The sequence below is a fragment of the Mesorhizobium sp. M1E.F.Ca.ET.045.02.1.1 genome (genome assembly GCF_003952485.1).
Classification (GTDB): Bacteria; Pseudomonadota; Alphaproteobacteria; order Rhizobiales; family Rhizobiaceae; genus Mesorhizobium.
The window spans coordinates 2,210,238-2,320,243 of the sequence record NZ_CP034447.1 but is presented as its reverse complement, the minus strand read 5'-3'; the positions used below and the strand labels follow the sequence as shown (position 1 = coordinate 2,320,243).

The 110,006-nt window shown below is 64.2% G+C and carries 116 protein-coding genes, 1 tRNA gene and 1 other RNA gene (1 of these 118 only partly in view); 30 read left to right on the top strand and 88 right to left on the bottom strand.

Annotation, left to right across the window (positions count from 1 at the left end):
* Positions 1-179 precede the first annotated feature (179 nt).
* From EJ070_RS11265 to EJ070_RS11255, 3 genes are all read left to right on the top strand, one after another.
* The gene (locus EJ070_RS11265) at positions 180-1,199 is read left to right on the top strand and encodes a MotA/TolQ/ExbB proton channel family protein (RefSeq protein WP_126091428.1); all 1,020 of its coding nucleotides are present in this window, start codon (positions 180-182) and stop codon (positions 1,197-1,199) included.
* Between the two features lies 1 nt (position 1,200).
* Positions 1,201-2,229, top strand: a complete 1,029-nt coding sequence (locus EJ070_RS11260) for a peptidoglycan -binding protein (protein ID WP_126091427.1) — start codon at positions 1,201-1,203, stop codon at positions 2,227-2,229.
* 257 nt (positions 2,230-2,486) lie between these two features.
* Positions 2,487-2,879 (top strand): hypothetical protein, encoded by a 393-nt coding sequence (locus EJ070_RS11255; RefSeq protein WP_126091426.1) that lies wholly within the window; start codon positions 2,487-2,489, stop codon positions 2,877-2,879.
* A 289-nt stretch (positions 2,880-3,168) separates the two neighbouring features.
* Here EJ070_RS11255 and EJ070_RS11250 read toward each other — a convergent pair whose 3' ends face one another.
* Positions 3,169-3,522, bottom strand: coding sequence for a DUF1304 domain-containing protein (locus tag EJ070_RS11250; RefSeq protein WP_126091425.1), 354 nt, complete (start codon positions 3,520-3,522; stop codon positions 3,169-3,171).
* 147 nt (positions 3,523-3,669) lie between these two features.
* On the opposite strand from EJ070_RS11250, the gene EJ070_RS11245 reads away from it, so the two are divergent.
* Positions 3,670-5,154 carry a carboxypeptidase M32 gene (locus EJ070_RS11245; RefSeq protein WP_126091424.1) on the top strand — a complete coding sequence of 495 codons (1,485 nt, stop codon included), beginning with the start codon at positions 3,670-3,672 and terminating at the stop codon, positions 5,152-5,154.
* Between the two features lie 37 nt (positions 5,155-5,191).
* Here EJ070_RS11245 and EJ070_RS11240 read toward each other — a convergent pair whose 3' ends face one another.
* On the bottom strand, positions 5,192-6,994 hold the full coding sequence (locus EJ070_RS11240) for an ABC transporter transmembrane domain-containing protein (protein WP_126091423.1): 1,803 nt from the start codon (positions 6,992-6,994) through the stop codon (positions 5,192-5,194).
* A gap of 205 nt (positions 6,995-7,199) precedes the next feature.
* On the opposite strand from EJ070_RS11240, the gene rpmE reads away from it, so the two are divergent.
* Positions 7,200-7,421: a 50S ribosomal protein L31 gene (gene rpmE, locus EJ070_RS11235; RefSeq protein WP_040974396.1), complete on the top strand. Its 222-nt coding sequence runs from the start codon at positions 7,200-7,202 to the stop codon at positions 7,419-7,421.
* A 180-nt stretch (positions 7,422-7,601) separates the two neighbouring features.
* Here rpmE and EJ070_RS11230 read toward each other — a convergent pair whose 3' ends face one another.
* Positions 7,602-8,243 carry a TetR/AcrR family transcriptional regulator gene (locus tag EJ070_RS11230; RefSeq protein ID WP_126091422.1) on the bottom strand — a complete coding sequence of 214 codons (642 nt, stop codon included), beginning with the start codon at positions 8,241-8,243 and terminating at the stop codon, positions 7,602-7,604.
* Positions 8,244-8,373: 130 nt separating this feature from the next.
* Between EJ070_RS11230 and EJ070_RS11225 the strand changes: the two genes are divergently transcribed.
* The gene (locus EJ070_RS11225; protein ID WP_126091421.1) at positions 8,374-8,850 is read left to right on the top strand and encodes a DUF1772 domain-containing protein; all 477 of its coding nucleotides are present in this window, start codon (positions 8,374-8,376) and stop codon (positions 8,848-8,850) included.
* A gap of 31 nt (positions 8,851-8,881) precedes the next feature.
* Here the strand turns inward: EJ070_RS11225 and EJ070_RS11220 are convergent, their stop codons facing one another.
* The 3 genes from EJ070_RS11220 to EJ070_RS11210 all read right to left on the bottom strand — a co-directional run bounded on the left by EJ070_RS11220 (position 8,882) and on the right by EJ070_RS11210 (position 10,510).
* A complete protein-coding gene (locus EJ070_RS11220; protein WP_126091420.1) occupies positions 8,882-9,193 on the bottom strand; it encodes a SelT/SelW/SelH family protein in 312 nt (103 codons plus the stop codon).
* A gap of 18 nt (positions 9,194-9,211) precedes the next feature.
* Positions 9,212-9,961 (bottom strand): YebC/PmpR family DNA-binding transcriptional regulator, encoded by a 750-nt coding sequence (locus EJ070_RS11215; protein ID WP_126091419.1) that lies wholly within the window; start codon positions 9,959-9,961, stop codon positions 9,212-9,214.
* Positions 9,962-10,186: 225 nt separating this feature from the next.
* Complete coding sequence (locus EJ070_RS11210; protein ID WP_126091418.1) at positions 10,187-10,510, bottom strand: metalloregulator ArsR/SmtB family transcription factor; 324 nt, start codon at positions 10,508-10,510, stop codon at positions 10,187-10,189.
* A gap of 51 nt (positions 10,511-10,561) precedes the next feature.
* Between EJ070_RS11210 and EJ070_RS11205 the strand changes: the two genes are divergently transcribed.
* The 3 genes from EJ070_RS11205 to EJ070_RS11195 are packed head-to-tail and all read left to right on the top strand — an operon-like array spanning position 10,562 to position 11,950.
* On the top strand, positions 10,562-11,044 hold the full coding sequence (locus tag EJ070_RS11205; protein WP_126091417.1) for an SRPBCC domain-containing protein: 483 nt from the start codon (positions 10,562-10,564) through the stop codon (positions 11,042-11,044).
* A 23-nt stretch (positions 11,045-11,067) separates the two neighbouring features.
* Positions 11,068-11,463 (top strand): VOC family protein, encoded by a 396-nt coding sequence (locus tag EJ070_RS11200; protein WP_126095708.1) that lies wholly within the window; start codon positions 11,068-11,070, stop codon positions 11,461-11,463.
* Between the two features lie 19 nt (positions 11,464-11,482).
* A complete protein-coding gene (locus tag EJ070_RS11195; RefSeq protein ID WP_126091416.1) occupies positions 11,483-11,950 on the top strand; it encodes an SRPBCC family protein in 468 nt (155 codons plus the stop codon).
* Between the two features lie 24 nt (positions 11,951-11,974).
* Here EJ070_RS11195 and EJ070_RS11190 read toward each other — a convergent pair whose 3' ends face one another.
* The 4 genes from EJ070_RS11190 to ssrS form a co-directional block, all read right to left on the bottom strand.
* The gene (locus EJ070_RS11190; protein WP_126091415.1) at positions 11,975-12,739 is read right to left on the bottom strand and encodes a TerC family protein; all 765 of its coding nucleotides are present in this window, start codon (positions 12,737-12,739) and stop codon (positions 11,975-11,977) included.
* 144 nt (positions 12,740-12,883) lie between these two features.
* A complete protein-coding gene (locus tag EJ070_RS11185; RefSeq protein ID WP_126091414.1) occupies positions 12,884-13,708 on the bottom strand; it encodes a YmdB family metallophosphoesterase in 825 nt (274 codons plus the stop codon).
* Between the two features lie 78 nt (positions 13,709-13,786).
* Positions 13,787-14,374, bottom strand: coding sequence for a 5-formyltetrahydrofolate cyclo-ligase (locus tag EJ070_RS11180; protein WP_126091413.1), 588 nt, complete (start codon positions 14,372-14,374; stop codon positions 13,787-13,789).
* Positions 14,375-14,455: 81 nt separating this feature from the next.
* A non-coding RNA gene (gene ssrS / locus EJ070_RS11175) (6S RNA) lies at positions 14,456-14,611 on the bottom strand.
* A gap of 150 nt (positions 14,612-14,761) precedes the next feature.
* Here ssrS and EJ070_RS11170 point away from each other — a divergent pair.
* The 4 genes from EJ070_RS11170 to msrB all read left to right on the top strand — a co-directional run bounded on the left by EJ070_RS11170 (position 14,762) and on the right by msrB (position 18,107).
* Positions 14,762-15,601 (top strand): MoxR family ATPase, encoded by an 840-nt coding sequence (locus tag EJ070_RS11170; RefSeq protein ID WP_126091412.1) that lies wholly within the window; start codon positions 14,762-14,764, stop codon positions 15,599-15,601.
* A 102-nt stretch (positions 15,602-15,703) separates the two neighbouring features.
* The gene (locus EJ070_RS11165) at positions 15,704-16,150 is read left to right on the top strand and encodes a GNAT family N-acetyltransferase (RefSeq protein WP_126091411.1); all 447 of its coding nucleotides are present in this window, start codon (positions 15,704-15,706) and stop codon (positions 16,148-16,150) included.
* 7 nt (positions 16,151-16,157) lie between these two features.
* The gene (locus EJ070_RS11160; RefSeq protein ID WP_126091410.1) at positions 16,158-17,348 is read left to right on the top strand and encodes a VWA domain-containing protein; all 1,191 of its coding nucleotides are present in this window, start codon (positions 16,158-16,160) and stop codon (positions 17,346-17,348) included.
* 354 nt (positions 17,349-17,702) lie between these two features.
* On the top strand, positions 17,703-18,107 hold the full coding sequence (gene msrB / locus EJ070_RS11150; RefSeq protein WP_126091409.1) for a peptide-methionine (R)-S-oxide reductase MsrB: 405 nt from the start codon (positions 17,703-17,705) through the stop codon (positions 18,105-18,107).
* 70 nt (positions 18,108-18,177) lie between these two features.
* Here the strand turns inward: msrB and EJ070_RS11145 are convergent, their stop codons facing one another.
* The 12 genes from EJ070_RS11145 to EJ070_RS11085 form a co-directional block, all read right to left on the bottom strand.
* On the bottom strand, positions 18,178-18,477 hold the full coding sequence (locus tag EJ070_RS11145) for a hypothetical protein (RefSeq protein ID WP_126091408.1): 300 nt from the start codon (positions 18,475-18,477) through the stop codon (positions 18,178-18,180).
* Between the two features lie 7 nt (positions 18,478-18,484).
* Entirely contained in the window at positions 18,485-18,925 is a 441-nt protein-coding gene (locus EJ070_RS11140; protein ID WP_126091407.1) for a DUF4268 domain-containing protein, read from the bottom strand.
* 21 nt (positions 18,926-18,946) lie between these two features.
* Complete coding sequence (locus EJ070_RS11135) at positions 18,947-19,207, bottom strand: DUF2312 domain-containing protein (protein WP_040974416.1); 261 nt, start codon at positions 19,205-19,207, stop codon at positions 18,947-18,949.
* A 403-nt stretch (positions 19,208-19,610) separates the two neighbouring features.
* A complete protein-coding gene (gene pyc, locus EJ070_RS11125) occupies positions 19,611-23,069 on the bottom strand; it encodes a pyruvate carboxylase (protein ID WP_126091406.1) in 3,459 nt (1,152 codons plus the stop codon).
* Between the two features lie 260 nt (positions 23,070-23,329).
* Entirely contained in the window at positions 23,330-24,448 is a 1,119-nt protein-coding gene (locus EJ070_RS11120; RefSeq protein ID WP_126091405.1) for a branched-chain amino acid ABC transporter substrate-binding protein, read from the bottom strand.
* A gap of 137 nt (positions 24,449-24,585) precedes the next feature.
* Entirely contained in the window at positions 24,586-24,933 is a 348-nt protein-coding gene (locus EJ070_RS11115) for a DUF6867 family protein (RefSeq protein ID WP_126091404.1), read from the bottom strand.
* Positions 24,934-25,012: 79 nt separating this feature from the next.
* Positions 25,013-25,741, bottom strand: coding sequence for an ABC transporter ATP-binding protein (locus EJ070_RS11110; protein WP_126091403.1), 729 nt, complete (start codon positions 25,739-25,741; stop codon positions 25,013-25,015).
* Complete coding sequence (locus EJ070_RS11105) at positions 25,741-26,898, bottom strand: ABC transporter ATP-binding protein (protein WP_126091402.1); 1,158 nt, start codon at positions 26,896-26,898, stop codon at positions 25,741-25,743. The genes EJ070_RS11110 and EJ070_RS11105 overlap by 1 nt, the downstream gene beginning before the upstream one ends.
* Positions 26,898-28,292: a high-affinity branched-chain amino acid ABC transporter permease LivM gene (livM, locus tag EJ070_RS11100; RefSeq protein WP_126091401.1), complete on the bottom strand. Its 1,395-nt coding sequence runs from the start codon at positions 28,290-28,292 to the stop codon at positions 26,898-26,900. Before livM ends, EJ070_RS11105 begins: the two co-directional genes overlap by 1 nt.
* A gap of 5 nt (positions 28,293-28,297) precedes the next feature.
* Positions 28,298-29,200 (bottom strand): branched-chain amino acid ABC transporter permease LivH, encoded by a 903-nt coding sequence (locus EJ070_RS11095; RefSeq protein ID WP_126091400.1) that lies wholly within the window; start codon positions 29,198-29,200, stop codon positions 28,298-28,300.
* A 380-nt stretch (positions 29,201-29,580) separates the two neighbouring features.
* On the bottom strand, positions 29,581-30,282 hold the full coding sequence (locus tag EJ070_RS11090) for a haloacid dehalogenase type II (protein ID WP_126091399.1): 702 nt from the start codon (positions 30,280-30,282) through the stop codon (positions 29,581-29,583).
* A gap of 165 nt (positions 30,283-30,447) precedes the next feature.
* The gene (locus EJ070_RS11085) at positions 30,448-30,834 is read right to left on the bottom strand and encodes an ectoine synthase (RefSeq protein ID WP_126091398.1); all 387 of its coding nucleotides are present in this window, start codon (positions 30,832-30,834) and stop codon (positions 30,448-30,450) included.
* Between the two features lie 176 nt (positions 30,835-31,010).
* Here EJ070_RS11085 and EJ070_RS11080 point away from each other — a divergent pair, with 176 nt between their 5' ends.
* Positions 31,011-31,901: a LysR substrate-binding domain-containing protein gene (locus EJ070_RS11080; protein ID WP_126091397.1), complete on the top strand. Its 891-nt coding sequence runs from the start codon at positions 31,011-31,013 to the stop codon at positions 31,899-31,901.
* Positions 31,902-31,921: 20 nt separating this feature from the next.
* Here the strand turns inward: EJ070_RS11080 and EJ070_RS11075 are convergent, their stop codons facing one another.
* From EJ070_RS11075 to EJ070_RS11065, 3 genes are read right to left on the bottom strand one after another with little or no spacing between them, the layout of a single operon-like run.
* Positions 31,922-32,923, bottom strand: a complete 1,002-nt coding sequence (locus EJ070_RS11075; protein WP_126091396.1) for a 4-hydroxyproline epimerase — start codon at positions 32,921-32,923, stop codon at positions 31,922-31,924.
* A 17-nt stretch (positions 32,924-32,940) separates the two neighbouring features.
* The gene (locus EJ070_RS11070; protein WP_126091395.1) at positions 32,941-34,275 is read right to left on the bottom strand and encodes an FAD-binding oxidoreductase; all 1,335 of its coding nucleotides are present in this window, start codon (positions 34,273-34,275) and stop codon (positions 32,941-32,943) included.
* Between the two features lie 46 nt (positions 34,276-34,321).
* Positions 34,322-35,215, bottom strand: coding sequence for a dihydrodipicolinate synthase family protein (locus EJ070_RS11065; protein ID WP_126091394.1), 894 nt, complete (start codon positions 35,213-35,215; stop codon positions 34,322-34,324).
* 69 nt (positions 35,216-35,284) lie between these two features.
* Here EJ070_RS11065 and EJ070_RS11060 point away from each other — a divergent pair, with 69 nt between their 5' ends.
* On the top strand, positions 35,285-35,989 hold the full coding sequence (locus EJ070_RS11060) for a GntR family transcriptional regulator (protein WP_245464849.1): 705 nt from the start codon (positions 35,285-35,287) through the stop codon (positions 35,987-35,989).
* A 31-nt stretch (positions 35,990-36,020) separates the two neighbouring features.
* Here EJ070_RS11060 and EJ070_RS11055 read toward each other — a convergent pair whose 3' ends face one another.
* From EJ070_RS11055 to EJ070_RS11045, 3 genes are all read right to left on the bottom strand, one after another.
* Complete coding sequence (locus EJ070_RS11055) at positions 36,021-36,338, bottom strand: hypothetical protein (protein WP_126091393.1); 318 nt, start codon at positions 36,336-36,338, stop codon at positions 36,021-36,023.
* Positions 36,339-36,553: 215 nt separating this feature from the next.
* Entirely contained in the window at positions 36,554-36,859 is a 306-nt protein-coding gene (locus tag EJ070_RS11050; protein ID WP_126091392.1) for a hypothetical protein, read from the bottom strand.
* A gap of 326 nt (positions 36,860-37,185) precedes the next feature.
* Complete coding sequence (locus tag EJ070_RS11045) at positions 37,186-38,682, bottom strand: CoA-acylating methylmalonate-semialdehyde dehydrogenase (RefSeq protein ID WP_126091391.1); 1,497 nt, start codon at positions 38,680-38,682, stop codon at positions 37,186-37,188.
* Positions 38,683-39,056: 374 nt separating this feature from the next.
* On the opposite strand from EJ070_RS11045, the gene EJ070_RS11035 reads away from it, so the two are divergent.
* Positions 39,057-39,938, top strand: a complete 882-nt coding sequence (locus tag EJ070_RS11035) for a LysR family transcriptional regulator (RefSeq protein ID WP_126091390.1) — start codon at positions 39,057-39,059, stop codon at positions 39,936-39,938.
* A gap of 59 nt (positions 39,939-39,997) precedes the next feature.
* Here EJ070_RS11035 and EJ070_RS11030 read toward each other — a convergent pair whose 3' ends face one another.
* The 9 genes from EJ070_RS11030 to rsfS all read right to left on the bottom strand — a co-directional run bounded on the left by EJ070_RS11030 (position 39,998) and on the right by rsfS (position 49,297).
* Complete coding sequence (locus EJ070_RS11030; RefSeq protein ID WP_245464848.1) at positions 39,998-40,534, bottom strand: hypothetical protein; 537 nt, start codon at positions 40,532-40,534, stop codon at positions 39,998-40,000.
* Between the two features lie 188 nt (positions 40,535-40,722).
* Positions 40,723-42,063 (bottom strand): D-amino acid dehydrogenase, encoded by a 1,341-nt coding sequence (locus EJ070_RS11025; RefSeq protein ID WP_348628920.1) that lies wholly within the window; start codon positions 42,061-42,063, stop codon positions 40,723-40,725.
* 11 nt (positions 42,064-42,074) lie between these two features.
* On the bottom strand, positions 42,075-43,217 hold the full coding sequence (alr, locus tag EJ070_RS11020) for an alanine racemase (RefSeq protein WP_126091387.1): 1,143 nt from the start codon (positions 43,215-43,217) through the stop codon (positions 42,075-42,077).
* A gap of 404 nt (positions 43,218-43,621) precedes the next feature.
* A complete protein-coding gene (locus EJ070_RS11010) occupies positions 43,622-44,140 on the bottom strand; it encodes an RNA pyrophosphohydrolase (RefSeq protein WP_126091386.1) in 519 nt (172 codons plus the stop codon).
* Between the two features lie 34 nt (positions 44,141-44,174).
* Complete coding sequence (locus EJ070_RS11005; protein WP_126091385.1) at positions 44,175-45,368, bottom strand: divergent polysaccharide deacetylase family protein; 1,194 nt, start codon at positions 45,366-45,368, stop codon at positions 44,175-44,177.
* A gap of 189 nt (positions 45,369-45,557) precedes the next feature.
* Positions 45,558-46,889, bottom strand: a complete 1,332-nt coding sequence (locus tag EJ070_RS11000; protein ID WP_189350485.1) for a S41 family peptidase — start codon at positions 46,887-46,889, stop codon at positions 45,558-45,560.
* Between the two features lies 1 nt (position 46,890).
* Entirely contained in the window at positions 46,891-48,225 is a 1,335-nt protein-coding gene (locus EJ070_RS10995) for a murein hydrolase activator EnvC (RefSeq protein WP_126091384.1), read from the bottom strand.
* A 150-nt stretch (positions 48,226-48,375) separates the two neighbouring features.
* Complete coding sequence (gene rlmH, locus EJ070_RS10990) at positions 48,376-48,858, bottom strand: 23S rRNA (pseudouridine(1915)-N(3))-methyltransferase RlmH (protein ID WP_126091383.1); 483 nt, start codon at positions 48,856-48,858, stop codon at positions 48,376-48,378.
* A 61-nt stretch (positions 48,859-48,919) separates the two neighbouring features.
* The gene (rsfS, locus tag EJ070_RS10985; protein ID WP_126091382.1) at positions 48,920-49,297 is read right to left on the bottom strand and encodes a ribosome silencing factor; all 378 of its coding nucleotides are present in this window, start codon (positions 49,295-49,297) and stop codon (positions 48,920-48,922) included.
* A gap of 241 nt (positions 49,298-49,538) precedes the next feature.
* Here rsfS and EJ070_RS10980 point away from each other — a divergent pair, with 241 nt between their 5' ends.
* Positions 49,539-50,390: a mechanosensitive ion channel domain-containing protein gene (locus EJ070_RS10980; RefSeq protein WP_126091381.1), complete on the top strand. Its 852-nt coding sequence runs from the start codon at positions 49,539-49,541 to the stop codon at positions 50,388-50,390.
* Positions 50,391-50,405: 15 nt separating this feature from the next.
* On the opposite strand, the gene EJ070_RS10975 is transcribed toward EJ070_RS10980, so the two are convergent.
* The 5 genes from EJ070_RS10975 to obgE all read right to left on the bottom strand — a co-directional run bounded on the left by EJ070_RS10975 (position 50,406) and on the right by obgE (position 56,225).
* Positions 50,406-51,692 (bottom strand): MFS transporter, encoded by a 1,287-nt coding sequence (locus tag EJ070_RS10975; RefSeq protein WP_126091380.1) that lies wholly within the window; start codon positions 51,690-51,692, stop codon positions 50,406-50,408.
* 217 nt (positions 51,693-51,909) lie between these two features.
* A complete protein-coding gene (locus tag EJ070_RS10965; protein ID WP_126095705.1) occupies positions 51,910-52,497 on the bottom strand; it encodes a nicotinate-nucleotide adenylyltransferase in 588 nt (195 codons plus the stop codon).
* Between the two features lie 249 nt (positions 52,498-52,746).
* On the bottom strand, positions 52,747-54,033 hold the full coding sequence (locus tag EJ070_RS10955; protein ID WP_126091378.1) for a glutamate-5-semialdehyde dehydrogenase: 1,287 nt from the start codon (positions 54,031-54,033) through the stop codon (positions 52,747-52,749).
* Positions 54,034-54,051: 18 nt separating this feature from the next.
* On the bottom strand, positions 54,052-55,191 hold the full coding sequence (proB, locus tag EJ070_RS10950; RefSeq protein WP_126091377.1) for a glutamate 5-kinase: 1,140 nt from the start codon (positions 55,189-55,191) through the stop codon (positions 54,052-54,054).
* The gene (obgE, locus tag EJ070_RS10945) at positions 55,188-56,225 is read right to left on the bottom strand and encodes a GTPase ObgE (RefSeq protein ID WP_126091376.1); all 1,038 of its coding nucleotides are present in this window, start codon (positions 56,223-56,225) and stop codon (positions 55,188-55,190) included. The genes proB and obgE overlap by 4 nt, the downstream gene beginning before the upstream one ends.
* A 204-nt stretch (positions 56,226-56,429) precedes the next feature.
* Here obgE and EJ070_RS10940 point away from each other — a divergent pair, with 204 nt between their 5' ends.
* Entirely contained in the window at positions 56,430-57,293 is an 864-nt protein-coding gene (locus EJ070_RS10940) for an endonuclease/exonuclease/phosphatase family protein (protein WP_126091375.1), read from the top strand.
* A gap of 28 nt (positions 57,294-57,321) precedes the next feature.
* Here EJ070_RS10940 and EJ070_RS10935 read toward each other — a convergent pair whose 3' ends face one another.
* From EJ070_RS10935 to rplU, 3 genes are all read right to left on the bottom strand, one after another.
* Positions 57,322-57,909, bottom strand: coding sequence for a GNAT family protein (locus tag EJ070_RS10935; protein ID WP_126091374.1), 588 nt, complete (start codon positions 57,907-57,909; stop codon positions 57,322-57,324).
* Positions 57,910-58,034: 125 nt separating this feature from the next.
* Positions 58,035-58,304 (bottom strand): 50S ribosomal protein L27, encoded by a 270-nt coding sequence (rpmA, locus tag EJ070_RS10930; RefSeq protein WP_059189273.1) that lies wholly within the window; start codon positions 58,302-58,304, stop codon positions 58,035-58,037.
* Positions 58,305-58,402: 98 nt separating this feature from the next.
* Positions 58,403-59,101, bottom strand: a complete 699-nt coding sequence (gene rplU, locus EJ070_RS10925) for a 50S ribosomal protein L21 (RefSeq protein ID WP_126091373.1) — start codon at positions 59,099-59,101, stop codon at positions 58,403-58,405.
* A gap of 326 nt (positions 59,102-59,427) precedes the next feature.
* Between rplU and EJ070_RS10920 the strand changes: the two genes are divergently transcribed.
* A tRNA-Ser gene (locus EJ070_RS10920) sits at positions 59,428-59,517 on the top strand.
* An 804-nt stretch (positions 59,518-60,321) separates the two neighbouring features.
* Here EJ070_RS10920 and EJ070_RS10915 read toward each other — a convergent pair.
* The 12 genes from EJ070_RS10915 to EJ070_RS36250 form a co-directional block, all read right to left on the bottom strand.
* On the bottom strand, positions 60,322-61,539 hold the full coding sequence (locus EJ070_RS10915; protein ID WP_126091372.1) for an HlyD family efflux transporter periplasmic adaptor subunit: 1,218 nt from the start codon (positions 61,537-61,539) through the stop codon (positions 60,322-60,324).
* Positions 61,540-61,544: 5 nt separating this feature from the next.
* Positions 61,545-63,908: an ABC transporter permease gene (locus EJ070_RS10910; RefSeq protein WP_126091371.1), complete on the bottom strand. Its 2,364-nt coding sequence runs from the start codon at positions 63,906-63,908 to the stop codon at positions 61,545-61,547.
* A gap of 4 nt (positions 63,909-63,912) precedes the next feature.
* Entirely contained in the window at positions 63,913-64,620 is a 708-nt protein-coding gene (locus EJ070_RS10905; RefSeq protein WP_126091370.1) for an ABC transporter ATP-binding protein, read from the bottom strand.
* Positions 64,621-64,648: 28 nt separating this feature from the next.
* Positions 64,649-65,863, bottom strand: a complete 1,215-nt coding sequence (locus EJ070_RS10900; protein ID WP_126091369.1) for a methionine adenosyltransferase — start codon at positions 65,861-65,863, stop codon at positions 64,649-64,651.
* A 28-nt stretch (positions 65,864-65,891) separates the two neighbouring features.
* A complete protein-coding gene (locus tag EJ070_RS10895) occupies positions 65,892-66,572 on the bottom strand; it encodes an isoprenylcysteine carboxylmethyltransferase family protein (protein WP_126091368.1) in 681 nt (226 codons plus the stop codon).
* The gene (locus tag EJ070_RS10890) at positions 66,569-66,826 is read right to left on the bottom strand and encodes a DUF2933 domain-containing protein (protein WP_126091367.1); all 258 of its coding nucleotides are present in this window, start codon (positions 66,824-66,826) and stop codon (positions 66,569-66,571) included. Before EJ070_RS10890 ends, EJ070_RS10895 begins: the two co-directional genes overlap by 4 nt.
* A gap of 10 nt (positions 66,827-66,836) precedes the next feature.
* Complete coding sequence (locus EJ070_RS10885; protein WP_126091366.1) at positions 66,837-67,214, bottom strand: cupredoxin domain-containing protein; 378 nt, start codon at positions 67,212-67,214, stop codon at positions 66,837-66,839.
* On the bottom strand, positions 67,211-69,739 hold the full coding sequence (locus tag EJ070_RS10880; RefSeq protein ID WP_126091365.1) for a copper-translocating P-type ATPase: 2,529 nt from the start codon (positions 69,737-69,739) through the stop codon (positions 67,211-67,213). The genes EJ070_RS10885 and EJ070_RS10880 overlap by 4 nt, the downstream gene beginning before the upstream one ends.
* A 102-nt stretch (positions 69,740-69,841) precedes the next feature.
* Positions 69,842-70,216, bottom strand: coding sequence for a hypothetical protein (locus EJ070_RS10875; protein WP_126091364.1), 375 nt, complete (start codon positions 70,214-70,216; stop codon positions 69,842-69,844).
* 266 nt (positions 70,217-70,482) lie between these two features.
* A complete protein-coding gene (locus EJ070_RS10870; protein WP_126091363.1) occupies positions 70,483-71,022 on the bottom strand; it encodes a hypothetical protein in 540 nt (179 codons plus the stop codon).
* A 14-nt stretch (positions 71,023-71,036) separates the two neighbouring features.
* Complete coding sequence (locus tag EJ070_RS10865) at positions 71,037-72,470, bottom strand: glucoamylase family protein (RefSeq protein ID WP_126091362.1); 1,434 nt, start codon at positions 72,468-72,470, stop codon at positions 71,037-71,039.
* A 69-nt stretch (positions 72,471-72,539) separates the two neighbouring features.
* Positions 72,540-72,932, bottom strand: a complete 393-nt coding sequence (locus EJ070_RS36250) for a Spy/CpxP family protein refolding chaperone (RefSeq protein WP_189350482.1) — start codon at positions 72,930-72,932, stop codon at positions 72,540-72,542.
* On the opposite strand from EJ070_RS36250, the gene EJ070_RS36245 reads away from it, so the two are divergent.
* Entirely contained in the window at positions 72,919-73,266 is a 348-nt protein-coding gene (locus tag EJ070_RS36245; protein WP_189350479.1) for a hypothetical protein, read from the top strand. The two genes, EJ070_RS36250 and EJ070_RS36245, sit on opposite strands and share 14 nt — an antisense overlap.
* Positions 73,267-73,532: 266 nt before the next feature.
* Here EJ070_RS36245 and EJ070_RS36240 read toward each other — a convergent pair whose 3' ends face one another.
* Both EJ070_RS36240 and EJ070_RS10855 read right to left on the bottom strand, forming a co-directional pair.
* Positions 73,533-73,697 carry a hypothetical protein gene (locus EJ070_RS36240; RefSeq protein ID WP_189350477.1) on the bottom strand — a complete coding sequence of 55 codons (165 nt, stop codon included), beginning with the start codon at positions 73,695-73,697 and terminating at the stop codon, positions 73,533-73,535.
* Positions 73,698-73,725: 28 nt separating this feature from the next.
* Entirely contained in the window at positions 73,726-74,265 is a 540-nt protein-coding gene (locus EJ070_RS10855; protein WP_126091360.1) for a hypothetical protein, read from the bottom strand.
* A 245-nt stretch (positions 74,266-74,510) separates the two neighbouring features.
* Here EJ070_RS10855 and EJ070_RS10850 point away from each other — a divergent pair, with 245 nt between their 5' ends.
* Complete coding sequence (locus EJ070_RS10850; protein ID WP_126091359.1) at positions 74,511-76,127, top strand: caspase family protein; 1,617 nt, start codon at positions 74,511-74,513, stop codon at positions 76,125-76,127.
* A gap of 61 nt (positions 76,128-76,188) precedes the next feature.
* Here EJ070_RS10850 and EJ070_RS10845 read toward each other — a convergent pair whose 3' ends face one another.
* The 3 genes from EJ070_RS10845 to EJ070_RS37440 form a co-directional block, all read right to left on the bottom strand.
* Positions 76,189-76,476 (bottom strand): type II toxin-antitoxin system RelE/ParE family toxin, encoded by a 288-nt coding sequence (locus tag EJ070_RS10845; RefSeq protein ID WP_126091358.1) that lies wholly within the window; start codon positions 76,474-76,476, stop codon positions 76,189-76,191.
* Positions 76,476-76,730 (bottom strand): type II toxin-antitoxin system ParD family antitoxin, encoded by a 255-nt coding sequence (locus EJ070_RS10840; RefSeq protein ID WP_126091357.1) that lies wholly within the window; start codon positions 76,728-76,730, stop codon positions 76,476-76,478. Before EJ070_RS10840 ends, EJ070_RS10845 begins: the two co-directional genes overlap by 1 nt.
* Positions 76,731-76,858: 128 nt before the next feature.
* Positions 76,859-76,993 carry a hypothetical protein gene (locus EJ070_RS37440; protein ID WP_281059648.1) on the bottom strand — a complete coding sequence of 45 codons (135 nt, stop codon included), beginning with the start codon at positions 76,991-76,993 and terminating at the stop codon, positions 76,859-76,861.
* Between the two features lie 144 nt (positions 76,994-77,137).
* Between EJ070_RS37440 and EJ070_RS10835 the strand changes: the two genes are divergently transcribed.
* Positions 77,138-77,767 carry a TetR/AcrR family transcriptional regulator gene (locus EJ070_RS10835; RefSeq protein ID WP_126091356.1) on the top strand — a complete coding sequence of 210 codons (630 nt, stop codon included), beginning with the start codon at positions 77,138-77,140 and terminating at the stop codon, positions 77,765-77,767.
* Complete coding sequence (locus EJ070_RS10830) at positions 77,764-78,216, top strand: cupin domain-containing protein (protein ID WP_126091355.1); 453 nt, start codon at positions 77,764-77,766, stop codon at positions 78,214-78,216. Before EJ070_RS10835 ends, EJ070_RS10830 begins: the two co-directional genes overlap by 4 nt.
* Before the next feature lie 81 nt (positions 78,217-78,297).
* Here the strand turns inward: EJ070_RS10830 and recQ are convergent, their stop codons facing one another.
* From recQ to EJ070_RS10815, 3 genes are all read right to left on the bottom strand, one after another.
* Positions 78,298-80,139, bottom strand: a complete 1,842-nt coding sequence (gene recQ / locus EJ070_RS10825; RefSeq protein WP_126091354.1) for a DNA helicase RecQ — start codon at positions 80,137-80,139, stop codon at positions 78,298-78,300.
* Positions 80,140-80,258: 119 nt separating this feature from the next.
* A complete protein-coding gene (locus EJ070_RS10820) occupies positions 80,259-80,567 on the bottom strand; it encodes a HigA family addiction module antitoxin (RefSeq protein ID WP_126091353.1) in 309 nt (102 codons plus the stop codon).
* A gap of 7 nt (positions 80,568-80,574) precedes the next feature.
* A complete protein-coding gene (locus tag EJ070_RS10815) occupies positions 80,575-80,871 on the bottom strand; it encodes a type II toxin-antitoxin system RelE/ParE family toxin (RefSeq protein WP_126091352.1) in 297 nt (98 codons plus the stop codon).
* Between the two features lie 126 nt (positions 80,872-80,997).
* Here EJ070_RS10815 and EJ070_RS10810 point away from each other — a divergent pair, with 126 nt between their 5' ends.
* Positions 80,998-81,624 carry a LysE family translocator gene (locus EJ070_RS10810; RefSeq protein ID WP_126091351.1) on the top strand — a complete coding sequence of 209 codons (627 nt, stop codon included), beginning with the start codon at positions 80,998-81,000 and terminating at the stop codon, positions 81,622-81,624.
* 28 nt (positions 81,625-81,652) lie between these two features.
* Here the strand turns inward: EJ070_RS10810 and EJ070_RS10805 are convergent, their stop codons facing one another.
* The 10 genes from EJ070_RS10805 to uxaC all read right to left on the bottom strand — a co-directional run bounded on the left by EJ070_RS10805 (position 81,653) and on the right by uxaC (position 90,704).
* Positions 81,653-82,612, bottom strand: coding sequence for a hypothetical protein (locus EJ070_RS10805; protein WP_126091350.1), 960 nt, complete (start codon positions 82,610-82,612; stop codon positions 81,653-81,655).
* Positions 82,609-83,439, bottom strand: a complete 831-nt coding sequence (locus tag EJ070_RS10800; RefSeq protein WP_245464847.1) for a sulfotransferase — start codon at positions 83,437-83,439, stop codon at positions 82,609-82,611. The genes EJ070_RS10805 and EJ070_RS10800 overlap by 4 nt, the downstream gene beginning before the upstream one ends.
* A 154-nt stretch (positions 83,440-83,593) precedes the next feature.
* The gene (locus EJ070_RS10795) at positions 83,594-83,923 is read right to left on the bottom strand and encodes a cupin domain-containing protein (RefSeq protein ID WP_126091349.1); all 330 of its coding nucleotides are present in this window, start codon (positions 83,921-83,923) and stop codon (positions 83,594-83,596) included.
* Positions 83,924-83,952: 29 nt separating this feature from the next.
* Entirely contained in the window at positions 83,953-84,720 is a 768-nt protein-coding gene (kduD, locus tag EJ070_RS10790) for a 2-dehydro-3-deoxy-D-gluconate 5-dehydrogenase KduD (RefSeq protein ID WP_126091348.1), read from the bottom strand.
* On the bottom strand, positions 84,717-85,568 hold the full coding sequence (gene kduI / locus EJ070_RS10785; protein ID WP_126091347.1) for a 5-dehydro-4-deoxy-D-glucuronate isomerase: 852 nt from the start codon (positions 85,566-85,568) through the stop codon (positions 84,717-84,719). The genes kduD and kduI overlap by 4 nt, the downstream gene beginning before the upstream one ends.
* Before the next feature lie 17 nt (positions 85,569-85,585).
* Positions 85,586-86,359, bottom strand: coding sequence for a FadR/GntR family transcriptional regulator (locus EJ070_RS10780; protein WP_126091346.1), 774 nt, complete (start codon positions 86,357-86,359; stop codon positions 85,586-85,588).
* A 45-nt stretch (positions 86,360-86,404) separates the two neighbouring features.
* Positions 86,405-87,685 carry a TRAP transporter large permease gene (locus EJ070_RS10775; protein ID WP_126091345.1) on the bottom strand — a complete coding sequence of 427 codons (1,281 nt, stop codon included), beginning with the start codon at positions 87,683-87,685 and terminating at the stop codon, positions 86,405-86,407.
* A 3-nt stretch (positions 87,686-87,688) separates the two neighbouring features.
* Positions 87,689-88,279: a TRAP transporter small permease gene (locus EJ070_RS10770; RefSeq protein WP_126091344.1), complete on the bottom strand. Its 591-nt coding sequence runs from the start codon at positions 88,277-88,279 to the stop codon at positions 87,689-87,691.
* Positions 88,276-89,253: a TRAP transporter substrate-binding protein gene (locus EJ070_RS10765; protein ID WP_126091343.1), complete on the bottom strand. Its 978-nt coding sequence runs from the start codon at positions 89,251-89,253 to the stop codon at positions 88,276-88,278. Before EJ070_RS10765 ends, EJ070_RS10770 begins: the two co-directional genes overlap by 4 nt.
* A 32-nt stretch (positions 89,254-89,285) precedes the next feature.
* Positions 89,286-90,704 (bottom strand): glucuronate isomerase, encoded by a 1,419-nt coding sequence (gene uxaC / locus EJ070_RS10760; RefSeq protein ID WP_126091342.1) that lies wholly within the window; start codon positions 90,702-90,704, stop codon positions 89,286-89,288.
* Between the two features lie 189 nt (positions 90,705-90,893).
* Here uxaC and EJ070_RS10755 point away from each other — a divergent pair, with 189 nt between their 5' ends.
* Positions 90,894-92,441: a mannitol dehydrogenase family protein gene (locus tag EJ070_RS10755; protein WP_126091341.1), complete on the top strand. Its 1,548-nt coding sequence runs from the start codon at positions 90,894-90,896 to the stop codon at positions 92,439-92,441.
* A 130-nt stretch (positions 92,442-92,571) separates the two neighbouring features.
* On the opposite strand, the gene EJ070_RS10750 is transcribed toward EJ070_RS10755, so the two are convergent.
* From EJ070_RS10750 to EJ070_RS10715, 8 genes are all read right to left on the bottom strand, one after another.
* Positions 92,572-92,979: a F0F1 ATP synthase subunit epsilon gene (locus EJ070_RS10750; RefSeq protein ID WP_040974468.1), complete on the bottom strand. Its 408-nt coding sequence runs from the start codon at positions 92,977-92,979 to the stop codon at positions 92,572-92,574.
* Positions 92,980-93,078: 99 nt separating this feature from the next.
* Positions 93,079-94,677: a F0F1 ATP synthase subunit beta gene (gene atpD, locus EJ070_RS10745; RefSeq protein WP_126091340.1), complete on the bottom strand. Its 1,599-nt coding sequence runs from the start codon at positions 94,675-94,677 to the stop codon at positions 93,079-93,081.
* A 75-nt stretch (positions 94,678-94,752) separates the two neighbouring features.
* A complete protein-coding gene (locus EJ070_RS10740; RefSeq protein ID WP_126091339.1) occupies positions 94,753-95,637 on the bottom strand; it encodes a F0F1 ATP synthase subunit gamma in 885 nt (294 codons plus the stop codon).
* A 28-nt stretch (positions 95,638-95,665) separates the two neighbouring features.
* Positions 95,666-97,195, bottom strand: coding sequence for a F0F1 ATP synthase subunit alpha (gene atpA / locus EJ070_RS10735; protein WP_126091338.1), 1,530 nt, complete (start codon positions 97,193-97,195; stop codon positions 95,666-95,668).
* Complete coding sequence (locus tag EJ070_RS10730; RefSeq protein ID WP_126091337.1) at positions 97,195-97,755, bottom strand: F0F1 ATP synthase subunit delta; 561 nt, start codon at positions 97,753-97,755, stop codon at positions 97,195-97,197. Before EJ070_RS10730 ends, atpA begins: the two co-directional genes overlap by 1 nt.
* Positions 97,756-98,105: 350 nt before the next feature.
* Positions 98,106-98,501 carry a DUF4345 family protein gene (locus tag EJ070_RS10725; RefSeq protein ID WP_126091336.1) on the bottom strand — a complete coding sequence of 132 codons (396 nt, stop codon included), beginning with the start codon at positions 98,499-98,501 and terminating at the stop codon, positions 98,106-98,108.
* Positions 98,502-98,596: 95 nt separating this feature from the next.
* A complete protein-coding gene (locus EJ070_RS10720; protein ID WP_126091335.1) occupies positions 98,597-99,292 on the bottom strand; it encodes an aspartate/glutamate racemase family protein in 696 nt (231 codons plus the stop codon).
* Between the two features lie 33 nt (positions 99,293-99,325).
* Complete coding sequence (locus EJ070_RS10715) at positions 99,326-101,509, bottom strand: primosomal protein N' (protein WP_126091334.1); 2,184 nt, start codon at positions 101,507-101,509, stop codon at positions 99,326-99,328.
* Positions 101,510-101,599: 90 nt separating this feature from the next.
* Between EJ070_RS10715 and fsa the strand changes: the two genes are divergently transcribed.
* Positions 101,600-102,256, top strand: coding sequence for a fructose-6-phosphate aldolase (gene fsa, locus EJ070_RS10710; RefSeq protein WP_126091333.1), 657 nt, complete (start codon positions 101,600-101,602; stop codon positions 102,254-102,256).
* 314 nt (positions 102,257-102,570) lie between these two features.
* Here the strand turns inward: fsa and EJ070_RS10705 are convergent, their stop codons facing one another.
* The 4 genes from EJ070_RS10705 to leuS all read right to left on the bottom strand — a co-directional run bounded on the left by EJ070_RS10705 (position 102,571) and on the right by leuS (position 106,947).
* Complete coding sequence (locus EJ070_RS10705; protein ID WP_126091332.1) at positions 102,571-102,990, bottom strand: carboxymuconolactone decarboxylase family protein; 420 nt, start codon at positions 102,988-102,990, stop codon at positions 102,571-102,573.
* Entirely contained in the window at positions 102,926-103,354 is a 429-nt protein-coding gene (locus EJ070_RS10700) for a MerR family transcriptional regulator (RefSeq protein ID WP_126091331.1), read from the bottom strand. The genes EJ070_RS10705 and EJ070_RS10700 overlap by 65 nt, the downstream gene beginning before the upstream one ends.
* 400 nt (positions 103,355-103,754) lie before the next feature.
* Positions 103,755-104,333, bottom strand: coding sequence for an LPS assembly lipoprotein LptE (gene lptE / locus EJ070_RS10695; RefSeq protein WP_126091330.1), 579 nt, complete (start codon positions 104,331-104,333; stop codon positions 103,755-103,757).
* The gene (gene leuS / locus EJ070_RS10690; RefSeq protein WP_126091329.1) at positions 104,320-106,947 is read right to left on the bottom strand and encodes a leucine--tRNA ligase; all 2,628 of its coding nucleotides are present in this window, start codon (positions 106,945-106,947) and stop codon (positions 104,320-104,322) included. Before leuS ends, lptE begins: the two co-directional genes overlap by 14 nt.
* A 147-nt stretch (positions 106,948-107,094) precedes the next feature.
* On the opposite strand from leuS, the gene EJ070_RS10685 reads away from it, so the two are divergent.
* The 4 genes from EJ070_RS10685 (at position 107,095) to EJ070_RS10670 (ending at position 109,691) form a co-directional block, all read left to right on the top strand.
* Positions 107,095-107,757: a YggS family pyridoxal phosphate-dependent enzyme gene (locus EJ070_RS10685; protein WP_126091328.1), complete on the top strand. Its 663-nt coding sequence runs from the start codon at positions 107,095-107,097 to the stop codon at positions 107,755-107,757.
* Between the two features lie 79 nt (positions 107,758-107,836).
* Entirely contained in the window at positions 107,837-108,091 is a 255-nt protein-coding gene (locus EJ070_RS10680) for a type II toxin-antitoxin system Phd/YefM family antitoxin (protein ID WP_126091327.1), read from the top strand.
* Entirely contained in the window at positions 108,091-108,492 is a 402-nt protein-coding gene (locus EJ070_RS10675; RefSeq protein ID WP_126091326.1) for a type II toxin-antitoxin system VapC family toxin, read from the top strand. The genes EJ070_RS10680 and EJ070_RS10675 overlap by 1 nt, the downstream gene beginning before the upstream one ends.
* Before the next feature lie 149 nt (positions 108,493-108,641).
* Positions 108,642-109,691 (top strand): aldo/keto reductase, encoded by a 1,050-nt coding sequence (locus EJ070_RS10670; protein WP_126091325.1) that lies wholly within the window; start codon positions 108,642-108,644, stop codon positions 109,689-109,691.
* A 61-nt stretch (positions 109,692-109,752) separates the two neighbouring features.
* On the opposite strand, the gene EJ070_RS10665 is transcribed toward EJ070_RS10670, so the two are convergent.
* A protein-coding gene (locus EJ070_RS10665; RefSeq protein WP_126091324.1) for a LysR family transcriptional regulator crosses the window boundary here: on the bottom strand, positions 109,753-110,006 show its end. The gene runs 652 nt beyond the window's last position; the window shows 254 of its 906 coding nt (coding positions 653-906); the start codon falls outside the window, past its right edge; its stop codon occupies positions 109,753-109,755.

The window sequence follows — 110,006 nt, the reverse complement described above, 5'->3', positions numbered from 1 at the left end:
CGCAGCGGTTTTGGGAGAACGACATGCATCAAACAAAGATTTAAAGCGCGTCGCCCGAATACCTTTCGGCGCGACGCGCTTTAGGCTGCGGCGATATTGCCAAGCGCCATTCAATTTGGTCACAATTCCGTTTAGAGTTGCGACAAATTCGCGGCGGTGGCATCGGAAACGGGGCACGGATGGCTTTTCTCAGATCCTTCGGCAGGCGCTCGGATGTCCTGGTCTACGATCCGCACAAGCTGTCGAGCCCGCAGGTCTTCCTGCTCACCATGGTGATCTTCCTGGTCATCGTCGCTTTCATCGCCGCCATCCTCACCCGCCAGATCTCGAGAGCCTTCTCCAGCAATCCCGGCCTCAACGGGCTGATCATCGGCGTGCTCGCGGTCGGCATCCTGCTCGCCTTCGTCCAGGTCGGCCGGCTGTTCCGCGAGGTGCGTTGGGTCAATTCCTTCCGTGCCGGCTCCGAGACCACCGAGCCGGTGCTGCTGGCGCCGATGAAGGCGATGATCGGCCGCTCGTCGACGATCGCGTTCTCGACCTCGTCGATGCGCACCATGCTCGATTCCATCGCCACCCGCCTCGATGAAACCCGCGACACCTCGCGCTATCTCGTCGGCCTCCTGATCTTCCTCGGCTTGCTCGGCACCTTCTGGGGCCTGCTCAACACCATCGCCTCGATCCGCGAGACCATCGAGGCGCTCGATCCCGGCAGCGGCGACGCCGCAGCCGTGCTCGAGGCGCTGAAGCAGGGCCTTTCGGCGCCGCTCGCCGGCATGGGCACGGCCTTCTCGTCCTCTCTGTTCGGTCTCTCCGGCTCGCTGGTGCTCGGCTTCCTCGATCTGCAGGCCGGCCGCGCCCAGACCCGCTTCTACACCGAGCTCGAGAACTGGCTGTCCTCGGTCACCGACCTATCGTCCGACATCGTCGTCTCGGATTCGGCCCGCGCCGAACCGTCGGAGGAGATCCGCCTGCTGTCGGAGCGGCTGCGCAGCCTGCAGGAGAATGGCGGCGGCTCCAATCCGCGCGTCGCCACCGCCATGGCCAACCTCGCCGACGGCATCTCCGGCCTGGTCAAGAACATGCGCTCCGAGCAGCAGATCATGCGCGACTGGGTCGAGGCGCAGTCCGACGAGCAGAAGGCCATGCGCAACACCCTGGAAAAGATCGCCGACGCGCTGAAGAAGCAAGGGGTCCACTGACGTGGCGCTGGCAAGACGGCGCGCCGACCGCCGCATCGACTACTGGCCGGGCTTCGTCGACGCGCTGTCGACGCTGCTTTTGGCGATCATGTTCCTGCTCACCGTCTTCGTGCTGGCGCAGTTCCTGCTCAGCCGCGAAATTTCCGGCAAGGACACGGTGCTCAACCGCCTCAACTCGCAGATCAACGAACTGACCCAGTTGCTCGCGCTGGAGCGCTCGAACAGCCAGGACAAGGAGGATACGCTCGCCAACCTGCAGGCTTCGCTGTCGGCGGCGGAAGCGGAAAAGAGCCGTCTGCAGCAATTGCTTGACCAAGGCGCCGGCGCCGGCGATGCGGCCAACAAGCGCGCCGAAGCGCTGTCCGGCGAGCTCAGCAACCAGCGGCAGATCAGCCAGCAGGCGCTGAGCCAGGTCGAGATCCTCAACCAGCAGATCGCGGCGCTGCGCAAGCAGATCGGCGCGCTCGAGGACGCGCTCAACGTCTCCGAGCAGCGCGATCGCGACTCCAACACCAAGATCGCCGACCTCGGCCGCCGCCTGAACGTAGCGCTTGCGCAGCGCGTCCAGGAGCTCAACCGCTACCGCTCCGATTTCTTCGGCCGGCTGCGCGAGATCCTCGCCGACCGCGAGAACATCCGCATCGTCGGCGACCGCTTCGTCTTCCAGTCGGAGGTGCTGTTTCCGACCGGCTCCGAGGTGATCAACGATGCCGGCAAGGTCGAGATGAAGAAGCTCGCCGACGCCATCATCGAATTGCAGAAGGAAATCCCGCCGGAGATCAGCTGGGTGCTGCGCGTCGACGGCCACACCGACAACAAGCCGCTGTCCGGTACCGGACGCTATCGCGACAACTGGGAACTTTCGACGGCGCGCGCGACCTCGGTGGTGAAGTTTTTGATAGAGAACGGCGTGCCGGCCAACCGGCTGGTCGCCGCCGGCTTCGGCGAGTTCCAGCCGCTCGATCCGGCAGATACGGATGAGGCGCGCAGCAAGAACCGCCGTATCGAACTGAAGCTCACCGAGCGCTGAGCGGTCGCTGGAGCCCTGTTCGAGCGAGAAGTTTGCAGCCGAAACGCGGCTTTTAGGGCAGAGTGCGCGCGCGACAAGGCCGCAAAAGATTACCGTTTTTTAATTCCACTTTGGCAGGTGCCGCTCCTAAGTTTCCCTATAGGGCCGAGGACCGCCGGCGGTGCCTCCCACATCGCGACGCGACGGAACCTGACGGCCCAGGCCGGAAGGCAGGTCGTTTCCGGCGCCGCCTTCCTCAGCAACAAGGAGACGCAACCATGCGCTCTTTCAAGCTACCTAGGACTGCGGCACTTGCCGCACTTGTCGCCGCCGTTCCGTTTGCCGGCGCCTATGCCGCATCGGCCGGCTTCTACACCCCGCGCACGGCAGGCCTGATCGACCAGGCGCAGAGCGTTGATCAAGGCATCACGGCCGCACGGCAGATGGATAAGATCAAGCCGGACGAAGCGCGCGACCTTCACAGGCAGGCCGCCCGTATCAGCCGCGTCGCCCAAAGGGAAGCTGCGGCGGGGCATGGCTCGATACCGGCCTCGCGGTATCAGCAGTTGGTGGCGCAGCTCGATGACGTGAGCCAGAGCCTGCGCAACGCCACGGGCAGCAGCCCGCTCATCGGCGATGGCGCGGACGGCGGATATTATCCGAACGGGTGAATTCTGCCATCGCAGCGAGTCCCTTGACGACAGCCTGCGCGCCTTTCGGCGCGCGGGGCGCTGTCGCGCAAACCTCTTAATCGGGAAAATGCGCTCAACGCCGCTGGATTTTCGGCCCGCGGCCCCGACAGCGAAAATCCTGATCGACAGTGATGTGCCGGCCGATACCGGCAGCGGCTTCCTTATGGGCGGGCGCCGATCGTGGCCACTATCCGAACGGCTGAAGGTCCTCCGAAGAAGGGACTATCTGGCGCCCGCGAGACCTGGTCTCAAGGGCGTCCTTTTTCGATCACCAGCCGAGCCAGAGCGCGACGATGGCGAGCACCGCCGGCACCGTCTGGATGAACAGGATCTTCCGGCCGACGGTCGCCGCGCCGTAAAGGCCGGCGACGGCGACGCAAAGCAGGAAGAAGATCTTGATCGGAAACCCGCTCGCGCCGAGAAAAAGCCCCCAGATCAGGCCGGCGGCAAGGAAGCCGTTATAGAGCCCCTGGTTGGCGGCAAGCACTTTTGAAGCGCTGGCGAAATCCGGCTTGAGGTTGAACGCCTTGTGGCCGCGCGGCGTGTCCCACAGCACCATTTCCAGATAGACGATGTAGCAGTGGATCAGCGCCACCAGCCCGACCAGGATATTGCCGACCATTGTCCCCTCCGCCCGTTCGATTCGGACATTGATCACGCGCCGCCATCGATAGGCAAGATGGCCTGCCCCGAACCGGCTGGATCAGGGTTGCCAAGCCCTGCGCGTTGGTATCTTTTCCCGCCAGCCAATTTCCAGTTGAGATCCGACATGTCCTTCCAAAAACTCGATGAACTCGGCCACAAGCTCGAAGCGCTGGAACATGCGCTGGCCATCCTCGGCGCTGACGAGGCGACCCATATGGCGGTTGGCGGCGGCGAGAAGCGCGCCGAAGCGACGTCGGTGCTTGCCGGCATGCTGCACGCCCAGGCGACCGCACCCGAGATCGGCGACTGGATCGCAGCCGCCGAAGCCGAGCCACTCGGCGACGAGCAGCAGGCCGCGGTCAGGGAGCTGCGCCGGCAATACACCAATCTCACCTGCCTGCCGGTCGAATTCGTCGAGCGCCAGACGACGGCGCGCATGCGCTCGGAGCAGCTTTGGCGCGACCTGCGCGCCAAGAACGACTGGGCGGGCTTCCTGCCGGCGCTGGAAGGCGTCGTGGCACTGGTGCGGGAGGAGGCTGCGCTGCGCGCCGACGCGCTCGGCCTCGATCCCTATGACGCGCTGATGGAACAATACGATCCAGGCAACCGTGCCGCCGACATCACGCCGGTATTTGCCGAACTGAAGGCCTTCCTTGGTGATTTCCTGCCGCACGCATTGGCGGTGCAGGATGCGCGGCTAGCAAAACACCCCCTGAAGCCGCTCTCCGGCAGCTACGCCATCGACCGTCAGCGCGAACTCGGCCTTGCCATGATGGCGGCCGTCGGCTTCGACCTCACGCACGGCTCGCTGTCGGTGTCGCACCATCCCTTCTGCGGCGGCGTACCGACCGACGTGCGCATCACCACCCGCTACAAGACCTCCGATTTCCTGTCGGCGCTGATGGGCGTGCTGCACGAGACCGGGCATGCGCTCTACGAGCAGAACCTGCCGAAAGCCTGGTCGCACTGGCCGCTCGGCAAGGCGCGCGGCATGGCCGTGCATGAGAGCCAGAGCCTCTTCGTCGAGAAGCAGATCGGCCGCAACCCCGCCTTCTGGCGCTGGGCGCTGCCGGTGGTCGAAAAGCATCTCTGCGAAGAATGGTCGATCGACGACATCCTGCCGCATGTCCACCATATCGAGCGTGGCCTGATCCGCGTCGACGCCGACGAGGTCACCTATCCGCTGCATGTCATCCTGCGCTACGAGCTCGAGCAGGAACTCGTCTCCGGCCGGCTGGAGGCCGCCGACCTGCCCGAGGCGTGGGACGCCAAGATGCGCGACTATCTCGGCCTGTCGACCATCGACGACCCGGCCGACGGGCCGATGCAGGACGTGCATTGGCCGGGTGCCGCTTTCGGCTACTTCCCGTCCTATACGCTGGGCGCCATGATGGCGGCGCAGCAATGGGCGGCGCTCACCAGGGAGCACCCGTCCGCGGACGAGGATCTCGCCGAGGGCGATTTCAGCGCCATCAATGACTGGCGCCGCAAAAGGATCTGGTCCCAGGGCTCGCGCTGGTCGACGCCGGATCTGCTCGAACGCGCCACCGGCGAAAGGCTCAACGCCGCCTACTTCACCGAGCATTTGCGCAGGCGCTACGGCGACTGACGCGGAGCAGCCTGGAACCGGCGACTTTGTGGCGTGGCTACTCCGCGGCGCCCTTGAAGGCGCTGGCTCCCGTCTCGAACTGCAGCTTGGCGAGCCGCGCATAGGTGCCGCCCTTGGCGACCAGGCTTTTGTGCGTGCCTTCCTCGACGATGCGTCCGCCCTCCATGACGAGGATCCGGTCGGCCTTGAGCACCGTCGCCAGCCGGTGGGCGATGACGATGGTGGTGCGGCCGCGCATCAGGTGCTCGAGCGCCGTCTGCACAAGTGTTTCGCTTTCGGCGTCGAGCGCCGAGGTCGCCTCGTCGAGCAACAGGATCGGCGCGTCGCGCAGAATGGCGCGGGCGATCGCCACGCGCTGGCGCTGGCCGCCTGAGAGCGTCACGCCGCGCTCGCCGACCTGGCTGTCATAGCCCTTTTCGAGCTTGGTGATGAACTCGTCGGCGAGCGCCGCCTTCGCCGCCGCCTCGATCTCGGCATTTGTGGCGCCCGGCCGGCCGAACGCGATATTGTCGCGCGCGCTTGCGGCGAAGATGGTGACGTCCTGCGGCACGATGGCGATGCGTTCGCGGACCGCGGCCGGATCGGCTTCGCGTACGTTGACGCCGTCGATGACGATGCGGCCGCTTTCCGGATCGTAAAAGCGCAGGATCAGCGAGAAGACGGTGCTTTTCCCCGCGCCCGAAGGACCGACGATCGCCACCGTCTCGCCGGGCTTCACCTGGAAGCTCAGGCCGTGCACGGCGGCGCGGTCCGGCCGGGCCGGATAGGAGAAGGAGACATCATCGAAGCTGATCGCGCCCTTGGCCTTGGCCGGCAGCGGCTGCGGATCGACAGGCGGCAGGATGGCGGGCTTCTCGGCCAGGATCTCGGTCAGCCGCTCGGCGGCGCCCGCCGCCTGCGACAGCTCGCTCCATACTTCCGACAGCGCGCCGAGCGCACCGGCGGCGAACACCGAATAGAGCAGGAACTGGCCGAGCGTTCCGGCCGACATCGTGCCGGCAAGCACGTCGCGCGAGCCGAACCAGAGCACCGCCACCACCGAGGAAAAGATCATGAAGATGGCGAAGAAGGTGAGGAAGGAGCGGGCAAAGACCGACATGCGCGCCGCCTCGAAGGCGGCTTCGACGGCGGCCGAGAAGCGCCCAGTGACCAGCTTCTCGTTGGTGAAGGCCTGCAGCGTGCGCACGGCGCCGATTTGCTCGCTGGCATAGGCGGTGGCCTCCGCAAGCGTGTCCTGCGCCAGGCGCGATTTGCGGCGCACCGAGCGTCCGAAAGCGACCAGCGGCAGCACGATCAGCGGGATAGCGGCGATGACCAGACCGGAGAGTTTTGGGCTGGTGAAGATCATCATCGCCACGGCGCCGAGGCCGAGAATGAGATTGCGCAGCGCGACCGATGCGGTGGCGCCGACCGCCGATTTCACCTGCGTGGTGTCGGCGGCGAGGCGCGACACGATCTCGCCCGACTGCGCGCGATCGAAGAAGGCCGGCGAGAGCGTCGTCACATGAGAAAAGACGTCGCGGCGGATATCGGCGACGACCCGCTCGCCGAGCGTGATGACAAAGTAGTAGCGGCTGGCCGAGGCCGCCGCCAGCAGAGCCGCCATCAGAACCAGCGCCGCGAAATACTCGGCAATGAAGGTGGAGCCCGCCGCCTGGAAGCCATGGTCGATCATGCGCCGCACGGCCATCGGCAACGCCAGCGTGGTCACTGCCGCCACGATCAGCGAGATGATGGCGCCGACCGCCAGTTTCCGGTAGCGGGTGATATAGGGGAAAAGGTTTCTGAGCGGCCGGACCGAGCGTCTGCGCTCGTCTGCACTGACACCGATATCCGCCATGAGCGTTTCCTCTGGCCGCTTGCCGGTCATGCGCTACAATATGCGCCTGCCGCGGCCTTGTGATTCAATTCCGGCTGATGTATAGGCTCGCCGACCGTTTTAGAAGCCGTGGCTTTTCATTAGCTGCGGCTTCGAGTTTTAAAAAGGGGCGCATCGACGCAGGCCATGGGCCCGTCACCAGCGCCGGCAAGCCAGGAACACGACAATGAAGGCCGATATCCATCCCGACTACCACACCATCAAGGTCGTCATGACCGACGGCACCGAGTACCTGACCCGCTCCACCTGGGGCAAGGAAGGCGACACGATGAACCTCGACATCGACCCGACCACGCACCCGGCCTGGACCGGCGGCCAGCAGACCCTGCTCGACCGCGGCGGCCGCCTGTCCAAGTTCAAGAAGCGCTTCGAAGGTTTCGGCCTCTAAGCCGGATACGCCTCCAGAATTTGAAAAACCCGCCCTCGAGGCGGGTTTTTTGTTGGCAGCGCCTGCCCCTACCTCCCCCTTGTGGGGAGGTCGGACCGAAGGTCCGGGTGGGGGGCCGGCGCCGCCCCCTCCCCGCTGCTTCGCAGTGACCCCACCCACCAGGTCGAGGGTGGGAGCATCCTACCCACCCACCAATTCCCTCAGCGCCATGCGCTTATAGGCTGCGACCAGCCTGTCGCCTTCCTCGCGATCGACGGAGATCGCCAGCCGCATGGCGGCCTCGCCCATCTGCCAGACGAGGAATGCCGTCGTCTCCAGTGCGACTGGATCGGCATCGGGACGCAGCCGCTTCAGCACCGCGACGAGGAATTCGGCATTGGCGCGGCTGTCGGCGAGCTCAAGTTCGCGCAGCGCCTTGTCGGCCTGCGTGCCCGACCAGATGTCGCGTATCACCGGCTCGGCCAGGAACAGCCGGTAGTAGATGTCGACCAGTTCCGAAAACGCTTGGCTGAGGCCTTCGGCATCGCTGACATCCTTCAGCGCCGCCGCAATGCAGGCCTGGCTTTCGGCGGTGTAGCGCTCGGCAAGCGCCCAGACGATCGCCCGCTTGTCCGGGAAGAACTGGTAGAGCGAGCCGATCGACACACCCGCCCGCTCCGCCACTTCTCCCATGCGCATGGCGTCGCTGCCCTGCTCGGCAATCAAAGCCGAGGCCGCCGCAAGCATGCGCTCGACCCGTTCGCGGCTGCGCTGCTGGGTCGGCGCCCGCCGCGGCGAAGCAATCGCGGCCTGATCGGCACTCCCGGCTGCTTTGTCTTTCATGGCCAGCTCTAATTCGGTTCTTCGAACGGCTTGACTCGCAAGATATGAGGGTTTATCACGTTCTGCAAATGTGAGTGTTCCTCATGTTTTGAAAAACCACTTCGCGCTAACCGAAACGGGAGCAACCGACATGATGAAACTTCTTCCTACCGTCATTTTCATCGCCGCGATCGGCTCCGGCGTCGTCGGCGGCGTCTTTTTCGCCTTCTCGAACTTCGTCATGCCGGCATTTGCCCGGCTGCCGGCGGCGGGCGGCATCGCCGCAATGAATTCGATCAACGTCACCGTGATCACGCCGACCTTCATGACGGCGCTCTTCGGCACCGGCCTGATCTGCCTGGCGCTGATCGCGGCCGCCATCATGGGCTGGAGCCAGCCGGGCTCGTTCTGGCTGCTTGCCGGCGCTGTGATCTACCTGATCGGCAACCCGATCGTGACCATGGTCTTCAACGTGCCGCTCAACGACGCGCTCGCTGCCGTCGATCCGGCGAGCGCGAACGGCGCCACGGTATGGACAAACTATCTGAGCGAATGGGTGATGTGGAACCATGTCCGCACCATCACCGCGATCGTGGCGATGGCATGCTTCATCATGGCTTTGATCTGAAGACAGCACTCCGCCATGCAAAAACCCCGCCTCAGGCGGGGTCTGTCTTCTTGTGCGTTTTGCGGTCGGCATGACCGAGATCGCGATCCGGGTCGATGACGTCGCGGACCAGCTGCTTGAGTTTCGCCGCGTCCGGAAAGCCGCCGTCGCGCTTGCGCTCCCATATAAGCTGATCGTTGCAAGCAATGGTGAAGATGCCGCCGGTGCCCGGCACCAGCGTCACCTCGCCGAGATCGGTGCCGAAGGTCGACAGCAGTTCCTGCGCCATCCAGCCTGCACGCAACAGCCACAGGCATTGCGTGCAGTAGGTGATGCGGATGGTCGGAAGCGGCTTCTCGTTCATATCGGATCGCGCAGCCGGTCAGGCCGCGCTGAGCTTGGCCATCGTCTCGTCGTCGACCTCGAAATTGGCGTAGACGCTCTGTACGTCGTCGTCGTCCTCGAGGGTGGCGACGAGCTTCATCAGCGACTGCGCCCGCTCTTCATCGACCGGGACATTGTTCTGCGGCTGCCAGATCGGCTTCACCGATTCCGCTTCGCCAAGCGCGGCTTCGAGCGACTTCGACACGTCGCCGAGATTCTCGAAGCTGCAGTAGATGGTGTGGCCTTCCTCGTCCGACTCCACGTCGTCCGCGCCGGCTTCGATCGCGGCTTCCATCACCTTGTCGGCGTCACCGGCCGAGGCCGGATAGTAGATCTCGCCAACCCGGTTCCACATGAACGACACCGATCCGGTTTCGCCGAGCGCCCCGCCGGCCTTGGTGAAGGCGGCGCGTACGTTCGAGGCCGAGCGGTTGCGGTTGTCGGTCAGCGCCTCGACGATCAGTGCCACGCCGCCCGGGCCGTAGCCCTCGTAGCGCACGGCTTCGTAGTTTTCGCCGTCGCCGGCGGAAGCCTTGTTGATGGCGCGCTGGATGTTGTCCTTCGGCATCGAGACAGCCTTGGCGTTCTGCACGGCAAGACGCAGCCGCGGGTTCATCGCCGGGTCCGGCGTGCCGGTCTTGGCGGCGACGGTGATTTCGCGCGCCAGCTTGGAAAACATTTTCGACCGCACCGCGTCCTGACGGCCCTTGCGGTGCATGATGTTCTTGAACTGTGAATGGCCAGCCATGGCACCCCTGTCGTGTTCGGCTAGAGCATTTTTCGACCGGGCGCGATGACCCGGCATCGGCAAAATGCTCGAATTCAAATTTCCAGAACGTCTGGGCCATGCCTGCGAAGGCATGCGGCGCTCTCTGTCGGAATGGCCGGCTTATAGATAAATCGGCTCAATTCGTCCAGCCGCGCCGTCGGCCCGGTGTCAAGGCAGCCTGGCATATGTCTGGCGCGGACCGGATCAACCCTCCAGATCGGATTTGAGCCGGTCGAGGATGGTGATCGCGTGGCCGGCATACTGGCTGATCCAGCGGTCGTGGATCTGCTTGATCGGCAAAGCGTTGAGATGGTTCCAGCGTTCGCGCCCCTCGCGCCGCGCCACGACCAGATCGGCCTCTTCGAGCACCTTCAGATGCATCATCACTGTGCAGCGGTCCATGTCCGGAAAAGCCTCGCAGAGCGCGCCCGTGGTCCTCGGCTGATCCTTCAGGCGGTCCAGCAGCTCGCGCCGGCGCGGATGCGCCAAAGCCTTGAAAACATGGTCGTCCGCGGTTTGACTTGACATGTTATATTTCTATAACATATCGTTTGGACGATCAAGGAAGGAGCTGTGGATATGTCCCTTGGATTCAGGATTTCCGGGCGCATCGGCAAACCGGTCGCCGAGGTCTTCGACGCGGTGGTCAATCCGACGAAGCTCAGCGGCTACTTCACCACCATCGGCGGCGCCTCCGCCCCACTGGTCGCCGGCACCACCGTGACCTGGTGGAAGACGGTGCCTGTCGAAGTGGACGAAGTGACGAAAGACAAGCGCATCGTGCTGCGCTGGGACGCGACCGACGCCGAGGGCAAACCAGCCTACAAGACCCGGATCGAGATGAATTTCGAACGGCTGGATGACGGCGGCACCTTCGTCACCATCGCCGAGAGCGGCTGGCGCGAAGGCGAGGTTGGCCTTAAGAAATCCTACCTCAATTGCGAGGGCTGGTCGCAGATGCTGGCCTGCATGAAGGCCTATCTCGAATACGGCATCAATTTGCGCGACGGCTACTATCGCGCCGAGTTGAAGGGCGAGCCCGCCAACGAAACCAACATCTGAGCCCAATCTCGGAGCCAGGGAGGATTGCTGTGAAAGTAACCCCGTTCCTGATGTTCGAAGGCCGGGCCGAGGAGGCCATGACCCTCTATTGCGAGACCATTCCGGAAAGCAGCATCCTCGACGTCACGCGCTACGGTGCAGGCGAGGATGGACCCGAGGGAAGCGTCAAGCTGGCACGCGCCTCGATAGGAGGCACGGAGGTGATGATCTTCAACAGCCCGGTGCATCACGCTTTCGCCTTCACGCCGTCATTCTCGTTCTTTGTCGACTGTTCGTCCGACCAGGAACACGAGCGCATTATCGACGTTCTGTCCAAGGACGGTTCGTTCCTGATGCCGCCCGGCAATTACGGCTTCAGCCGCCGTTTCGCCTGGCTCAACGACCGGTCCGGCGTCTCCTGGCAGATCAACCTGCCCTGACCAATTTCAGGAGGATCCAGTGGAACTCAAAGAAGCCCCGACCGCTGAAACCGCAATGCTGATCCGCCGGCCGGTTGCCGAGGTCTTCGAGGCCATCGTCGACCCGGCGATCACCACGAAATTCTGGTTCACGCATTCAAGCGGAAGGCTGGATGGCGGCAAGCCGGTCGAGTGGGAATGGCGCATGTACGGCGTCTCGACCAGGGTCGAGGTCAGCGAGATCGTTCCCAACGAAAAGATCGTCATGCAGTGGAGCGAGCCGCCGACCATGGTGGTCTGGACCTTCACCCAGATGCCTGGCGATGCGACCTTCCTCGAAGTCCGCAATTTCGGCTTCGCCGGCTCCGGCGACGAGCAGGTCAGCCAGGCGATCGATTCAACCGGCGGCTTCACGCTTGTGCTGGCCGGAGCCAAGGCGTGGCTGGAACAGGGGCTGACGCTCGGCCTGATCGGCGACCGTTACCCCAAGGGCCTCTCGGCCGGGTAGAGGCCGGCCGCTGTGGCTGCGGCCTCAATGCCCTTCGCCGGACCTCTGCTTCTTGCGGTTCCGCGCCAGCATGTTGAGCCCCTCGACCAGCGCCGAAAATCCCATCGCCGTATAGATGTAGCCCTTGGGCACATGGTAGCCCATGCCGTCGGCGATCAGCGTCATGCCGATCATCAGCAGGAAGCCGAGCGCCAGCATGACGATTGTGGGATTCCTGGCGATGAAATTGGCGAGCGGCGTCGCCGCCAGCATCATCACGCTCACCGCCACGATCACCGCGATATACATGATGGCGATCTCGTCGGTCATACCGACGGCGGTGATGATGGAATCGATCGAGAAGACGAGGTCGAGCAAGAGAATCTGGAAGATCGCGCCGGCAAGGCTCAACTGCAGCGTGCCCACCATCGTATCCTGATGGTCCTGCGGGTCGACCGTGTGGTGTATTTCCTTGGTCGCCTTCCAGACCAGGAACAGGCCGCCGGCGATCAGGATCAGGTCGCGCCAGGAAAAGCCATGCCCGAGCGCCGTGAACACCGGCGCCGTCAACTGCACGATGATCGAGATGGTGGCGAGCAGGATGAGGCGCATGACCAGCGCCGCCGAGATGCCGAGCCTGCGGGCGCGGGCGCGCTGCGCTTCGGGCAGCTTGTTGGTCAGGATCGAGATGAAGATCAGATTGTCGATGCCGAGCACGATCTCCAGCACCACCAACGTCAGCAGCGCGATCCACGCGGTCGGATTGGAGACGAAGGCGAAGTGCGGCGCCAGGAATTCGACAAGCTGCATGGAGGTCGTCCCCTCTACGATCCGGAGCAATTCCAGGAAAAGTGCGTAGCGGCTTTCCGTCTGGAATTGCGTAGAAACAAATGTTTGGAGCAGTTTTTCGCGGGTTTCGTCGCCAGTTAGGTACTGGCCTCGCTCATATCAATGTCACGACCAGAAGGATGGCGCCGTTTCCTCCAGCCGCGGCCCGCGACGAAACGGCGCGATCTTCTCGGCAAGCCCCGTGCGGTCGGAAATATCGACACCGATGCCGCACAAGGTCGCGGGTCCATTCGCTGCCTCGAAACGGCCCTTTGGCACTTTCGACAGGAAGCGGTTGAGTGGCTCCTCCTTGTCCATGCCGAGCGAGGAATCGTAGTCGCCGCACATGCCGGCGTCCGAGATATAGGCGGTGCCGCCGTTGAGGATCTGGTGGTCGGCGGTCGGCTGGTGCGTGTGGGTGCCGACCACCAGGCTGGCGCGGCCGTCGACGAAATGCGCGAAGCACATTTTTTCCGACGTCGCCTCGGCGTGGAAATCGATCACCGCCGCATCCGCCTGCTCGCCGAGCGGACAGGCGGCAAGCTCGCGCTCGCCGGCCTGGAACGGATCGTCGAGCTCAGGATGCATGAAGACGCGGCCCATGATGTTGGCAACCAGCACCCGCGCGCCGTTCCTGGCGATGTAGACACCCGAGCCGCGCCCCGGTGTGCCCTTCGGGAAATTGGACGGGCGCAGGAACCGCTCCTCGCGCGGCGCGAAGATCAGCGCGTCGCGCTGGTCCCAGACATGGTTGCCGGTGGTGACGACATCCGCGCCGGCCGCGAGCGTTTCGCGAAAAATCTCCTCGGTGATGCCGAAGCCGCCGGCGGCATTTTCGCCATTGACGATGACGAAGTCGAGCTTGAAGTCGGAAATCAGCCCCGGCAGTTGTTCCCACACCGCCGTGCGCCCAGTTTTTCCGACCATGTCGCCGAGGAAGAGAAGTCTCATACGATCCTGCGCCGAAAGCCCGCCAAGTAAAAGCTGCATGACTTTCCGCAAAAGATCATGCGTTTTTCAAACGCATTTCTACAATTGCGGCGTGAACCGGCGCAACCCGCTCTCGGTGAGTATTTCCGGGATGATCACGTCGTGGTTCTCATCCGGCACCATCGGAACTTCCTGGCAGTCGAAGGCGATACCGATCATCCTGGGTGTCAACCCCTTGTCGGCCAGCCGGGCGATCGCCCGGTCGTAATAGCCGGCGCCGTAGCCGATACGGTGGCCGCGCGCGTCGAAGGCGGCAAGCGGCACCAGCATGAGGGAGGGGTCGAGCACTTCAGCCTCCTCATGCGGCCCGACCGTGCCGAAGCCCATCTCGACCATCGGCGCGCCACGCACCAATTCGCGGAAGACGATCGTGGTCTTGTCGAGGATCGCCGGCAGGCAGAGCCTGGCGCCCTTTTCGCGTAGCGCGAACATCAGCGGCCGCACATCGACCTCGGAGCGCATCGGCCAGAAGCCGGAAACAACCTGGCCCGGTTCGACCGCGATTTGCTCCTTCGCGGTTTCGGCCATTTCGAGCGCGATTTCCACCCGCCAGAACTCGTCGAGCGCATCGCGCCGCGCCAGCGCTTCCTTGCGGAGATGTCTTTTCAGGTCTTTGGAATGTGTCATGCGCAGACGCTAGAAAAGGCCGGATCTGGATGGAGTTTCAGGAGCGACGTTTTCTACCGCGCCAATCCCAAATCGGGAAAGTGACGATCCACACAACCGGTGGAGAGGTCGATCCCGGGTGCCTACAAAGTAGGTGGGCGCCGTGTGAGAAAACCCACGGGTCTTCCCAGGGACAGCTCCCTAAGGATCGATAAGGCCCCGGGGATAAGTTTCTCCTGCCGGGAAGCGCAGACCGCCAGCGCCAATATAGGCCGATGGTTAGCCGAGCGCCAGAAGGACGGCCGTCCAAGGGCCGGCAAAAATGTGCCGTGCACCTTGCGGCGCTGCTGCGCCTTGCACAGCCGGGGCAGCGTCCTTACGGTCGCGGCCAGACGATCGGGAGAAAAAATGCGCTTCGAAGGCACCGCGGCTTACGTCGCCGACAAGGATCTGATGGTTGCGGTCAACGCCGCGATCGCGCTTGAGCGGCCCTTGCTGGTCAAGGGCGAGCCGGGCACCGGCAAGACGGAGCTCGCCCGTCAGGTGGCGTCAGCGCTCGGGCTGGATTTCATCGAATGGAACGTCAAGTCGACCACCAAGGCGCAGCAGGGTCTCTACGAATACGACGCCGTCTCGCGGCTGCGCGACAGCCAGCTCGGCGACGACCGTTTCAGCGACATCAGGAACTACATCAAGCGCGGCAAGCTTTGGGACGCTTTCGCGGCCCGGAAGAAAGTGGTTCTGCTGATCGACGAGATCGACAAGGCCGACATCGAGTTCCCGAACGACCTCTTGCAGGAACTCGACCGGATGGAGTTCTTCGTCTACGAGACCGGCGAGACCATCCGCGCCGATTTCAGGCCGATCGTCATCATCACCTCGAACAACGAGAAGGAACTGCCGGACGCTTTCCTGCGCCGCTGCTTCTTCCACTACATCCGCTTCCCCGACATCGAGACGCTGCATCGCATCGTCGACGTGCACTATCCGGGCATCAAGCAGAACCTGGTGCGTGCCGCGCTCACCCAGTTCTACGAGATCCGCGAGGTACCGGGGCTCAAGAAGAAGCCGTCGACCTCCGAAGCGCTCGACTGGATCCGCCTGCTCGTCGCCGACGACATCGCGCCGGAGGACCTGCGCGCCGACCCCAAGAACGCGCTGCCGAAACTGCATGGCGCGCTGTTGAAGAACGAGCAGGACGTGCATCTGTTCGAGCGGCTTGCCTTCATGGCCAGGCGCCAACAATAGCTGGCAGCAATAGGCAGGCAGCAACAGCGCTTTCCTGGCCTCTGGACCGTTGCCGGCATTCGGCCGCTGCCGCAGCTTCGGACCAGGCATTGGAGGAGAAAAATGTCCGAGATCACCACCCGCCCGCTCGCGCAGACCGACCACGCCGACTGGCGGCGCCTGTGGACCGCCTACCTCACCTTCTACGAGACCAAGCTGCCGGACGAGGTCTACGACGTCACCTGGAAGCGGCTGTTCACGCCGGGCGAGTTCGAGCCGAAGGGTTTTATCGCCACGCTCGATGGCAAGGCGGTGGGCCTGACCCACTATCTCTACCACCGCTCCTGCTGGTCGGAAAAAAACAACTGCTATCTGCAGGACCTGTTCGCCGACCCGGACGTGCGTGGCAAAGGCGTCGGCGCGGCACTGATCAAAGCCGTGCAGGACGAGGCCGGCAAGATCGGCGTGAAGAACGTCTACTGGATGACGCACGAGACCAACGCCACCGCGCGCCGGCTCTACGACCATGTGGCGCGGCGCACCGGCTTCATCGAATACGATCTGCTATAAGGGGCCGATGTTCATCCCCTTTTTCCTCGAACTGAAGGCCGCGCGGGTTCCCGTTTCGCTCCGGGAGTATCTGTCGCTGCTGGAAGGCTTGGAGGCCGGGCTGGTCGACTACGACGTCGAGGGCTTTTACTACCTGGCGCGCTCGGCCCTGGTGAAGGACGAGCGCCACATCGACCGTTTCGACCAGGTGTTCACGCATGTCTTCAAGGGCGTCGAGGCGCTTTCCGGTCCCGACGCCGTCGATGTCGCCAATATCCCCGAGGAATGGCTGCGCCGGCTCGCCGAAAAGCACCTGACCGACGAGGAGAAGAAGTTGGTCGAGGCGCTGGGCGGTTTCGACAAGCTGATGGAAACCCTGAAGCAGCGGCTGGAGGAGCAGAAGGGCCGGCACCAGGGCGGCTCGAAATGGATCGGCACCGGCGGCACCTCGCCTTTCGGCGCCTATGGCTACAATCCGGAAGGCGTGCGCATCGGCCAGCACGAGAGCCGGCATCGCCGCGCGGTAAAGGTCTGGGACAAGCGCGAGTTCAGGAATTTCGATGACGCCGTCGAGCTCGGCAAGCGCAACATCAAGGTGGCGCTGAAGCGGCTGCGCCGCTGGGTGCGCGAGGGCGCCGAGGAAGAATTCGACCTGCCCGGCACCATCCATGCCACCGCCGAACATGGCTATCTCGACGTGAAAACCCGGCCCGAGCGGCGCAACGCGGTGAAGCTTCTGATGTTCTTCGACGTCGGCGGCTCGATGGACGATCATATCAAGGGCGTCGAGGAACTGTTCTCCGCCGCCCGCGCCGAGTTCCGCCAGCTCGAATATTTCTACTTCCACAACTGCCTTTACGAGCGCGTCTGGAAGGACAATCGACGGCGGCTTGCCGAGACGATCCCGACCTTCGACCTCATCCACAAATACGGGCCTGACTACAAGGTGATCGTGGTCGGCGATGCCTCGATGAGCCCTTACGAGATCGTGCATCCCGGCGGCTCGGTCGAGCACTGGAACCCGGAGGCCGGCGGTGTCTGGCTCGGGCGGCTGCTGCAGCAATGGCCGAATGCGGTGTGGCTGAATCCGGAAGCTGAAAAGAACTGGCGCTACACCCACTCGATCGCCATGATCCGCGACATCTTCGGCGGCCGCATGTTCCCGCTGACGCTCGCCGGGCTTGAGGCCGCTACGAAACAGCTCTCGAGGAAGCATTGAGCGTGGTGGCAACTACAAATCGCCAAAGTCGGCGCCGCCCCTCATCCCCCTGCCGGGACCTTCTCCCCGTATAGTGACGGGGAGAAGGGGGCTGGCCGCAACCTCGGCGTCCTTCCTGCAATGCTGGCGATTAGCGAAACCATCAATGAGAGCGCCCTTCTCCCCGTCACTATACGGGGAGAGGATGCCGGCAGACAGGTGAGGGGCAGCGCCAACGATAATAGGCACGGGCTAATTCGAAACCAGCGGCGATTGCCCGGTCAGTCCCGGTACTGGGCAGGCCTGTAACAAATGCCTATGTTGGGGCGAATATCGGTTGCACCAACAACGAGCCGCCAAGGCCGAGGAGATTTCATGGACACCCACGCCTTTCCCGTCACCCGCAGCGATGCCGAATGGCGCGCACGGCTGACGCCGGAGCAATATGCCGTCATGCGCAACCACGGCACCGAGCGTCCCGGAAGCTGCGCCCTGCTTTATGAGAAGCGCGCCGGCACGTTCTTTTGCGTCGGCTGCGACCAGCCGCTGTTCGAATCCAAGCTGAAATTCGAGAGCGGCACCGGCTGGCCGAGCTTCAACGATCCGGTCCCGGGCTCGATCGAGACCACCGTCGACCGCAGCTACGGCATGGTCCGCACCGAGTGCCACTGCTCGCGCTGCGGCAGCCATCTCGGCCATGTCTTCGAGGACGGCCCGCCGCCGACCGGCCTGCGCTACTGCATCAACGGCGTGGCGCTGCGCTTCGAGCCGGCGGCCTGACCGGCGCCTGACCAGCATTTCCAAGGGCGGCTTCGGCCGCCCTTTTTGTCTGAGCGGCATCGGGCGCCCGTCAGGCAATAACTGTCGCGATCAGCCAGAGCGCCGAGCCCAGCATCATCAGCGTTGCCTTCGTGCCGCCGGCCTTCTCCGCCGTTCGCCAGACTGCCAGGGCGAGAAAGATGTTGTAGGGCACCGGCAGGAGATGCACCGTAAGAACCAGCCAGAGCGGCAGCTTCAGCCCGAGCAGGACGAGCGCCACCGCCGACGAGGCGATGTTGATCGCCGTGCCGATGAGCAGCATGTCGCGCCAGAACAACCGGTCGAGCGGCGTTTTGCCTTGCCAGCGGGATTTGAAGAAGTCCGCCGCCATAGGCCAGCTAGTCCTGCCTCAGCACTTCAGTCACGGCGCGCTCGAAACGCGAGCATTCCGTCGCCAGCCAGTCGGCCATGGCCGGCCAGTTGTCCTCGGCGAAGCAGTTGACCCGCCACTGCGAGTTGATGCCAAGGTTTTGCGCGCTCTGCTCCGGCCTGAGCTTCAGTCGGGCCTCGATTGCCGGCTGGAAAGGCTTCAGCCTTGTCCAGACTTCCGTTGCGCCGAGCTTTTCGTTGCGGCCGAAGAAGACGCCGACCACATTCTCGCTCGGCGCGACATACATGGAAAGAACCAGGCCGAACTCCGGCAGCCCGCGCTGCCAGAACCACGGCCCGCGTCTCGCCAGGCGGGCTCTCTCTTCCGGATGCCGCTCGGCGAACAGCGTCCAGAAGCCGCGATGGCGGAACTCCGAAGCGCGATGGCCGCCGAAGTCGAACTCACTCATGGCCGGCCCCGGCCATGAGGCTTAGACCATCCCGAGCGCGGCCTTGTACAGATCGAGGATGGACTCCTCCTCCTGGCGCTCGGCCTGGTCCTTCTTGCGCAGCCGGACGATGGTGCGGATCGCCTTGGTGTCGAAGCCGGTGCCCTTGGCCTCGGCATAGACGTCCTTGATGTCGTCGGAAATCGTCTTCTTCTCCTCCTCGAGGCGCTCGATGCGCTCGATGATGGCGCGCAGCTGGCCGGCGGCTACAGTCTGGCTGGTCTCGGTGATCTCGTCGGCCATTTTTTTCTCCGCGTCGTTTTCTCACCGGCGACTCGCAAGGGAGGCCGGCAATTTCGAGCGGGTTCGATGCCCGAGCGGACGCTGCTGGTCAAGCCGTTATTGCTGTGGCATGAAAGGCTTGCTGCTTCAGAGGCCGGCGCTGCCCCTCATTGTCCTGCCGGACATTTCTCCCCGTATAGTGACGGGGAGAAAGACACTGTCATCGCCGGCTTCGCCAATCACTGGCGTTGAAGGAAAGCGCGCCAAAGTTGCGGCCAGCCACTTTCTCCCCGTTTTACGGGGAGAAATGCCCGGCAGGGCAAATGAGGGGCAGCGCCGACATCGACAGCTAGCCCTCGACCAACGCACAGTCTCGTTGTGTCAAGAAGTTCCGTTAAGCTGCCTGCCTTCAAACAGCTTTGTCTCAACCGAATGCGATCAGCAAATCCTTGGCGTCGATCTGGTCGCCGGCCTTGACCAGCACTTCGGCGACCACGCCGTCGCGCTCGGCATGCAGCGCCGTCTCCATCTTCATCGCCTCGATCGAGAGCAGCACATCGCCGGCCTTGACGGCCTGCCCGGCGGCAACCGCGAGCGCGGAGACCACCCCCGGCATCGGCGCGCCGATATGCGCCTCGTTGCCGGGCTCCGCCTTGCGCCGCGCCTTGGCGGCCGAGGCGCCATGCGCGCGGTCCGGCACCTTCACGCGGCGTGGCTGGCCGTTGAGCTCGAAAAAGACGGTGACCATGCCCTTTTCGTCGACGTCGCCGAACGCCTGGCAGCGTACGACCAGCGTCTTGCCCTTCTCGATGTCGACGAAGATCTCGTCTTCCGACTTCATGCCGTAGAAATAGGTCGGCGTCGGCAGCACGCTGACGGGGCCATAGGTTTCCTGCGCGGCGGCGAAGTCGGTGAAGACCTTCGGATACATCAGCCAGGAGGCGAACTCGAACTCGCTGAGCTTGCGCTCCAGCTTCTCCTCGATCTCCTTGCGGCTGGCCTTGAGGTTCGCCGGCTTGAGCAGCGAGCCCGGCCGCACAGTGATCGGCTTCTCGCCCTTCAGCACCTTCTTCTGCAGCGCTTGCGGCCATCCGCCGGGCGACTGGCCGAGATCGCCGCGCAGCATCGAGACGACCGAATCCGGGAAGGCGATGTCCTTCGCCGGGTTTTCGACATCGGCGACGGTGAGATCCTGGCTCACCATCATCAGCGCCATGTCGCCGACCACCTTCGACGACGGCGTCACCTTGACGATGTCGCCGAACATCAGGTTGACGTCGTGATAGGCCTGCGCCACCTCGTGCCAGCGTGTTTCCAGCCCGAGCGAGCGGGCCTGCTCCTTGAGGTTGGTGAACTGGCCGCCCGGCATTTCGTGGAGATAAACCTCGGAAGCCGGTCCCTTGAGGTCGCTTTCGAAGGCGGCATACTGGTTGCGCACCGCTTCCCAGTAGAAGGAGATGTGCCGGATCCACTGCGGATCGAGGCCGGGATCGCGCTCGGTTCCCTTGAGCGCCTCGACGATCGAGCCGAGGCAGGGCTGCGAGGTGTTGCCGGAGAAGGAATCCATCGCCGCATCGATGGCGTCGACGCCGGTCTCGACCGCCGCCAGCACCGTGGCGGCGGACAGGCCGGACGTGTCATGCGTGTGGAAATGGATCGGCAGGTCGGTCTCTTCGCGCAGCGCCTTGAACAGCGCGCGCGCCGCCGACGGCTTCAAAAGCCCGGCCATGTCCTTGACGGCGATGATATGCGCGCCGGCGGCTTCCAGTTCCTTCGCCAGCGCGACATAATATTTGAGATCGTATTTGGCCCGAGCCGGGTCGAGGATGTCGCCGGTGTAGCACATCGCCGCTTCGATCAGCTTGCCCTCGGCGCCCACCGCGTCCATGGCGACGCGCATGTTCTCGACCCAGTTCAGGCAGTCGAAGACGCGGAACAGGTCGACGCCGCCGGCGGCCGCCTGTTTGACGAAATGCTGCACGACATTGTCGGGATAGTTGGTGTAGCCGACGCCGTTGGCGCCGCGCAGAAGCATCTGCAGCAGAAGGTTAGGCGCTGCTTCGCGCACCCGTGACAGCCGCTCCCACGGATCCTCGGTCAGGAAGCGCATGGCGACGTCGAAGGTCGCGCCGCCCCAGCATTCGAGCGACAGGATCTGCGGCAGCGCCCGCGCATAGGTGCCGGCGATACCTGCGATGTCATAGGTGCGCATGCGGGTGGCGAGCAGCGACTGGTGGCCGTCGCGCATCGTCGTGTCGGTGACCAGCACTTGGGCTTGCCCGCGCATCCAGGCCGCGAACTTCTCCGGGCCGAGCGCATCGAACCGCTGCTTGCTGCCGTCCGGAAGCTTGCCGTTGAGATAGGGCACGACAGGCGCCGCGGCATCGGCTTTGGGCATCGGCCGGCCGCGCGTCTCCGGATGGCCGTTGACGCTGACGTCGGCCAGGTAGTTGAGCAGCTTGGTGGCGCGGTCCTGCCGCTTCACCTGCTGGAACAGTTCCGGCGTCGTGTCGATGAACTTCGTCGTATAGGAATTGTCGGCGAAGCTCGGGTGGTTGATGATCGCTTCGAGGAAGGTGAGGTTGGTCGCGACGCCGCGGATGCGGAATTCGCGCAGCGCCCGGTTCATGCGCGCGATCGCCTCGGCCGGCGTCGGCGCCCAGGCGGTGATCTTCTCCAGCAGCGGATCGTAGAAGCGGGTGATGACCGCGCCCGAATAGGCGGTGCCGCCGTCGAGGCGGATGCCGAAACCGGTCGCGCCGCGATAGGCGGTGATGCGGCCGTAGTCGGGAATGAAATTCTGCTCCGGATCCTCGGTGGTGATGCGGCACTGCAGCGCGTGACCGTTGAGCTTGATGTCCTTCTGCGCCGGTACGCCGGATTCCGGCGTGCCGATGGAGAAGCCGTCGAGGATATGTATCTGCGCCTTCACGATGTCGATGCCGGTCACCATCTCGGTGACGGTATGCTCGACTTGGATACGCGGATTGACTTCGATGAAATAGAATTTGCCGGTGTCGGCGTCCTGCAGGAACTCGACCGTGCCGGCGCCGATATAGCTGGTCTCTTGCGCGATCTTCAGCGCGTAGCCGCAGAGTTCCTGGCGCAGTTCCTCGCTGAGATATGGCGCCGGCGCGCGCTCGACGACCTTCTGGTTGCGGCGCTGGATCGAACAGTCGCGCTCGAACAGATGGACGGCGTTGCCATGCGTGTCGCCGAGCACCTGGACCTCGACATGGCGGGCGCGCTCGATCAGCTTCTCGAGATAGACCTCGTCCTTGCCGAAGGCGGCCTTGGCCTCGCGTTTGCCCTCCATCACCTCGCGGGCGAGATCGGCTTCGGCACGGATGGCGCGCATGCCGCGGCCGCCGCCGCCCCACGAGGCCTTCAACATCACCGGATAGCCGATTCCCGCGGCGAGCTTCTTCACCGCTTCCATGTCGTCCGGGAGCGGATCGGTGGCGGGCACGACCGGCACGCCGACCTCGATCGCCAGGTTGCGCGCAGCGACCTTGTTGCCGAGCCGGCGCATCGTCTCCGGCTTCGGCCCGATGAAGGTGATGCCGGCGGCGGCGCATGCCTCGGCGAATTCCGGGCTCTCCGACAGCAGGCCGTAACCCGGATGGATCGCGTCTGCGCCCGACAGTCTGGCGACGCGGATTACCTCGTCGATCGAAAGATAACTTTCGATCGGACCCATATCCTTGGCGAGATGCGGCCCGCGACCGACCTGGTAGCTTTCGTCGGCCTTGAAGCGGTGCAGCGAATATTTGTCCTCTTCCGCCCAGATGGCCACGGTTTTGAGGCCCAGTTCATTGGCCGCGCGGAAGACGCGGATGGCGATTTCGGACCGGTTGGCGACGAGGATCTTCGTGATTGCCAAGGAATGGGCTCCAGCAGCGGAAAGTGAGGTGAAGGGCAATGATTAGCGTGAAAATGCTGCAGCGCAAACAAAATCGCGCGACAACTAAAACGATTTAAATCGCTCGTTTGCGCCAAACGGCCGCTTGTCTCCCGTCCGGCGGTTCAAGGAGCGCTTTGTAGGCGCTCTCGTGAGGATCGGTTGATGGAAAAACACCCGACAACAAAAATGCCCGGCGCTGAGCGCCGGGCATCTCGAAAAGTCGGCTACAGTTTGCCGGCTTATTTCTCGAAGTAGCTGTACTTGCCGTCCTCGCCCTTCTTCCACTCGTAGATGACATAGTCCGGACGGGTGATGTCGCCCTTGGCATCGTAACCGATCTCGCCGATGGCCGTCTTCCACGGACCGCCGGACTTGATCGTGTCGGCAACCTTCTGCGCGTCGTCGGCGGAGCCGACCTTGGCGATGGCCTGCGAGATGATCTGGATGGCGGCATAGGAGTAGAGCGTATAGGCTTCCGGCTCGAAACCGGCGGCGCGGAACTTCTCGACCACTTCCTTGGCGGCCGGATTCTTGCGCGGATCCGGAGCGAAGGTGTTGAGCGTGCCGGCAACGGCATCGCCGGCGATCGAGGCCAGTTCGTTGGAGACGATGCCGTCGCCGGAGAACAGCGGCGCCTTCAGGCCCTGGTCGGCCGACTGACGGATGATCAGGCCGGCTTCGGTGTGCAGGCCGCCCCAGTAGATCAGGGTGACGCCATTTTCCTTCATCTTGGCGATGAGGGCCGAGAAGTCCTTGTCGCCGACATTCACGCCTTCATACATCACTTCCGTGATGCCGCCGGCGTTCAGGTTCTTCTTGGTCTCGTCGGCGAGGCCCTGGCCGTAAGGCGTCTTGTCGTGGATGATGGCGATCTTGGCGTCCTTGAAGTTCTTGGCGATGTAGTCGCCCGCCACCTTGCCCTGCTGGTCATCGCGACCGCAGGTGCGGAAGGTGTTCCACAGGCCGCGCTCGGTGAGCTTCGGATTGGTCGCTGCCGGCGTCATAACCAGGATGCCGTTTTCCGCATAGACTTCCGACGCGGGAATGGTCACGCCCGAGTTGAAGTGGCCGTCGACGAACTTGACGCCGTCGGCGACGAACTTGTTGGCGACCGAGATGCCCTGCTTGGGATCGGAGACGTCGTCACCGATCTCGAGCTTGAGCTGCTGGCCATTGATGCCGCCCGCCGCGTTGATGTCGGCGACCGCCTGTTCCGCGCCCTTCTGCAGCTGCGCGCCGAAAGCGGCGTTCGGACCGGTGATCGGACCGGCGACGCCGATCAGGATGTCGGCCCACGCGCTGCCGCTGAACGCGATGAACGCGGTCAGCGCCACGGCGGACAAGAGTGATTTTTTCATTGAAACGCTCCCATTTACGGAGTGGGCGTGGATGATACTTTCATGCGATGCCCACCCTTATCGCAGAAAGCATAGAATGCCGATTTTCAGGCACTTGTCACGCCGATTCATCCCTGAAACGACGTTAATCATGAACCTCAACCTTTCGGCTTCCAGCTCAATAAGGAAGCTCTTTCGTAGAGCCAATTATACTGAGTGACCATCTGGTTCGTGCGCGTGTACTGATAACCGAGGAAGCCGAATATCATCAGCACAACGGTATCGACGATGTAATAATGCAGCGAGAACATCGTGCCTCCGAACAGGGCATGATGGATGAACCTTACCCCGATGCCGAGGCCAAGCATGTAAATGAACAGGCGGACGTGGGTGCCCCAGGTCTGGGCCACGGCTTTGCCGGTCATCCAAGCCGCCCCGCCGCCGAGCAGGCCCGTGACGAACAAGAAGTGCCAGATCGAGGCTTCTTCGTAGAGAACGCCCTGCATGATTGATGTCTCCCAACCCTAGAGCAATTCCAGGAAAAGTGTGAAACGGTTTTCCGTCCGGAATTGCATCAAAACTGCCCTAGTGATGCCCGCCTTCGAGATATGCGGCGCGCACTTCCGGATTGGCGAGCAGCTCCTTGCCGGTGCCGCTCATCGTCACATTGCCGTTGACCATGACGTAGCCGCGATTGGCGAGCTTGAGCGCGCCGAAAGCGTTCTGCTCGACCAGGAACACGGTCAACCCCTGCGACCTGTTGAGCTCGCGAATGGCGTCGAAGATCTGCTTGACGATCAGCGGCGCCAGACCCAGCGACGGCTCGTCGAGCAGGAGCAGCTTCGGCCTCCCCATCAGCGCGCGCCCGATGGACAGCATTTGCTGCTCGCCGCCCGACAGCGTGCCGCCGCGCTGGTTGATGCGCTCCTTAAGCCTCGGGAACAGCGCGAACACCTTCTCGGCATCCTCGTCAAAATGCTTAAGGTTGTCGATGCTGGCGCCCATCTGCAGGTTTTCCATCACCGTCATGCGCGGGAAGATGCGGCGCCCTTCCGGCGATTGGGCGATGCGCAGCCGCGCGATCTCGTGCGTCGGCATCTGCGTGATGTCGGTGCCGGCGAAGGTGATGGTGCCGGCGCGGGCACGCGGCGCGCCGAAGATGGTCATCATCAGCGTCGACTTGCCGGCGCCGTTGGCGCCGATCAGCGCCACGATCTCACCCTGGTTGACGTTGACGTCGACGCCGTTCAGCGCCCGGATGTTGCCGTAATAGGTCTGCACGCCCTTGATATCGAGCAGCGTTGTGCCGGCCATTATTTACGCCCTCCGCGCGGCTTGGCTGTCGAGGATTTCGCGGCCGGCTTGGCCGGCGAGGTGGACTTTTTGGCCGAGGGCTTCGCCTTCGCTGCGGGCTTTCCGGCCTGCGAGGCCGGCTTGCTTCTTGTTGAGTTCGCGCGCGCATCGACCTGAGCCGCTTTCGAGGCGCCCTTCGAGACCGTGACGCGCTCGCCCTCGTCCGCGTGTTCGACGGTATCGGAAACCGGTCCGGCCATCATAGAAGCGGAATTGCCCGGCCCGTGCGCGGAGTCGGGCCCGGTATCGAGCTGTTCGATGACGTCCTCGTCGCCGACTTCGGTGAGCACTTCTTCCACCTCCTGATCGTCGACGCCGAGATAGGCGGCGATGACGCGCGGGTCGGTCCTGACCGACTGCGGATTGCCGTCGGAGATCTTGCGGCCATATTCCAGCACCACGACATGATCGGAGATCTGCATGACCACCGACATGTCGTGCTCGATCAGCAGGATCGAGGTGCCGGTGTTGTCCTTGATGTCGATCAGGAGCTCGTTGAGCGAGGCCGATTCCTTCGGGTTGAGGCCGGCGGCCGGCTCGTCGAGGCACAGCAGCTCAGGCCCGGTGCACATGGCGCGCGCGATCTCCAGCCGCCGCTGCGCGCCATAGGGCAGGTCGCCGGCCGGATCGTCGGCGCGCTCGACGAGATCGGCCTTCTTCAGCCAGTGCCTGGCGAGCTCGATCGACTCGGCCGAGGCCTGGCGGTAGCTCGGGAAGCCGAACAGGCCGAGGAAGGTGTAGCCCGAGGCCTTCATCAGCTTGTTGTGCTGGGCGACCAAAAGGTTTTCCAGCAGCGTCATGCCCGAGAACAGGCGGATGTTCTGGAAGGTGCGCGCCACATTGGCGCGCGCCGGGATCTCGTGGTTGGGCAGGCGCTCGAGCAGATACGTCGAGCCGTCGCGCTTGTTCAGCGTGATCATGCCCTCGGTGGGCTTGTAGAAGCCGGTGATGCAGTTGAACACCGTCGTCTTGCCGGCACCGTTCGGTCCGATCAGCGCGGTGATCTCGCCGCGCTTGGCTTGGAACGACAGGTCGCCGATGGCGACCAGGCCGCCGAACTTCATCGACAGGTGCTGGACCTGCAGGATGAAATCACTCTGGGAAGCTTGCACGTCCATCAGCCGTGGCCCTCCTTGGTGAAGGAGCCTGAGACCGCTCTTCGTTCCTTGAGGAAGGCGGTCGGCTCACGGCTGCCGACGAAGCCGCGCGGCTTCCACAGCATGACGATGACCATGGCCATGCCGAACAGCAGCATGCGGTAGAGTTCCGGCGTGAAATCGGGGCCGAACACCGCCTTGAGGAAGCCGAGCTCGCGCAGGATCTCGGTGCCGCCGATCATGACCAGCGCCGCCACCGCGATGCCGCCCAGCGAACCCATGCCGCCCAGCACAACGATGGCGAGGATGATCGCCGATTCCAGGAAGACGAAGGATTCAGGGCTGACGAAGCCCTGTCGGGCGGCGAAGAACGAGCCGGCGAAGCCGCCGAACATGGCGCCGGTGGCGAATGCCGTCAGCTTGGTGGTGGTGGTGTTGATGCCGAGCGAGCGGCAGGCGATCTCGTCCTCGCGCAGGGCTTCCCAGGCGCGGCCGACGGGCAACCGGCGAAGCCTGATGGTGACGAAGGCGGTGAAGAAGCACAGGCCCAGGATCAGGTAGTAGAGGAAGATCTTGTAGTAGGCGCCCGACTGGGCGATGTGCAGCACCTTGGCGATATAATTCGGGTCCGAGACGTTGAACGACACCAGGCCGAAGAACGACACCTTCGGAATGCCGGAAACCCCGGCCGAACCGTTGGTGACCTCGCGCCAGTTGATGATCACCAGCCGGATGATCTCGCCAAAGGCGAGCGTCACGATCGCCAGATAGTCGCCGCGCAGCCGCAGCACCGGGAAGCCGAGCATGACGCCCCAGAAGGCGGCCATGGCGCCAGCGGCGGGCAGCAGGATCCAGAACGACAGGCCGAAATGCGTGCCGAGCAGCGCATAGGCATAGGCGCCGACCGCATAGAAGGCGACGTAACCGAGGTCGAGCAGGCCGGCCAGCCCGACGACGATGTTGAGGCCCCAGGCCAGCATCACATAGATCAGGATCTGGATGCCGAAATTGTCGACCCATTTCAGCGAACCCTGAAAGCCGAACGCCAAGACCATCACGACTGGATAGGCGATCAGCACCGCGACGCCAATCTTGTTGAAGTTGCGCCGCACAAAGCCCGGTTCGGCCGCGATGGCTGCGGGCGCCTTGGCCTTTTCCGCCTTGGCCCGCTCCATCGCCGGCTGCGCGTATCCGACATAGAGGAAGCGGCCGACGGCGGTGGCAATGACCACCAGGGCAAGCAGGCCCCAGCGCTGCACCAGGATCAGTTCGTTGGAGATGTTCTGGTCGGTCCTGAGGCCGATGAACAGCACGAACAGGCCGAGCGCGATGGCGCCGGCATAGAGCGCTTCACGGAAAGCGCGTTGGATGGGAGGGACGACGACGTCGCGCTCCGGAGACACGGTAACGGCCATGAGGATCAGACCTTTTCGACTTCAGGCCGGCCCAGGATGCCGGAGGGCAGGAAGATGAGCACGATCGCCAGGATCGAGAAGGCGGCGACGTCCTTGTAGTCGATCGAGAAATAGGCTGACCACATGCTCTCGATGAAGCCGATCAGCAGCCCGCCGAGCACCGCGCCCGGCAGCGAGCCGATGCCGCCGAGCACCGCCGCGGTAAAAGCCTTCACGCCCGGCACGAAGCCGTCGGAGAACACCACCACGCCGTAATACATCAGAAACAGCGTGCCGGCGACTGCGGCAAGGGCCGCGCCCATAATGAAGGTGATGGAGATGGTGCGGTCGACGTCGATGCCGAGCAGCGCCGCCATCTTGCGGTCCTGCTCGCAGGCGCGCTGAGCACGTCCGAGCGCCGTCCTGTTGACGAGATACCAGAAGATGACCAGCAGCACCGCGGTCACCAGAACGATGATGATCTGCTTCAGCGAGACGCTGATGCCGTCGATCGTGTAGACTTGGCTGACCAGCGGCGGGATCGGCTTGTTGCGCGGCCCTTGCGTGACCTGCACGAAGTTGGACAGCGCGATCGACATGCCGATGGCGGTGATCAGCGGCGCCAGCCGGAACGATCCGCGCAACGGCCGGTAGGCCACCTTCTCGATCGTCCAATTGTAGAGGCTGGTGAGCAGCATGCCGACGATCATCATGATCAGAAGCGCCACCACCACAGGCACGGAATAGAACAGCGCGCCGAGGATGAGGAAGACGATGAGGGCCGTGAAGGCGCCGACCATGAAGATGTCGCCATGGGCGAAATTGATCATGCCGATGATGCCGTAGACCATCGTATAGCCGATCGCGATCAGCCCATAGATAGATCCCAGCGTCAGCCCATTGATAAGCTGCTGGACGAAGTACTGCATATTTATGCGGCTCCCCTGGAATGTCGCCTTCGAGGACGCATTCCTTTTCGTATTTCCCCTAGTCGTAAAGTTTCGAGCCCGGATTGCAACGTGATTTTTCAATCGCCGGGCGTGTTTTGGAAGCACGCCACCCGATTGCCCGTTTTTTCGCACCCGGCCCCTGGACTATCGCGGACCCTATCATTGGCACAACGCAATGTCTTTGACGATTCAGCCGTATCATGCGCACCGTTTCGAAGAAATCGCCGTCAAAATAAGTTGATGAGATGATTCCTTGCGTCGACCAACGTGGTCGGTTTTGCAGTCCCGCCCCCTCCGCCGGGTCAGGATTCCGCGAGGTGTGACAGTCATGCGACAGCGAGGCGACACCGCCGACCGCCTCAGTCCCAGATGGTCGATGCGAGAAAAGGCGGCACGCGGTCGAGGGTCCGAAAAACCGCGTTCGGGGCATAGTCGGGCAACGGTTTGCGGCCGGTGCCCCTGTCGATCCAGATGCATCGGAATCCGAGATCGCGGGCGGCCGCGAGATCGAGGTGCGGGCTGGCGCAGATATGCACGATATCGCCGCGATCGAGGCCGAGCGCATTGTGGGCGAAATCGAAGATCTGCTGGGCCGGCTTGTAGGCGCCGGCCTGCTGCGCGGTAATGACGCGGTCGATATGGCCGTCGAGCTGCGCGACATTGCCGGCGATGATGTCGTCGTCGGTGTTGGAGATGATGCAGAGCTTGAATCCCTGCGCTTTCAGCAGGCCGAGCGCGGACACGACTTCGGGGAATGGCGGCATTCGGGAAATGCTGCCGGTCAGCACCTCGATGTCGTCCGGCGCGTAGCTAAGCTTCAGCTCCTCCATCGCCAGGCGCAGCGCTTCGCCGGCCACGGCACAGAAGGATTTATGCGGCCGCTCGGCCTCCAGCGCGTGTTCGTGCTTGTCGTAGACGCGGATCAGTGTCGGGGGCTCAATGTTGGAGCCTGGATGATTGGCAAGGATCGTCTCTACGGCGGCGAGCAAGCCTTCGTCCCACTGGATCAAGGTGCCATAGCAGTCGAAGGTGAGCCACTCGGGTTTGGGGCCGGAAAGCATCGAATGTCCTTTCTCGAAGATCGAAAGAAGGGCGGCCGCCCTTCCTGCTCTCTCAGAACCTCGGCGTGACCGCGCCCTCGGAGGCCGGCGCCAACTGGGCGCCGATCCTTGCGTCGAGCGAATCAGCCGCCGGAAGCCGCTGTCGCGAGAAAGTACCCGCGAAGTTCAGTAAGCAGAACCTCCGGCTCCGTTGAGGCTGTGCTTCTCGGTGCCGTTGAGAGGCGGATTGAAGACGCTGACCAGCACCATGTCGCCTGTGGCGTCCGCACGCAGAAAATGGTCGTCATGGGCATCGAGCACATAGATCGTGCCCGGCTCGATACGATGTATCGTGCCCTCCATGTCCTCGACTTCACCGCTGCCGGAGATGCAGTAGCAGGCTTCCAGATGCCGCCGGTATTGAAGGCGCGATTCACTGCCTGCGCGCACGACGGTGTGGCAGACCGTGAACCCCATGCCGTCCCGCTGGGTCAGCAGCCGGTGGCTGGTGCCGTTGCCCCAATCGACGAAGAAGTCAGTTTTTTCTACATCAGCCAATTGCCTGATGAACATGAGCGCTCTATCTGTGACAGATTGCGGGAAGCGGTTCACGCCTCCGGATCGATAGTTTAAGCGGCTTTTTCTGGTATCTTCACGCGACCGCCAAAACTGACATTCCCGAAAATGTCTCGGTTTGAGCCCGATTTCAAATGACCGATTTTCGCGCAATCCATTAGGAATACTTACAGATGGATTACCTTCCGTTGAATGCCATTCGGGCTTTCGAGGCCGCCGCCCGCCATCTCAGCTTTTCGGCCGCCGGCGAAGAGCTCCATGTGACCCATCCGGCGATCAGCCATCAGATAAGGCGGCTGGAGGAGTGGTTGGGCGTGCCGCTGTTCGATAGGGGGGCTCGCAAGGTTCGTCTGACCGAGGCGGGACTGGCGCTTCAGGCGTCCGCGGGCGCCGCGCTCGCCGAACTCAACGCCGCCTGCCGGCGCATACGAAGGAGCGCCGGCGCGCAGTCGCTGTCAGTAGGCTGCATTCCCTCCATCGCCAGCCGTTGGCTGGTGCCGCGCCTGACGGACTTCACTGCCCGTCATCCTGAGATCGCGATCCGCGTCACCTATGCAAAGGCGGAGGACAGGCTTGACGACGAGGACAACGACATTCTGATCACGCTGGGCGCCGACCCTTCCCCGCATGTGACGAGCCTCAAGCTTTTCTCCCGGATAAGCCGGCCCGCATGCAGCCCGCATTACCTGGCGCGCAAGGGCCGGCTGGGCACACCGGCGGAGATCGCAGCGGCGGACCTGCTGCATGACGAGACACCGTTGGGCTGGCGGGATTGGTTTTCCCGGGCGGGCATGGCAGGCACGAGCCTCGGCAACGGGCCTGTTTTTGCCGACTTCAACATCCTGGCAACAGCCGTCATCGCCGGCCACGGCGTCGCGCTTTGTCCGATCGAGGTTTTCCGCGAGGAGTTGATGCGCGGCGACCTCGTCGTTCTTTCCGACATCGCGACCGATGCCGACAAGGGCTACTTTCTGACGATGTCGGCGCAACCTTCCGCTGCCGAGATCAAGTTCGCGGACTGGTTCCGCGATCAGGTCTCGACAGGAGGGGATGCCGGCGTCTGACGGCGCCGTCGGCCACTACATCACGTGACGACGAATCCGTGCGCGAACGGATCACGGTCGTCGATGAAGATGGTGTTCAATCCGGTCATGCGAGCCCAGCCGCCGATCGAGGGGACGATCGCCGGCTTGCCGGCCACGCTGACCTCCTTTTCGACCCGGCCTCTGAACAGCGAGCCGATGATCGATTCATGCACGAAGCTTTCGCCCGCTTTCAGCTTGCCCTTGGCGTGGAGTTGCGCCATGCGCGCCGAGGTGCCTGTGCCGCAAGGCGAGCGGTCGATCGCCTTGTCGCCATAGAAGACGGCGTTGCGCGCATCGGCCTCGGCGTGCTTCGGCTTGCCGGTCCACAGCATGTGCGACAACCGGTTGATGCCCGGGTTTTCCGGGTGCACGAAGGAATACTTCTCGTTGAGGCGCTGGCGCACCACGGGGCTCCAGGCGATGAGATCGCCGGCCGAATGCTCGGCCATGTCGCGGTAGTTCTTCTGCGGTTCGACGATGGCGTAGAAATTGCCGCCATAGGCGACGTCAACGCTGATCTCGCCAAGCACCGGGCATTCCACCGTCAATCCTTCGGCGTAGAGGAAGGACGGCACATTGGTAATGCGCACCTCCTCGACATATTCGCCGACCTGTTTGTATTCGGCGACGACGAGACCGGCCGGCGTGTCGAGCCTGAGCACACCCGGCGTCTTGGGCTTCACCAGCCCATGCTCGATGGCAAAAGTCACAGTGCCGATCGTGCCGTGGCCGCACATCGGCAGGCAACCCGACGTCTCGATGAAAAGGATGGCGATGTCGCAGTCCTCGCGTGTCGGCGGATAGAGGATCGAGCCCGACATCACGTCATGGCCGCGCGGCTCGAACATCAGGCCGGTGCGGATCCAGTCGTACTCGGCAAGGAAATGCGCGCGCCGCTCCATCATCGTCGCGCCTTCAAGCAGCGGTCCGCCACCTGCGACCAGCCGCACCGGATTGCCGCAGGTGTGGCCGTCGATGCAGAAGAAGGATTTCCTGGCCATGGTGCTCTCTTGTACTGTCAGAACCGCTGCGGGCGGAAAGGCTTGAGATCGAGCGGTGGAGTTTGCCCGAGAACGAGATCGCGGATCAAGCGGCCGGTCGCCACCGCCTGGGTCAGGCCGAGATGGCCGTGGCCGAAAGCATAGAAGACATTCGGTGTCCGTGCCCGCCCGATGACCGGCAGCGAATCCGGCAGCGACGGGCGAAAACCCATCCACTCGATGCCGCCCGACGGATCGAGGCCCGGCAGAAAGCGCTTTGCTTTTTCCAGCATCGCCTTCGAGCGCGCGTAATTCGGCGGCCGCTCGATGCCGCCGAGCTCGACGGCGCCGCCGACGCGCACGCCCGTTTCCAGCGGCGTGATGACGAAGCCGTGTCCGGAAAAGATCAATTGCCGCTTCACGTCGAAGGCCGACACCGGCAGCGTCGTGTTGTAGCCGCGCTCGGTCTCCAGCGGGATGCGGTCGCCGAGATTTCTGGCCAAGAGATGCGACCACGCTCCGGCCGCGATGACGAGTTGCTTCGCCTTGCGGGTCGTGCCGTCGGCAAGCATGACCGCGGCGCCATCCGCGCCGGCTTCGACGCGATCGATACGCGCATGCTCGAGACGGGCGCCGAGCCGCTCCGCATAGGCCCACACCGCCTTGCCGAGCAGCTTCGGATCGGCGACCGTCTTCCAGCTCGGCACGAAAGTGCCCTTGACGAAGCGTGGCGCGAGGCCCGGCTGAAGCGCGGCCATCTCTTCCCCCTCGACATGGCGGAAGCCGATGTCGAAGCGCTCCCGCGCCGCCCAACCCAACAATGAGGCGCGAAACTCAGCTTCGCTTTCGTAGAGTTCGAGCGAGCCGTCCTCGCGCAGCATCGGCCTCGTGCCGGAGCGGTCGAGCAGGCCCATCCATTCGGCTTCGGCGAGCTTCATCATGCCGGCCTGCGCCGCGAGGCTCGTCTCATAGTGTCTGGAGTTGCCCGCGCGCCAGAAGCGGATCAGCCAGGGAAGGAGCTTGGGCAGATAGGCGGGCGGGATGGAGAGCGGCCCGAGCGGGTCGGCAAGCCATTTCGGCAGTTGCCTGATCATCCCCTTATGCGCCAGCGGCAGCACGTCGGAGAAGGCGAAGGCGGCGGCGTTGCCGGAGCTCGTCTCCTCGCAGATGCCGGTGCGGTCAAAAATGGTGACGCGGCGACCGGCCTCGGCAAGCAAGGTCGCCACGCAGATGCCGATAATGCCGCCGCCGACAATGGCGACGTCTTCGCCTTCTCCCCGTTCTCGGGGAGAAGGCGCCCGCGGGGCGGATGAGGGGTGGCGCCCCTCTTCTGAAGATTTGGAATTCCCCTGCACGTTGGCGCTGCCCCTCATCCGCCTTCCGCCGTCTTCTCCCCGTGAACGGGGAGAAGAAAGCCAATCAAAACGCCGGCAGTTCCGGCCGCACGGCCAGCGCATCCCTGACGATCTTTTCCACCGCCTTGCGGCGCTCGCCCGACAGCGGCTGGCGCGGCATGCGAACGCGGTCATTGGTATCGATCGCCAGCACTTCGGCAAGCTTGATGTTTTGGACCAGATAGGTCGAGACATCGAGGTCGAGCAGCGGGCGGAACCAGCGATAGATCTTCAGCGCCTCCTCGCGGCGGCCTTTTCTCATCAGCCGGTAGATGGCAACGGTCTCGCGCGGGAAGGCGGTGACCAGACCGGCAACCCAGCCGATGGCGCCGACCGACAGCGCCTCGAAAGCGAGGTTGTCGACGCCGGTGAAGAGATCGTAGCGGTCGCCGAGGCGGTTGATGATCTCGGTCGAGCGGCGGATGTCGTCGGAGGATTCCTTGATGGCGACGAAGCGTTTGTCCGACGCCAGTTCCTCCATCAGGTCGACGGTTACGTCGACGCGATAGGCGAGCCGGTTGGAATAGATCATGACCGGCAGGTCGCCGGCTTCGGCGACCGCGCGAAGGGCAGCTACCGTCTCTTGGCGGTCGGTGTGGTAGATCGGACTAGGAACCACCATCAGGCCGTTGGCGCCTTCCCTGGCGGCGCGGCGCGCGATGCTGGCCGCCTCGCGCGTGCCGGGCTCGTTGACGGTCAAAAGCACGGGCTTCTTGCCGGCGACCTTCTGCGCCGTCTTCAGCACCTCGATCTTCTCGTCATGCGACAGCATCGGCCCTTCGCCGAGCGAACCGCAGACGATGATGCCGTCGCAGCCGGCCTCAATCTGCAGGCCAAAGCAGCGCTCCATCTCGGCGTGGTCGAGACGGTCGTCGGCGGTGAATTTGGTCGTGACTGCGGGGAAGACTCCGGCCCACATGGTTAGTTCTCCATCTGATATATCAGCGGTATATTTATTAAGAAACAGGCTGTCAACACGGATTCCATTATGATATATAAAAAATATATCAGGAGCTGCCCATTGATATCCCCTTTGATATCCATCGAGACCAGCGCGGCCTTCGAGCCGGTTGCGACCAAGGCCTACCGTGCGCTGGAGCACATGATCGTGACCCTCGAACTGGCCCCCGCAAGCTTCGTCACCGAGGGAGCGTTGATCGAGCGGCTGGGCTTCGGCCGCACTCCCGTTCGCGAGGCGATCCAGCGGCTGGCCTGGGAGGGCTTGCTCGACGTCAGGCCCCGCGCCGGCATCGCGGTCGCGCCGCTTCACCCCGGCGACTGGCTGCGCGTGCTTGACGCCCGGCGCGGCGTCGAGGTGGTGCTTGCCCGCTCCGCCGCCCGCTTCGTCACCCGCGAGGCTGCCGACCTTTTTCACGAGGCGGCCCTTGCCATGCAGAAGGCTGTGATCTCCGGCAACGTGCTTGCCTTCATCCAGGCCGACAAGCAGCTCGACGAGGCGCTGGCGATCGCCGCCGACAATCCGTTCGCGGCTCGTGTGGCGGCCCCCCTGCAGACGCACAGCCGCCGCTTCTGGTTCCGCTACAAGGCGGATACCGGCCTCGCTGAATCGGCCGAGCACCATGTCGCGCTGATCCGCTCGATCCTCGATGGCGACGAGGAAGCCGCCGCCAGGGACGCCGAGAAGCTGATGGCGCTGCTGCGCGGTCATGCCGAGGTGGCGGCTACGCGATAAGCAGAATGGTTCTGGACTTGCTCCGGGCGGCTCAGCCGCCCGGCTGTCTGACCGGGGTGGCCAGCGTGTCTTCCCATCCCTCGCCCGCGGCCAGGATGCAGCTCTGGCCCTTAACGTCGGTCATCAGGATGGTCCAGGTTCCGCTCTCTGACACAAACAACTCGAAGACGGCGACCTCTCCGGCTACGCCATAGCCGAGCCGCTTCTCCTCGAATGCTTCTGCCAGCCTGGCGACCAGATAGGTATGGCCGCCACAGATGACTTGCGCCTGCGCCGGGAATGCGGACAGCGCCAACATGGCGCCGACTGCCGCCAGCTTGACCCATCGAAACGAAAATTCGCGTGCCATGGGGCACCTCCTTCGCCTTCGCATTCCGGCAAGGGAGGCACATTTGGCCGCCTCAGCGTGCCGGAACGCTCCAGGCCGGGTCCGACGTCTTCATCACGTCACTCCTTCTGGTTTCCGGTCTGTCGCAGGGAGATTTATCGCTCCCTGGATTCGATATGGTGAAGCCGCGCCCCGTAAACAAGCGGCGCTTCTGGAGGGCATCTTGTCGGCTTCACTCAGGCGCCTGGCAATGCCGCGTTGATCGTCGGGCTGTCCCAGCCTTCGCCGACGGACAGGATGCAGCTCTGGCCCTTGGTATCGGAGGCCAGCACGGTCCAGCTGCCCTGGTCGGATACGAAAATCTCGAGCACGACGTTCGGATTGATCAGCCCACGCCCGGCCTCGCTCTCGTGGAACTTGTCGCCGAGCGCCTTGATGATGTCGGCCCGTGGTGCGCATTGCGCGGCCGCATCGGCCTGAACGGCCCCGCCAGGCATCGCAACCGCCGCAAGGCATATCGTCGCCATAAGAAATCGTGTCATCTGACACCTCCTCGCGCCAGACGAGAACCCCGGCTGCCACCGGCGCTGTTTGATTGGCCTGCACGCATGGCAGGAATACAGCCTAAGGCGGATGGTGGTCTGTTGGTTCCATCACACGGCGACGGAATTATTAGGATGTGCGGATGCTTCCTGGCTGTGCCGCGCCGGAATCCATGTGCTTAAAGCTGCGCCTCGCCGGGACTGTCGACCGGCCATCACAACAAATTTGCGCGTTATGTGGATGAGAAGGCCACATGGCCTTCCTCCGAAGGTCCACAAAAAGAAAGCGCGGTTTGCACCGCGCTTTCCCAGAACTGATTGTCCGGTCAGTTCATCGTCGGGATGACGAACTCGGCTCCGTCCTTGATGCCGGACGGCCAGCGCGAGGTGACCGTCTTGGTCTTGGTGTAGAAGCGGAACGCGTCGGGGCCATGCTGGTTGAGGTCGCCGAAGGACGACGCCTTCCAGCCGCCGAAGGTGTAGTAGGCGATCGGCACCGGGATCGGCACGTTGACACCGACCATGCCGACCTGGACCCTGGAAGCAAAGTCACGCGCGGCGTCGCCGTCGCGGGTGAAGATGGCGACGCCATTGCCCATCTCATGGTCGTTGGCAAGCTTGATCGCATCCTCGTAACGCGGCGCGCGCACCACCGAGAGCACCGGCCCGAAGATCTCCTCCTTGTAGATGCGCATGTCGGCCGTCACGTTGTCGAACAGGCAGCCACCCATATAGTAGCCGTTCTCATAGCCCTGCATCTTGAAGCCGCGGCCGTCGACGACGAGCTTGGCGCCTTCCTTAACGCCGAGGTCGACATAGCCCTTGACGCGCTCCAGCGCCTGCGCCGTCACCAGCGGGCCGAAATCGGCGGAGGAATCCGTCGACGGACCGACCTTGAGGCTTTCGACGCGCGGCACCAGCTTTTCCATCAGCCGGTTGGCGGTGTCGTTGCCGACCGGCACGGCCACCGAGATCGCCATGCAGCGCTCGCCGGCCGAGCCGTAGCCGGCGCCGATCAGGGCGTCGACGGTCTGGTCCATGTCGGCGTCGGGCATGATGATCATGTGGTTCTTGGCGCCGCCGAAGCACTGCACGCGCTTACCAGAGGCGGTGCCTCGCGAGTAGATATAGTGGGCGATCGGCGTCGACCCGACAAAGCCGATGGCCTTGATGTCCGGATCGTCGAGGATGGCGTCGACCACTTCCTTGTCGCCGTTGACGACGTTGAGGATGCCGGCCGGCAGACCGGCCTCGATGAACAGCTCCGCGATGCGGATCGGCACGCCCGGATCACGTTCCGAGGGCTTCAGGATGAAGGCGTTGCCGCAGGCGATCGCCGGCGCGATCTTCCACAGCGGAATCATCGCCGGGAAATTGAACGGCGTGATGCCGGCGACGACGCCGAGCGGCTGGCGCATCGAATAGACGTCGATGCCGGGGCCGGCGCCGTCGGTGAACTCGCCCTTCATCATGTGCGGCGCGCCGATGCAGACCTCGACGACTTCGAGGCCGCGCTGGATGTCGCCCTTGGCGTCAGCGATCGTCTTGCCGTGTTCACGCGCCAGGATGTCGGCCAGCTCGTCATAGTCGCGCTGGACCAGCTCGAGGAACTTCATCAGCACGCGCACGCGGCGCTGCGGGTTGGTGGCGGCCCACTTCGGCTGCGCCGCCTTGGCGTTCTCGACAGCCGCGCGCAGTTCCGCCTGCGAGGCCAGAGCCACGGTGCCTCGCACGGAGCCGTCCATCGGCTGCATGACGTCCTGCTTGCGGCCGCTGGTGCCGGCGACACGCTTGCCGCCGATGAAATGACCGTATTCGATCATGGTTTCTCTCCCTGTTTTGGTGATGGTGCATTGTCCGCCTTTGCGGCGGCAATGGCAACGCGAGCCAAAACGCAACCGTTGTGCGAAAAATAGACAACAGCAGTCCGATGTGCATTAATTGCCGCAAATGGCGGCATTGGTCGTTCGTTGAAAGGATTGAAGGTTGAGTTCCTTCACACCCCCCTCTGTCCTGCCGGACATCTCCCCCGCAAGGGGGGAGATCAGCCGTCACGTCAGCTTTCGCCAATCACCAACGCTTGAGGAGAGTCGCCGTCAAGGAAGCTGCCAATCTCCCCCCTTGCGGGGGAGATGGCCGGCAGGCCAGAGGGGGGTGGGCGGGAACGCGGCACTCACCATTAGGCTGGACTACATCCATGAACTGGGATGACGTCCGCATCTTTCTCGCCGTGGCGCGCGCCGGCCAGATCCTCGGCGCGGCGAAGCGCCTGGAGCTGAACCACGCCACCGTGTCGCGCCGCATCGCGGCGCTGGAGGAGGCGTTGCGCACGAAACTCTTCCGCCGCCTGACCACAGGCAGCGAGCTGACGCCCGCCGGCGAGCGTTTCCTCGACATCGCCGAACGCATGGAAGGCGACATGATCGCCGCGCGCGCGACGATTGCCGGCGAGGGCGACGATGTCTCCGGCACGGTGCGCATCGGCGCCCCCGACGGTTTTGGTGTCGCCTTCCTCGCCAAGCGCCTGGGCGAGCTCACCGCGCTTCACCGCGAACTTACCATCCAGCTTGTGCCGGTGCCGCGCTCCTTCTCGCTGTCCAGGCGCGAAGCCGATATCGCCATCACCGTCGAGCGCCCGACCGAGGGCCGGCTGGTGGCGGGAAAGCTGGTCGACTACACGCTGGGTTTGTTCGCCTCCCGCGCCTATACGCAAGCCAATGGCCTGCCGAAGACGGCGGCCGAACTCGGCCGGCACACGCTGATCGGCTATGTGCCCGACCTCATCGTCAGCCCCTCGCTCGACTATGCGGCCGAGTTCAGCCCGGACTGGCGCTCGAGCTTTGCCATCTCATCGGCACTTGGCCAGGCGGAAGCCGTGCGCTCCGGCGCCGGCATCGGCATCCTGCACACCTTTGTGGCCCGTTCGATGCCGGAGCTCGTGCCGGTCGACATCGTCAGGCCGATCCGTCGCGCCTACTGGCTGGTCTACCACGAATCGGTGAGACCGCTGCGCCGCGTCCAGCTCGTCGCCAATTTCATCACGAGGGCCGTCGAACGGGAGCGCGGGCTTTTCGTCTAGAGCAATTCCAGGAAAAGTGCTTGGCGGTTTTCCGTCCGGAATTGCGTGAAAACAAACAGTTAGTCCGCGTCGAGCACGAACGAGCTCACCACCTTTTCGGCTTCGCTCGCCAGCGGCGCCCACTTCCGCTCTACCTCTTCGGGAGTGTCGCCCGCGACGCCGCAGCTGACGAAGCCGAAATGCGCGCGACGCAGCGAGAGCGCAACGCTGCCATGACCGTGGAAGCTGACATTGTCGTCGGCATAGTAGAAATCCATGTCGGCCAGCCGCACAGGATAGCCGTCGGGAAATCGCGCCAATCTGTCCTTGCTGAAGCTGGCCGAACCAAAGGCGGCACCGACCATTGTCCGCCAGTTGCTCAGCGACCAGTCCTTGTCCATGAACGCCTCGGGATCGCGCGGGCTGTCCGGAGCGGACGGATCGTAGGGGTTCTCCGAAACCATGCAGGTCAAGCCTTCCGCGGATTTGACCTTAAGCCGTATGCTGTTGCCGGACAGGGCTTGGCTCGTCCATCCCTCGGGATAGGTGAGCGAAAAACCGTAGTCATTGTCATGCACCGTCTTGTCCGCCGCGAACGCCGCCGAGGTACAGATCATGCATCCGGTCGCCGCAACCCAGAGAAATGAGCGCATCACAACCCCCACCATGGCCAACGATAGCAACCGGCGTGCCGTCCCGCCATTCCCTCGCCACAAAGTCGGCGAGTGTGGCTGCAACGCGTTCCGACGCGAGGGGCAGGCAGGCGTTCCAAGCGACGCTCGAAGTCGTTTCGACGCGACGCGCTTCAAGCCTTGAGATACCGGTCCGGGCTAAGGTCGAGCGCGTTGATCTCCGGCACCCGGTTGGAGATGATGTCGGAAAGCACCCTGGCGGAGCCGCAGGCCATGGTCCAGCCCAGCGTGCCGTGGCCGGTGTTGAGATAGAGATTGGACAATTCGCTGCGCCCGACCAGAGGCGGCCCATCCGGCGTCATCGGCCGCAAGCCGCACCAGAAACTCGCCGCCTTGAGGTCGCCGCCGCCCGGAAACAGGTCGCCGACCGAGTGCTCGAGCGTACGGCGGCGCGATTCGTGCAGGCGAAGGTCGAAGCCAGAAATCTCCGCGGTGCCGCCGACGCGGATGCGGTCGCCGAGCCTGGTGATCGCCACCTTGTAGGTCTCGTCCATGACGGTCGACACCGGCGCCGCCTCGGCATCCGTGATCGGCACGGTGATCGAATAACCCTTGACCGGATAGACCGGGATCGGCCGCTTCATCTTGCGCATGAAAGGGGCCGAGTAGCTGCCCAGCGCCATCACATAGGCCTCCGCCGTCCGCCAGCCCTTGTCGGTGCCGACCTGGACGACTCGGTTGCGGTTCCTGACGACGCGCCGGATGGTCGTGCCGTATTCGAAGCTGACGCCGCGCGCCACGCAGAGCTCGGCCAGCTTCTCGGTGAACATCTTGCAGTCGCCGGTCTCGTCGCCCGGCAGCCTGAGACCGCCGACGAACTTTTCGCGCACGCCGGCCAGCCCCGGCTCGGCCGCGATGCAGCCGTCCCGGTCGAGGACCTCGTAGGGAACGCCGTATTTCTTCAGCACCTCGACATCGCCGCCCGTACCGTCGAGCTGCTTCTGCTTGCGGAAGAGCTGCAGCGTGCCCTTGGATCGCTCGTCATAGGTGATGCCCGTCGCGGCCCGCAGCGCCTTCAGCGTGTCGCGGCTGTATTCGGCGACCGGCACCATGCGCGATTTGTTGAGCGCATAGCGCTCGGCCGTGCAGTTGCGCAGCATCTTGATGAGCCACGTCCACATATGCGGATCGAAGGCCGGCCGCACGACAAGCGGGCCATATTTCATCAGCAACCATTTGACCGCTTTCACCGGGATGCCGGGCCCGGCCCATGGCGAGGCGTAGCCGGGCGACACTTCGCCGGCATTGGCGAAGCTGGTCTCCAGCGCCGGCCCCTGCTGCCGGTCGATCACCGTGACTTCGTGGCCGGCCTCGGCAAGGAAGTAAGCGGTGGTGATCCCGATCACGCCGCCGCCCAGCACCAGGACTTTCATTCTATGCTCCCTCAAAGTCGATCGTGACGCAGCAGCGTCCGGCCGTTCAACCTGTCTGCCGGATTTTACAGCGCCCGCCAAGGGGTTGCCGGTTATTCGCCGATATAGCGGCGGTGAAAGCGCGCACCCAGGCTGGTCAGCACCTCGTAGCCGATGGTGCCGGCTTGGCCGGCCACATCATCGACGCTTTGCGACGGACCGACGAGCTCGACGAGGTCGCCCTCGCCGAGGCTGCCGGCCGGAAGCGCGGAGATGTCGAGGATGATCGAATCCATCGATACCCGGCCGACGAAGGGCAGCCGCACGCCCTCGAACCAGGCGGCCGAAGCGGCTCGCCGGTGCCAGCCATCGGCATAGCCGAGCGAGATCGTCGCCAGCCTGAGCGGCCCGCTCGCATGGTAGGTGTGGCCGTAGCCGACGCCGGCGCCTTCCTCGACGCCGCGCGTCTGCGCCACCTTCGCTTGCAGCCGCACCACCGGCAGCATCGGGTTGGGCTTGCCCGGCGTCGGGTTGACGCCGTAGAGCGCGGCGCCCGGACGGGCGAGATCGAAGTGGTAGGAGGATCCGAGAAAGATGCCGGACGAATTGGCGAGCGAGGCAGGGGCCTCGGGCAGCACCTTCCGTAGTCGTTCGAATGCCAGCCATTGTTGTTCGTTCGCCGGATTGCGCGGCTCGTCGGCGCAGGCGAGGTGACTCATGATGAGCCGGATGTCGATGCCGTCGAAGGCGTCCTTCGCCAGCGCCTCGACTTCAGCCGGCGGCATGCCGAGCCGCGACATGCCGCTGTCGACCTGGATCGCGGCGGGCAGCCTTCGCTCAGTGGCCCGCGCCACTTCGCGCCACGCCGTCAGTTGGGCTGCGCTGTTGATGACGGGATGAAGTCCGGCCGCGAGTGCTTCCGATTCCGAGCCCGGCGGCAGACCGTTGAGGACAAAGATGTCATGTCCCGGCCCGAGCGCCTCACGCAGCGCGATGCCCTCGCCGAGCAGCGCGACGAAGAAGATGTCGCAGCCTTCCTTGATCAGCGCCGATGCCACTGGCGCGGCGCCGAGACCATAGCCGTCGGCTTTGAGCACGCCAGCGCAGCGCACGCCCGCCAGCCGCGCCTTGAGCCGCCGGTAATTCTCGCGGATGGCGCCGAGATCGATGGTCAGGACCGCGCCGGCCGCCGCTTCGCTGACCGTCGAGCTACCGGTGGCGGGCGTTTGCGGCAAAGGCACTTTGGCGTCGCTCATCGAGGCAATTGCGTCAAACAAAGACGGGTTGCACTTGTTGCGGAGGCGCGTGGCTGTCGACGCCGGCGCTGCCCCTCATCGCCCTGCCGGGCACTTCTCCCCGTATAGTGACGGGGAGAAGGGGCTGACCCCAACTTCCGCGCCTCTTTTTTGCAACGCGGGTGATTGGCGAAACCGGCGATGAGAGCGCCCCTCTCCCCGTCACTATACGGGGAGAGGATGCCGGCAGGCAGGTGAGGGGCGGGCGCTGACGCTCGGCTAAGGTGCGCTTGCCATGCGTTGTTCATGTCTGCCTCTTATTTGCGGCGCATCGGCATCAACATCAATAGAGCCTGATCCCGAACAGTGCGAACCCTTTTTCAGCTGTCCTGATCGGGACGCCTCCGGCACCCGCAAACTCGCCACTATGAGGCCAGGTGCTGAAATGCGGCCACCACCTGCTCGTAGACCTGGCGCTTGAACGGCACGATCAGGTCGGGCAATTCCTGCATCGGCCGCCATGACCATTGATCGAATTCGGCCTTGTGGCCGCCCGGCGGCGGGTTGATCCGGATCTCGCTCTCGTCGCCCTCGAAGCGGTAGGCGAACCATTTCTGCGTCTGGCCGCGATAGCGCCCCTTGAAGGCGACGCCGACCAGATGCGGCGGCAGGTCGTAGTTGATCCAGTGCGGCGCCTCAGCAAGCAGCGACACGCTGCGCATGCCGGTCTCCTCATGAAGCTCCCGCTCGGCCGCGGTAAGCGGCTCCTCGCCCTTGTCGATGCCGCCTTGCGGCATCTGCCAGAGTTTCGTGGTGCCGGAAAACTCGCTGTCCGGCTCGGCGATGCGGTGTCCGACCCAGACCAGCCCGGCGCGGTTGAGGATCATCAGTCCTACACAGGGACGATAAGGCAGCGTCTCGGGATCGATCATTTTCTTGGACATTTCCTGGATTCCAGCATCGGCGAGAGCCCGATGACTAGCCTTTTTGCGGATCGATGGCGACAGCCGAGATCGGCACGATCTCGATGCCGCGCTTCTTCGCCTCGGCCACCCAGGACGTCACCGTGTCGACGGTGATATCGAAAGCCGAGCCGATGCCCACGGCGGTGCCCTTGGCGCGGGCAGTCGCTTCCAGACTGTCCAGCTTCTTGAGGATCTCGCCGCGATCCTGCACCGCGTCGATCGCCATGTCGCCGGCCACGAAAGGCACGCCGTCCTTGAGCGCAAGGTCGGGCGCCAGGCTCCGCGCGGACGAGCCGTCGTCGACATAGGCAAGCCCTCGCTTGCCGAGTTCGGCCATGAACGGTCCCATCGCGTTTGCATCGGCCGAAAAGCGCGCGCCCATATAGTTCATGACGCCGGTGTAGTTGGTCGTCCGCGACAGCGCCCAGCGCAGGCTATTCAGGTTCTCGTCCGGGCTCGCCGAGACCGTCAGCGTGTTGCGCCCCGGATTGACGCTCGGATAGTCGAACGGCTCGAGCGGTATCTGCATGACGATCTCATGCCCGCTCTGCCGCGCCGCCTGCATCCAGCGGCCGATGCTGTTGCCCTGCGGCGCGAAGGCAAGCGTCACCTCGGCCGGCAGCTTGGCGATCGCCGCCTGCGTGCCGGTCTGCGATACCGCGAGCCCGCCGATGACGATCGCCACGCGAGCGCCGCGCGCGCCGGACCACGGCCGCGCATAGACGTCGAACGGCCGCCTGCCGTCGGCTGAACGGATCGGCAGCGGACCGCTGTCGCTGGGCTCGATCAGCGCCCTGTCGGGAAGATGCGCGACTTTGAGATTCTGGCCGAGCGTCGAAGGATCGCGGATGATGATCCCCGCCTTGGGGGGACCATCACCCTCCTCGGTCTGGACATGGATGATCTGCGGGCCGCCGCTGTTCATCGGTGTGCTCGCCGTGGGGTTCGCCGTCGCCACCTCGGCCGGCGCCGGCGCCGGTGTCGGCGCGGGGGTTGGCGCCACGGCCACCTTCGGCGTCGAAACGGCTATCTCTTCCGGCTTGCGGAACGGTTTTTCACGCAACGCGATCGCACCTGAAACGCCGATCACGGCGAGGATGGCGACCGCCGCGCCAAGCGTGCCGGCGCCGAGGCCGCGCGGGGCAGGGCGCTGAGGCCGGAGCGTCTGCCCGAGCGGGCGTTCGATGTCCTTGCCGGTGTCAGCCAAGCCGCATCCCCAAGCCCGCAATCCAGCCGATCGAATCCTCAGCCGTCACGTGCGAAAAAACCCTCGGCGCCCCAGCGCCTGTTCCCGAATCAACTTGTCCCCGAATCAAACTGCCGGAACCTCGCGGTTCCGGCAGCATCGCATCGCTTCGGTCGGTCGGCCAGAGTCTTCCTCCGGCCGCGCCGCCAATTACTGGTTCAGCACGGCCTTGTCCGGGTTCGGCGGGAACGACGGATCGGTCTTTTGGCCGCGCAGAAGCTGCTCGGCATAGATCAGCTGCAGGTCGTCCTTCGGTTCCGGCGGCACATAGGCGGCAGAGCCCGAGCCGGTGGAGCTCTCGTCGGCACCCTTGATGTGGCCCTTGAGGTCGGATTCGCCGCGGGTCAGGTCCCTGCCCTGCAGGTCCGGCGGCAGCGGCTGGTCGACCTTGATGTCGGGCGTGATGCCCTTGCCCTGGATCGACTTGCCCGACGGCGTGTAATAGAGCGCCGTAGTCAGCCTGAGCGCGCCATTCTCGCCGAGCGGGATGATGGTCTGCACCGAGCCCTTGCCGAAGGACTGCGTACCGACGACGGTGGCGCGGCGCAGATCCTGCAGCGCGCCGGCGACGATCTCGGACGCGCTCGCCGAGCCGCCATTGACCAGCACGATCAGCGGCTTGCCGCCGATGTCGTCGTTCTGCTTCGGCTTGGCGTCGAAGCGGGTGACGTCCTTCGGGTCGCGGCCGCGGGTCGAAACGATCTCGCCGCGCTTCAGGAAGGCGTCCGACACGCTTACCGCCTGGTCGAGCAGGCCGCCCGGATTGAGGCGCAGATCGAGCACATAACCCTTCAGCTTGTCGTTCGGCACCTGCTTCTTGATGTTCTCGATGGCGTTCTCGAGATCGTCATAGGTCTTTTCGGTGAAGGAGGTGATCTTCATGTAGCCGACGTCGTTCTCGACCCGGTACTTCACCGCCTTGACCTTGATGATGTCGCGCACGACCGTCAGCTCGATCGGCTTGTCGGCGCCCTGGCGCAGGATGGTGAGCTTGATCGGCGTGTTGACCGGACCGCGCATCTTCTCGACGGCGTCGTTGAGGGTGAGGCCGCGCACCTCCTCGCCGTCGATCTTGGCGATGTAGTCGCCGGCAAGCACGCCCGCCTTGGCGGCCGGCGTGTCGTCGATCGGCGTGATCACCTTGACGAGGTCATTTTCCATGGTGACCTCGATGCCGAGGCCGCCGAACTCGCCCTTGGTCTGCACGCGCATGTCCTGCGCCTGCTCCGCGTTCATGTAGGAGGAGTGCGGATCGAGCGAGGCGAGCATGCCGTTGATGGCGTTCTCGACCAGCGATTTGTCATCCGGCGGCGTCACATACTGCGCGCGCACGCGCTCGAAGATATCGCCGAAGATCGCCAGTTGCTTGTATGTCTCGGAGCCCGCAGCGTTCGCCGCCGAGCCGGGTGCGCCGTAGACCAGGCTCATTGCCGATGCGCCTATCAGCGCGCCGGCAAACAGAAGCGACAATTTCCGCATCATTTCACGTCCTTCCAGAAAATCGGTCCGCCCACCAAGGGGCCGGATCGACGGGTTTTCCATCCTTGCGGAACTCGACATAGAGCTCCAGCGTGGCATTTCCATTCTGCGAGGCCGAAGTGCTTGCCACCCGGGCCTCTCCCATCGCGCCGACCGGTTCTCCTGCGAGCACCGACTGGCCAGTCGCGACGCTGATTCTGCTCATCCCTGCCAGGACGACATGATACCCATCGCCCGCATTGAGGATCAAGAGTTGACCATACGAGCGAAACGGCCCCGCATAAAGCACGTTTCCATCCGCCGGCGCGGTGACGATGGCCCCCGATTGTGTCGCAACCATGTCGCCCTGCATCATCGCGCCATTGCCGTCGTCGGTCCCGAAGCGCCGTTTGATCTTGCCGATGACCGGCAGCGCAATCTGGCCCTGGAGCGCCGCGAACGGAGCCGAAGCGGTCAAACGGTTGCCCTCCGGCACCAGCGGCGGGGCAGGCTCGGTCGTGGACGCCGTCGTATCGCTGTCCGTCGATTTCCGCTCCGCCGCCTTGGCCTGGTCGGCCGCCTTGCGCGCCTTGTCGGCTTCGAGCGAGGCGATGAGATCCTTGAGGCTGCCGGCCCTGGCCGCCAGTTGCTGCGAATGCTGCTGTTCGGCGGCCAAAGCCGTCTCCGTGTCGGCCTGCAGCTTTTTCTTGGCTTCGAGCAGCATGGTGAGCCGCTTCTTTTCCGCCGTCTGCTCGGTGACGGCGGCGGTGAGCCGCGCCCGTTCGGCTTCGATCGAGGCCGTCACCCGCGTCTGTTCCTTGAGGTCGGACAGCAGCTTATCGGTCTGCTGGCGCAGTTCAGGCACCACGGCGCCGAGCAGGATGGCGCTGCGCACCGACGAGAGCGCGTCCTCCGGCTTGACCAGGATCGCCGGCGGCGGATTGAGCCCCATGCGCTGCAGCGCGCCGAGAACTTCGGCCAGCACGTCGCGGCGCGCGACCAACGAGGCGTGCAGCTTCTCTTCCTCGGCCTTCAGCCCTTCCAGCCTGGCGCCGATATCCTCGATGTCCTGGCCGAGCTTCTGCTCGGTCATCGCCGACTGGATGAGCGCGGCGCTGATCGAGGCATGGTCCTTCTTGACCGTCGCGACATCGGCGGCGAGCTTGGCCAGCCGCTCGGAAGAGAGCGTGATTTCCTTCGAAACCTGCTCGTACTCGGCGCGGTTCTGGTCGGGATCCGGCGCGAGAGCCAGCGTGTTTTCCGCCGCCCGGGCCGGCCCAAGCGCAAGCACGGCGGCGACGAGGGTCAGGCCGCAGCGGCTGCGCCAGGCGCGCGTTCTCGAATTCCAGCCTTCAGACATCAGGCCTCGACTCTATCGCCCGCTTCGTTAACGAACCATCAACCATGTTGGAAGCAACCGCAACAATGTGATGCCGGGCCATTGAGGCGGAAATCCGGGCAGACGGAGGTGATCCCCAGCTTTCGGGGGGGTGATATCGCGGACGACGACTCAAGAGCGGTGATAGGGGTGTCCGGAAAGGATCGTGGCGATCCGGTACAGTTGCTCGCCGAGCATGACGCGCACCAGCTGGTGCGGCCAGGTCAAGGCCCCGAAAGACAGCACCAGATCGGCCTGCTCGCGCAAGGATTTGTCGTGGCCGTCGGCGCCGCCGATCGCAATGACCAGCGCCTTGCGGCCGCCGTCGCGCAACTGGCCGATGCGGGCAGCCAGATCCTCGGAGGTCAACGACTTGCCGCGTTCGTCGAGCAGGATGAGCACGGCGCCCGGCTGCAACTGGGCCTGCAGCTTCTGGCCCTCCTCGCGGCGGCGCTCGTCGGCGCTCTGGCCGCGGCTCTCGGAGGTCTCGACGATGCCCGCGAATTCCAGCCCGACCGCAGGCCCGCTCTTGGCGAAGCGCTCGAAATAGCGGCCGGCCAGCTCTCTCTCGGGGCCGGTCTTCATCCGGCCCACGGCATGAACGGTAACCTTCATCCTCGCCTCGGCGAGCCCTCGATCGGCGCCGGACCGGAACGGTCACGGCACGGGACATGGCTCAGTGCAAGGTCTCTTCCTCGAGGTCCGGCGCCTGCCACATCTTTTCGAGATTGTAGAATTCGCGGACTTCGGGACGGAAGACGTGGACGATGATGTCGCCCGAATCGATCAGGACCCAGTCGGCGCTGGCCAGCCCCTCGACGCGCGCCATGCCGAGACCGGCATCCTTGAGCGCCTTGAGGAGATGATCGGCGACAGCCGAGACATGACGGTGCGATCGGCCCGAGGCGATGACCATATAGTCGCCGAGGCTCGATTTACCCTGGATGTCGATTGAGACGATGTTTTCGGCCTTGGAGTCTTCCAGACTGGCAAGGACTGTCTTGATGGCGAGGGACGCAGCATCGCTTCCGCTGATCCCGGCCGGCGAAGGCACGATATCGGCCTTCTTCCGCAGCGCTGTTCTCAGTGTGTTTCCTTTCCCAACAAGAACAACCAAATCACCCGGCAAATCAGGTGACACCACTTAGATAGGCAGAGTTCCGTTGCAGTTTCAAGACGGACGCCTCTGCCGGCGCCAACGCAGCACCCTTCGACAGGTTCCGCAGTCTCGAAAAAATCGGAACCCTTTGCGCCTGGCACGGGTTATCGGCTCAAAGACCAATGGGGACTTCACCATGCCGACAGACCCGCAAGACGCACTTCTCATCGTCCAGGCCGGGCTTGCGCAGCTCTCTACACTCATCGTTTCCTATTCCTTCTCGGCAATCGGCGCGGTCATCCTCCTGGTGGTCGGCTATTTCGTCGCCGGCCTTGCCGAGCGCTCGATCTTCGCGGGCCTCAGCCACATCCACGGCTTCGACGCGACGCTTCGCCATTTCTTCTCGAAGATCGTCCGCTACGCCATCCTGATCCTTGTCGTCATCATGGTGCTCGGCCAGTTCGGTGTGCAGACGGCGTCCATCATCGCCGCCATCGGCGCCATCGGCCTGGCCATCGGACTGGCGCTGCAGGGCACGCTGCAGAACATCGCCGCCGGCATCATGCTGCTTGCGCTGCGACCCTTCCGCATCGGCGAATCCGTCGAGGTCGGCTCGGTCGCCGGCACGGTCGAGGAGATCGGTCTGTTCGCGACCAAGCTGCGCACCGTCGAAGGCGTCTACATCCTGGCGCCCAACTCGACGCTGTGGAACCAGCCGGTGCGAAACTTCACCCGCAACGGCGTCCGCCGCACCGACATCAGCTTGAGCATCGGTTCGTGGAACGACATCGACCGCGGACAGAAGGCGCTGCTTGGCATCGCCGGCGCCGAAAAGCGCATCCGGCGCGAGCCGGCGCCGATCGCCTTCGTGGCGAGCCTCGGTGAGAATACGGTTTCGCTCACCTTGCGCTATTGGACGTCGGCGGCCGACTACTTCGCCACCCAGGCCGACATGACCAAGCGCGCCAAGCAGGCCTTCGACAACGAGGGCATTTCGATCCCGTTGCCGCCGCCCGAGGCGCCGTCGCCGGAGGCTAGCAAGCATTAGAGCAGTCAGAATTTTTCAGTCGTTGGTCCGCCGTGGCTCATCGTCCGGCGCGAAGGCGAGTTCCACCGGCAGGGGCGTCTGCGCCGACATCGGCGCGAAGCTGCCGGTGACGGCAGCGGGCGTTGGCCGCGCCGCAAACACCCGCCACAGCACGAACAGGCAGAACGCCGAAGCGATGAAGATGCCGACATAGATGAAGGTCTCGGTGCCGAAGATGGCCGAAAGCGCCGTCACGAGGCCGGGCACGATGAAGCCGGACAGCGACCAGGCAAACAGCAGCGAGCTCGACAGCGCCAGCAGCTCGTCCTTCCTGGCGCGGTCGGCGGCATGCGCGCTGGAGAGCGAATAGATCGATTCCGATGCTCCGTCCCAGATGAGGTAGATCACCACCAGCGCCATCAGCGCTCCGCCGTCGAAGACAATGGCGAGCAGGCTCGCCGCCACCGCGAGCGCCGCCGCGCCCGCCAGCACGTAGCGACGGTCGGTGCGGTCCGAGAGCCAGCCGAGCGGTATCTGCAGGATCAGCGTGCCGACCGGCATCGCCGACAAAAGCAGCGCCACATCCGCCTGGCTGTAACCCCTGGCGGTGGCGTGGATCGGCGCGAAACCGGAAATGATCATCGACAGGCCGCCGACGGCCAGCATGCCGACGACGCCGACCGGCGAAATTCGCCAGGCCTGGCCGAGCGCCACCGAAGCGGCCTGCGGCGCGGGTGGCTGGGCAAGCCGCGTCATGCCGACCGGCAGGATCGACAGCGCGGTAAAGGCGATGCCGATCAGCGGCACCGCCGCCGTATGGATATCGACCGCGGCCAGCGTTGCATAACCGACGCCCAGCCCGCCAATATAGGCGACGTAGAATACCGCCATGACCCGGCCGCGTATGGCATTCGGCAAGGCATCGTTGAGCCAGCTCTGCGCGACGATGAAGAGGCCGCAGATGGCAAAGCCGTAGAGCGCCCGCGCCGCGATCCACAGCAGCGGGATCGGTCCGGCGCCGATCGCGACGTTGGAGAGGGCGATCAGCGCCGAAAGCACCATGAACGCGCGCGCATGGCCGACCCTGCGCACCAATGGTCCGGTCAGGATGCAGCCGGCAAGCCCGCCGGCCGAAAGGCCGGTGACGATCAGCCCGGCCCAGGTCGGGTCGAAGCCATCGGCGCCGAGCCGCACGGGAATGAAGGCGAACATCAGCCCGTTGCCGATCGCGATCAGCGCCATCGACAGAATGACGCTGGCAATGGCAATCAGCGGCGCCGATTGCGCGCCCGGATCAGCGGTGGTGCGACTCTTTTCCAGCATGCTTTGCAGCATCGCTCAGCGGAAACCGGAAAGCCGCTGTAAAAGCGACATGGCGCGCCTTCTCCTTCTCCCCTTGTGGGAGAAGGTGGATTGCCGCAAAGCGGCAAGACGGATGAGGGGTGCTCCAGCGGAGTGAGACGCTGGCGTTCCCTGGAACACCCCTCATCCGTCGCCTTCGGCGACACCTTCTCCCACAAGGGGAGAAGGGGGAACTCGCCTACCCCTTCGCCGCGTTGCGGATCGCGGTGGAGGACAGCGACGAGCGCGGACCATGGATGAAGGTCCAGGCTGGCGCCCGCATGCGGGCAAGCAGCGGTGCGTCGCCTTCGTCGATGCGGGCATAGTCGAAGGTCTTGGCGACGACCGAAGACAGGAAGGAGAGCGTCGCCCCCGGGCGATCGATGACCGCGATCGGGAAGGTCAGCACGATCTCGCGCCAGCGCTGCCAGTGGTGGAAGTCGCGCAAACTGTCCGCGCCCATGATCCAGACGAAATCGACGCCCGGATTGCGCGCCTTGATCAGCGCCAGGGTGTCGGCGGTATAGCGGACATGATGCGCCGCCTCGAAGGCGGTGACCTTGATCTTCGGATTCCTGGCGATCTTCTCGGACCGCACGACGCGTTCGGCGAGCGGGGCGAGTTCGCGCGCGCTTTTCAACGGATTGCCGGGCGTCACGATCCACCAGAGCTGGTCGAGCGCCAGCCGCCTCAGCGCAATTTCCGCGACCAGCGCATGGCCGGCATGCGGCGGGTTGAACGAGCCGCCGAACAGGCCGACGGCGAGGCCGCGCCCGGCGTGGGGCATGCGCAAGTAGGGAGCGGGGACAGGTTGCTCGGGCTGGTAAAGCATGGCGCTAGGCACCCCCCTCTGTCCTGCCGGACATCTCCCCCGCAAGGGGGGAGATCAGCAGCTTCTGTGAAGGCACGAATTTTGCAGCGCCGGCGATTGGCGAAGGGAATTGTGGCAGTCGATCTCCCCCCTTGCGGGGGAGATGCCCGGCAGGGCAGAGGGGGGTGGCTGGGCGCAAGCGTCAGGCCTTTGGAGCGAAAAAGATCACGGCCTCACCTGTCCCGACCCGCGCACGCGGTATTTGAACGAGGTCAGCTGCTCGACGCCGACCGGCCCGCGCGCATGCATCTTGCCGGTGGCGATGCCGATTTCGGCGCCCATGCCGAACTCGCCGCCGTCGGCGAATTGTGTCGAGGCGTTGTGCAGCAGGATCGCCGAGTCGATCTCGTTGAAGAATCTTTCGACCGCTTGCGTATCCTCGGCGATGATCGCCTCGGTGTGGTGCGAGGAGAAAGTCTCGATATGGTCGATCGCGCCGGCGACGCCGTCGACCAGCTTCACCGCGATGATGGCGTCGAGATATTCCGTCACCCAGTCGGCATCGGTCGCCGGGCTGGCGTCGGAGAAAGCCTGCATCACCTCGACGTCCGCATGGATATCGCAGCCGGCGGCGCGCAGCGCTTCGAGGATCGGCACCAGATGGGTGGGCGCCACCGCGCGGTCGACCAGCAGCGTCTCGGCCGCACCGCAGACGCCGGTGCGCCGCATCTTGGCGTTGACGGCGATCTTCACCGCCATGTCGAGCTTTGCCGAGCGGTCGACATAGAGATGGCAGATGCCTTCGAGATGGGCGAAGACCGGCACCCGCGCCTCGTTCTGCACACGCGCGACAAGGCTCTTTCCGCCGCGCGGGATGATGACGTCGAGATTGCCGCTCAAGCCTTTGAGCATCTCGCCGACGGCGGCGCGGTCGGTGGTCGCCACCAGTTGGATGGCATCTTCCGGCAGACCGGCGGCCTTCAGCCCTTCGGCCATGCAGGCATGGATGGCGACCGACGAATTGATCGAATCCGATCCGCCGCGCAGGATCACCGGATTGCCCGCCTTCAGGCAGAGCGCGCCTGCATCGGCCGTCACGTTCGGCCGGCTTTCATAGATGACGCCGATAACGCCGAGCGGCGTGCGAACGCGCTCGATGTGGAGGCCGTTCGGCCGATCCCATTCGGCAATGACGTCGCCGACCGGATCCTTGAGCGCGGCGATCTCGCGGATGCCGTCGGCCATGGCCTTGATGCGCGGTGGCGTCAGCTTCAGCCGGTCCATGAAGGATGCCGACAGCCCCGCTTCCTGGCCATTCGACATGTCGATGGCGTTGGCCTCGAGGATCGCCTGCTCGTTGCGCAGGATGGCGTCGGCCATGGCGGCTAAAGCAGCATTCTTGGCCGCGGTCGTGGCGACGGCCAACGGTCGGGCGGCAGTCCGGGCGCGGCGGCCGATGTCGGCCATTGTTGCCACGGTGTCTTCCCCGGATTTTTCATGCAGCTTCAGCATGGTTCATCCTCCGCTGGGTCATTCGCTGGCCAATACTTGGTCGCCGGCGACGCTTACCACAAGGTCGTCGCGATGGATCATCGCCGAGCGGGCCTCGTAGCCGAGCACATTTTCGATCTCGGCCGTCTTCAAACCCGCGATCCTTACGGCATCGGCGGCATCATAGGCAACCAGCCCGCGCGCGATCTCGCGGCCCTCGGGCGACAGGATCGCCACCGTGTCGCCGCGCGAGAAATTGCCGCTGACCAGCTTGACGCCGGCGGGCAGCAGCGACTTGCCCGACTTCAGCGCGCCGACGGCGCCGGCATCGACGGTGAGCCGGCCGGCCGGCTCGAGCTGCCCGGCGATCCAGGTCTTGTAACCCTTCACCGGATTGGCGCTCGGCCGGAAGAAGGTGGCGCGCTCGCCGCGTTCGATCGCCATCAGCGGCGACAGCCGCGTGCCGGCGGTGATGATCATCGCCGTGCCGGCGGCGTTGGCGATCTTGCCGGCGTCGAGTTTCGTCCGCATGCCGCCGCGCGATAGCTCGGAAGCGGCTGCTCCCGCCATCGCCTCGATGTCCGGCGTGATGCGGTCGACCATCGGGATGAACCTGGCCTGCGGATCCTTGGCCGGCGGCGCCGTATAAAGCCCATCGATGTCGGAGAGCAGCACCAGGAGATCGGCGCCCATCATGGTGGCGACCCGCGCGGCCAGCCGGTCATTGTCGCCATAGCGGATTTCCGAGGTCGCCACCGTGTCGTTCTCGTTGATGACCGGCACCGCCTTCATCTTGAGCAAGGTCGAGATCGTGGCGCGCGCGTTGAGGTAGCGCCGGCGCTCCTCGGTGTCGCCGAGCGTGAGCAGGATCTGGCCCGATTTCAGCCCGTTCCTACCGAGCGCGTCCGACCAGGCGCCGGCGAGCGCGATCTGGCCCACGGCGGCGGCGGCCTGGCTCTCCTCGAGCTTCAGCGCGCGCTTGCCGAGGCCCAGGATGGTGCGGCCGAGCGCGATGGCGCCCGAGGAGACGACGAGCACCTCCGCGCCGGCTTTGGCTAGCGCCGCGATGTCGTCGGCCAAAGAGGTCAGCCAGTCGCGCTTCAGCCCGCTCGTGCGGTCGACCAGCAGTGCCGAGCCAATCTTCACGGTGATGCGCCGATATGATTTCAGCGATTTCATGGGTTTTGCTGCCAGCGCGTGTCGACGGGAGCGGGAACGGCGTCGCGTGCTTTGGCGACCACGGCCATCAGTGCGCGCTGAACCGCCTCGACGCCTTCGCCGGTGACGGCCGACAACAGCATCGGCGCGCGGCCGGCGGCGCGCTTCAGCGACGCCGCCTTCTTCTTGCGGGCATCCGCGTCGAGGATATCGACCTGGGAAAGCGCGACGATCTCGACCTTGTCGGTCAGCTCATGACCATAGGCCTCCAGCTCGCCGCGCACGGTCTTGTAGGCTTTGCCTGGATTCTCCTCCAGCGCCGAGACGAGGTGGAGAAGCACGCGCGTGCGCTCGACATGGCCGAGGAAGCGGTCGCCGATGCCGACGCCCTCATGCGCGCCCTCGATCAGGCCTGGAATGTCGGCCAGCACGAATTCGCGGCCGTCGATGCGGGCGACGCCGAGGCCGGGATAGAGCGTGGTGAACGGATAATCGGCGATCTTCGGCTTGGCCGCGGTGACGGCGGCGAGGAAGGTCGACTTGCCGGCATTGGGCATGCCGACGAGGCCGGCGTCGGCGATCAGCTTCAGCCGAAGCCAGATGCTGAGCTCCTCGCCCGGCTGTCCCGGATTGGCGCGGCGCGGCGCCTGGTTGGTCGAGGTCTTGAAATGCTGGTTGCCGAAGCCGCCATTGCCGCCCTTGGCGAGCAGGAAGCGCTGGCCGACCTCGGTCAGGTCGCAGATCAGCGTCTCGTTGTCCTCGGCAAACACCTGGGTGCCGGCCGGTACCTTGAGCGTCACGTCGGCGCCCTTGGCGCCGGTCATGTTGCGGCCCATGCCGTGCATGCCGGTCTTGGCTTTGAAATGCTGCTGGTAGCGATAGTCGATCAGCGTGTTCAGCCCGTCGACCGCCTCGGCCCATACATCGCCGCCGCGGCCGCCGTCGCCGCCGTCCGGACCGCCGAACTCGATGAATTTCTCGCGGCGGAACGACACCGAACCGGCGCCGCCGTCGCCGGAACGGATGTAAACTCGGGCTTGATCGAGGAATTTCATCGGAATTTTTCAGGTTTCTGCTGATTGCCTTGCGCGATTGCTCTAAACCAAGGCGGGGCCAAGGGCGAGGCTGTTTTGTGACGAAAGCGCCGGCACAAGCTTTTGCACGCACCACGAACGCGTTGGCACTGCCCGCTTGCGATTGATCCCGCGCGACGATCGCTTCCGGTTTTCGCGGTTCCGCGTTGGTGTTGGAGTACCGGAATGCAGCTCGTCACCTACAACATCCAGTACGGCATCGGCCTTGACGGCAAATACGATGTCGGCCGCATTGCCGACGCCGTGCGCGGCGCCGATGTCATCGCCCTGCAGGAGGTGACCCGCAACAACCCGCGCAACGGCGATCGCGACATGGTGGCCGAGATCGGCGAGGCACTGCCGGATTACTTCGCTGCCTACGGCAGCAATTTCGAGGTCAATGTCGGCTCGCGCCTCGACACCGGCCGCGCCGTCACCCGCACCTTCCAGCTCGGCAACATGGTGCTGTCGAAGACGCCCATTCATCTGTCGCGCAATCTCCTTTTGCCGCGCAGCCGCAGCCTCGAGGCGATGAACTTCCAGCGCGGCGCGCTCGAGGCGCTGATCGAGACGCCGCTCGGCTTCGTCCGCTTCTATTCCACCCATCTCGACCACCGCAGCCCGGTCGAGCGCCAGAGCCAGATCCGCTTCCTGCGCCAGCGCCTGTTGAACTACGCGCTGGAAGGCGGCGGCCTTTCCGGCATTCCCGAGATCGGCCTGCCGGACCTGCCCTATCCGGAGGCCTTCATCGTCATGGGAGACTTCAACATGCTGCCCGGATCGCCCGAATATGTCGAACTCGCCGGCCGCGCGGACCATGAATTCGGCATGCCGCTGACCGCCGATCTCGCCGTCGACGCCGCCCAGCGCCTTGGCGCTTCCGGCCTCGTCACCTCTGTCGATCCAAAGCGGCCCGACGATGCCAGCCGCTACAAATGCATCGACTACGTCTTCACCAGCGCTTCGCTGGCCAAATCGCTGAAGCGCCTCTGGGTCGACCGGCAGGCGGTCGGCTCCGATCATCTGCCGGTCTGGGTCGAAATGGGCTGACCTTTGACCTTGGTTCGAGGCCCGGCGCCTAGAAATGCACCCAGTTGCGTAGGCTCGTCCACGTCTTGCGATCCAGCCGGTAGCGCTCGACAGGCACCTGGCCGGCGACGATCGAATTCAGCATCCCCTGGCCGGCATACTGGAAACCGCACTTGTGGATGACCCGGCGCGAGGCCGGATTGATGACCCTGGTCGAGGCATGCAGGACCTGGATCGAGGTTCTCTGGAAGGCGAGATCGACCAGCGCGTGCGCGGCTTCCGTCGCATAGCCGCGCTTCCAGTAGGGCTCGCCGATCCAGTAGCCGAGCTCCAGCCCGCGATCGGTGGTGTTGAGCCCCGCGCAGCCGACGAAGGTTCCGGTTCCGGCCAGCGTCAGCGCATAGACGATGCCGGCGCGGCGTGACGAAGCCATGGCAAGGAAGGCTCTGGCTTCGGCCTCGCCGTAAGGATGCGGCATACGGGCCAGCATTTCGGCGACGTGGCGGTTGTCGGCGAGCGCCATCAATTGCTCGAGATCGTTCTCGCGCGGCGCGCGCATGACCAGGCGCTCGGTGGTGAGCACCGGGCAGTCTATCGCGTAACTTTCGTCGTCGGTGTCTTCCGCTTCGGCAACCATTTTAGTCCTCCAGGGCATAAGAAAAATAAAAAGGAGAGATGGAAGCCCATCTCTCCTGATCCTTTTCCTGGCCTGGCCAGACACCGGTTCCCGAGATGGGCGCCGGTGTTATGGTGCGGAACCGGCTACTCCGCTGCTTTGGTGATCGGGTTTACCGAGACGTAGGTTCGGCCGTTGGCTTTCTTGTTGAAGGCGACTGCGCCTGCTTCGAGTGCGAAAAGGGTGTGGTCCGTGCCCATGCCGACGTTGGTGCCCGGATGCCATTGCGTGCCGCGCTGACGAATGATGATGTTGCCGGCAACGACGGCTTCGCCGCCGAACTTCTTCACGCCGAGCCGCTTGGAGTGCGAGTCGCGACCGTTGCGCGACGAACCGCCAGCTTTCTTGTGTGCCATCTAACTAACTCCGATGCGCCGTGAGGCGCTTGAATTGTCTTATGAACGCGTTCGCGTTCCGTTTCAAGTCGTGCCGGCGACGATTGTCGCCGGTCGTCTTACTTCTTCGCCAGCTCCTTGGCCTGCTCGCGCCAGTCCTTGATCTGGTCGGCGCTGAACGGCATGTGCTCGTCGATCTTGGCGACATCCTTGTCGGTCAGCTTGGCGAGCTGCGCGAAGGTGACGATGCCCTGCTCGGCGAGGTCCTTCGCCGCGACCGGGCCGATGCCCTTGATGACGGTGAGGTCATCCGGCTCGCCCTTCGGCGCCTTGAACAGCGGCGCGGCCTTGGCCTCTTCGCCGGAAGCAGCCTCTGCCTTGGCTTCCTTCTTGGCCTTGGCCTCCTTCGGCGCGGCTTCAGCCTTCGCCTCGGCGGCGACTTCAGCCTTGGCTTCCGGCGCCTTGGCCTCCGGCTTCGCGGCGGCCTTCTTCGCCGGCTTGGCGCCGCCCAGCAGGATCTCGGAGATCCGCACGGTGGTCAGAAGCTGGCGGTGGCCGATCTTGCGGCGCGAATTCTGGCGGCGGCGCTTCTTGAAAGCGATGACCGTGCGGTTCTTGCCCTGCTCGACGACTTCCGCCGTGACCATGGCGCCGTCGACGAACGGCGCGCCGAAGGTGACATTCTCGCCCTCGCCATGCGCGAGCACATTGCCGATCTCGACGATATCGCCGACCTTGGCTTCGACTTTCTCGATCTTCAAGAGATCGTTGGCGGCGACGCGATACTGCTTGCCGCCCGTTTTGATGACTGCGAACATTTTTTGCCTTTCGCTGTTCGGTCGGCCTTGATGAACCGCCTCGAGCGGTTCGGCCGTCTTTTTGTCAGTCTGCGGGTTCAAAAAACAAGCGGCGCGGAGAAACCCCCACGCCGAATGCGGGCTGTCCCTAACCGAAGGTTGCGCGGAAGTCAAGGCGAGCGGGCCTTGCCCTCGCCGACCCGGAGCGACATCGCCGGCAAGGCTGGTCTGCCGCGTCGGCGGTCGCTTCCCGAAGAAGCGGGAAATCGGTCGAATAGGGCCTTGTAACTGCAGCGGTCAGCCGTTATCTAGTGCGCCGCGCCGGCAACGGCCGACCATGACCTCGCGGAGAGGTGGCAGAGTGGTCGAATGCACCGCACTCGAAATGCGGCATACTCGCAAGGGTATCGGGGGTTCGAATCCCTCCCTCTCCGCCATCCTGCTTCGCTCTCCGAGCTTCGCAGGACAAGTCCAACCTTCCGCGCGAAGCAGGATGCCCCCCGGAGCCTCGGCGAAGGAGGGCGTGCAGCAACGCACATGTCACGTGACAAAAATCCGACCATGGCCGATAGATAGTGACGTGATCTCAGGGGATCATCCTACGGAGGACCGTTCGACATGCGCTCTGGGCGGAATCCAACGGTGTTTGGTCGCTCTTTGGATTGGCTGATCGGGCGGACCATAGCGGTTGCCCTTGCAATTGCTTTTTCCTTTTCGCCTTCGCACGCAGCACAGCATCGTCTGCCGAGCGGTTACAAATGGGGCCGCTGCCTGCTTGTTGTTCACGGCCAGACCCGCATATCCGGAAGGTGCTCCTATCAAATCGAGAGGGGCGGCGATTTCAATATCCAGGGCCCCCGGCAGGTTTTTGCGGGCATCGACTATCCCGACACGAATAGTGGCGCTGGCGAAATGTCAAAAGATTACTGGGCCGTCGTCTACAAGGACGGTGATCTTTGGGCAGGCTATGGGAACTCGGATATTCGCGAAACTCACGGAGAGGCAGGAGATTGGGGAGAACTTCGCCGTGCAGGCGCGTGCTATGTTGGGAAGGACGTCCGGGTGTGCCTTTGGCGTTAGCCGGCCCAAGGCGATTGCAGGGTTGAGTTCAAGCAAATCGATTGGTGGCAAGCTGGTCGCCGCCCGGTTGACTCGGGTGGTCTTTCTCCCGGTCGGTACGGGCTTCGCACGCTTAAGCGCAAGCTCGAACTGAGCAGAATACCCTCGGACGTCTCGAAGCCCTATCGAACGTTCCGCTCGCGCACAGCTATGCCGTCGCCCACCCGGTCGCTCGGGTGCAGCACGACCTCATCGCCTTCCGACAGGCCGGACTCGACCTCGGCCACCCTGCTGTTCCGGTGACCGATCTTGACCACGGTCGTACGCGCCCGTCCGTTCTTGGCGAGATACACGGCCCAGTCGTCGCCCTTTCGAAACAGTGCCGCCACCGGCACGCTGAGGACATTATCGTCCCGCCAACTCTCCACGTGCACGATCACACGGTAGTCGTGTCCTAGCTGCGACCATGTTTCGGGAGGATCGACGAAGTCGATCTCGGTGCGGACACGCTGCTCCTCGATCCCAAGCGCTGAGACCTTGAGGAAGCCGGCTGGATCGACTCGTGTCACCTTGCCTCGAAGCGCAGACCCTCCCCAGCCGTCGATCCGGACCGCCGCACCGGGTCTTATCTGCACTGCATCGGTCGAAAGCAGGTCCGCCACCACCTGCAGGTCGAGCGGGTCGCCGATCTCGACAAGCGGCGCGCCCGGCTGGACCATGCCCTCGCTCTCCTGAACGATCTTCAGGATGCGGCCGCTCACTGGAGCATGAAGTTGGATGCAGCAGGCCGGATCTGATTGTGTGGCATCCTCGGCAGGCTGGCCGAGCCGCGTCTGGATCATCGCCTGCTCGTTGCCCCGGACTTCGACCTGCGCCTTCGCGCTCGCCAAGGCCGCCTCGTTGGTGTCGACTTCGAACCTCGCCTTATCGAGAGCCCCCTGCGATATCGCCCCGGTCTTGGCGAGCTTTTCGGCCCGCTCGAGTTCCGTGCGAGAATACCCGAGCGCCGCTTCGAGCCGCTTTACTTCCGCTTGCGCGAACGTCACGGCCGCCTCGGCCGCGCCGAGCGCCGCCAGCAACTCCTCATGTGTGCGGACATCATGAAAGCTGGGGGTAGCGGCCTGCATCACCGCCACCACGGTTTCGTCCTTGGTGACCTGGTCGCCGACATGGCGCGGCGGCGAGATTCTGAGAACCTTGCCGGCGATCGGCGCGGATACCGTATAGACGTGGCGCACCTCGGTCTTGGCCTCGTCATCGACAGTGGCCTCCATCGGGCCCCTGGCCACCGCCGCCAAATCGACGAGGATGGGCTGGGGCCAGGCGAACCAGAGTCCTGCCGCAACGATCATGGCGACAACTGCGGCGCCGGTTATCCTTTTCGTCCAATTGATGCGCATCGTCTTCAATCCCGTGTCTTGAGAACGGCAACAAGGTCCAATCGATTGACCCGCCTGCGGACGACCCAAGCAGAAAGCACCGCTGCGGCGATGACGATCGCGCTGGCGAAAGCGAAGGTGGCGGGCTCGACCACGGCGCGCACCCGCATCAGCTCGCCGGCCAGGTTCGTCCTCATGATCCAGGCAAGACCGTAGCCCATGGCCCAGCCTGGCGGCTGCGCGATCAAGGTCAGCAAGGCGAGTTCGAGCAGGAGGATGCGCAGCACTTCGGCGCGCGTGAAGCCAAGCACGCGCAGGCTTGCCAGTTCGCGGGCGCGCTCGGACAGGGACACGCGCGCGCTGTTATAGACCACCCCGAAGGCGATGACGGCGGCCAGCCCGGTATAGATGCTGGCCATCGTCGTGATGATCAGCGCAGTGACATTGCGGAAGTTGGCGAGGGAGGATGCATGGAGGGACAGGCTGCTCACGACGGGCATGGCCTTGAGGGCGGCGTAGAACTCATCCTGCCTGCTCTCGTCCAGGCTGACATTGACACCATTTGCCGCGGGGACTTCGCGCAGCAGCTTGGTGAGCGCCTCCTGATTCATCATCCCGCGGATGCCGAGATAGTCCTCGACCAACGCCGCAACGGGAAGCACAACCGTCCGCCGCTCGCCGTCCAGCAGATCGACCTCGACGGTGTCGCCGATCTGAACCTTCAGGATCCGTGCAAGCATTGCTGAGATCGCGAGGCCCGATTCCGGCAGCACGACCGGCCGCAGGTCAGCGTCGATGATGCGGTTGAGCTCGGCGTCGCGAGGCCGGGCGCGGATCGTGATCCGGCGCTCGATATGGCCGTTGCGGATGCGGACCGGGACTTCCCGATAGGGCTCTGCGGTCAGCACGCCTGGAAGCCTTGCGATCTGAAAGGCGACTTCCCGCGAACGCTTTTCGAAGAAGCTGACGGTCGCATCCTGACGATCCGCCAGGAAGTAGGTGACATCAATGAGCTGCTCCATCGTGCCGCCGAGAAAGAGCGACACGATCAGGATCGCTGTCGCCAGCGCCATGCCGAGCGTGGTGAAGAGCGAACGGATCGGATGGCTGGTGATGTTGCGCAGCATCATCGTGGTCGGCTGCGAAACGAAGCCGGCCATGCTGACGCTTGCGGGCAGCACGCTGCGGAAGCTTGGCGGCGCGGTTGGCTGCATCGCCACCGCCGGAGCCAGAGCGACGACCTCGCGCAGGGCGCGCAGTGCCCCAACCATGGCGGCGGACAGGCTCAGCGCACCCGCGATCACGTAGAGATCGGGATTCTTGACGAAGACGAGAAACGGAAAGCGGAAGAAGCCGGCCAACAGATTGGTCATGTAGGCGCCGAGCCAGGTGCCAACGGCGCTGCCGATGGCGATGCCGATCAAAGCGATGATGCCGACGAATTTCAGGTAGTGCAGGACGATGCTGGCGTTGCGATAACCCAGGGCTTTCAGCAGGCCGATCTGTTCGCGCTCGAGCGAAACCAGACGGCTGAGGGTGAGGTTCACCAGGAATGCGGAGACCAACAGGAAGATCGGTGGCAGCGTGCGGCTCATATTGTTCAGCATGTCGAGCTCGTGATCGAGCCAGGCGTGCGATATCTGGTCCTTGCGTCCATGGGCGGCGCGCCCGCCATAGCGGTCGAGCAGCGCATCGAGACGCGTCGTCGTCTCGCGCTCCGATGTCCCCGGAAGAAGTTTGAGCGACACGGACGAAAATGCGTTCTTCAGGTCGTAGGCGCTGGCCAGGGCGCGCTCCGACATCCAGACGATGCCGAAGCGGCGACCGTCGGGGATAATGTCGCCTGGACCGACTGCGTAGATATATTCAGGCGAAAGGGCGACTCCGACGATCGTCAGGTCGCGCTTGCGGCCGTTTAGGATTGCCGCGAAGCTTGACCCCAGCGTGAAACGATGCGCTTCGGCAAAGTTTTCGTTGACGACGACCTCATCTTCCCGGCTCGGGTCCGGTGTGCGGCCGACGCGCATGTAAAGCCGGTTGAGCGGCGGCTCGCCGATTTCCGGCAGCGAGATGACCATACCGGTGGCCGGCTCGGAAAAACCCGGTATGTCGAGCAGCGCGAACTTTGCGATGCGTGCATCGACGGCCACCACCCCCGGAATTTCGGCGATCCGGGCGATGAGGGCCTTTGGCGCCCGTCGCACCGTGGCGAAGACATCGCCGAAACCGTAGCGCTCGTAATAGGCGATCCTCGTCTCGTCGAGAGAGCGGTAGGAGCCGACCGCGAGGAGCAGCGTCGCCACCCCGCCGCCAACGACCAGCGCAATGGCCAGCACCTGTGCCCAAAGGCGGACGAGATCGCGAAACAGCTTTATGTCCAGGGCGCGCATGTCTTCACCAGTGCAACTCGGCGACCGCGCGCCGGGCCTCGTTGGTGACGGCTTTGGATATCTGCCCATCGCTGAAGAACAGGACACGATGCGCGACTTCCTGGATGACGGCGTTGTGGGTGATGATCACGGTGGTCGTGCCGAGTTCGGCGTTGACCTTCATCAGCGCATCGATCACCCGAACGCCCGTCCTGGAGTCGAGCGCGCCTGTCGGTTCATCGCAGAGCAGCACCTCCGGACGCTTGGCGATCGCGCGGGCGATGGCGACGCGCTGCTGCTCGCCGCCGGACAGCTGCGCCGGGAAGTGATGCATGCGCGGCTCCAGCCCGACGAGGGCGAGAGCTTCCTCGGGACGCATCGGATCGTCGGAGATCTCGGTGACCAGCGCGACATTCTCGTAGGCCGTCAGGCTGGGGATCAGATTGTAGAACTGGAACACGAAGCCGACGTACCGGCGGCGATAGGATGTCAGTCCCCGGTCATCGAGGTCTGTCAGCCGCAAATCCTTGAAGGAAAGCTCGCCGCTGGTCGCGTGATCGAGCCCGCCCATGATGTTGAGCAGCGTCGATTTCCCGCTGCCCGACGGGCCCAGCATCACCACCACCTCGCCTGCGGAAATGTCGAGATCCACGCCTCGCAGCGCGTGCACCTGCGTCTCGCCCGAGACATAGGTCTTGGTCAGATGCTGAGCGGCAAAAACTCTTTCAGCCATGCTTCTTGAACCTTGCCTCGGCCGCTCCTCAAAACGTGGCTATTGTGCCAGCGACGAAATCTTCGATGAGCCTCGGAATTCGGCCCAGGCGATCTGCTGTGATTGCCTCTGCGGATCGCCTGACCTTCGCGATTGGCAGGCCGTCTCGCGTCGCGACTTTCAACTGAACGAGGGCGGGTCGGGTTACCGGGTCGCCGATCCGGCTCACCAGCATGCACTCGGCAGCCGCGACCTCGGACAGGGCAGCGCAGATCGCCTCGGCGATATCACGCGCCGCGATGTTGTAGATCTTCCCGACATGCGACACCGGGTTCTTGCCCGCGGCCGCTTCAAGGCTCATTGGCCGACAGGGCGTAATCAAGCCATTGACCCTGTTGCCGCGGCCTACCTGGCCGTCATCCCCAGCCTCGGCCGATGTCCCGGTGACGGTGAGGTAGAGCGCGCCCTGGGACGCTCCATCGGCGGCATTGACGTCCACTTCGGACTCTGTGAACCCATGCTGTCGGGCAAGTTCTGCCACGAGTGTCCGAAGCTCGGATCTCTCGGCAAGATAATCGTCGCTGTGAGCGAGATAACGTCCGATCATGGCGCAGGCGACGGTCAGGCGAACCGACCTGCCTTGTCGAACACCCATCACCTTTACATCCTCGCCCCATGCGGGATGTACGCGAATTCGGTCTCTTCCGTTGATGTGCCGTTCGACGTCAAGCACCAGAGTCTCGAGGGCGCTCATCGGCGCGTAGCCAACGCCAATCGAAGTATCATTGGCCAAGGGAGCTTCGGACGTGCGCGAAAACAGCTCCTGCAGGTCCTGCGAGCCGGGTCGAGTCAGCACGTGAAACCGGACGTCGCGTTCCGCATCGAGCGCGTGCAGGTTGGATTTCAGCCAAGACCGGGACCCCTCGATCGCTATCTCTTCGACCGGGATATTTTCGCCGCCGGTTTCCGTCGTGGCCCTACCCGCCAGATAGATGTTTATCGGACTGGTGAGAGAGCCGCCCCCGAAAGCGGGCACGGAGCGACCGCCCAGCAGAAGCGCCTTGTCCACGTTGTGGTGAAGGATGCGATCGAAGCGTCGAGAATACTCCAGGCACAGATTGCGCGAGAATGTTTCAGCAAGGGCATCGCAGATGGTGTCCGGGTGCCCCAATCCCTTACGCTCGACGACTTCGACCGGGTCATCGGGAACGTCATATGCCGTGAGCAGCAGCTCTGGTGTTGACGAGGCTTCAGGGAGCGACATGGCTGCGCATCCGATTACAAGCGGCTGGTCATGACGGCTTGCCTTCACCGGACTGGCCGCTCAATCTGGCAAGGACGCGATCCAGCCGCGGCAGGAATCCGGGGACATGTTTCATGTACGCGCGATACGCATCGCCGAATTCGGCAGCCGCTTCGCGCTCCTCGGCTTGTGCGAGCCTCACATACATGACGACCAGCACCGGGAACATCGCGAGCGTGAGCAGCGTAGGCCACTGAACGAGGAAGCCGAGCATGACCAGGATGAAGCCGACATATTGCGGGTGGCGGACATAGCTGTACGGTCCGCCCGTTGCGAGAGAGCGGTGCTGCTGGGTGTCGTAGAGAACGCGCCACGCAGCCGCGATCAGCCAGAACCCGCCGCCGATCAGGACGAAGCTCAGCAGGTGGAACGGTCCGAAATGCGGATTGACCCGCCAGCCGAACATCATTTCCAGCAAGTGGCCGGCATCGTGCGAGAACCAGTCGATCCCCGGATAGCGGGCCTGCAGCCAGCCGGACAGAAAATAGATGGTGAGCGGAAAGCCGTACATCTCCGCGAACAGCGCGACCAGGAACGCGCTGAAGGCCCCGAACGAACGCCAGTCCCGCCCGGTCTGCGGCTTGAAGAAGCTGTAGGCAAACAGGATGAAGACCGCGGAGTTGACGATCACCAGGCTCCAAAGGCCGTAGGCTTGGGTCTCGGCGCTCATGACGGATTCCTTTCGTCGGACCGGTTGCGGTGGCCGCCGTGTCCGCCATGGCCATGTCCCCCATGCATGAAGAAGTGCATGAAGACGCAGCCTAACGGCAGCAGGTAGAACAGCGCGCCAAGGACATGGGCGCGGTGCTCGGTGAAAAGCAGGAACCCGCCGATCGCAAGGAAGCCGAGCAGGACAAGTCCGGCTCGTGAAGCCAGAAAGGGGCCTTGCGGATGGTCGTGGTCTGAGTGGTCATGTGTCGACATTGCGGGTCTCCTATTCGACGACGAGGCGGCCGCGGAACATGCCCATGGGGCATGAGAATCCGAACTCGCCCGGTTCCTTGGGCATCAGCTCGACGGCGACGGTCTCCCCCGTCGGCAGGTCGGCGCTCTTCTGGAAATCGGGGAAAATCACCTTGTCCGAGCAGGAGGCGGTCTCCTCACGACGGAAGTTCAGCCGGACCGGGCGGCCGCTGCGGACGACGATCGTATCGGGCGTGTAGCCGCCCTTCACGAGGATCATCGCCTCCTGGTAGCCGCCGCTCGTTTCCGCGGCGCGGATGCCCTTCGAACGCTTGAGCCAGAAGAACCAGATGATGAACGCGACCAGGCCGATTCCGGCGACGGTCACTATCCAGCGGTCGGGTGTCATTGGCCTGTCCTCCTCGGTTGAAAGAAGCGCAAACGGTTGGCGTTGGTGACGACGGTCGCCGAACTGAAGGCCATGGCGGCGGCGGCGATCAGGGGCGAGAGCAGAAGCCCGATGAACGGGTAGAGCACGCCCGTCGCGACCGGGATGCCCAGCGCGTTGTAGCCGAAGGCCCCTACGAGGTTCTGCCGGACGTTGCGCATCGTCGCCCGGCTGATCTCGATCGCCGTGACGACGCCCATCAGGCTGCCCCTGATAAGCGTCACGTCGCTCGCCTCGATGGCGACGTCGGTTCCGGTGCCGATGGCGAAGCCGACATCGGCCTGGGCGAGCGCCGGCGCGTCGTTGACGCCGTCGCCGACCATCCCGACAGACTTGCCCTCGAGCTGCAGCTTCTGCACCTCGTGCGCCTTGTCGTCCGGAAGCACTTCCGCCAGCACCCGATCGATGCCGACTTCGCGGGCGATCGCCCGACCTGTGCGCTCGTTGTCGCCGGTCAGCATCACGACCTCGATGCCCAATCCTTTCAGGATTTCGATCGCCGCCCTGGAGTCCGGCTTCACGGTGTCGGCGACCGCGATCAGCCCGGCCGCCTGCCCGTCGACCGCAACGTACATCGGCGTCTTGCCTTCGTTGGCGAGACGCTCCCATTGCGGCAGCAGCGCGTCCGCGGGAACACCCCGGTCGCGCATGAGCTTGGCGTTGCCGAACAGCACGTCATGGCCGTCGATCCGACCACCGACGCCGTGACCCGGGATGGCCGCGAAACCTTCAGCGTCGACCAGCTCGATCTTGCGCGCCTCGGCGCCCTTGACGATGGCCGAGGCCAGCGGGTGCTCGGAGCCGCGCTCAAGGGACGCGGTGAGCCGCAGCACGGCGCTCTCTTCGTGGCCCGGCGTGACGACGACGTCGGTCAGCGCCGGTTCGCCCCTGGTGATCGTGCCCGTCTTGTCGAGGATGATCGCGTCGAGTTTTTCGGCCGCCTGCAGCGCGTCGCCGGAGCGGATCAGGATGCCGTTTTCAGCTCCCTTGCCGATGCCGACCGTGAGCGAGGTCGGCGTCGCAAGGCCGAGGGCGCAGGGACAGGCGATGATCAGCGTGGTGACCAGGATGACCGTGGCATAGATCAGCCGCGGTTCGGGCCCGAAATCGTACCAGACCACGGCCGCCAGGATCGCCACGATCATGACCGCCGGCACGAAGTAGCCCGACACGGTATCGACCACGCGCTGGATCGGCGCCTTCGACCCCTGCGCGTCCTTCACCATGCGGATGATGCTTGCGAGGGCGGTATCCTTGCCGACCTTCGTCGCGGCGAAGCGGAAGCTGCCTGTCTTGTTGAGCGTGCCGCCGATGACCTCGTCGCCGACCTGCTTTTCGACCGGCATGGATTCGCCCGTGATCATCGACTCGTCGACAGCGCTCGATCCCGCACTCACCTTGCCATCGACCGGGATTTTTTCACCCGGACGGACGATCACCGTGTCGCTGACCAGCACTTCCTCCACGGGCAGGTCGATTTCCTTGCCGTTGCGCGCGACTCTTGCCGTCTTCGCCTGCAGCCCGATCAACTTCTTGATCGCCTGTGAGGTCCTGCCCTTTGCCTTGATCTCCAGGGCGAGACCCAGCACGACGAGCGCGACGACGACGTCGGTCACGTCCCAGAAGACTTCGGCCAGCGCCATGTCGGGAAAGATCCCTGGCCATGCGACCGCCACGACCGAATAGAGGAACGCCGCCGTGATGCCGATCGCGATCAGCGTGTGCATGTTGGCCGCGCGGTGCTTCAGCGCGTCCCACATGCCTACGAAGAACTGGGATCCCGACCAGAGCAGGACGGGCAGGCTCAGCACGCCGAGCAGCGCCCAAACCATCCGACGCGTGCCGCTGCCCATGGGCATCCAATCTCGCAGTCCCGGAATGAAATCGGGGTAGCTGAGCGCCATTACCGGGAGGGAGATGACGGCGGCGAGCCAGAACCTGCGCATCAGGCCGCGATACTCCTGTTCGTTCGCTGCCTCGGCCGGGTCCAGCGTCGCGTCCGCCGGCTTGATTTTCGGCTCGGCCACACGATAGCCGGAGGACTCGATCGACTGCCTCAACTCCTGGAAATCGGTCCGTTCCGGCTGATACTCTATGTCGACAGCGTTGGGTGCGAGGCTGGCGCGGGCGGCGATCACGCCAGGGGTCATCTTCAGCGCCAGCTCGACACGTATGGCGCATGAGGTGCAATGCATGTTCTTGATGGGAATGCGCATCGTTGCCGTACCGGCGGCGTAGCCGACGGAGCGGATGGTGCGCAGGATTTCCGCGACCTTCGCCTGGGCTGGGTCATAGTCGACCTTCGCCGTCTGCGTGGCGAGATTGACCGAGGCGGCCTGCACCCCTTTGACCGCGCGAATAGCCGTCTCGATGGCCGGCGGGCAGTGGGCGCAGGTCATTCCTCCAATGCGCAGGGTGAGCGACTCGCGCCCGTTAGCCAGGCCACCTGGAGGGGGGTGGATTGTGGTTTCTGTCCGAATGTTCATGATTTTTCTCCTCGAAAGGCGTTCCTGACCGGGAGCCGGCGTTGGCCCAGCACAAAGAGCGACCCGGTCGGCAAGCGTGAGGTTTGCCCGCCGAGCAGGTTGTCAGGGAGCGGAACGAGGAGGCCGAAAAGCTTCGTCAGGCTTTGTCAGCGAGAAGCTTGATTGGACGAGGAAAGCCGGGGCATCGGGCTCCGTTACAAAGCCAATTCCTGGCGTTGCCGCCAGAATGGCCGCCGAACCGAAACAGTGCCCGCCCGCGCACAGGCCGCAATTGGCATGGACCGCGCCGTCGTGACAGCCGGGTTCGGCAAATACCGCCAGAACGCTCGTCGTAAAGGCCGCCCGATCGGCTTTGTACTCGGCAATTGATGAAACGACCTTGACTGACGAAACACCTTGCAAGGCACCGAACTCATGCCCTTGCGCCTGACCCGAAGGCGTCAGCGACAGGAAAAGAGCAAGCCCAAGCGCAAGCATGATCGCTCCGAAAGCACCGCTTGCGGTCCGATGGTCTCGCTGCCAGATCTGACAATATCGCCCAAGCACAGCACGGCTTCCAAGCTCTTCACATCCTTCATGATCGCCGGCTTAGTCAAAATGCGCTTTGATGTGCGTCAAATCCGTTCCAGGCAAGGCCCCGCACCACGCAGGCACCCCGACCGGGTGGCCGCACGTCGAACCTCTGCCCAACTTGGCAGGGCCCGGCCTTTTAACATCCGGTCCGATCCAGCTTCGTCGGGTCACTATAGGTGCTGGTATTTGAAGTTGACCCGCACGGGAGATTCGTGCCCGGGCACTGTTATGTCGAGCTTGATGTCGTATCGGTCGCTGCCTCGCAGTTCGACGAAATTGCCGTACGTGACGGTCCCTGCGATCAGCATCGGCTCCAGCGCGACGTTCTGCGCACCGACCTGAGCAAGCCCGGATATGTTCGCCCTCACTCGCGCGTTCTCGATCCGCGCGCCGGTCTTCGCATCGAAGATCGCGACCACAATATGATACTGATGCGCACCCGAAGGCGCGCCCCCGTGCATGGCACCTTCAACGTGCCACTCTTGGTGACCTCCGACGATGGCGGCCGGCAGGACGCCGAAATAGACGCCAATTCCCTGAACAGCCTGGAAGTTCTCGTCAGCCCAAGCAGCTCGCCCGGTGGCCAAGACTGAAACAATCAGGCCGATCAAAAGCGCAAGGGAACGTTGCCGCCATCCGAATCTGCTTTTCAGAGCCGGCACCTGTCGAGCAATCCACTTCGTATCCGAGGTTCGCCTTTTGTCCAACATGGTCTTTCTCCCGCTTACGTTCGAGCGCTCCTCTCAGGGCGCGCTTCTGACTTCCCATCAGCGTGCGACGACGAATGCTGGTCCAGAATAGGGGCGCTCGAGGCGCCAACCGATGGACGCTCATAAAGCTGTCCAGGACCGAGCTCGTTCAGCCAACCGCCAGCGAACCCGGCACGGCGCAACCCAGTCACGATGTGCGGGCAACCGCGCATCAGGCGCCACAACAGGCCAGTCAGATGGTTCTCGATCATCAGCACGATGGGGCCCTGGTTGATGCCGAAATGCCAGGGCGACACCCACCAACCGTAGGGGTTACCGGGCCCCCCTGGATGAGTGGGATTGAAGGCGGCCTTGAAGCCGTATCGATTGAACTGCTTAAGCTTGGCCTGGTGGATACAGAAGTGGATCGCCTGCAGGACGATTTCAGGAGCGAATGGCAATGAGGCGACGACTGCCCAGGGCGCGAGCGTGCCGTCATCCGGTCCGTAGGGGACGCCGCGCCCGACATAGTCGTAGAACTCCCGCTGGATGCCGTTCAGCTTGAGCGTGGCGGGGCCTGGTCCTTCGCTTGCCGTGATGCCCCAACAGCACTCTCGGTAACCGTCGAACCTGCGCGGGTTCATGATGGCATAGCATTGCTGGAGGTAGGTCGCTCGGCGGCTGTTCTCGAAATAGTCGATGCCCTTTTCCCGCATGAAGGCATCCTGGATCCCGCGAAAGTCGATCCAGACATGCGAGAGCTGATGCGTGAACAGCGGCCCAGCGTACAGATAGTCGTAGCCGTAGCAGCTCTCCCAGCGATAGGTCGAAGTCCAGGCGGCGTAGCTGCTTTCGGGAAGCGGAAAGGTCGGCGAGCCGAGTGCCAGAACGTAGAGCAGGAGGGCCTCGTCGTAGCCTTCCCAGCGATATTTGATGAACCCGTTTTCCGGGGTCCAGCCGTGCGTCACTGTCGCGCCCTGGTCTTGCGCCCACTGCCAATCGGCACGGCGATAGAGCGCGTCGGCGAGCGTGCGCAGTTCCCTCTCGTCGGCTGCATCCGCATCGAAATAGGCGGCCGCCGACAGGGCGCCGGCCAGCAACAGCGCGCTGTCAATCGTCGACAGCTCACATTGCCAGGCTCGCTGTCCCGTCTGCATGTCGAGGAAATGATAATAAAAGCCACGGTGCCCGGTGGCGTCCGGCTCCGGTCCGTGCGGGCTTGCCCAGAAGAAGCGCAGCGTGGCCAGCGTTCGTGCCACCGCAGCTTGACGCGCTATGAACCCGCGCTCGACGGCGACGGGATAGCAGGCGAGAGCGAGGCCCGTCGCAGCGATGCTTGCCGGCCAATTCGCAGCAGTCTTGTCGCGGATGAGGCCATTGGCAGGATTCACCTCGTCCAGGAAGTAGTCGAACGTCTCCCGCTGAAGCTGCAGCAGCTCTTCCGTGCCAATGCTCCGCTTCATCTTCATGGCCTCACCAGGAGATCTCGTCTTGGTCGCGTGGGGCCGTCGCGGTCTGCCTCAACGGCCCCTCCGAGCTCACATCATGCCCATCGGCGCCGGCATGAGCAGCTTGTCGGCCACCGCCTTTTGCGCTTCGCTCAACGTTGCGTAAAAGGGCTCCATTGCCGCTTTCAACTGGCGCAGGCCTTCGAGCCGTGCAGAGAGCATCTGCTCGACTTGATCGATCCTCTTCAGAGGCGTCATCGCGGCAGAGCCAGCGGACATCATCGCGCCGCCCATCCCGGCCATCGCCTCTTTTGCGAGCTTGGCATTGGCACGCATTGCATCGGCCACAGCCTTCCATTGCGGCTGTTGCGCATCGGTCAGCTTGAGCTCGGCCTGCAGGAACGCGATGCGCCCTTCGACGTGGTCCGGAGACATCATCTGTTCAGCCGATCCGTCCTTCGCAGACATCATGCCCATCATCATCCGCATCATCTCGCCGGACATCATCCCGCCCTGGGGCATCATTCCACCCTGCGGCATCATCCCACCCTGCGGCATCATTCCACCCTGCGGCATCATCCCGCCCTGGGACATCATTCCACCCTGCGGCATCATCCCGCCTTGGGGCATCGTTCCGCCCTGGGGCATCATTCCACCCTGGGACATCATCCCACCCTGCGGCATCATCCCGCCTTGGGGCATCGTTCCGCCTTGGGGCGTCATCCCGCCTTGGGGCATCATCCCACCTTGGGGCATCATCCCACCCTGCGGCATCATCCCGCACATCATTCCACCCTGCGGCATCATTCCGCCCTGAGGCATCATGCCGGCCTGGGGCATCATTCCGCCCTGCGGCATCGTTCCGCCCTGTGGCGTCGCGCCGCCCTGGGGCATCGTCCCGGCGCTGTCGCCGGACACCGGGGCCGGCGCAGCGGCAGGCGCGGTTCCCGCACTGCCAGGGGGATGGTGGGCGTCGTTGGCGAAGGCCGCAGATGAGAAGAGCATGGCTGCGGCGAGGACGGTTTTGCTTAGCATTTTCATTGTCTGGTTCTCCTGGATTTCGGGTTCAGGGTTCCGCGCCAGTCACCCGGCGCTGCCAAGAGTCGGCTGCGGCACCTGGAACGTGATCCCGTTTGGCCCCTTGCCGACTGCATAGGACTTCACGACCGACTGATCCTTGACCGAGATCAGTGACACGGTGCCGTAGGCGATGTTGGTCACGAAGACGAAAGCGGCGCGGGTCGGCAAGCGTGAGATTTGCCTGCCGAACAGGTCGTCAGAGAACGGAACGAGGAGGTCGAAAGGTCTCGTCAGGCTTTGTCAGCGCGGCGCCTGATTGGTCGATGAAAACTGGGGCGCAGCGCACCGGTACAAGGCCGATGTCCGAAGCAGCCGCAAGAACCGCAGCCGAACAAGCGAAACAATGCCCACTCACGCACAAACCGCAATTGGCGTGGGCTGCGCCGTCATGACAACCTGAATCATCCGGAGCGGATGCGAACAGGACGGTCGCCATCGATGTCGCCTGATCGGCTTTGCAGTCGCCAATTGATGGAACGACCTTGGCTAGCGAAACGCCCTGTGAAGCGCTGAACTCGTGCGCCTGGGCTGAAGGCGTCAGCAACAGGAAAAGGGCAAGCCCGAACGCAAGCATGATCGCACCGAAGGTACCGCTTGCGGTCCGATCGTCTCGCTGCCAGATCTGACAAGATCGTCCAAGCACAGCACGGCTTCCAGGCTCGTCACATTCCGCAGGATCGCCTGCTCGGTCCAAATGCGCTTTGACGTGCGTCAAATCCGATCGACTCCAGCTCAAGGGCACCTCCAAGGCAACCTCAAAAACACGCGCGTCCGATTTGTGCGGCATCGCTGGAGGCACGGACCGATATCGACAAGGCAGTATCAGCCGAAATTCGCATCGTTCAGCCAGCCGCCCTTGAAGCGAAGAGAGCCACATTAAACCCCGCTGATGTGTTATGTATTTCATGGAAGGGGCGTCCCCCGCGTGAAATGCGACTGGAACGAGCAGGCAAAGCCGCAACTTGATTGAGAGTGCGCGCGATGAGGTTCTGGGCAGCTGTTGTTGGTTTGTTTTTCCTGGTTGCAGGCAATCTGCTGGAGGCACCCGCCCTTGCCGCCGGCGGCAACCGGGTCGCCCTGGTCATCGGCAACAGCAAATATGTCTACGCGCCGGCGCTTCCCAATCCTGCCGGCGACGCGCGCCTGATGGCCGAAGTCCTGCGCAAGGCGGGGTTCAACGTCATCGAAGGCGTCGACCTCGACTACGCCGGAATGCGTGACCGGCTGAACAAGTTCACCGAAGCCTCGTACGAGGCGGATACGGCGCTGATCTACTACGCCGGCCACGGCATGCAGGTGAACGGCAAGAACTACCTGATCCCGGTCGATGCCGAGCTTACGGCTCCGGCGCATCTCAAGACCCGCACCATCCAGATCGACGAGTTGCTCGACGCTCTCCCGCCGGACCCCGCCGTCGGCATCGTCATCCTGGACGCCTGCCGCGACAATCCTTTGGCAAGGACACTCGCGGCTTCCTTGCCGAAGAGCCGCTCGACCACCGCGCCGGGCCTGGCGCCCATCGATGTCAGCGGCTCGGACGTTGGCACCGGCGGCGTGCTGATCGCCTTTGCGACCGATCCCGGTTCCGTGTCCTATGACGGCAACGGCGCCAACAGCCCTTACACGACCTCGCTGGCCAGGCATCTGGCCGAGCCGGGCGTGGAGATCCAGAGCGCGTTGACCCGCGTTCGCGGCGAGGTGACGGCCGAGACCGATGGGCGCCAGCGGCCCTGGCACAATGCCTCGCTCGGCCGCGAGGTCTTTATCGGTCCGCAAACGCCGCCACCCGCCGCCCCGGCTCCGCAGCCGTCCGCCACCGAGACTCCGGCCCAACCCGCAGGCACCGACGCGCGCGGATGGGAAATCGAGCAGCGCGTGTGGGACGAGGCCTCCAAGCGCAACACGCTGGCGCATTACGAAGCCTATCTGCAGCAATTCCCCAAGGGGGCGTTCGCCGATCTCGCCCGTCTCAACATCGATCAGCTCAAGAAGTCGCCGGTCACTGTCGGCAATGCACCGACTGTTGTCGCCAATACCGAGAGCGCCGCGTCGCGATCCGCCACGGCGGCGGCACCGGCCGCGGCCGCCAATCCCGAAACCGACACCGGGACCGAACTGACGGAAAGCGCGATCGGGCTCGATCGTCAGGAAAAGATCGACCTGCAGGAAAGGCTGCTGGCGATCGGTTACGACCTGGACGAAGCCGACGGCGACTTCGGCCTCAAGACGCGCCGCGCCATCGGCCAATGGCAGGAAGAGAACAAGCTGCCCCCGACCACCTTTCTTACCTCAAAGCAATATGCCCGCCTGAAACTCGATACGGACGATGCCCTGAAGAGCTACCGAGCCCAGCGGGCGTCGGAAGCGGAAGCTAGAAAACAGGAAAGCGCCGCACCGCAAAAGACCGAGAAACCGCAGCCGGTCGTCCGTGCGAAGCCGAGACGCGACCGGCAGCGCGAAGCAGCCAATCCAAGACCGGCGCCGAAATCGAAGGCGGCGGGACGAAAGTCCGGGTTCCGCACCTGCAGCGGCATTGACGGCACATTCGAGGTTCCGGCATCCCAGAGATGTCCGTTGAGCGGTTACGCGCATTATTGAATGTTGTCGATGGGACGAAAAGGTGTTTTGTCCGGGGTCAGGCGTTCGCCGACGTCAGGAATCAGCTTCTCGCCCAATCCTCGTGCCCGTGACGCACTCGGACAATGAGGATGTCGCCGTCTCCCTCGATCCGGTAAACGACTAGATGGGCCTTGAACGGATGGATTCGCATCGGCGGTGATAACTCAAGTCGCTCCCGCGCGATGCGCGGATTGGCGACGATCAGATCGAAGATCGCGAACAACTCGTCATGATATTGTCTGGCTTGCACGGGGCCAGACACGCGGACACCCTGCTCGGCAATGCCGATAATGTCCTCTTCCGCCGCTATCGATAGGCGGAAACCCATTATCGCTTGCCGCGTGGCGCCTCTGCCCGGTTGACCGCCTCTGCGAAAAGCTCGTCCTTGGAGCGCCTGCCGATACCGCTCTTCAGGCCGTCATCGACAAAGCTCTGCATGGCCGCAATCTTGTCGTTGCGCTCCTGATCTTTGCGGATCAGATCACGCACGTAATCGCTCGCATTGGCGTAACGCCCCGTTTCAGTCTGCGCCTCCACCCACGCCTTCATGGGATCGGGCAAGGATACGTTCATCGTCGCCATATCGGCCTCCATATAATGTCCAGTGTATGGCATATTTTGACAAAGTTTGTCAAATGTTCGCCCCTGCCGTCGCACACCGCGTCATGCGCCACCCTGGGTGTACCTGAAGAGTTACCTGTGGATTCAGCTCACATCTCGCCGAACTCCCTGCGCTTGGCCTCGCCGACGCCGTTCACCTCGGCGAAGGATCGAGGTTGATCGGCCCGAATCGACGTCCGGCCGGCCGTGCGCTGGCCTGCCGCTCCTTGGGCCGCAGCGCTCATTCCGTCATTAGTAACCGTCGGCGACCAAGTCCGACCGAGCGAAAAGCGACCCTATCAACTTCAATTAACGACACCATCAGTGACACCAATTGACAGTCGTCGATTTTCATGACACAAACAGTGCCATCAATTAGGAGCACCCGCGTGTCGCAAGTCCGCACCTACAACAGCCCCATGCGCGAAGAGAAAGCGCGTGAAACGCATGAGGATATCCTCTGCGCCCTGTTTGAGCTCATGGATTCGGCCACCGCCGCCGACGAGATCAGCATGGAGGCGATCGCCCGGAAGGCTGGCGTGCAGCGCCGCACGGTGTTCCGCCACTTCGCCACCAAGGACGACCTGCTGGCTGCCTTTTGGCCCTGGTTGAATGCCCGGATCAGAGCCTCTACGACCCCAAGGACCCCTGAGGACGTTGTCGACGGTCCCCGCCAGGCCTTCCCGCGGTTTGATATGCACGACGCTGCGATCCGCTCGTCGCTCCATTCGCGGACCGGCCGTGAGATGCGCATGGGCACGGTGGCAAGCCGCCGCGCCAATTTCAGGCGCGCGCTGGCTCCCGCCATTTCCTCTCTTCAGCCCGCCGAGGCCGAGAAGGTCGAGGCGCTGGCTCATCTGCTCTTCTCGGCCTCCGCATGGGAGATCCTGAAGGACTATGGCGGTCTCACCGGCGCCCAGGCCGGCGAGACCGCATCCTGGGCACTCGAGGTGATCCTGTCCGCGGTCACCCCGGGTCATTCACCGGCGGAAGTCACCAACCAAAGAGACAAGCCATGAACTTCAACGTCACCACTCCCGAGGCCGCCCAGACGCTCTGGGTCGTCGCCGACCGCATCCGCCTGCTCGGCGGCATCGTGGGTTCCAGCCTTGAACTTATCGAGGTCGAGGTCCCGCCAGGTTCCGGCACTCCGCCGCACAGCCACGCCTCGCCCGAATTGTTCTATGTGCTGGAAGGCGCGCTCACCGTCCGTCACTTTGGCGCCGGCGGCCCGCCCGAAGTGACCGTCGCAGGTCCCGGTACCTCGGTGCGCATCGGCCCGAGGGCGCCGCACAATTACTCCAACGACAGCGGCCGCCCGGTGCGGATGCTGGTGCTCGTCGAGCCGTCCATGATCGCTTTCTTCCGCGACATCGGCACCGCCGAGCCGCAGGCCCAGCCCGACTTCGCCCGCATCGGCGCAGCCATGCAGCGCCACGGGATCGAGGCGCTGCCCGTAGCGGCCTGAACTGTCGCCGGGGTCCACCTGCAGGGGAGAGCAAGGTGCTTCCCTGCAGGCGGCAACGTCTCAGCGGCGAATGGTAACGAGCTAAGCGCCCGCCTGATGCGCCGCGATCGCGCTCAAGAAAATCTCGCCGAATTCCCTGAGCTTGGCCTCGCCGACGCCGTTCACCTCGGCGAAGGCGTCGAGGTCGCGTGGGCGGCGCTCGGCCATGTCGATCAGCGTGCGGTCGGAGAAGACGACATAGGCCGGCACCTGGCGTTCCTTGGCGAGGCGCAGCCGCAGCGCCTTGAGCGCGGCGAGGAGCGCGGCGTCCAGATCGTCCGTGCCGGCGGCAGCCTGGGCTGAACGCGCCTTGTTGCGCAAGGAACGGTGCCGCGTCTCGACGCGATACTCGAACGCGGTTTCGCCGCGGCCGAGCGCGCGGCCGCTTTCCGAAATGGCAAGGCCGCCATAGCCGTCCGGATCCGGCATCAGAAACCCGCCCGCCACGAGTTGACGGATCAGCGACAGCCACGCAGGTCTCTTGTGCGCCGCGCCGGTGCCGAAGCTGGCAAGCCTTTGATGGCCCCTGGCCAGCACTTTCTCGGTCTCGTGGCCGAGCAGGACATCGATGACATGGGCGGCGCCGAACCGCTCGCCGGTTTGCGCGACGGCCGAAAGGATGATGCGCGCTTCGGCACTGCCGTCCGCGCGCGGCGCCTGGCTGAGGCAGTTGTCGCAATTACCGCAAGGCTGCGCTTCCTCGCCGAAATAGCCAAGCAGCACCTGGCGGCGGCACTGCGCCGTCTCGCAATAGCCGATCAGGGTGTCCAGCCGGCCGTGCGAGCGCCGCTTGTGCTCGGACGAGGCATCCTCGTCGTCGATGAACAGGCGGCGCGTGCGGATGTCGCCGAGGCCGTACAGCATATGCGCCTCCGCCGACCGCCCGTCGCGGCCGGCGCGGCCGATCTCCTGGTAATAGGCCTCGAGGCTCGCCGGCAGGTCGGTGTGGAACACATAGGCCACGTCCGGCTTGTCGATGCCCATGCCGAAGGCGATGGTCGCCACCATGACGACGCCCGACAGCGTCATGAAGGCGTTCTGGTTCGCTTCCCGCGCCTCCTTGCTCATGCCGGCATGATAGGCGAGCGCCGTGACGCTGTTCTTTTCGAGGAAGGCCGCCATCTCCTCCGTCTTCCGGCGCGACAGGCAGTAGACGATGCCGCTGCGCCCGGGATGGCGCTCGACGAAGCGCAGCAGCTGGCGCTTGCTGTCCTGCTTCGGCTCGATGGCGAGTTTGATGTTCGGCCGGTCGAAGCCCAGCACCAGCGTGTCGACGCGGTCGGCGAACAGCCGCGCCGAAATGTCGGTGCGCGTCGTCTCGTCCGCGGTCGCCGTCAGCGCGATGATCGGCACTTTCGGAAAGATGTCGCGCAACTGCGCGAGATCCTCATATTCGCGCCGGAACGCCGGCCCCCATTGCGAGATGCAATGCGCCTCGTCGACGGCGATCAGGCGGATATCGAGCCTGGCGAGCGCGTCGAGCATCCGGTCGGTCATCAGCCGCTCCGGCGCGAGATAGAGCAGCCGCGTCTGGCCCGACGCGACCCGGCGCCACGCCGCGACATTGGCATCGCGGTCGAGCGAGGAATTGATCGTGTCGGCGGCGACGCCGGCGAGCCGCAGCGCCGAGACCTGGTCCTGCATCAGCGCCACCAGCGGCGAGACGACGATGGTGAGCCCGCCCAAGACAAGCGCCGGAACCTGATAGCAGAGCGACTTGCCGGCGCCGGTCGGCATCACGGCCAGCACGTGGCGTCCCGCCAGCAGCGCCTCCATCACGTCGGCCTGCCCGGGGCGAAAATCGTCGAAGCCGAACACGTCCTGCAGCACTCGCCGCTTCGGATCGCGTCCCTCCGCCGGAATGCCAGCTATCGATGTCCGCATTGAGAGTGATTCCCGGATTTCGGCTGAGGCCGCTTCTTAGAGTGACGATCACAGGAAGGCTATCCAGGTAGACCGAGGGGTGCCGGTACGCTGCCCTCGAGCATCCTATCAAGCCCGGATCAGGCCGCGTTCGGCAACGGACGCGCGCGCTCGATCCTCTCACGCTCCTTCGGGTTGTGCATCGCCTCCCACAGATCACTGCGCCGCTGCACATTGAGCCAGAACTCGGGGCTGTTGCCGAACACACGCGCAAGGATAAGCGCGGTCGGCGCCGTGACGTTGCGACGATTGTTGCAGAGCTCATTGACATGCTTGCGTTGCACGCCCATTGCCTCGGCCAAGGCGGCTTGCGTGAGACCCATCGGCCGCATGAACTCCTCCACCAGGATCTCGCCGATCCTCACCGGTCTGCGCTTGGTCGTCAGCATAATCCACCTATCTGTAGCTATGGTCGTCAAGATAGACGCCCGACGCTTCACCGCGGCGACCGTCCCACCGGAATACCAGCCGCCATTGCTTGTTGACGCGGATCGAATGGAACCCTTCGAGGTTGCCGCGCAATTTCTCGAAATGATTACTGGGCGGCACGCGCAAATCCAGATCGGTCGTCGCATCATCGATCATCTGGAGCTTGCGGAACAGCCGCAGTTCGAGATCGGGCGGGATATTCCTTGAGCGCACGTCGTCAACGAAGAAGGCTCGCAACCACTCGTCCCGAAAGCCAGCGATCATCCTTCACCCTTAGTGGGCGATAGTACCACTCTATGGTATAATTGCAAACAAGCGTCGCCGCCATCCGCATTGCCTTTCCACGCAAAGGATGGCTTCCTGTCCGGCCTGCAGCGGAGGAACCCGGCAATGATCGATTTGGCCACATTGGCGACCTATGTCGCGATCGTGCTTGGCTTCGTCTTTATTCCGGGGCCTGCCACGCTGCTTACCGTGGCGCGGGCGACCAGCTCGGGAACCAAGGTCGGCATCGCCACCGGCGCCGGCGTCGCGGCGGGCGACGTCGTCCACACCGTCATGGCGATCTTCGGCATCTCGGCCATCATCGCCACCTCGGCGATGCTGTTTTCCATCATCAAATATATCGGCGCGGCCTATCTCGTTTACCTCGGCATCCGCGCCATCCTCGAGAAGGCGCCGGTCGATCTCGCCGGGAGCGTCTTGGCCGTGCCGGCGGGCAAGGCGTTCCGGCAGGCCGTATTGACCGAGGTGCTGAACCCGAAGACGGCGTTGTTCTTCCTTGCCTTCCTGCCCCAGTTCATGCGCCCCGAAAACGGATCGGTCGTGCTTCAACTGGCGATCCTTGGCGCCGTCTTTGTTCTGCTCGGCCTCTTCAGCACCGTGGTCTTCGCCGTCTCGGCCGGAGGTCTGGGCTCTTTCCTGCGCCGCAAGCCGGCCGTGCTGAGGTGGCAGGGCAAGGTGGTCGGCGGCATCTACTGCGCGCTCGGCGTGAGGCTTGCGCTGCAGCAGCGCTGAGCCCCGCATTCGCCAAAGTGACGAAGCATTAGATCCGTAGCTGGTTCCACAGGTCCGCGATCGATCTTCGCAAACCTGCGGCCTTCGGTTCGCCGGGCCGGATTTCGGCCAGCGCTATGCCGCTTTCGCCGGCGACAGCATAGAGCAGCCATGTCCGGCCATTCTCCTCGAAAATCGCCGGATCGCGGAGCGCATTCTGCCTGCCCCTAGCCGCGCCCCTGCGGCCGCGGCTAACTGGAAGATCCGCGCCTTCGTCGTCCGTCTCCGGCCTCAGCAATTCGGTCTTGCCGCGCACTTTCCAGCGCTGCCAGTCACTGGAAAGATCCATGCTGCCGTAAACGATGCGCTCGGGGGCGTCGTCCTTGCGCGTATAATAGACGATCAGCGACCGGCCGCTTTTCTGCGCCGCGACGTGCCTGGGCCTTGCCCACCGTGAGCCGGGCAAAACGACCGGTCCCTCTTCGAAACCGGACAGACCGTCGCTCGATCGGCGGAGCCTCACATTGCCCGTGCCGAAGAGCCCATACCACCAGCCGTCATGGCGAAAGATCCGAGCGTAGAATGGTCCGAGCGGCTCGGCATTGGGCCTGAAACGCAGACCGTCGGCGGAGGTGGCCGCAAAGGTCGTCTGGCCCTGGCCATTCAAGGCCGGACCATGGAAATACATGACGATTCGCTGATTCCGCTCATCGACATGCACGTCGGGAGACGCGATGTGCCCCTGGAGGAATGGGCACTCGGCGAGCGACAGCACGCCCCCTGGATGGATCCGCCAGGGACCCTCTATCGCATCGGAATAGGCAAGCCGGATATAGCTGCCATGATGATGCGCGAAATAGAGATGATAGGCCCCGAGCCGGCCCTTCGCCCAATCGGGCATCCTGACCAGCGAAGGACCGTTTATGTTGGCGCCGTCGTCGCCGGGCAGCATGCCGGGTGTGATCAAAGGTCCGTGCCGCTTGGCGAGAAGGCCAACCGTTGCCGTCATCCGCGGGCCCAGTCCGGCATATCGTAGCCGAACTCGTCGCAGAACTCCTTCAGGCGCGCGAGAAAGGCCGGCGGCAGGGCGCGCAGATAGGTCCGGAACTCTTCGTTTCGCTCCCATTTCTGCAGCGAGGTTGCGCGTATCGGGTTGCCGGGATCCTCGCTGAACCGGATGCGCGGTTTGAGGTCGAATGCCCTCGCGATCCGCTCCTGCATGGCATCCGGCTGAGCGATCATGTCTTCATAACGGATATAGGTGATCGCGCGGCGGGGCTGGGTCTTCCTCAGCCGCAGCAAGGCATCATATTCCGCCAGCCAGCGTTCGGGCGTGACGTGGAACCGGCGCTGCGCCCTGCTCTCCGGATGCGAGCTTGTAAGCACGTCAAGCGGATGGCGAACGCAATAGATCAGGCCAACGGCGCTTGGCAATTTAGCCAGGTGCACATGGCCCCGCTCGGTGCGCTTGACGACAAGGTTGGCTTCCGGGCGGTCCAGCATGTCCAACTGGGTGTATTTCGCTTCGGCCCGATGGACGAAAGTGTCTTCGAAACATCCCATCAGGCGCTGCGTAAGCGTCGTTCCGCTGCGCGCGCAGCCGGCGATGAATATCTTGTTGTAGCGCGCCGTGTCCGCCTCTACCCAAACCCGCCACAGCCGCTTCAAATCCAGCGCAAGGCGCCGGACCTCCCTGACCGGTCGCCTGGTGGCCTCGCGTAAAAGGGCTTCTGATTTTCGTACGACGTCCATTCCAGACTTTCTCTCCCGCCGGCTTTGCTCATCCGCCGAATGACGATCTGCGGCCCATCGTTTCTTTGGCCGATATGCCGGCACAGTTCCAGTCTTCTTCGTTAAACCTATCTTCACTATGTTGCGGCACCGTTATCGTCCTGCGGCAATGTTTGAGTACCGCGGCGGCGCCACAAGCGCCCAGGCAACAAACCCGCGCCTCACGGCGCGGGTTTTCCTTTTGGACCATAGGAAGGACCTAGAGGAAGTCGGCCCTATAGGGTGCAAAACTGTCGACCAGCCGCCCCGCTTCCAGCGCCTTGACGCCATGCACAAGGTTCGACGGAACGATGAAGCTGCTCCCCGCTTCCAGGATTTCCGAGCGGCCATCGATGGTGACTTCGAAACGGCCTTCGGCGACATAGCTTGCCTGGACATGCGGATGCGAGTGCAGCGCGCCGACGCCGCCCTTGTCGAAGGCGAACTCGACCAGCATCAGTTCGTCGGTATGCACCAGCACGCGCCGCCTGTTGCCGTCCGGCGTCGGTATCCGGGTCTTCTCGTCGGCATGAGAAAAGATATCGGTCATCGCGAGCTTCCGTCCAGAAATTGAAATGGTCATCGCGCCAGCCAGCCGCCATCCACCGGCATCACCGCGCCATGCATGTAATCCGACGCCGGCGCCAGCAGGAAAACGGCGGCATCGCCGATATCGCCGGGCAGGCCCCAGCGCGCCGCGGGAATGCGCCCGAGGATGGCGGCGCTGCGGTCGGGATCGGCGCGCAGGGCTTCGGTGTTGTTGGTCTCGATATAGCCCGGCGCGATGCCGTTGACGTTGATGCCTTTCGACGCCCATTCGCAGGCAAGCAGCCTGGTCAGTCCGAGCACGCCATGTTTCGAGGCCGTGTAGGAAGCGACGCGGATGCCGCCCTGAAAACTCAGCACCGAGGCGATGTTGACGATCTTGCCGCGTCGCCCGGGTTGCGCAAGCACCCGCCTGGCAAAACTCTGGCTAAGTCGAAAGACCGTTTTCAGGTTGATGTCCATCACCTCGTCCCAGTCCGCCTCGGTCAGCTCGACCGCGTCGGCGCGTCGGATGATGCCTGCATTGTTGACAAGGCCGTCGAGCGGCCCGATTTCGTCCCAGACCCGGTCGAGCATGTCGGCCGCCTTGGCGGGATCGCCGAGATCGGTGGCCACAGCTTCGAACCGTCCCTTGACAGCCGCGACCTTCTGCGCCGTCTCATCCATCGCCGAGCGGCCGACGCCTATCACGGCGGCGCCGGCGCGCGCGACCGACACGGCGATGCCCTGGCCGATGCCGGTGTTGGCGCCGGTGACGAGGATGCGTTTTCCCGCGAGGCTGAAGGCAGAAAGATCGCTCACCTGAGCTGATCCATCGTCACCTGGTCGACGTCGGTATAGTCGACATTGTCGCCGGCCATGGCCCAGATGAAGGCATAGTTCGAGGTGCCGGCTCCAGAATGGATCGACCAGCCCGGCGACAGCACCGCCTCTTCATTGCGCATGACGATGTGGCGCGTCTCGTCCGGCTCGCCCATGAAGTGGAAGACGCGCGCGCCTTCGGCCAGGTCGAAATAGAGATAGGCCTCCATGCGTCGGTCATGCACATGGCATGGCATGGTGTTCCACACCGAGCCCGGCGCGAGCTGCGTCATGCCGACGACCAACTGGCAGGTCTTTACCCCATCGGCATGGATGAACTGGAAGATCGAACGCTCGTTGCTGGTCGCCTGGCTGCCGAAGTCGAGCCGCTTCGCGTCGCTGACGCGGATCAACTGGCTGGGATAGGCTTGGTGCGCCGGCGCGCTCAGCAGATAGAACTTGGCCGGCTTGTCCGGCTCGGCCGAAGCGAACGAAACTTCCTGCGTGCCCATGCCGAGATAGACCATGTCGCGCGTTGCCATCTCAAAGGGCAGGCCATCGGCCGTCACCGTACCGGCGCCGCCGATATTGACGGCGATCATTTCGCGGCGGTCGAGGAATGCCCTGGTGCCGGTCGGCTTGATCGCTTCCAGCGGCAGGGTCGAATCCACCGGCATGGCGCCGCCGACGATCATGCGGTCGTAATGGGTGTAAGTGAGCCTGACGAGGCCGGGCTGGAACAGCCCCTCGACGTGGAAATTATGGCGCAGCGCGTCGGTTCCCATCGCCGACGCCGCAACGGGGTCGATGGCGAAGCGGGAGGAGAATTCAGTGTGTTTTTGATCCATCTGTCCTGCTCGAATGATCATCCGGTCGACGCGGCCGCCACCGACTTTGCGTAATAGGCCTGCCGCGCCTGCAGACGCTCGCGGTAGCGCTGCTGGCTGGCGGCGAGATGCGTCCGCATCGCCTCGCGCGCGGCATTGGCGTCGCCCGCCGAAATCGCGTTGAGGATCACCAGATGCTCGCGCTGCAGGCCGCGCTGGTACTCGTCGGACTGGACGAGCTCCGTCGACCAGGGCGAGGTGACGTCGCAGGGAATGGCGCGGCGGCCGAGCACGTCGAGCATCTCGACATAGAACGGATTGTTGGTGGCGCTGGCGATCGCGCGGTGGAAGGCGAGGTCGGCCGGGCCGGTCGGCTGGCCGTCGAGCAGCAGCCGCTCGAACTCGAAGAAGGCCTCCTGGATCGCCGCTTCCTGCGCCGCGTTGCGGCGGATGGCGGCAAGTCCGGCCGATTCGATCTCGATCGCCAGCCGCACCTCGAGCACGTTGAGCGCGATGGAATCCTTGGCCCCCATGTCGGCGGCTAAAACGCCGAGGGTGGTGGAGATGTGCTCGGTGACGAAGACGCCGGCGCCCTGGCGCGGCTCGACAAGGCCGTCGGCGGCAAGCTTGGCCAAGGCCTCGCGGATAACGGTGCGGCTGACGCCGAAGGTCTCAGTGAGCTGCCCCTCGGTCGGCAGCTTGTGCCCGGGCGGGATCTCGCCCGCCAAAAGCTGCTTACGGATCGCCGCGACCACCGTTTCCGACAGCTTCGGCTTCCGTTCGACCCTGAGGTCGGTTGTGCTATCGGCCACCTCGATCACTCCTAATGGAAAAGGCCCCTTAGTGGAAAAGACCCCTTAGTGGAAAAGATTGGGCAGCCACAATGATATTGCCGGCACATAGGTGACAAGCATCAACACTGCGAAGGCCGCGCCATAGAAGGGCCAGATCGACCGCATGGCCGTCCAGATCGGAATGCGGCCTATGGCGCAACTGACGAAGAGCACGGCCCCGACTGGCGGCGTGCAGAGGCCGATGCCGAGATTAAGGATGAGGATGACGCCGAAATGTACCGGGTCGACGCCGTAAGCCATGACCACCGGCAGGAAGATCGGCGTGGTGATGATGATCAGCGGCGACATGTCCATGAACGTGCCGAGGATCAAAAGCACGACGTTGATCAACAGCAGGATGACCAGCTTGTCGCTGGAGATCTCCTGCAGGAAGGCGACCAGCGCCGCCGGCACGCGCAGATAGGCGAGCAGCCAGCCGAAGGCCGCGGCGCAGCCTATGATCATCAGGACCATGGCCGTCGTGCGCACCGCCGCGGTGGTCGCCGAGACGAAATCGTTCCAGCTCATCGAGCGGTAGATGATGAGTGTGACCAGGAAGGCATAGACGATGGCGATGCAGGAGCTTTCCGTTGCTGTGAAAATGCCGGAGCGGACGCCGCCGAAGATGATGCCGATCAGGATGAGGCCCGGAATGGCGCCGAAGAGCAACTGGAGCGCCCGGCCGAAACCGGCGAAAGGCTCGGTCGGATAGCCGCGCCGGCTGGCGACCAGATAGGCCGTGATCATCAGCGCGAGCGCCAGAAGCAGGCCCGGGATGACGCCGGCGGTGAACAGGTCGGCGATCGAGATGCGGCCGCCGGCCGAGATGGAGTAGATGATCATGTTGTGCGACGGCGGGATCAAAAGGGCAATGATGGCCCCGACAGAGGTGATGTTGACGGCGTAGTCGATGCCGTAGCCGCGCGCCTTCATCTGCGGGATCATCAGCCCGCCGACCGCGGACGCGTCGGCCACGGCCGAACCAGAGATGCCGCCGAACATGGTCGATGCGGCGATGTTGACTTGGCCCAAGCCGCCGCGCAGATGGCCGACAACAGATCCGGCCAGCGCCACCAGGCGGGCGGCGATGCCGCCGCGTACCATCAGGTCGCCGGCGAAGATGAAGAACGGAATGGCCATCAGCGAGAAGACGCTGACACCCGAGTTCAGCCGTTGGAACACTACCACCGGAGGGAGGCCGAGCGCGATGATGCCTGCGAAGCTCGCCACGCCGAGGCAGAAGGCGATCGGCGTGCCGATGATCAGCAGGAAGACGAAGGTGCCGAAAAGCACGGTCAAGGCCATGGCTCACATCTCCTCGCCGGTGGCGTGGATGTCGGTATCGACAGGCAGGCCGGCAAAGCGCCCGGCAAGCCGTTCGAGCGAGAACAGGCAGACCAGCGCGCCGCCTAGGATGACCGGCAGGAAGCCGACGCCTCCGGGCAGGGCGAGCGACGGCATGATCGTGCCCCAGGTCAGCCTGGCAAGTTGGATGCCGTAGATGATCATGCCGCCGCCGAACGCCAGCACGACGATGTCGGAAATGGTGCGAAGCACCGCCTTTGCCGGCGCCGGCAGAAAATAGAGCAGCACGTCGAAGCCGAGATGTGTGCGTTCGCGCACGCCGACCGCAGCCCCGAGAAAGATGAACCAGCCCATCAGCAGCACCGAGGAGGCCTCGGTCCAGCTCGGCGAGCGGTTGAGCACATAGCGCGAGAAGACCTGCCAGGCGATGATGATCGTCATCAAGGTCAGCCCGGCGCCGCTGACCCACAGCGCCAGCGTCGCCAGGCCCGACAGCAGGCGCTCGGCGCGCAGCCAGAATGCGTTCGTTTCCGGCTTCGCCACTGGCGGCGCGGAGGTGTTCGCGCCGCTCGGTCTATTGTCGGTTCTGGTCATTTCGCAGCCTGGATGCGGGCGGCGAGATCCTTGAGCGCGGGCGTCGAGAGATATTTGTCGTAGACGGGTTTCATGGCGTCGATCAGCGGCTGCTTGTCGATCTCGGCGACCTTGACGCCGGCCTTCTCGACGATATCGCGCGACTTCTTCTCCTGCGCGTCCCAGAGCTCGCGCATCTTGACGACGCTGTCCTTGGCCGCCTGCCTGACGATCGCCTGGTCTTCCGGCGAGAGCTTGTCCCAGCTCGCCTTCGACATCACCAGCACTTCCGGCACGATCTGGTGCTGATCCAGCGTGTAATGCTTGGCGACCTCGTAGTGCTTGGCGGATTCGAAGCTCGGCCAGTTGTTCTCGGCCCCGTCGATGACACCCGTCTGCAGCGCCGAATAGACCTCGCCATAGGCCATCGGCGTGGCGTTGGCGCCGAGCGCGTTGACCATGTCGACGAACACGTCCGACTGGATGACGCGGAACTTCATGCCCTTCAGGTCGGCAATCGAGCTGATGTCCTTCTTGGTGTTGTAGAAGGAGCGCGCGCCGGAATCGTAGAAGGCGAGGCCAACGAGATCATGCGCCTCGAACGCTTTCAGGATCTGGTCGCCGATCGGCCCGTCCATGACATGGCGCATATGCTCGACCGAGCGGAACATGTAAGGCAGCGACGGCACCGCGGTTTCCGGAACGATTCCGTTGAACGGCCCCATCGACACGCGGTCGAGGTCGATCACACCCGATTGCGTCTGCTCGATCGTGTCCTTCTCCTCGCCGAGCTGCGCCGAGTGGTAAACCTCGATCGAATAGCGGTCATTCGTCCGCTGCTTGATCAGCTCGCCCATATATTTGACCGCCTCGACGGTCGGGTAGCCGTCGGGATGCGTGTCCGACGACCGCAGCACGGTCTCGGCATTGGCGATGCCGATCAGCAGCGAGCCGAAGGCCAATGTGGCCGCCGTCAATTTCGAAAAATGCAACATGACTTCCTCCCTTTGAAACCCTGACGTACCGCTCAGAGCCGGTACGCTCTCTTGGCAAGCGTGTAGGCAAGCTCCCGCGCCAGCTCATGCGCTTCCTCCTCGCGCAACCGGTATTCGGCGACCAGCCGCGCCAGGAATGCGCAGTCGACGCGGCGGGCGATATCGTGACGCGCCGGGATCGACGGAAAGGCGCGCGTGTCGTCGTTGAAGCCGACGGTGTTGTAGAAGCCGGCCGTCTCGGTGGTCATTTCGCGGAAGCGGCGCATGCCTTCCGGGCTGTCGTGGAACCACCATGCCGGTCCGAGCCTGAGCGCCGGATAGACGCCGGCGAGCGGCGCCAGCTCGCGCGCGTAGCTCGTCTCGTCGAGCGTGAACAGGATGATTGTCAGGTCGCGCTCCAGCCCGACGCAGTCGAGCAGCGGCTTCAGCGCCGTCACATAGTCGGTCCTGGTCGGGATATCGAAACCCTTGTCGCGGCCGAATTTCTGAAAAATAGCCGGCGAATGATTGCGCCATGATCCCGGATGGATCTGCAGCACCAGGCCGTCGTCACGGCTCATCTTGGCCATCTCGGTCAGCATCTGGGCGCGGAACAGCCGCCGTTCGCGCTCGTCGTCCGAGCCGCGGCGGATGCGGTTGAACAATTCTTCCGCAGAGTGATCGGAAAGATTGGCGGTCTCAGCGGTCGGGTGACCGTGATCGGAAGAGGTGGCGCCGAATTCCTTGAAATAGGCGCGGCGCTCTCGATGCGCTTCGAGATAACCGGCCCAGGTACCGGTGTCGCAGCCGGTGATCTCGCCCAGCCGGTCGAGATTGCCTGAGAATCCTTCGAAGTCGGGATCGACCACCGCGTCGGGCCGGTAGGCGGTGACGACGCGACCTTGCCAGCCGCTGTCGCGGATCATCCGATGCCATTTGAGGTCGTCGAGCGCGCCTTCGGTCGTGGCGATCACCTCGATTTTGAAGCGCTCGAACAGCGCCCGAGGGCGATAGTCGTCTTGGCTGAGCAGCGCGGCGATCGTGTCGTAATGGCGGTCGGCGGTGCTCGCATTGAGCGGCTCTTCGATACCGAACAGATGCTCGAGCACATGGTCGAGCCAGAGCCGGGTCGGCGTGCCGCGGAACAGATAATAGTGCTCGGCAAAGCGCCGCCAGATCGCTCTGCCGTCGGTCTCGACCGGGGCCCCATTGAGCATCGGGAAGTCGAGCGTCTGCACGCCGAGATCTTCAAGGCGCACGCCCTGACTGAACAGCATGCGGAAAATGTAGTGATCCGGCACGATCAGCAGTTGCGCCGGATCGGGGAACGGCTCGTTGAGCGCATACCAACGCGGATCGGTGTGGCCATGCGGACTGATGATCGGCAGGTCTTTGACCCCGGCATAAAGGGTGCGAGCCAACGTTCGCGTTTCCGGCGCGAAAAGCAGATCCGGATCGGTCAGTGCAGCCACTTTCTCCTCCCAGGCTGGCCTATTGGTAGATCGGTCGGAGATAATGTCAACATACAAAAATCATTAAGTTGTATGATGACTTTTGCATGAAGTACGGCCATTGTGCGGGGCAGCGACGGGTGCTACGTCGCAGCCGTCCATTGCTGCCAGGCGAGCGGCTCGACGCGCCGGATCGGAGACTTCAAGCCAATGAACAGCCGTCTTTCGAACGCCACGATCGCGAACCTGCCGGGTGCCATTGTCATACCGCGCTACGATCGCGGTGCAGTGACGCCGGGCATTGTCCATCTCGGTGTCGGCGCCTTCCATCGTGCCCATCAGGCGGCCTATGTCGACGCCTGCCTGGCGGATGGCGAGACGGGCTGGGGCATCATCGGCGTCTCGCTGCGCAGCCCCGACACGCGCGATGCGCTGTCGCCGCAGGACGGGCTCTACACGCTGGCGGTAAGAGACAGCGCCGGCGAGCGGCTTGAGGTGATCGGCTCGATCCTGTCGCTGCTGGTGGCGCCGGAAGACCCCGGCGCGGTGCTCGCCGCGCTGACCGATCCACGCATCCGCATCGTCACGCTGACCATCACCGAAAAGGCCTATCTGAGGGCGGCCGACGGCAGCCTCGACGAGAACCATCCCGACATCGTGCACGATCTGGCAAACCCTGGATCGCCGAGAACCACGCACGGCTTCCTGGCCGAGGCGCTCGCCCGCCGCCGCGCCGCCGGCATACCGCCCTTCACCGTGCTCTGCTGCGACAACCTTCCCGCCAACGGCGCCACGCTCCACCGCCTGCTGATCGAGTTCGCAAAGCTGCGCGATTCACGGCTCGCCCGCCAGGGCGATGCCGAGGCCGCCCGCCAGGGCGATGCCGCCCGTGGCAGCGCAGGCGATCGGCCGTTAGCCGGCTATGTCGCTGACGATGTGGCTTTCCCGTCGAGCATGGTCGACCGCATCGTGCCGGCGACCACGGATGCCGACCGGACGCGTATTGCGCAAGAGCTCGGCCTCGAGGACGCCTGGCCGGTGATGACCGAACCGTTCCGCCAATGGGTGGTCGAGGATCGTTTCCCCGCTGGACGACCGGCCTGGGAAAAATTCGGCGTCACCATGGTCGAGGACGTCGGTCCCTTCGAGGACATGAAGCTGAGGCTGCTCAACGGCGCCCATTCGGGCATCGCCTATCTCGGCCTGCTCACCGGCCATGCCACCGTCGATCGCGCATTCGCCGATCCGGCGATCCGGCAATTCGTCGATGCGCTGTGGGCAGAAGCGATCCCGACGCTGCCGGAGGGCGCCGGGCTCGATACGGCCGCCTATACGGCCGAGCTCGCCGAGCGCTTTTCCAACACGGCGCTCGCCCATCGCACGGCGCAGATCGCCAATGACGGCAGCCAGAAACTGCCGCAGCGCATCATTGCATCGGCCCTGGAGTGCCTGGAAGCCGGCACCGAGCTGGTTCATCTGACGCTGGTGGTAGCCGCTTGGATCGCCGCCTGCGCGGCGCGGGGAAAGACCTTGCCGGAGGGCCATTTCACCGATCCGCTCGATGCGGCATTGACGGCACTTCTGGACCAACAATTGCCGGCGAACGAAACAGTCACGGCAGTGTTCGACCTTGCCGGTTTCGCCAAGGATCACGCCGAACGCCGCACGTTGATCGAACTCGTGGCCGTGCATCTCGTCCACTTGCGGCGAGAGGGTCCGGTGCTGGCATTCGCCGCGCTCGGCATAGACAGCCGTTGATTCGCCTGCGGGTGACCGGGTCCAGATATCTTCGCTGGACATCGACCGCTTGCTGACAAGCAGGCGGACTGTCCATCAAACAAAAAAGCGGGGCAAGCCCCGCTCCTTCGATCCATTGTCATGAGCTGCGTCAGGCCGGCAACAGCGCGCCTTCCAGCGTCGTGAGCTGGCTGAGGAACTGCTCGGCCTTGGCGCGAGCCTCGTCGTCCTTGGCGTCGGCGGCGTCTTCCCGGGCCTCCTGGATGCGGCGGGCAATGTCGGCACGGTCGATGTCGTTCACATGCGTCGCCGACTCGGCGAGTAGCGTGCAGCCGGAAGGCAGGATGTCGGCGAAGCCGCCGAACACGACATAGCGCTCTTCGGCGCCGGCCGCGGTCTTCACCGTGACGACGCCGGGCTTGATCATGGTCATGACCGGAGCGTGCTGCGCAAGCACGGTCATTTCGCCGTCGACACCCGGGATGACGACGAACTCGACCTGCTCGGAAACGAGAAGCCGCTCCGGCGAGACCAGTTCGAACTTGAAAGCTTCAGCCATGCCAATCTAGCGAGTAGTGAATAGCGAGTAGCGAGTAGTGAAGAAACTCGGCCGGCCCACTGATCCCTATTCGCTACTCCCTATTCGCTATTCGCTTTTTTACGCTGCTTCAGCCGCCAGGCGCTGCGCCTTCTCGACCGCTTCCTCGATGCCGCCGACCATGTAGAAGGCGGCTTCCGGCAGGTGGTCGTAGTCGCCGGCGCAGAGGCCCTTGAAGCCCTTGATGGTGTCGGCGAGGTCGACCAGCTTGCCCGGCGAGCCGGTGAACACTTCGGCGACGAAGAACGGCTGCGACAGGAAGCGCTCGATCTTGCGGGCGCGGGCAACCGTCTGCTTGTCCTCTTCCGACAGCTCGTCCATGCCCAGGATCGCGATGATGTCCTGCAGCGACTTGTAGCGCTGCAGGATCGACTGCACCTGGCGGGCGACCTGGTAGTGCTCCTCGCCGACGACCATCGGGTCGAGCATGCGCGAGGTGGAGTCCAGCGGATCGACGGCCGGATAGATGCCCTTTTCCGAGATGGCGCGGTTGAGCACGGTGGTGGCGTCAAGGTGGGCGAAGGACGTCGCCGGCGCCGGGTCGGTCAGGTCGTCAGCCGGAACGTAGATCGCCTGCACCGAGGTGATCGAGCCCTTGGTCGTCGTCGTGATGCGCTCCTGCAGCGCGCCCATGTCGGTGGCCAGCGTCGGCTGGTAACCCACCGCCGACGGGATGCGGCCGAGCAGCGCCGACACTTCCGAGCCCGCCTGAGTGAAGCGGAAGATGTTGTCGACGAAGAACAGCACGTCCTGGCCCTGGTCGCGGAAATATTCGGCGACGGTGAGGCCGGTCAGGCCGACACGGGCGCGCGCGCCCGGCGGCTCGTTCATCTGGCCGTAGACCAGTGCCGCCTTCGAGCCCTGGCCGCCGCCCTTCTTGTTGACGCCCGATTCGATGAACTCGTGATAGAGGTCGTTGCCTTCGCGGGTGCGCTCGCCGACACCGGCGAACACCGAGAAGCCGCCGTGGGCCTTGGCCACGTTGTTGATCAGTTCCTGGATCAGCACGGTCTTGCCGACGCCGGCGCCGCCGAACAGGCCGATCTTGCCGCCGCGGGCGTAAGGCGCCAGCAGGTCGAGAACCTTGATGCCGGTGACCAGGATCTGCGCTTCGGTCGACTGGTCGACATAGGCCGGAGCCGGCTGGTGGATGGCGCGCAGCTCGACGGCGTCGACCGGTCCGGCTTCGTCGACCGGCTCGCCGATGACGTTGATGATGCGGCCGAGCATGCCCGGGCCGACCGGCACCGAGATCGGCCCGCCGGTGTCGAAGACGTCCTGGCCGCGGACCAGGCCTTCGCTGGAGTCCATGGCGATGCAGCGCACGGTGTTCTCGCCGAGATGCTGGGCGACCTCGAGCACCAGGCGGTTGCCGACATTGTTGGTTTCCAGCGCGTTCAGAATGGCCGGCAGATGATCCTCGAACTGCACGTCGACGACGGCGCCGATGACCTGGCGGACCTTGCCGGCGGCGCCGACCCTCTTCGCCGCGACGCTCGCCGCCTTGGCAGTCGTTGCCGCCTTGGCGGGGGCTGCTGCCTTGGCCGGAGCGGCCGCCTTCTTCGCCGGAGCGGCCTTCGCGGCGGCGGCCGGAGCCTTTGCCGCTTCCTTGGGGGCCGGTGCCGCCTTGGCGGTCTTCGGGGTAGCTGCTTTCGCCATCGTCTTTGCCCTTTTCGTCTATCCGTTGCTCACGCCGTCCGCTGTGAGGTCGAGGACCTCGGCGGCGGGGCGTGCCTAGAGCGCCTCGGCGCCCGAAATGATTTCGATCAATTCCTTGGTGATCTGCGCCTGCCGTTGGCGGTTGTAGGTGATCGACAGCCTGTTGATCATGTCGCCGGCATTGCGCGTCGCATTGTCCATCGCGCTCATCTTGGCGCCCATCTCGCCGGCCGCGTTCTCGAGCAGCGCCCGGAAGATCTGCACGGCGATGTTGCGCGGGATGAGGTCGGAAAGGATTTCGCCCGGCTCCGGCTCGTATTCGTAGACGGCGGTGGCGCCGTTGCCCGTTTCGGCGGCGGCGGAAGCCTGGGCCGCCGGGATGATCTGCTGCGCCGTCGGGATCTGGCTGATCACCGACTTGAACTGCGAATAGAACAGCGTGCAGACGTCGAAGCCATTCTGGTTGAACAGGTTGATCACCTTGCGCGCGATCGCGTCGGCGTTGACGAAGCCGAGCGTCTTGACCTCGCGCAGATCGACGCGCTCGAGGATCAGCGAGCTGTACTCACGGCGCAGGATGTCAAAACCCTTCTTGCCGACGCAGATGATCTTGACCTGCTTGCCATCGGCGAGAAGCCGGCGGATGTGGTCGCGGGCAAGACGCGCGATCTGCGAGTTGAAGCCGCCGCACAGGCCGCGCTCGGCGGTGCAGACGATGAGCAGATGCACATCGTCCCTGCCGGTGCCGGTCATCAGCGCAGGGGCATCGCCGCCGCCGCCGATCGCCTGGGTGATGTTGGCCAGCACCGCGCCCATCCGCTCGGAATAGGGCCTGGCCGCTTCCGCTGCGTCCTGCGCGCGACGCAGCTTCGCCGCGGCGACCATCTGCATCGCCTTGGTGATCTTCTGCGTCGCCTTGACCGAGGCGATACGGTTACGAAGGTCTTTTAACGAAGCCATGCTTCAACCCGATCCCGTCCGGCTTCGTTCAAGCAAAGGTCTTGGCGAAGGCGTCGATTTCCGCCTTCAGCTTGGCGCGCAGGTCGTCCGACAGCGCCTTCTCCTCGCGGATGCCGTCGAGCACGTCCTTGCCGGCCGAGCGCATGTGGCTGAGCAGGCCATGCTCGAACTTGCCGACCTGGTTGAGCGCCAGCTTGTCGAGATAGCCGTTGACGCCGGCGAAGATCACCGCGACTTGCTCCTCGACCTTGAGCGGCGAGAACTGCGGCTGCTTGAGCAACTCCGTCAGGCGTGAGCCGCGGTTGAGCAGGCGCTGCGTAGCGGCGTCGAGATCCGAGCCAAACTGCGCGAAGGCCGCCATTTCGCGGTACTGCGCGAGCTCGCCCTTGATCGAGCCGGCGACCTGCTTCATCGCCTTGATCTGCGCCGAGGAGCCGACGCGCGACACCGACAGGCCGACGTTCACCGCCGGGCGGATGCCCTGGAAGAACAGGTTGGTCTCGAGGAAGATCTGGCCGTCGGTGATCGAGATCACGTTGGTCGGAATGTAGGCCGACACGTCGTTGGCCTGCGTTTCGATGATGGGCAGCGCGGTCAGCGAGCCGTTGCCGTTGTCGTCATTGAGCTTGGCGGCGCGCTCCAGGAGACGCGAGTGCAGATAGAACACGTCGCCTGGATAGGCTTCGCGGCCCGGCGGGCGGCGCAGCAGAAGCGACATCTGGCGATAGGCGACGGCCTGCTTCGACAGGTCGTCATAGCTGATGAGGGCATGCATGCCGTTGTCGCGGAAATATTCGCCCATCGTGCAACCGGCGAATGGCGCCAGGAACTGCATCGGCGCCGGGTCGGACGCGGTGGCGGCGATGATGATGGAGTAGTCGAGCGCGCCGCGCTCTTCCAGCACCTTGACGAACTGCGCGACGGTCGAGCGCTTCTGGCCGACGGCGACGTAGACGCAGTAGAGCTTCTCCTTCTCCGGACCGTTGTCGTGCACCGACTTTTGGTTCAGCATCGTGTCGAGGATGATGGCAGTCTTGCCGGTCTGGCGGTCGCCGATGACCAGTTCGCGCTGGCCGCGGCCGACCGGGATCAGCGCGTCGATGGCCTTGAGGCCGGTCGACATCGGCTCGTGCACCGACTTGCGCGGAATGATGCCGGGCGCCTTGACGTCGACGCGCTTGCGTTCGGTCGCCTTGATCGGACCCTTGCCGTCGATCGGATTGCCGAGCGCGTCGACGACGCGGCCGAGCAGGCCGGGGCCGACCGGAACGTCGACGATGGCGCCGGTGCGCTTGACGGTGTCGCCTTCCTTGATGTCGCGGTCGTTGCCGAAGATGACGACGCCGACATTGTCGGCTTCGAGGTTCAGCGCCATGCCGCGGATGCCGCCGGGGAATTCGACCATCTCACCGGCCTGGACGTTGTCGAGGCCGTAGACGCGGGCGATGCCGTCACCGACGGACAGAACCTGGCCGACTTCGGAGACCTCGGCCTCCTTGCCGAAATTCTTGATCTGGTCTTTCAGAATTGCGGAAATTTCCGCGGCGCGGATGTCCATCAGCCGACCTCTTTCAGTGCAAGCTTGAGCGAATTGAGTTTGGTTTTGAGCGACGTATCGATCTGGCGCGAGCCCATCTTGACGATCAGGCCGCCGAGCAGCGACGGGTCGACGGTCATGGCGATGGCCACGTCCTTGCCGGCGATGCTCTTCAGCGTCGCCTTGAGCTCGGTCTGCTGCGCATCCGTCAGCGCATGCGCCGAGGTGACCTCGGCCGACGCCTCGCCGCGATGATCGGCGGCGATCTGGCGGAACGCCTTGATCATGCCGGGCACGGCGAACAGGCGGCGGTTCTTGGCGACGACGCGCAGGAAATTGCCGACCAGGCCGGTGATCTTGGCCTTGCCGACGATCGCGCCGATCGCCTTGGCCTGATCCTCGCTGGAGAACACCGGGCTGTTGATCAGCCGGGTAAGATCGGCGCTGCCGTTGAGCATCGCCTCGAAGTCGTTGAGGTCGGCCTCGACCTTGGCGACCGAATTTTCCTGCAGCGCGAGCTCGAACAGCGAGCTTGCATAGCGTTCTGCGACAGCTGAGATTGGCGATGACGATTGGGCCACGGACCGTCTTTTCTCTTGTCTGACAGGCCGCAGATTGTTGGCGCGAGCAAAAACTCTGGCTAAATCTTTGACCTTACTGCATTTTTCCAAGCACGGAGGCGCGGCTTCCGCTATCCCCGGCCGAAAGTCGATTGCCGTCTAGCACAGGCCTTTTAAGACCGCAATGCATCGTCCGGCATGGTTTTCAGGCACTTTTGTCGCATCAGGCGGCGAAGGCCAAGCTCAAGCGCCGGATTAATGCATGTCGCCCAAAAGTGTGCAGCGGTTTTGGGAAAACGACATGCATCAAAACAAGGACCCAAAGCGCGTCGCTTGAATCCGCTTCGGCGCGACGCGCTTTAGTCACGAATTCACGGCACGAAGCCGAAGGCGAAGGCCAGCGGCAGGGCCGCCAGCGCCAATTCAACCACGATGGAAGCCCAGTTGAAAGGGGTGTTGGCGCCGTCCGACATCATCGACAAGAGCCGGCCGAAGGCCGTGAACAGCCAGGAGAAGCCGAGCGCCATGTAAAGCAGCGGCTGCGCCAACAGGATGCAGCACAGGCTGACGCCGAGATAGAAGCCCGACATGCGGCCGCGCCCTTCGGCGATCGCCGCCGCTTTCTCGGGCTTCGCCTGCAGGCGCAGGATGCGGAAGGCGAGATTCGGCGCCAGGAACAGCAACAGGCCGATGAGCAAGGTGACAACGGCGCTCGACCATGCCAGCCACTCGCCCTGGCTCGCGGGCCACGGAAACGCGAATTCCATCTTTCCCCCTCGTAAATTCTTGTTTGAAATTGCCGGCATTCTAGCGGAGGAAAAATCGCACGCCAGATGGCGGCCGGTACTTTAGAAAGAACGTATCAAGACAGCGCGAATTCGACCGCCGCCTCGGCATGAATGCGCGTGGTGTCGAACACCGGAATGTCGAAATCGCCCTGGCCGATCAGCATCGTGATCTCGGTGCAGCCCATGATGAGGCCGTCGATCTTTTCATCGCGCCGCAGGCGGCCGACTTCTTCGACATAGGCCGCTTTCGAACCGCTGCTGACGACGCCCTGGCAGAGCTCGTCGTAGATCACCCGATGCACCATGTCGCGGCCGGTCCGGTCCGGCACCACGGGCTGCAGGCCGTATTTGTCGGCGAGCCGCCCCTTGTAGAAATCCTGCTCCATGGTGAAGCGTGTTGCGAGCAGCGCCGGGCGCTTGACGCCCGCTTCGACGACGGCGTGCGCCGTGGCATCGGCGATGTGGATCAACGGGATCGACACCGCTGCCTGCACCTGGTCGGCGAGCTTGTGCATGGTGTTGGTGCAGATCACCAGGCCATGCGCGCCGGCTGCCTCCAGCCCGCGCGCGGCCTCCACGAGAAGAGTGCCCGCGCCTTGCCAGTCGCCCGCATGCTGGCGTTCGGCGATCTCGGCAAAATCGAACGACCACAGCAAAAGCTTCGCCGAATGCAGCCCGCCCAGCCGCTCGCGCACGATCTCGTTGAGCAGGCGATAATAGATCGCCGTCGAATCCCAGCTCATGCCGCCGATGAGGCCAAGGGTCTTCATGTGTGAGCGCTCCGGTGGGACAGTCTCTTGAGCTTATAGAAAGCTCTGCGGGTCGATGTCGACCTGCACCCTGACCGAGCCCCTCAGTTTCGGCCCATCCGCCAGCATGGCGCGAATAAAACCCTGCATGTCGGCGCGCCGCTCGCCCTGCACCAAGAGGCGGAAGCGGTGGCGGCCGCCGATCAGCGACAGTGGCGCCTCGGCAGGCCCGAGCACGAAGATATCGGACGCATTGGGCGCGGCGCGCCGCAAGCCCCGTGCATGGGTTTCGGCCTCGCCTCGCGTCGCGGCACTGACGATGATGCCGGCGAGCCGGCCGAAAGGCGGCAGCGCCGCCCGCTCGCGCTCGGCGATCTCGCGCTCGTAAAAAGCCTCCGAATCGCCAGAGACGATCGCCCGCATCACCGGATGGTCCGGCTGGTAGGTCTGTAAGAGGCCGAGGCTCTTCTTGCCGGTGCGGCCGGCGCGGCCCGTCACCTGGCTGAGCAGCTGGAAAGTGCGCTCGGCGGCGCGCGGGTCGCCATTGGCAAGGCCGAGATCGGCATCGACCACGCCGACCAGCGTCATACCGGGAAAATTGTGGCCCTTGGCGACGAGCTGCGTGCCGATGACGATGTCGGCCTCGCCATTGGCGACGGCCTCCAGTTCGAGCCGCAGCCGGCGCACGCCGCCGAGCAGATCGGACGAGAGCACGATGGTGCGCGCCTCCGGGAAATGCGCCACCACCTCCTCGGCGATGCGCTCGACGCCCGGCCCGCAGGCCACGAGATGGTCGAGCGTGCCGCATTCCGGGCAGGCTTCCGGCCGCCGCTCGTTGTGCCCGCAATGATGGCAGACAAGCTGGCCGCGAAAGCGGTGCTCGACCAGCCAGGCCGAGCACACCGGGCAGCCGAAGCGATGGCCGCAGACGCGGCAGAGCGTCAGCGGCGCATAGCCGCGCCGGTTGAGGAAGAGCAGGGACTGCTCTTCTTTCTCCAGCGTGCGCTGCATCTGCTCCAGCAGGAGAGGCGACAGGAAGCCGCCGCGCGCCGGCGGCGCGCGGCGCATGTCGATCGACTTCAGGTCGGGAAGCGCGGCCTCGGCGAAGCGCGACGACAGCACGGCCCTGTCGTATCGACCCTGGCTGGCATTGACCCGGCTTTCCACCGACGGTGTCGCCGAGGCGAGCACGACCGGGAAGGCCCCGATATGGCCGCGCACCACCGCCATGTCGCGCGCATTGTAGAAGACGCGGTCCTCCTGCTTGTAGGCGGGGTCGTGCTCCTCGTCGACGACGATCAGGCCGAGGTTCTTGAACGGCAGGAACAGCGCCGAGCGCGCCCCGGCGACGACGCGCACGCCGCCTTCGGCCACCTGCCGCCAGACGCGTTCGCGCATCCTGGGCGGCAGGTCCGAGTGCCACTCCGCCGGCTTGGCGCCGAACCGGTCCTGGAAACGTTCCAGAAAGGCATGGGTGAGCGCGATCTCCGGCAGCAGGATCAGCACCTGCTGGCCTTTGTCGAGCGCCGCCGCCACCGCCTCGAAATAGACTTCCGTTTTGCCCGATCCGGTGACGCCGTCGAGCAGGGTGACGTTGAAGGCGTCGGCCGCGATGGCGGCTCGCAGCTTCTCGGCCGCCGCCTTCTGGTCCGGCATCAATTCCGGCGCGGCATGGCCCGGATCGGGCGCCGCCACCACCGGCCTTGGCGGGATCATCACCGTCTCGAACACGCCTTGAGCCCTCAAGCCATCGATGACGGTCGAGGAGACGCCCGCCGCATGGGCGAGACCGGAGCGCGTCCAGGCAAGCCCGCCCTCGGCCGTCTCCAGCACGCGCCGCCGGGCATCGGTCAATCGATCGGGTTCCGCGAGGGTACGCTGCAGCCCCTCGATCCAGGGCTCCGGATCGAACGCTTCCGGTGCCCTGAGCAGCATGCGCGCCACCATGCCGGGAGCCGACAGCGTATAGTGCGCGATCCAGTCGACGAAGCGGCGCATCGCCCGGTCGATCGGCGGGCAATCGAAGACTTCCTCGATCGGCCGCAGCTTCTTCGGATCGACCGTTTCGACGGCGCCGTCCCAGACGATGCCAGCGACCTGGCGCGGCCCCAGCGGCACGCGCACGATCGAGCCCGGCACCACGCGCATGCCGGGCGGCACGGCATAGGTGTAGGGCCGTTCGGCAGGCATCGGCACCAGCACGGGTGCGGCCGCGACAAAGGGCGAATCTTCCGTCATCAGGCGTGACCTTGCCCTGACTTTGGTCTAGATCAAAGGGTGACCCCCCAAGGTGCATGCCATGCACATGAAAATCCTCAGGAGACCGCTATGAAGTTTTTTGTCGACACCGCCGACATCAAGGAGATCAAGGAACTGAACGATCTGGGGCTGCTCGACGGCGTCACCACCAACCCGTCTCTCATCCTGAAATCGGGCGGCAAGATCGCCGAGGTCACGAAGCAGATCTGCGACATCGTCGAAGGCCCGGTCTCGGCCGAGGTGGTGGCCACCGAGTTCAAGGACATGATGGGCGAGGCCGAGGTGCTGGCCAAGATCGCGCCGAATGTCTGCATCAAGGTGCCGCTGACGCTGGACGGGCTGAAGGCCTGCAAGACGATCCGCACCGAGATGAACCGCATGGTCAATGTCACGCTGTGCTTCTCGGCCAATCAGGCGCTGCTTGCCGCCAAGGCCGGCGCCTCCTTCATCTCGCCCTTCGTCGGCCGCATCGACGACACCGGCTGGGACGGCATGGACCTGATCGCCGACATCAAGCAGATCTACGATAATTACGATTTCTCGACCGAGATCCTGACCGCTTCGGCCCGCACCGTGAATCACGTCAAGCAGGCCGCACTGATCGGGGCGCATGTCATCACCGCTCCGCCGGCGACACTCAAGGCGCTGGTCAAGCACCCGCTGACCGACAAGGGCCTGGAGATGTTCCTCGCCGACTGGGCAAAGACCGGCCAGAAGATCGGCTGAGGCTGGAGATCAGACAAAAAAGAGGCCGGGCAACCGGCCTTTTTTGTAGATACAAGCGGTAGGCGAAGGTGTGTTGCGATTCAGGGGTTTCTTGAGCTGGTTCGCGAGACCCTTCGGGAGCTGTTCCCGGCTTAATGCATGACAAAGACTTAAAGCGCGTCGCCCGAATCCGCTTCAGCGCGACGCGCTTCAGGTGTTAGAGCGGTTTCCGGGAGCGGGTGAATAGCCTTTGGCCGCGTGACGCACGAAACCCGGATCCGAAGGCTCCTAAGCCACCTGCGCCATCTCGTGGTCCCTCGCCGTGAACCGGGCTCCTACACGCTCGCCTCCGCCTTCTGGACGGGAAATCGGGCGAATACTTCCTTGGCTGCGAACAGGCCGTTGAGAGCCGCAGGAAAGCCCGCATAGACCGCCATCTGCATGATGATCTCGATGATTTCGTCCTTGGTCAGCCCGACATTCAGGCCCGCCTCAATGTGAACCTTCAATTGCGGAGTCGCTGTCCCCATCGCGGTCAGCGCCGCGACAGTGGCGATTTCCCGAGCGCGCAGATCGAGGCCGGGGCGGCTGTAAATGTCGCCAAACGAGAACTCGAACACGTAGTTTGCGAAGTCGGGGGCAATGTCCGCCAGAGCGGCAATGACATTGTGGCCGGCTTCGCCGTCGATTTCAGCGAGCGCCCGCTTGCCGCGTTCCAGCCGGCTTTCGCCGGCGTTCGGGGATTGTTGCGTCATATTCTTTCATCCTCTGTTCATTGCCTGCATATCCGGCAATCTTGGTGTCGAGGACGAGAAGGCAGGCTTGCAATTCGGCCACATGTGCTCGGACACGCTCGCGGTGCTGTTCAAGCAACGCGCCGCGCTCCGCTTCCGTGCCGACGCCACGTTCCCGCAAGGCCTCGTAGCGCAGCATTTCCCGGATAGGCATCCCGGTCGCTTTGAGACGGTCGAGAAATTCTATCCAGCTGAGGATTGATGCGTCGTAGTCACGCTGGCCCGATTGGTCCCTGTCGGCATAGGGAAGCAGCCCGATCCGCTCATAGTAACGGATGGTGTGGGTCGATAATCCCGAACGCTTCGCCAGTTCACCAATCTTCATGAACGCCCTTCTTTCGTCACGACGCACGGGAAGCTACAGGTTAGAGTGCGCTCTAAGTCAAGGGGGCGCGCAACTCCGGCTCCTACACGGTAGTGTTCCATGACATGAGCGCCAAAGGTTCGTGGCTTCCGTTTGCGAGATGATGCCTGAACGTCGGAGAGCAACCACCAAGACCATGACTGGATCGGTTGGAGCTTCTGCATCCGACAATCTGGTCAGGCCGAGCCGGAGTCGAAGACGGGCGCGAAGCGACCAAACTGGACGGTTTCCGAGAAGCGGCCTACGCCGGCCGTAGCCTTGATTTAACTGCCACGCCACTCATGAGCGCTTCGGTCGGCGAAGGCCGGAAGCGCGAGAAGCCGGCATTTGCAGGCCGGCCTCACTTGAATATCAATACGCCTCAGGCCTTCTTGCCGTGCTTGGCCAGGTCCTGGGCGATCGCCAGCCTGAGCAGATCGGCGAGTTCGCGGGCGGCGCGGTTCTCGGCGTCGATCTGCGCCCGGTAGGCGGCGAACTCCTGGCGCGGCCGGTCGAAGGACGACGGGATCGAGCGCTTGCCGACGGCTACCACCGCGCCGGTCGCATCTCGCAGCACATAATTGGCGGTGAGCGTCACCGTGCCCGCCGTCGGCTCGTCCTCTTCGGTCTGCACCTGGACGATGGCGGCCGATTCGACCAGCTCGCTGACGCCGAGGTCGAGCGTGTAGGCCGGCGAGGCCGGCTCACCGGAGCCCTGGCCGAACGCGAAGATCAGATTGTTGCGCACCTGCTGGCCGTAGCGCGTGCCGACCGGCTTGATCGAGATCGATGCCAGTTCGGCGGCGGCGCCGACCTGCGAGCCGACGGTGAGCGGCGCGCTGGAGTAGAGCGGCCGTACCGTGCAGGCCGAGACCAGCGCCAGCGAGGCGACCAGGCCCCAGACCGTAACGCGGCCGAAGTGGCGTCCCGCTTCTGACTTTTCCGGATCAGGCAACAACATTGACGATCCTCTGCGGGACGATGATCACCTTGCGCGGGGCCTTGCCATCGAGCGCTTTTTGCACGAAGTCGAGTGCCAGCACCGCTTTTTCGACGGCACCTTGATCCGCGTCGCGGGCAATTGTCAAATCCCCGCGTTTCTTGCCGTTGACCTGCACCGGCAGCACGATCTCGTTGTCGACGACGAGAGCCGGATCGAAGACCGGCCACGGCCGTTCGGCGACGAGTTCGGTGCCGCCCAGCGTCTCCCAGCATTCCTCGGCCAGATGCGGCATCACCGGCGCGATCACATGCACCAGGATCTCGACGGCCTCGCGGCAAGCGCCTTTCAGCGCCGCGTCCGCCTTGCCTTCGGCGACATCGTTGAGCGGCGTGGTCAGCGCGTTGGCAAGCTCGTAGATGCGCGCGATCGCCCGGTTGAAACCGAGCTTCTCGATATCCTCGCCGATGGCCTTCAGGATCTTGTGCGCCGCCTTCGAGACGGCACCCGCCTCGCTTTCCTTGGCCGCCGCGGGCTTCACGCCGGAGAGCTGCTCCGCCGCGATCTGCACCAGGCGCCAGACGCGCTGCACGAAGCGATGCGCGCCGGCGGCACCTTCGTCCGTCCACTCGACGTCGCGCTCGGGCGGCGAATCCGACAGCATGAACCAGCGTGCGGTGTCGGCGCCGTAGCCGTCGGTGATCTCTTCCGGGCTCACCGTGTTCTTCTTCGACTTCGACATCTTCTCGAGCGCGCCGATCGTCGCCTCTTCGCCGGTCGCGATCTCGATGGCGCGGCGCTTGCCGTCCGCATCCTCGATCCTGACTTCGCCCGGCGACAGCCAGCGCCCATTGGTCGACGGGCCGCCGACGCGGTAGGTCTCGTGCACCACCATGCCTTGCGTGAACAGGCCCTTGAACGGCTCGGCGAGATTGAGATGGCCGGTCTCGCGCATGGCGCGGGTGAAGAAGCGCGAATAGAGCAGATGCAGGATCGCGTGCTCGATGCCGCCGATATACTGGTCGACCGCCAGCCATTCGTCGGCAGCCTTCGGCTCTGTCGGCTCGTTCGCCCAGGGCGCGGTGAAGCGCGCGAAATACCACGACGAGTCGACGAAGGTATCCATCGTGTCGGTCTCGCGCCGCGCGTCGCGGCCGCATTGCGGGCACTTCACATGCCGCCATGTCGGGTGTCGGTCGAGCGGGTTGCCCGGACGGTCGAACTCGATGTCGTCGGGCAGCCTGACCGGCAGGTCGGCCTTCGGCACCGGCACCACCCCGCAGGCTTCGCAGTGGATCATCGGGATCGGGCAGCCCCAGTAGCGCTGGCGCGAGATGCCCCAGTCGCGCAGGCGGAAGTTTACCTTGCGCTCCGCCATCGGCCGGCCGCCGATCATCTTCTGTTCGAGCAGCTTCGCCACTTCGTCGAACGCCCTCTCGGGCTTCATGCCGTCGAGGAAGCGCGAATTGATCATCACGCCATCGCCGTCATAGGCCTCCTCGATGATCTGGAAGGTCTTGGCGTCCGCATCCCCCGGCATCACCACCGGGATCACCGGCAGGCCGTATTTGTTGGCGAAGTCGAGGTCTCGCTGGTCGCCCGACGGGCAGCCGAAGATGGCGCCGGTGCCGTATTCCATCAGCACGAAATTGGCGACATAGACGGGCAGCGTCCAACTGTCGTCGAACGGATGGACGACGCGGATGCCGGTGTCGAAGCCTTTCTTCTCGGCCGTCTCAAGTGCGGCCACCGAGGTGCCCATATGGCGGACCTCGTCGATGAACTTGGCCAGCTCGACATTGCTCTCCGCGGCCTTCCTGGCCAGCGGATGATCGGCCGCGACCGCCATGAAGGAGGCGCCGAAGATGGTGTCCGGCCTGGTCGTGTAGACTTCCAGCTCATGCTCGCCGCCGACCGGCTTGGCCAGCGGCCAGCGGATCAGCAGCCCTTCCGAGCGGCCGATCCAGTTGTGCTGCATCAGCTTGACCTTTTCCGGCCATTCGTCGAGGCAGTTGAGCGCGTCCAACAGGTCCTGCGCGTAGTCGGTGATCTTGAAGAACCACTGTGTCAGCTCGCGCTGCTCGACCAGCGCGCCCGAGCGCCAGCCGCGGCCGTCGATGACCTGTTCGTTGGCGAGCACCGTCATGTCCTCCGGGTCCCAATTGACCTTGGAGGATTTGCGCGTCACCAGGCCCTTCTCGACGAAGTCGAGGAACAGCATCTGCTGGCGATGGTAGTAGTCGACGTCGCAAGTGGCGAACTCGCGCGCCCAGTCGAGCGACAGGCCCATGACCTTGAGCTGCTCGCGCATGACGGCGATGTTCTCATAGGTCCAGTCCTTGGGGTGGACCTTGTTCTGCATAGCCGCGTTCTCGGCCGGCATGCCGAAGGCGTCCCAGCCCATCGGATGCAGCACGTTGAAGCCCTTGGCGCGCTTGTAGCGCGCCACGACATCGCCCATCGTGTAGTTGCGGGTGTGGCCGATATGGATCTTGCCCGACGGATAGGGGAACATCTCAAGCACGTAGTATTTCGGCTTCGGGTCGTCGTTCCTGGCCTCGAACAGCTTCTTTTCGGCCCAGGCCTTCTGCCATTTGGGCTCTGACGTGCGCGGATTGTAACGTTCGGTTGCCATCGGATGTTTTTCACTTAAAAGCGGATACGCGGCGCCGGACAAGGCCGGCAGCCGAGACAATGTCGTCGCGGTGTTCACCATGGATTGCCGGACCCGTCAACTGTGGCGATCCGGCGTCGGCGCTAAAACTATAGGCAGGATATGGGCATGACGAGTGCCGTCGAACAGCTTCTTGCGGTCAAGGCGAGGATTGCGGGCGCCGAAGGCGAAGCAAAGCGCGAGCCTGGCGCCGTCACGCTGGTCGCTGTGTCCAAGACCTTTTCGGCCGACGAGATCCGGCCCGTTCTGGAAGCCGGCCAGCGCGTTTTCGGCGAGAACCGCGTGCAGGAAGCTCAAGGCAAATGGCCGGCGCTCAGGCTTGCATTCCCCGACATCGAGCTCCACCTCATCGGCCCGCTGCAGTCCAACAAGGCCAAGGAGGCGGTAGCGCTTTTCGACGTCGTCGAGACGGTCGACCGCGACAAGATCGCCGCCGAGCTTGCCAAGGAGATCGCCAGGCAAGGCCGTTCGCCAAAACTCTATGTCCAGGTCAACACTGGGTCCGAGCCACAGAAGGCCGGCATCGAGCCGCGTGAGGCGGTTCGCTTCGTCAAGCGTTGCCGCGAGGCGCACGGCCTCGCCATCGAAGGCCTGATGTGCATTCCGCCTGCCGACGAGAACCCCGGTCCGCATTTCGCGCTGCTGGAGAAGCTCGCCAAGGAAGCCGGCGTCGCAAAACTCTCGATGGGCATGTCCGCCGACTACGAGACGGCGATCGCTTTCGGCGCGACCAGCGTCAGGGTCGGCTCGGCGATCTTCGGCAGCCGGTAGCCTGTCAGTACTCGTTCGTCTCGATTGACAATTGGGGGCGGCCGCTTTATATCTAGCCAAGCTAGCTAGGAGCGTTAGCATGAACTGGCATCTTCAGGACGCGAAGAACAATTTTTCGAAAGTGGTCCAACGCGCAAGAACCGAGGGCCCGCAAACGGTGACACTTCGTGGGGAACGGGCTGCGGTCGTGCTGTCCGTGGAGGACTACGATCGCTTGGCTGGGATGAAGAAATCTCTTGCCGAATATCTTCTGACCGGCCCCGGCTGGGACGATGCGTTTGACAAGGAAATCACCCGTCGCCCGGATAACATGATCCGGGACGTCGACCTCTGATGTACCTGCTCGACACAAACATTGTTTCGGATGTGCAAAGGCGCCTGCCGAAGCCGACCGCCTGGGTGGCTTCGATCGATCCGGCGTCGATCAGCCTTAGCGTCATTACCCTCGGCGAAATCGAGCGAGGAATCGTCAAGCAACGCAATGTAGACCTCGAAAGAGCGGCCCGGCTCGATATTTGGTTGAGAGAGTTACGAAGAGACAATCGGGACCGCATTCTTCCAATCACCGAAGAGATTGCGTTGGCGTGGGGCCGCATCACGGCAGCCCGTACGCGAGGCAGCGCAGACACGCTCATAGCAGCGACAGCTCTCGTCCACGACCTCATCGTGGTTACGCGCAATGTCGCTGCCTTCGAAGACATCGGCGTCACCGCGCTTAATCCCTGGGAAGCCTGACCTCTGCGCCCCTGCCGGATCGCTGCTCAACGGTTCCCTTGAGCCAGTTGGCCGCCGCGTTTGCGCCAGCACTTGAAACGAAACGGGCCGTTCCTATTTCCCTCCTGTCATTCAGACGCGTCACCCAATCCTTCTCGGGAAATATCACCATGCGCTACAACCAACTCGGCAATACCGGCATGTTCGTCTCCGAACTCTGCCTCGGCACCATGACCTTCGGCGCCGCCGGCGAGAATGCCCAATGGGGTCTCATCGCCAGCCTCGACCAGAAAGGCGTCAACGAGATCGTCGGCCGCTCCATCGCCGCCGGCGTCAACTTCTTCGACACCGCCGACGTCTATTCCTTCGGCGCGTCGGAACACCTGCTCGGCCAGTCGCTCAAGGATCTGGGCGTAAAGCGCTCGGACGTGATCATCGCCACCAAGGTGCACGGCGTCATGGGCGAGGGTCCTAACCAGCGCGGTTCCTCGCGCGGCCATATAATGGATTCGATCGACGGCAGCCTGGAGCGGCTGCAGACCGACCACATCGATCTCTACCTGTTGCACGGCACCGACACGGTGACGCCGATCGACGAGACGCTGCGGGCGCTCGACGACCTCGTCTCCAGCGGCAAGGTCCGCTATGTCGGCGTCTCCAACTGGCAGGCCTGGCGCATCGCCAAGGCGCTGGGCATCGCCGAGCGCAAGGGCTATGCGCGCTTCGAGACGGTGCAGTCCTACTACTCGATCGCCGGCCGCGATCTCGAGCGCGAAATCGTGCCTTTGATCAACGAGGAGAAGCTCGGCCTGATGGTCTGGTCGCCGATGGCCGGCGGGCTGCTGTCGGGCAAATACGGCCCGGGTGCGCCGGGCAATGGCGAAGGCCGCCGCGCCAACTTCAACTTCCCGCCGGTCAACGAGGACCGCGCCTGGGCGGCGGTCGCCGTCATGCGCGAGATCGCCAGGAAGCATGGTGTCAGCGTCGCCACGGTGGCGCTTGGCTATGTGCTGGCGAAGCCCTTCGTGATGAGCGTCCTCATCGGAGCCAGCCGCATGGACCAGCTCGAGCAGAACCTCGCCGCCACCGGATTGAAGCTCGACGCCGACGATCTTGCCAAGCTCGATGAGATGAGCGCGCTGCCTGCCGAATATCCCGGCTGGATGCTGGAACGGCAGGGCGCCGGCCGGCGCCCGGCGCCTTTCGTGCCGAAGGCCTGATCACTCGATCCGAGCCGATGCTTCGAAAGCCGCGCGTCCTTCGGGGCGTGCGGCTTTTCGTTCAGAGACGCACGGTCTCCGCAAGGAAATCGAGAAAGGCCCGCACCCTGGCCGGCAGATGCTTGCCCTGGCCGACATAGACCGCGTGCGTCGGCTCCTCGTCGCCGGGATTGAATTCCTCCAGCAGCGGCACGAATCCTCCGGCGTCGATGTCCGGCTGAACATGCCAGCGTGCCAGCCGGGCGATGCCGGCTCCCGCCAGCCCCGTCCGCCGCATCGCCTCGCCGTCGGTCAGCGTCATGTTTCCGACGATCG

What these genes read in the sequence shown, in the direction of transcription:
- EJ070_RS11265 (WP_126091428.1), top strand. Translation starts at nt 180, where the DNA reads ATGGCTTTTCTCAGATCCTTCGGCAGGCGCTCGGATGTCCTGGTCTAC.
- EJ070_RS11255 (WP_126091426.1), top strand. Translation starts at nt 2,487, where the DNA reads ATGCGCTCTTTCAAGCTACCTAGGACTGCGGCACTTGCCGCACTTGTC.
- EJ070_RS11250 (WP_126091425.1), bottom strand. Translation starts at nt 3,522, where the DNA reads ATGGTCGGCAATATCCTGGTCGGGCTGGTGGCGCTGATCCACTGCTAC.
- EJ070_RS11245 (WP_126091424.1), top strand. Translation starts at nt 3,670, where the DNA reads ATGTCCTTCCAAAAACTCGATGAACTCGGCCACAAGCTCGAAGCGCTG.
- EJ070_RS11240 (WP_126091423.1), bottom strand. Translation starts at nt 6,994, where the DNA reads ATGGCGGATATCGGTGTCAGTGCAGACGAGCGCAGACGCTCGGTCCGG.
- rpmE (WP_040974396.1), top strand. Translation starts at nt 7,200, where the DNA reads ATGAAGGCCGATATCCATCCCGACTACCACACCATCAAGGTCGTCATG.
- EJ070_RS11230 (WP_126091422.1), bottom strand. Translation starts at nt 8,243, where the DNA reads ATGAAAGACAAAGCAGCCGGGAGTGCCGATCAGGCCGCGATTGCTTCG.
- EJ070_RS11225 (WP_126091421.1), top strand. Translation starts at nt 8,374, where the DNA reads ATGATGAAACTTCTTCCTACCGTCATTTTCATCGCCGCGATCGGCTCC.
- EJ070_RS11220 (WP_126091420.1), bottom strand. Translation starts at nt 9,193, where the DNA reads ATGAACGAGAAGCCGCTTCCGACCATCCGCATCACCTACTGCACGCAA.
- EJ070_RS11215 (WP_126091419.1), bottom strand. Translation starts at nt 9,961, where the DNA reads ATGGCTGGCCATTCACAGTTCAAGAACATCATGCACCGCAAGGGCCGT.
- EJ070_RS11210 (WP_126091418.1), bottom strand. Translation starts at nt 10,510, where the DNA reads ATGTCAAGTCAAACCGCGGACGACCATGTTTTCAAGGCTTTGGCGCAT.
- EJ070_RS11205 (WP_126091417.1), top strand. Translation starts at nt 10,562, where the DNA reads ATGTCCCTTGGATTCAGGATTTCCGGGCGCATCGGCAAACCGGTCGCC.
- EJ070_RS11190 (WP_126091415.1), bottom strand. Translation starts at nt 12,739, where the DNA reads ATGCAGCTTGTCGAATTCCTGGCGCCGCACTTCGCCTTCGTCTCCAAT.
- EJ070_RS11185 (WP_126091414.1), bottom strand. Translation starts at nt 13,708, where the DNA reads ATGAGACTTCTCTTCCTCGGCGACATGGTCGGAAAAACTGGGCGCACG.
- EJ070_RS11180 (WP_126091413.1), bottom strand. Translation starts at nt 14,374, where the DNA reads ATGACACATTCCAAAGACCTGAAAAGACATCTCCGCAAGGAAGCGCTG.
- EJ070_RS11170 (WP_126091412.1), top strand. Translation starts at nt 14,762, where the DNA reads ATGCGCTTCGAAGGCACCGCGGCTTACGTCGCCGACAAGGATCTGATG.
- EJ070_RS11165 (WP_126091411.1), top strand. Translation starts at nt 15,704, where the DNA reads ATGTCCGAGATCACCACCCGCCCGCTCGCGCAGACCGACCACGCCGAC.
- EJ070_RS11160 (WP_126091410.1), top strand. Translation starts at nt 16,158, where the DNA reads ATGTTCATCCCCTTTTTCCTCGAACTGAAGGCCGCGCGGGTTCCCGTT.
- msrB (WP_126091409.1), top strand. Translation starts at nt 17,703, where the DNA reads ATGGACACCCACGCCTTTCCCGTCACCCGCAGCGATGCCGAATGGCGC.
- EJ070_RS11145 (WP_126091408.1), bottom strand. Translation starts at nt 18,477, where the DNA reads ATGGCGGCGGACTTCTTCAAATCCCGCTGGCAAGGCAAAACGCCGCTC.
- EJ070_RS11140 (WP_126091407.1), bottom strand. Translation starts at nt 18,925, where the DNA reads ATGAGTGAGTTCGACTTCGGCGGCCATCGCGCTTCGGAGTTCCGCCAT.
- EJ070_RS11135 (WP_040974416.1), bottom strand. Translation starts at nt 19,207, where the DNA reads ATGGCCGACGAGATCACCGAGACCAGCCAGACTGTAGCCGCCGGCCAG.
- EJ070_RS11120 (WP_126091405.1), bottom strand. Translation starts at nt 24,448, where the DNA reads ATGAAAAAATCACTCTTGTCCGCCGTGGCGCTGACCGCGTTCATCGCG.
- EJ070_RS11115 (WP_126091404.1), bottom strand. Translation starts at nt 24,933, where the DNA reads ATGCAGGGCGTTCTCTACGAAGAAGCCTCGATCTGGCACTTCTTGTTC.
- EJ070_RS11110 (WP_126091403.1), bottom strand. Translation starts at nt 25,741, where the DNA reads ATGGCCGGCACAACGCTGCTCGATATCAAGGGCGTGCAGACCTATTAC.
- EJ070_RS11105 (WP_126091402.1), bottom strand. Translation starts at nt 26,898, where the DNA reads ATGGACGTGCAAGCTTCCCAGAGTGATTTCATCCTGCAGGTCCAGCAC.
- livM (WP_126091401.1), bottom strand. Translation starts at nt 28,292, where the DNA reads ATGGCCGTTACCGTGTCTCCGGAGCGCGACGTCGTCGTCCCTCCCATC.
- EJ070_RS11095 (WP_126091400.1), bottom strand. Translation starts at nt 29,200, where the DNA reads ATGCAGTACTTCGTCCAGCAGCTTATCAATGGGCTGACGCTGGGATCT.
- EJ070_RS11090 (WP_126091399.1), bottom strand. Translation starts at nt 30,282, where the DNA reads ATGCTTTCCGGCCCCAAACCCGAGTGGCTCACCTTCGACTGCTATGGC.
- EJ070_RS11085 (WP_126091398.1), bottom strand. Translation starts at nt 30,834, where the DNA reads ATGTTCATCAGGCAATTGGCTGATGTAGAAAAAACTGACTTCTTCGTC.
- EJ070_RS11080 (WP_126091397.1), top strand. Translation starts at nt 31,011, where the DNA reads ATGGATTACCTTCCGTTGAATGCCATTCGGGCTTTCGAGGCCGCCGCC.
- EJ070_RS11075 (WP_126091396.1), bottom strand. Translation starts at nt 32,923, where the DNA reads ATGGCCAGGAAATCCTTCTTCTGCATCGACGGCCACACCTGCGGCAAT.
- EJ070_RS11070 (WP_126091395.1), bottom strand. Translation starts at nt 34,275, where the DNA reads ATGAGGGGCAGCGCCAACGTGCAGGGGAATTCCAAATCTTCAGAAGAG.
- EJ070_RS11065 (WP_126091394.1), bottom strand. Translation starts at nt 35,215, where the DNA reads ATGTGGGCCGGAGTCTTCCCCGCAGTCACGACCAAATTCACCGCCGAC.
- EJ070_RS11060 (WP_245464849.1), top strand. Translation starts at nt 35,285, where the DNA reads ATGATATATAAAAAATATATCAGGAGCTGCCCATTGATATCCCCTTTG.
- EJ070_RS11055 (WP_126091393.1), bottom strand. Translation starts at nt 36,338, where the DNA reads ATGGCACGCGAATTTTCGTTTCGATGGGTCAAGCTGGCGGCAGTCGGC.
- EJ070_RS11050 (WP_126091392.1), bottom strand. Translation starts at nt 36,859, where the DNA reads ATGACACGATTTCTTATGGCGACGATATGCCTTGCGGCGGTTGCGATG.
- EJ070_RS11045 (WP_126091391.1), bottom strand. Translation starts at nt 38,682, where the DNA reads ATGATCGAATACGGTCATTTCATCGGCGGCAAGCGTGTCGCCGGCACC.
- EJ070_RS11035 (WP_126091390.1), top strand. Translation starts at nt 39,057, where the DNA reads ATGAACTGGGATGACGTCCGCATCTTTCTCGCCGTGGCGCGCGCCGGC.
- EJ070_RS11030 (WP_245464848.1), bottom strand. Translation starts at nt 40,534, where the DNA reads ATGATCTGTACCTCGGCGGCGTTCGCGGCGGACAAGACGGTGCATGAC.
- alr (WP_126091387.1), bottom strand. Translation starts at nt 43,217, where the DNA reads ATGAGCGACGCCAAAGTGCCTTTGCCGCAAACGCCCGCCACCGGTAGC.
- EJ070_RS11010 (WP_126091386.1), bottom strand. Translation starts at nt 44,140, where the DNA reads ATGTCCAAGAAAATGATCGATCCCGAGACGCTGCCTTATCGTCCCTGT.
- EJ070_RS11000 (WP_189350485.1), bottom strand. Translation starts at nt 46,889, where the DNA reads ATGATGCGGAAATTGTCGCTTCTGTTTGCCGGCGCGCTGATAGGCGCA.
- EJ070_RS10995 (WP_126091384.1), bottom strand. Translation starts at nt 48,225, where the DNA reads ATGTCTGAAGGCTGGAATTCGAGAACGCGCGCCTGGCGCAGCCGCTGC.
- rlmH (WP_126091383.1), bottom strand. Translation starts at nt 48,858, where the DNA reads ATGAAGGTTACCGTTCATGCCGTGGGCCGGATGAAGACCGGCCCCGAG.
- EJ070_RS10980 (WP_126091381.1), top strand. Translation starts at nt 49,539, where the DNA reads ATGCCGACAGACCCGCAAGACGCACTTCTCATCGTCCAGGCCGGGCTT.
- EJ070_RS10975 (WP_126091380.1), bottom strand. Translation starts at nt 51,692, where the DNA reads ATGCTGGAAAAGAGTCGCACCACCGCTGATCCGGGCGCGCAATCGGCG.
- EJ070_RS10965 (WP_126095705.1), bottom strand. Translation starts at nt 52,497, where the DNA reads ATGCCCCACGCCGGGCGCGGCCTCGCCGTCGGCCTGTTCGGCGGCTCG.
- EJ070_RS10955 (WP_126091378.1), bottom strand. Translation starts at nt 54,033, where the DNA reads ATGCTGAAGCTGCATGAAAAATCCGGGGAAGACACCGTGGCAACAATG.
- proB (WP_126091377.1), bottom strand. Translation starts at nt 55,191, where the DNA reads ATGAAATCGCTGAAATCATATCGGCGCATCACCGTGAAGATTGGCTCG.
- obgE (WP_126091376.1), bottom strand. Translation starts at nt 56,225, where the DNA reads ATGAAATTCCTCGATCAAGCCCGAGTTTACATCCGTTCCGGCGACGGC.
- EJ070_RS10940 (WP_126091375.1), top strand. Translation starts at nt 56,430, where the DNA reads ATGCAGCTCGTCACCTACAACATCCAGTACGGCATCGGCCTTGACGGC.
- EJ070_RS10935 (WP_126091374.1), bottom strand. Translation starts at nt 57,909, where the DNA reads ATGGTTGCCGAAGCGGAAGACACCGACGACGAAAGTTACGCGATAGAC.
- rpmA (WP_059189273.1), bottom strand. Translation starts at nt 58,304, where the DNA reads ATGGCACACAAGAAAGCTGGCGGTTCGTCGCGCAACGGTCGCGACTCG.
- rplU (WP_126091373.1), bottom strand. Translation starts at nt 59,101, where the DNA reads ATGTTCGCAGTCATCAAAACGGGCGGCAAGCAGTATCGCGTCGCCGCC.
- EJ070_RS10915 (WP_126091372.1), bottom strand. Translation starts at nt 61,539, where the DNA reads ATGCGCATCAATTGGACGAAAAGGATAACCGGCGCCGCAGTTGTCGCC.
- EJ070_RS10910 (WP_126091371.1), bottom strand. Translation starts at nt 63,908, where the DNA reads ATGCGCGCCCTGGACATAAAGCTGTTTCGCGATCTCGTCCGCCTTTGG.
- EJ070_RS10905 (WP_126091370.1), bottom strand. Translation starts at nt 64,620, where the DNA reads ATGGCTGAAAGAGTTTTTGCCGCTCAGCATCTGACCAAGACCTATGTC.
- EJ070_RS10900 (WP_126091369.1), bottom strand. Translation starts at nt 65,863, where the DNA reads ATGTCGCTCCCTGAAGCCTCGTCAACACCAGAGCTGCTGCTCACGGCA.
- EJ070_RS10895 (WP_126091368.1), bottom strand. Translation starts at nt 66,572, where the DNA reads ATGAGCGCCGAGACCCAAGCCTACGGCCTTTGGAGCCTGGTGATCGTC.
- EJ070_RS10890 (WP_126091367.1), bottom strand. Translation starts at nt 66,826, where the DNA reads ATGTCGACACATGACCACTCAGACCACGACCATCCGCAAGGCCCCTTT.
- EJ070_RS10885 (WP_126091366.1), bottom strand. Translation starts at nt 67,214, where the DNA reads ATGACACCCGACCGCTGGATAGTGACCGTCGCCGGAATCGGCCTGGTC.
- EJ070_RS10880 (WP_126091365.1), bottom strand. Translation starts at nt 69,739, where the DNA reads ATGAACATTCGGACAGAAACCACAATCCACCCCCCTCCAGGTGGCCTG.
- EJ070_RS10875 (WP_126091364.1), bottom strand. Translation starts at nt 70,216, where the DNA reads ATGCTTGCGCTTGGGCTTGCTCTTTTCCTGTCGCTGACGCCTTCGGGT.
- EJ070_RS10870 (WP_126091363.1), bottom strand. Translation starts at nt 71,022, where the DNA reads ATGTTGGACAAAAGGCGAACCTCGGATACGAAGTGGATTGCTCGACAG.
- EJ070_RS10865 (WP_126091362.1), bottom strand. Translation starts at nt 72,470, where the DNA reads ATGAAGATGAAGCGGAGCATTGGCACGGAAGAGCTGCTGCAGCTTCAG.
- EJ070_RS36245 (WP_189350479.1), top strand. Translation starts at nt 72,919, where the DNA reads ATGCCCATCATCATCCGCATCATCTCGCCGGACATCATCCCGCCCTGG.
- EJ070_RS36250 (WP_189350482.1), bottom strand. Translation starts at nt 72,932, where the DNA reads ATGATGATGGGCATGATGTCTGCGAAGGACGGATCGGCTGAACAGATG.
- EJ070_RS10850 (WP_126091359.1), top strand. Translation starts at nt 74,511, where the DNA reads ATGAGGTTCTGGGCAGCTGTTGTTGGTTTGTTTTTCCTGGTTGCAGGC.
- EJ070_RS10845 (WP_126091358.1), bottom strand. Translation starts at nt 76,476, where the DNA reads ATGGGTTTCCGCCTATCGATAGCGGCGGAAGAGGACATTATCGGCATT.
- EJ070_RS10840 (WP_126091357.1), bottom strand. Translation starts at nt 76,730, where the DNA reads ATGGCGACGATGAACGTATCCTTGCCCGATCCCATGAAGGCGTGGGTG.
- EJ070_RS37440 (WP_281059648.1), bottom strand. Translation starts at nt 76,993, where the DNA reads ATGAGCGCTGCGGCCCAAGGAGCGGCAGGCCAGCGCACGGCCGGCCGG.
- EJ070_RS10830 (WP_126091355.1), top strand. Translation starts at nt 77,764, where the DNA reads ATGAACTTCAACGTCACCACTCCCGAGGCCGCCCAGACGCTCTGGGTC.
- recQ (WP_126091354.1), bottom strand. Translation starts at nt 80,139, where the DNA reads ATGCGGACATCGATAGCTGGCATTCCGGCGGAGGGACGCGATCCGAAG.
- EJ070_RS10820 (WP_126091353.1), bottom strand. Translation starts at nt 80,567, where the DNA reads ATGCTGACGACCAAGCGCAGACCGGTGAGGATCGGCGAGATCCTGGTG.
- EJ070_RS10815 (WP_126091352.1), bottom strand. Translation starts at nt 80,871, where the DNA reads ATGATCGCTGGCTTTCGGGACGAGTGGTTGCGAGCCTTCTTCGTTGAC.
- EJ070_RS10810 (WP_126091351.1), top strand. Translation starts at nt 80,998, where the DNA reads ATGATCGATTTGGCCACATTGGCGACCTATGTCGCGATCGTGCTTGGC.
- EJ070_RS10805 (WP_126091350.1), bottom strand. Translation starts at nt 82,612, where the DNA reads ATGACGGCAACGGTTGGCCTTCTCGCCAAGCGGCACGGACCTTTGATC.
- EJ070_RS10795 (WP_126091349.1), bottom strand. Translation starts at nt 83,923, where the DNA reads ATGACCGATATCTTTTCTCATGCCGACGAGAAGACCCGGATACCGACG.
- kduI (WP_126091347.1), bottom strand. Translation starts at nt 85,568, where the DNA reads ATGGATCAAAAACACACTGAATTCTCCTCCCGCTTCGCCATCGACCCC.
- EJ070_RS10775 (WP_126091345.1), bottom strand. Translation starts at nt 87,685, where the DNA reads ATGGCCTTGACCGTGCTTTTCGGCACCTTCGTCTTCCTGCTGATCATC.
- EJ070_RS10770 (WP_126091344.1), bottom strand. Translation starts at nt 88,279, where the DNA reads ATGACCAGAACCGACAATAGACCGAGCGGCGCGAACACCTCCGCGCCG.
- EJ070_RS10765 (WP_126091343.1), bottom strand. Translation starts at nt 89,253, where the DNA reads ATGTTGCATTTTTCGAAATTGACGGCGGCCACATTGGCCTTCGGCTCG.
- EJ070_RS10755 (WP_126091341.1), top strand. Translation starts at nt 90,894, where the DNA reads ATGAACAGCCGTCTTTCGAACGCCACGATCGCGAACCTGCCGGGTGCC.
- EJ070_RS10750 (WP_040974468.1), bottom strand. Translation starts at nt 92,979, where the DNA reads ATGGCTGAAGCTTTCAAGTTCGAACTGGTCTCGCCGGAGCGGCTTCTC.
- atpD (WP_126091340.1), bottom strand. Translation starts at nt 94,677, where the DNA reads ATGGCGAAAGCAGCTACCCCGAAGACCGCCAAGGCGGCACCGGCCCCC.
- EJ070_RS10740 (WP_126091339.1), bottom strand. Translation starts at nt 95,637, where the DNA reads ATGGCTTCGTTAAAAGACCTTCGTAACCGTATCGCCTCGGTCAAGGCG.
- atpA (WP_126091338.1), bottom strand. Translation starts at nt 97,195, where the DNA reads ATGGACATCCGCGCCGCGGAAATTTCCGCAATTCTGAAAGACCAGATC.
- EJ070_RS10725 (WP_126091336.1), bottom strand. Translation starts at nt 98,501, where the DNA reads ATGGAATTCGCGTTTCCGTGGCCCGCGAGCCAGGGCGAGTGGCTGGCA.
- EJ070_RS10720 (WP_126091335.1), bottom strand. Translation starts at nt 99,292, where the DNA reads ATGAAGACCCTTGGCCTCATCGGCGGCATGAGCTGGGATTCGACGGCG.
- EJ070_RS10715 (WP_126091334.1), bottom strand. Translation starts at nt 101,509, where the DNA reads ATGACGGAAGATTCGCCCTTTGTCGCGGCCGCACCCGTGCTGGTGCCG.
- fsa (WP_126091333.1), top strand. Translation starts at nt 101,600, where the DNA reads ATGAAGTTTTTTGTCGACACCGCCGACATCAAGGAGATCAAGGAACTG.
- EJ070_RS10705 (WP_126091332.1), bottom strand. Translation starts at nt 102,990, where the DNA reads ATGACGCAACAATCCCCGAACGCCGGCGAAAGCCGGCTGGAACGCGGC.
- EJ070_RS10700 (WP_126091331.1), bottom strand. Translation starts at nt 103,354, where the DNA reads ATGAAGATTGGTGAACTGGCGAAGCGTTCGGGATTATCGACCCACACC.
- lptE (WP_126091330.1), bottom strand. Translation starts at nt 104,333, where the DNA reads ATGTTGTTGCCTGATCCGGAAAAGTCAGAAGCGGGACGCCACTTCGGC.
- leuS (WP_126091329.1), bottom strand. Translation starts at nt 106,947, where the DNA reads ATGGCAACCGAACGTTACAATCCGCGCACGTCAGAGCCCAAATGGCAG.
- EJ070_RS10685 (WP_126091328.1), top strand. Translation starts at nt 107,095, where the DNA reads ATGACGAGTGCCGTCGAACAGCTTCTTGCGGTCAAGGCGAGGATTGCG.
- EJ070_RS10680 (WP_126091327.1), top strand. Translation starts at nt 107,837, where the DNA reads ATGAACTGGCATCTTCAGGACGCGAAGAACAATTTTTCGAAAGTGGTC.
- EJ070_RS10675 (WP_126091326.1), top strand. Translation starts at nt 108,091, where the DNA reads ATGTACCTGCTCGACACAAACATTGTTTCGGATGTGCAAAGGCGCCTG.
- EJ070_RS10670 (WP_126091325.1), top strand. Translation starts at nt 108,642, where the DNA reads ATGCGCTACAACCAACTCGGCAATACCGGCATGTTCGTCTCCGAACTC.